Here is a 112,399-nt window from a genome sequence, read left to right as displayed (position 1 = left end):
GGCTCTGAACGACAGTGCGTTCGGATCGCTGGACGCCAGCGTCAGCTACAAGATCACGCCCAGCATCACGGCGGCGGTCGAGGCGCAGAACCTGACGAACGCCTCGCAATGGCAGTTCGTGAAGGGCGGCTGGTTCGGCGGCTATACCCACTATGGCCGTACGTTGAGCTTCGGGCTGCGGGCGAAGTTCTAGCGCCTGGTCCTGGACACCAAGGGCCGGCTCGCGCGGACAGGCGCGAGCCGGCCGCTTTCGTTCGCGCGCATGGGAAACGTCACACGCTTGGGGTAGGGAAGGCGCATGCTCAAGCTCTCGACTCACCGTCGCCCCGGCCTGTCGCCCGTCGCCCTGGCGGTCGCGCTTTGTCTTGCGCCGGCGGTGTCGCCGCCCGCTTTCGCCCATCCTGGTCACGCTGTTCAGCCCGTCGGCCCTTCGCGTCCCGCCGGGCGCGCCGTGAAGGCCTCGGAGCGCAAGTGGCAGGCGGGCGACCATCACGTCCATAGCTGGTTCAGCGTGTCGTTGAAGCCGGGGGCGGACCCCTCGCAGCCGCCGGCCCTGATCAAGGCCGGTGACGCGGTCAATCCGATCACCACCAACGCCCGGATGGCGGCCAAGCACGGCCTGGCCTGGATGGTCGCCACCGACCACGGCGGTCCCAACCATTCCAAGCTGAACCGTGACGAGGCCTATCCGGAACTGCTGCGCTCGCGCGTCGAGACGCCCGCCGTGCTGCAGTTCTGGGGCATGGAGCTGGATACGCCGGCGGCCGAGCATTCCAGCCTGATCCTGCCGCGTTCGTCCGAGGAGCGCGACGCCCTGTTCGGCATCGAGAGCCGCTACAATCGGCGCGAGCCCTGGCCCGCCGACCCGGCGCGCGACCAGGAGGCCTTCATGCTGGAGGCCTTGCGTCACATGAAGGCGCTGAGAAAGCCGCCTGTGGTCATCGCCAACCACCCTTCGCGATCCGCGACCGCCGTGGGGCGCTATGGGCTGGTTTCGCCCTCAGAGCTGCGCAACTGGAATGACACCGCGCCCGACGTCGCGATCGGCATGGAGGGTGCGCCCGGCCACCAGGCTTCAAGCCTGAAGCCTGACGGCGCCCTGAAGCCGCAGGGCGATCGTGGCGGCTATTCGCGCGCGCCGACCATGGGCGGCTTTGACCAGATGACCGCCAAGCTGGGCGGGTTCTGGGACTCCATGCTGGGCGAGGGGCGCCGGTGGTGGATCACCGCAACCTCGGACTCGCACCGGCACTATACCGACGGCGGCGAGGATTTCTGGCCGGGCGAGTACTCCAAAACCTATGTGAAGGCCGCCCACACCTATGACGATGTGCTGGACGGGCTGCGCAACGGCCGGGTCTTCGTGACGCTGGGTGATCTGGTTTCCGAGGTCGAAGTCACCGCCAGCGTCGCGGGGGCCAAGGCCGATATCGGCGGTCGCCTCGAAGTCGCGCCGGGCTCAGACGTCACGGTGGTCATCCGCGTCCGCGATCCCGCCGGCAAGAACTTCGGTGGCTTCTCTCCCAGCGTGGCGCGCGTGGACCTGATCCAGGGCGAGATCCTCGGGCCGGCGACGGACCGATCCACCGACGCCAACCCGACCACCCGCGTGATCCGTGCCTTCACCCCGACCTCCTGGGCCCGCGAGGGGGAGATGCTGTCGATGACGCACGTCCTGAAGGACGTCCGCCGTCCCCTCTATATTCGGGTTCGGGGCACGAACGGCGCCGAAGCCGAGCCGCTACCGGACCCCCTGGGCGAAGATCCCTGGTCGGACCTGTGGTTCTACGCCAACCCGATCTTCATCACCGTCGCATCGGCGCGCTGAACGCAGCGGCGGGGGCGCGCTTTACGGGACGACGTAGTCCGCGTCTTGCCTGGCTTCGAGGCGGGCTCGGCTCGGGTCGAACACCAGGTTCAACACCGCCAGCACCGCCAGCAGCGCGGCCAGGCCCGTGGCCAGGGCGAAGCCGTAGACGGCGTCGCCGAAGCGGTCGCTGATCAGACCCATCATCCAGGGCGCGATCACCGCGCTGACACAGGTGAAGAACAGGATCACCCCCGAGACCGAGCCGTGCTCGGCCTTCGGGAAGCAGCTGATGCCCTTGGAGTTGATGGTCGGATAGAGCACCGACATGAACAGGCCCGAGATCGGCAGGCTATAGACGGCCACGGCGCGTCCGCCGGCCAGGGCGGCGGCGAAGCAGATCAGGATCGCCACGCTGCAGATCGCCACCACCTGCGTCCACGACAGCCTGTTCAAGAGCCAGGCGCCCAGGAAGCGGCCGGCGGCGCGCAGGATAAAGAACACCGACAGGGCGTAGGCCGCTAGGAGCACGGCGGGACCCTTGTAGTCGGCCAGCAGGGTCGGCATCCACACATAGATCGCCGTCTCGACCCCGACATAGAGCATGATCGCGAAGCTGAAGGCCAGGGCGTAAGGGTTGCCGAACATGGCCAGGGTCACCCGGGGATCCAGCTTCTGCTGGGCCGCCGGCGGGGTTTGCGGATAGCGCACGTTCAGGGCGGCGATGATCAGCAGCACGCACAGCGCGCCGGCGATCACATAGAGCCACTTCCACGACGCACCTTGCGCCAGAAGGGCGGTCACGATCGCCGGTCCGAGGATGGCGCCCAGGCCAAAGAAGCCTTCGACCATGTTCATGGTGGCGGTGTGAGCGCGGGTCGAGGACGAGATGTCGCCGATCAGGGCCAGGGCGCCGGTCTTGAAGACGCCGATCGCCAGGCCCGACAGGAAGAGCAGGGCGACGAAGAAGCCGAAGTCCTTGCCGACCGCGAACAGGAAGGCCGTCACCGCGAAGGCGACAAGGCCCAGCACGATGGTGGCCTTGCGACCCAGCCGGTCCGCCAGGAAGCCCAGGCAGACCCCGCCCAGCGCGATGCCGGTCATGCTGGCGTAGTGGAACGATCCCGCCGCAGCCATGCCAAGATCGAAGGTCTTGATGACGTGGGGAATGATGACGCCGACCGAGTCGGTGGTCATCGCGAACATCATGAACATCAGATAGGTCAGGATGCGGATCAGGCGCGGATCGCGCGACGCATCAGAAACAGTCTGGGTCATTGCGTCAGGTCCTGCCGTAGGATGGCGTCGTGTCGAAGGCCCAGCGCGACCGCGCCGAGCAGGCCGGAGTTCGCGCCGAGGCCCGGCGCCGCGACGAAGGCGTCGATGTCGGACCTCTGCTCGAGCGGCGCGAGGTAGCCGGCCAGGTGCGTCTGCAGCCGCGTCCGCGTCTGCTCCAACAACTGCGGATTGCTCCCGACGCCGCCACCGATGATCACGCGCCGGGGCGAGGCGATCAAGGCGAGGTTGGCCACAAGCTGGGCCAGATAGTCGGCGACCAGCGCCCAGACGGGGTCGTCCTTGGACAGCGACTCGCCGGGCGCGTCGGTCCGCGCGGCCAGGGCCGGCCCGCTGATCAGGCCTTCAAGGCAATCGCCATGGAACGGGCAGGACCCGGTGAAGGGGTCTTGGGCCGCATCGCGCCGGACCAGGATATGGCCGGCCTCGGGATGCAGCAGGCCGTGCGTTGGCGCGCCATTGACGACGAGGCCTACGCCGACGCCGGTGCCGACCGTGACATAGGCATAGTCGCCAAGCCCCTTGGCCGCGCCCCAGAGTCCTTCGGCCACGGCGGCGCCGTTCACGTCGGTGTCCAGGGCGAGCGGCCGATCGAACCGTCGGACGAGCCGGGCGGCCACATCGGCGTGCGACCAGCCGGGCTTGGGGGTCTTGAGGATATGGCCCCAGTCCGGCGCGGCCGGATCCAGCCGGATGGGGCCGAAGCTGGCCACGCCGATCGCATCGAAGCGGCCTTGCTCGGCGGCGAGCGCGTCTTCGATCCGGGCCAGGGTCTCGGCCGGCGTCGTGGTGGGGATGCGGAGGGGGGGCGACAGGTCGTCCGGCCCCGATCCGAAGGCCACCATCACCTTGGTGCCGCCCAGCTCGATCGCAGCGATCCGGCTCATCGGGCGACCAGCCACGTGATGCCATAGGGCGGCAGGCTGACGGCTCCGGCGGGGGAGGGGGCGCCATCAAGCACGTCCTCGGCGCCTTGGGCGAACGTCGGGGGCAGTTCGACGTCTTGCGGCGCGTCGGAGAAGTTGGCGAGACACAGGAACGGCCGTGCGCCCTCATCGCGCAGGAAGGCCAGGACCGCCGGCGCGGCGACCGCGATCGGACGGGCCGGGCCGGCCACGCCAAACGCCGCCAGGCGTTGCGCGCGCTGGCTCAGCTTGGTGAAGACGGCGAACAACTCGGCCTGCAGTGCGCCGGCCTCGCGTCGATGCTCGGCCAGTGACCAGTCCATCTGCGGGCGGTGCAGCCAGCGTCCGTCGCCGGCGCGCAGCGGGTCGTCCTGATAGGCCTCGTCGTTATCGAGACCGATCTCGTCGCCCATATAGATCAACGGCCAGCCGTCCAGCGCGTGGATGATCCCGTACAGCAGGCGAAGCCGCCGCGCGCCCAGGCTGTCGCCATCGGCGTCAGCAGTGAGGCCGGCCAGTGCGGCCGCCATGCCGTTGGTCGACGGAACGCCCCCTTCGGCGGTCTGGAAGGCGCGACCGCGCGAGAAGCCCTCGCCATGCCCATAGGCGTTTGACCAACGTCGCAGGTCACCGGCCGGGGCATAGGCCGCCAGGGCGTTCCAGATCAGATCGTCATGGCAGCGCACATAGTTGAGCCACGCGCCTTGGGGCGGCTTGCGCGCCGCGACCGCCAGGCAGCGCCGGGCGATGGCCGCATCGCCGTCGGCCAACGCCGCCCAGAGGGCCGTCATGACCACGTTGTTGTAAGCGAGGTTGCAGCCGGGCGCCTCACCGCCGAAGAAGGGCAGAACGTCCTCGACGCTCTCGATCGCCTCGGCCAGCAGCACGACGCCCGGCGCAACGATCGACAGCGCCGCGCGCCAGGCTTCGACGATGTCATAGGTCTGCGGAAGGTTGCGACAGGTGGTGCCCGCCTGCTTCCAGAGGAACGGCGCGCTATCGAGTCGGAAGCCTTGGGCGCCCTTGGCCGCCAGGAAGATCAACACCTCCAGCATCTCGGCGAAGACGGCGGGGTTGGCGTAGTTCAGGTCCCACTGGAACGGATAGAAGGTGGTCCAGACATAGCCGCCCATGTCGGCGTTGTAGGTGAAGCTGCCCGGCGCGGTGTCGGGGAAGACGTCGATCAGCTCGCGATCGCGCGCTGCGGCGCTCTGGGCGTCCGGCAGCACGATGTAGTAGTCGCGATAGGCGGGATCGCCCGCCCGGGCCTTGACCGCCCAGGCATGCTCGCGGGCGGTGTGATTGCACACCACATCGAGGATCAGCCCCATGCCGCGCTCGCGCAGGTCGCCGGCCAGGGCTTCCAGGTCGTCGATCGTGCCCAGGCGCGGATCAACCTTGCGATAGTCGGCGACCGCAAAGCCGCCGTCGCTGTCGCCGGGGCGCGGTTCCAGCAGCGGCAGCGGGTGGAGCCAGCGCACGCCCAGCTCGGTCAGATAGTCCAGCTTGCCGCGGACGCCGTTGAGATCGCCGGCGAAGCGATCGACATAGAAGGTGTAGGCGGTCTGCCCCGGCGCGTGCAGCCACGCGGGATCGGCCGCCCGCGCCGCATCGAGCGCGCGCAGGGGCTCTGGCCGCGCATGGGCGGCTTTGAGAAGATTGGTCTTCAGGCGTTCGAGGACGGCGGGGCCGCGCGCATCCGCGCCATAGAGCTTGGCGAACCGCGATTCCACGATCGGCCACAGCGCGGCGAACCGAGCCTGGACGGCGTCGTCGTACGGCGTCGGGATCGAAGCGGTGGAAATCATGCCGGAACGCTCGCGAAGGAGTGGCCTCGCCAGGGCGTTGGGGTCGCACTGGCGAGGCCGAGGCGCCGACGGGGCAGGAAACCCGTCGGCGATGGGGGTTAGAGCCTTGCGCGTCGAAACGGAATCGTTTCGACGCGATAACAAGGCTCTAAATCAAACACTTAGAGCGTGACTGGCGCCGAAACCGGTTCCCACTTTCGGCGTCACGCTCTAGAAGCTGTACCGAAGCGTCGCCGTGACAGTGCGGCCGTTGATCGAGCGGGCGCGGATCGCATTGACTGACCCCGCCGTGATCGAACCCTCTTCGGCTTCGGTCAGGCCAACCTTGTCGAACAGGTTGTTGGCGTTGACCGACAGCGACAGCGTCTCGGCCAGCTTGTACTCGGCGAAGGCGTTGACCTGGGCGTAGGCCGGGAAGATCAGCTGGTTGTCGTCCTGGGCGTAGGCCTTGGTGGTGCCGATGACGCTGGCGCCGATCGTGGCCTTGTCATTGATCGTCCAGGTCGGGGCGAACTGGTAGATCCACTTGGCCTGGCGGCGCGGCGCGTTGCCGACGACGGCGGGCGTCAGAGCGTCCTTGTCGATGACCGCGTCGGTATAGGTGGCGCCGCCGGTGACGGAGAAGTCGCCGATCCGGTAGCTGGCCTCCAGTTCGATACCCTTGGCCTTGTAGGTGCGGTCGAAGAACCTCTGGCTGGTGGCCTCGAAGTTCTGCTCCTGGGTGCGGGCCCAGAAGGCCGTGGCGAACAGGCCAAAGCCGGCGCGGCGGTACTTCACGCCGCCCTCGACCTGATCGACCATGTCGACGGCGTCTTCCTTGGACACCGTGCCGTCGGCCCGGACCTTGCCGAACAGCAGACGGTCGGCGTTGGCGCGGCCGCCGCGGCTGACGCGGGCGAAGGCGGCGACATCGGGATTGAACTGGTAGTTCGCGCCCAGCGACCAGGAGGTGTAGCCCCAGTCGTAGTTGACCGGCGAGGCGTTGGCGTTGTCGATGACCGACACGCTCTGCTCGACGTTCTGGATCACCCCGTCGCCGTTGACGTCGACGGCGGCCTGCTTGGCCCCGGCGTAGAGGCCGCGCGCCTTGCCTTCGTCGCGGCGGAGGCTGGCGTCCAGGCTCAGATCGCCGATGCGGCTCGACAGGCTCAGATACGGCGCGTCGATGTCGTAGGTGACGTCATAGCGGCGGGTGCAGCAGTTACCCCACAGCGGCACGCCATAGGCGGCCAGACCCGTCTGGGTCAGCTTGGTCCCAGCGCTGTTGTAGACATCCAGCAGGGCGGCGTTATCGCCCTTCACTTCCGAGACGAAGGTGTTCCACAGCCAGTCCATGGCGATGGTCTGGCGCGACTTGTAGTAGCCCACCGTCACGTCGACCACGGCCGCGCCCGTGTCGAAGCTGCGCGACAGCTTCAGGTCGTTCATGGCGTTGCCGAAGTCGTTGATCTCGACATCGAACATGTGGATCCGCATCGCCAGACCGTTGCCGTTCAGGCCGCCCGGCGCGGTGATCGCCTGGCCGGCGCTGGGGCCGTTGGCATAGCGCAGGGTCGCACCGGCGCCGCCGATCGACGTGGCCAGGGCCTGGGCCGAGAGGACCTCGGCCGGGAAGGGGGCGACGAAGCGTCCCGAGGTCTTGGCGACCTTGAAGCGGTCCTCGATCTTCCAGCCGCCGATATCGAACTTGGCCTCGGCGCCGAACTGCAGGGTGTCGGGGTGCATGCCGTCGGCGACCTTGCTGATCCGGCGATTGCCGTCGCCGTCCAGGCCCGGATTGCGGGCCAGGTAGATCGACTGTAGGTCGTCGCGGCCGATGTCGTAACCGGCGAAGGAGCCGATATCGGGATCGCCGTTCGAGCCGGTCACCCGCGTCGGCATCGGCAAGTAGCCCACGGCGCGATCGTTCAGATACTTGACGTTCAGGCGGATAAAGCCGTTCTCGAAGTCCTTGGTCAGGTTGGCCTTGATCTGGCCGCCCTTTTCCGAGGTGTAGCCCGACTTCCGGGCGCCTTCGCCCTCGCGATAGAAGCCGCCGACATGGAAGCGCAGGGTGTCGCTCAGCGGCGCGCCATAGTCGAAGTCCAGGCGGGTGTGGTCGTAGCCCAGGCCCTTGGTCAGAGCGATCTCGCCGCCCTCGACCTCGCCGGTCTTGCTGATGAAATTGATCACGCCGCCGGGCGAGTTCGACGCGAAGGTCGAGGATGAACCGCCGCGCACCGACTCGATACGGGCCACGTTCTGGTCGGCGCGCAGGAAGATGTCGGCGTTACCGAAGGCGATGTCGCCGAACTCCATGACCGGCAGGCCGTCTTCCTGCAGCTGCAGGAACTTGGCGCCGCCCGAGGCCACGGGCAGGCCGCGCACGGCGATGTTGGCGTTACCGTCGCCGCCCGTCGCTTCCGAACGCACGCCTGGCAGGCCGCGGAAGATTTCGGCCGTCGAGCGCGGGGCCTGGGCCAGGATCTGGTCGGCCGACAGCGCGCTGACGGAAATGGACGAGTTCATCTTGGTCGCGCCGTCGCGCGAGGCGGTGATGACGACCGCGTCTAGTTCCAGGACGTCCTGGTCGTTTTTCGTGACGCTCTGTTGGGCGTGCGCCGCCAGCGGCAGCATGGCGAGCACTGCGGCGCCCACGAGCAGGCGCGACTTTTGCCGGTTCATATCTTCCTCCTCATGCGCCCCCGCTTCTTGTGGCGAGGACTTCGGGGGCGAGAGTGATCATCTCGCAATCGATTGCGAAGTCAAAAAAGCACGACTCAGAACTTTTAGCAATCGATTGCGTTAGTTCTGCAACACCTTACCAGTCCGGTCTCATGTGCCGCGTACGACGAGCTCGGGCGTCATGAAGACCGACTCTGTGGAGGCCCCCTCGATACGGCGGAACAGGAGGTCCACCATGGTGCGCGCGCCCGTCGCCAGGTCCTGCCGCACTGTCGTGAGCGGCGGAGCGCTGTAGCGCGCCAAGCTGATGTCGTCGAAGCCGACCACCGAGATCTCGTCGGGAACCGTGCGCCCGGCGGCGGTCAGGGTGTTGATCGCTGTCACGGCGATCAGGTCAGAGGCGGCCAGGACGCCATCGAACGTCGCGCCGCTGTCGATCAGCGCCCGCACCGAGGGTTCTGCTGACTCGATCGTGAAGTGGGCGGGCGCGCTGAGCTCTGGATAGGGACTCAGGCCCGCCTCCCTCAGCGCCTGGAGATAGCCTTCGCGGCGCAGTTCCACCTCGGGCGCTCCCGGCAACCCCAGAAAGGCGATCCGCCGGCGGCCCTGGGCGATCATGTGCTGGGTGGCGAGCCGGGCGCCGGCGACATTGTCCGAGCCGACCGTGCAATAGCGCCGCTCGGCGATGTCGCCGCCCCAGACGACGAGAGGGCGATAGGTGTCGGCGAGTGCGTTCAACGCCTCGTGCTGGTCGCTCTGGCCGATGATCAACAGGCCGTCGGAGCGGTGGGACTGGACGATCCGGCGTAGCCAGTCGGCCCGGGGCGCGACGACCTTGTTGAGCAACACCTCATAGCCCCGCCCTGTGATCTCGTCGGCGAGACGGCCGATCATCTCCAGGAAGAACGGATCGGTGATCAACTGATCGCGCTCGTGCCCCAGGGGCACGATGAGGCCAATCGTATGGGTGCGTTGGAGACGCAGGCTCCGAGCCGACTGGTTGATCACATAGCCATGGGTCCTGGCCAATTCGGAGATCTGGTCCCGCAGCGCCTGGGGGATGGACGGATTTCCCGCCAGGGCGCGCGACACTGTCGACGTCGAAACCCCCGCCAGCTTGGCGATGTCCGCCATCTTCAGGCGGGCCGACTTGGGCTCGGTGGGCTGGCGACTCATGGGACCGAGCTTAGTTTATCGCTGGGCCGCGACAACGGTTGGCGGACGGACGCCGATGCGATGTCGAGTCTGGGCCCCCGACGTCTTGACCAAGGCGTCACCGCCCGTCAGTCCTAGCCGAACGCTTAGAGAGTAACCCGTGCCGTTCGACGTCCCCCCAGCCTCCGTCGCCACTGTCGTCGTCGAGGCGCCGCGGTTGCCGCCTCTGGTGGGCCAGGAGGCGTTCTCGACGGCCCGCTACGATGCTGAGGCGCTGAGCGCGGCCAACCGGCTGGATGTGGTTCTGAAGGCGACACCCGGGGTCTCCCTGTTCCGCAGAACCGGCAGCGACGCGGCCAACCCGACGATCCAGGGCCTGTCCCTTCGAGGCGTCGCGCCGTCGGGGGCGGGGCGCGCCCTGGTCACGCTGGACGGCGCGCCGCAGAATGATCCGTTCGGTGGTTGGGTGATCTGGACCGCCTTGCCGGGCGAGGGGCTTTCCGGCGCCACCATCGTGCGCGGCGCGGGCGCAGGTCCCTATGGCGCCGGCGCCTTGACCGGCGTCGTCGCGCTTCGAGAGCGGGCGGCCGGAGGGGGGCTGTCCAGCTTGAACGCCCAGGTCGGGGCGCGTGACAGCTGGCGCGCGGCCGGAACGTTTGGGACAGATCACCTGCTGCTCACCGCCAGCGGGTCGCGGACCGATGGATACGACCCGGTCCGCGACGCGCGGCGCGGCGCGGCGGACACGCCGACAACGCTTGAGGATGGTGCGGTCGCGGTTCGACTGCAGGGGAGCCTGACCTCGGTGCGCTGGGCGCTTCGCGCCGGCGCCTACCAGGAGCGGCGGGACGCGGGCCTCGTCGGCGCGCGGTCGAACGCGACCGGCGGATCGCTGGCCCTGACCCTCGCCGGCGACGCCTGGCGGCTGCAGGCCTGGGCGCGGCGCAGCGATCTTGAGAACACCTCCGTGGCGGTAGCGGCGGGACGTGCCTCGACCACGCCGGCCAACGACCAGTTCTCGACACCGGCCACCGGCTACGGCCTCAATGCCGCCTGGCAGGGCCGCCAAGGGGGCTGGGCCTGGGAGTTGGGCGGTGACGTTCGCGCCGCCGAAGGTCGGGTCAACGAGCGCTTCCGCTATCAGTCCGGCGCCTTCACCCGCGTGCGCGAAGCCGGGGGGCGGACGCTGGTCGGCGGCCTGTACGCCGAGACCGCCTTGGCGCGGGAAGACGTTTCACTGACCTTTGGCGCGCGCCTGGACGGCTGGCGCTCTTATGCGGGGGTGCGGCGCGAACGCGACGCGCTGACGGGCGCCGCCACGCTCGACGCGCCGATCGGCGATGCTTCGGGGACCACCCCGACCGCCCGCGCGGGGCTTCGCCAGCGCCTGAAAGGCGACACCTGGTGGCGCGCCGCCGCCTATGCCGGCTTTCGTCCCCCGACCCTCAACGAACTGCACCGCCCTTTTCGGGTCGGCAATGACGTGACCGAAGCCAACGCGGCCCTGAAGCCCGAGACCCTGTACGGGCTCGAGACCGGCCTGGTCGGCGAAGGGACTGTGCGGTGGAGCCTCGCGGCCTTCTACAATCAGGTCCAGGACCCGATCACCAACGTGACCATCGGCGCCGGACCGGGAAGCTTTCCGGTCGCGGGCTTCATCCCGGCGGGCGGCGTGCTGCGTCAGCGGCGGAATGTGGGTGAGATCAACGCTTATGGCGTTGAAGGGGACGTCGAGCTTGACCTGACCCCCGCTTGGGCCCTGCGCGGCGCCGTCTCATGGACCCACGCGCGTGTCGATGGCGCGGGGGGCGCGCCGCAGCTGACCGGCAAGCGACCGGCCCAGGCTCCCGCCCTGACGGTCACCGCGGGGACGCGCTGGCGCCCGGTCGAGCGTCTGAGCCTCGACGCCGCCTTGCGCTATGAGGGGCTTCGCTACGAAGACGATCTGAACCTGCGTCGTCTCAAGGCGGGCGCGGGGCTGGACGTCCGCGCTGCTTGGAGGCTCACCCCCGCGAGCGAAATCTATGTCGCGGCCGACAACGTGCTGAACCACGATCTGGCCGTGGGGCAGACCGCCGACGGCGTGACCAGCTACGCCGCGCCACGCACGGTGTTTGTGGGCTTTGCGCTGAGGCGATAGGCGAGGGAAGCGGTCATCTTCCCGGGAGCGCGGGGGATGAGTCGCGCGCGCTATGTCGCCGACGCCGTGCGGCCGGCCCTGAGCGCGCCTTTGCAGCGGTCGGAGCAGGTCTTCACGCTGTCCCAGTCGCGGGCCCATTTGCGCCGCCACGAAAAGGGACGGCCGCAAGCCTCGCAGATCTTGTCGGGCGTCGTGGCCTTGGGACGCTTGGCGGCTTTCATCACGAACCCTGGATCGAGACTTTGCTGGCGGAGACCTCGTGGGTACGCGGCGCCGACGAGATCGGATGCGCGCGCCCAGCGCTGACGACCCCGCCGGCGTGGGCAGGGGGTCTGAGCGCTGCGGGCGCGCCGCGCGAGAGGACGATTGTCACCGTTGGCCTTGCTGGTCTGGTCGCGGACCGCGTAGGTAGGGGCGAATGACCGACAAGACGCATATTCTCGTCACCGGCGGCGCCGGACAGGTGGGGTTGGAGCTTTTGGGCGCCGCATGGCCGGACGGGATCGTGCTGCATGCGCCGTCCCGCGCCGCGCTGGACCTGACGAACGAGGCGTCGATCCGCGCCGCCTTCGAGGCGAGGCCCTTCGCCGCGGTGATCAATTCAGCCGCCTGGACGGCCGTGGACAAGGCCGAGAGCGAGGTCGCGGCCGCCTTCGCCGCCAACGCCATCGGACCAGCCCTGCTGGCTGAGGTGACGCGGACGAGGGGCGTTCCGCTGATTCAGGTCTCCACCGACTATGTGTTCGACGGCGACAAGCCGGGACCCTACGCAGAGGACGACCCGGTCGGTCCGATCGGGATCTACGGCGCCTCGAAGCTGGCCGGCGAGATGGCCGTGCGCCTGGGCAATCCGCGCTCGGTCGTGCTGCGGACCGCCTGGGTGCTCAGCGCCCATCGCGCCAACTTTCTGAAGACCATGCTCCGCCTCGCCGCCGACCGCCCGGTCGTGCGCGTCGTCGAAGACCAGCTGGGCTGTCCGACCTCGGCGCGCGACATCGCCGAGGCGCTGAAAACCATCACGCTGAGGATGATCTCTGACCCGCAGGCGCCGACCGGCGTCTATCATTTCGTCAATGCGGGCGAGGCCAGCTGGGCGGATCTGGCGCGGGAAATCTTTCGTCTCAGCCACGTCCACGGAGGCGTTCATGCCGAGGTCGAGGGCATTCCGAGCAGCGAATATCCAACCCCGGCCCGACGTCCGCGCAATTCACGCCTGTTGACCAACCGGATCGCAGCGGATTACGCCATCCACCCCCGGCCCTGGACAGAGGCCGTGGCGGACATCATCGCGGACTTGCGCGTACAGGGAGCCCCTGCATGAAGGGCATCATTCTCGCCGGCGGCTCGGGCACCCGGCTGCATCCGATGACCCTGGTCACGTCCAAGCAGCTGATGCCGATCTACGACAAGCCGATGATCTACTATCCGCTGTCGACGCTGATGCTGGCGGGGATCCGCGAGATCCTGATCATCTCGACCCCGCGCGATACGCCCAACTTCCAGGCGCTGCTGGGCGATGGCTCGCAATGGGGCCTCGATATCCAGTACGCCGTGCAGCCCAGCCCCGACGGCCTGGCGCAGGCCTATGTGATCGGCGCGGATTTCGTCGGCCGTGATCCGTCGGCGCTGATCCTGGGCGACAACATCTATTTCGGTCACGGCATCACCAATCTGTTCACGCGGGCGATGGCGCGGCCCAAGGGGGCGACGGTGTTCGCCTACCACGTCAACGATCCCGAACGGTACGGCGTGGTCGAGTTCGACAAGGACATGACGGCCCTGTCGATCGAGGAGAAGCCGAAGGTTCCCAAGTCGAACTGGGCGGTGACGGGTCTGTACTTCTACGACGGCGACGTGGTCGACATCGCGCGGGACCTCAAGCCGTCGGCGCGCGGTGAGCTGGAGATCACCGACGTCAACCGCGCCTATCTGGAGCGGGGCGACCTGTCGGTGGAGCTGATGGGGCGGGGCTATGCTTGGCTCGACACCGGCACGCCCGACAGCCTGCTGGAGGCCGCCGAGTTCGTGCGCGTGCTGGAAAAGCGCCAGGGCTTCAAGATCGCCTGCCCCGAAGAGGTCGCCTACCAGAAGGGCTTCATCGACGCCGCCCAGGTGGAGCGCCTGGCCGACGCCTTGGGCAAGAGCGCCTATGGCGGCTATCTGCGCACCGTGATCGGCGTCCGCTAGATGTAGTGACCGGCGCCCGAAGAGGACGCCGGCCTCAAAGCCTCACATGGGTCCAACGCCGCCCGGCGTAGTCTGGAAGTCGAAGGCCGGCTCGCGGGCCCGGCGCGGGTTCGGAACGCCCTGGCCGCCAAAGCCGTAGGTGATCCCGACGAACACCGCGCGCAGATCGAGTTCCATGTCGCGGCGGTTCTTCAGGGCCGGGGTGTTGATCACCGTCTTGTCGCGGAAGGTCTTCAGGCCGTCCTGCACCGTCACCACGCCCGAGAGGCGGTCGTTGAACTTGTGGCGGTAGCCCAAGAGCAGCATGCCGGTCGGCGCCTTGTAGCCCTGCGGAGTCAGGCGCTTGCCCGTGGCGAAGCCGCTGATCTGCAGGAAGTCCTTGGGCGTGGCCTGGATGTTGAGGGCCGCATAGCCCGAGACCGTCCACGCCGAACGCTTGTCCGGAAAGCCAAGGTCGGTCGCGCCGATCTCAGTCCAGGCCGTATTGCCGCTGATCGTGTAGGACAGCTTGGGCGACAGACGGGCGTTGGCCACCAGCTCCAGACCGCCGCTGCGGCTTTTGGCGAGGTTGGCCTTGGTGGTCAGCAGCACGCCGTCGCCGATGTCGCGAACCACGTCGGTGACGCCGTCGCGCGCTTCGCGCCAGTACAGCGTGCCCAGATAGTAGTTGAAGCCCTTTCGGACTTGGTAGGCCACCTCGAAGGCGTCGGTCACCTGCGGCTTCAGGCGCGGGTCGCCCTGGCGGTAGCTGTAGGGGTCCTGGAAGATGCGATAGGGATTGAGGTCCTGGGCGGACGGCCGCTGAATCCGGCGGCTGTAGCTGGCGTTGACCTGGCGCAGATCGTCGACCTTGTACTGCAGGTGCATCGAGGGATAGGCGCGGAGATAGTCGTAGCTATCGGTCAGGCGCGAGGTGACCTGGTTGGTGTCGATCGTCACCTGCTCGACGCGTAGGCCGGGCATCACTGTCCAGTCGCCGATCGGGCGGCTGTAGGTGGCGTACACCGCGTTCACCGCCTGGTCGAATTGGAAGCGATTGGTCAGGGATGGATCGATGATCAACACGCCGCCCTTCGGGCCGCGGGCGCCGTAGTTGTCGTAGTCATTGTCGTTGAGCTGAAGCTCATAGCCCGCCATCAGCTTGGCGCCGCCTTGGAGGGGGCGCTTGTACTCGGCCTTAAGGCGGGTCTGGACCAGTTCGTCGCTGGTCCGGACGTTCTCCAGGGCGGTCGGGATGATCGGAAGTTGGCTGAAGGTCTCGGCCAGACCCCCCTGGCTGTTGCGTGTGCGCTCGAGGCTGGCGTTGAGCGTGAACTCGTGCTCGTCGCCGGACAGCTTGCGACGCAGGTCGCCGCTGAGACCCGCGACCGAGCGCTTCATGGCGCCGTCGCTCAGGCGCTGGAAGCGCACGTTGGGAACGCCGGCGGGCGTCTTGCCCTCGAACGATGAGCCGGACACGGAGTCGTAGCGCATGTCGTTATAGCGGGCCTCGGCGCTCAGCCGCGTGCGCTTGTCGAGGTCGTAGTCGATGCTGGCGCGGGCATTGTGCGATTGACCCCGGCTGGTGAAGTCCACTTTCTGACGGCTGGTGGCGTAGGCGCCGCTGGTCGGGTCGAGACGTTCACGCTCATCGATCATCTCGCCCTTGGCCTTGTCGCGCCGCCAGCCGGCGTCGGCCGACAGGGTCAGGCCCTTGGTGTTCTGCGCGATGCTGGCGCTGGCGTTCTTGCGACCCTCGGTTCCGACGTTGGCGCGCACTGAGCCGGTCATGCCGACGCCGCGCTGCTGCTTGGTGATCAGGTTGATGATGCCCGCTGTGCCTTCCGGGCTGAAGGCGGCCGAGGGGTTGGTCATCACCTCGACCCGCTCGAACTGGTTGGCGGGGATCTGTTGCAGCACCTGGCCGCGGTTGTCGCCCTTGAACATGCCCGAGGGCTTGCCGTCGATCATGATGGTGACATTGGGATCGCCGCGCAGGCTGACATTGCCCTGCACGTCGACCTGCACCGAGGGCACGTTGCGCAGCACGTCGGCGACCGAGCCGGTGGTGGCCTGCAGGTCCTTGCCCAGGCTGTAGCTGCGGCGATCGATCGAGGTCCGCATGTCCTGGGACGCCGGTGCAGTGATCGTCACGCCTTGGACCTGGTTGGACGGGTCCTTCTTGGCCGGCGGCGTGGCCGGCGTGGTCTGGGCGAAGGCGGCCGTGCTCAGGGCGGCCAGGCCGGTGGCGGCCAACAAGGCGGCTCGGCGGGGCGGGATGATCATGGAAAGTCTCCTCTGTCGGCGAGGAAACTGCATCAGAGACTGAGAGCGCTGCAGTGCCGGGCGTCAGGCCGGCGGGGTGACGATTGTCACCTAAGCCGCGCTAGGGCGCCGGTTCGATCGCGTCCAACGCCTGGGGCGTCGCCGCTTCCGCGCCGGCGAAGACCAGGGTGCGGGTCACCCCGGCGCGGCGGATGTTCACCTGATTGACCTGATCGCCATAGACGTCGGCGAACATGGCGGCGATCACCGCCACATTAGCGCGGGTCAGGGCCGTAGAGACCTTGCCCGCATACTCGAAGCGCACTTCGTCGGCGCCGAGAGTCATAGCCTTGAGGGTCAGCGCCACCGGTTGGTCGGCGACCGCCACCACAAAGCGCCTGTCCATATAGAGCTTCAACGCCTCGACCGCCTCGGGATCGTCGAGGCTGGTCTGGGCGTCGGGCGCGATCAGGGCGAGCGCGGGTTCAGCGTCATGGGTGGCGACCCGGTGGCTGACCCGAACCTCGCCGGACCGCACGTCGATGTCCACGACGCTCATGGCGCCGTGGCCGCGGTGCGCGGCCGCCGGGAGCGGGGCGAGCGCGAAGCTCACCGCCGCGAACAGGGCGACCGCGCGCTTGATCACTTGGCCGCGTCGTCCTTCTTGGGCTCTTCAGCCGGGAAGGTGCCCAGACCGCCCGGCTCGACCTTCACGTTGGCGTCCTTCATCCGGTTGGGCGCTTCGGGGAACTTCGGCAGCTTCAGCGTCATCGGCGTGATCGCGCCTTCATAGACGTTGTTGCCACGGTCGGCGTCGGCCGTTTCCCAAAGCGGATCCAGCTCCGCGCCCTTCAGCTCCTTGCCGGTCACGTACTGCCAGGTGACCTGCTTGGAGTTCTTGCGCCAGATCTCGGCGGGGATGCGGACCGTCTCGGTGGTGCCGTCGACGAAGTCCATCTTCAGGATCACCGGCATCACCAGGCCGCCGATGTTGCGGAAGGTGAAGCGGTAGAAGTTGTCCTTGAAGTCCTGGGCCGCCAGCTCTTCGGGCGTCATCTCGGCGCGCGCCGTCTTGGCCCGCTTGCGGGCGCTGTCGAACACCGTGAACTGGTCGGTTTCGTTGTAGAAGTCGCGAACCTTGGGGTCGCGTTCGACGACCGTCGGCCCCTTGTTGTTGGCCGCCGTGCGCGATTCCGGCTCCTTGGCGTCGGCCGCCCGGCGCACGCCGGCTTCGACGTCGGGATCGCCGCTGTCGAGGCGGGCCTTGACGACCTTGTCCAGCGAGATGTCGACGTGGTCGGTCGAGTAGAACCAGCCGCGCCAGAACCAGTCGAGGTCGATGCCCGAGGACTCTTCCATGGTGCGGAAGAAGTCGTACGGCGTCGGGCGCTTGAAGCGCCAGAGGTTAGCGTACTCCTTGAACGCGCGGTCGAAGAGCTCGCGGCCCATGACCGTTTCGCGCAGGATCACCAGGGCGGTCGCCGGCTTGGTGTAGCCGTTCGGGCCGAACTGGATCACCGAGTCCGACTGGGTCATCAGCGGCACCTGGTCCTGACTGACCATGTAGTCGACGATGTCCTTGGGCTCACCGCGACGCGCCGGGAAGTTCTTATCCCACTGCATTTCGGCCTGGAACTCGAGGAAGCTGTTGAGGCCCTCGTCCATCCACGTCCACTGACGCTCGTCGGAGTTGACGATCATCGGGAAGTAGTTGTGGCCCACCTCGTGGATCACCACCCCGATCAGGCCGTACTTGGCGCGTTCGGTATAGGTCAGGGCGCCGGTCTTCTTGTCCTTCACCGGCCGCGGGCCGTTGAAGGTGATCATCGGATACTCCATGCCCCCGACCGGGCCGTTGACCGACTGCGACACCGGGTAGGGATAGGCGAAGGTGAAGTCCGAATAGACCTTCAGGGTGTGGGCGATCGACTTGGTCGAGTAGGCGTCCCACAGCGGCCGGGCTTCCTTGGGGAAGAACGACATGGCCATGACGACAGGGTGCTCGGCCTTGGGATCGTCCTGCTTCACGCCCAGGGCGTCCCAGATGAACTTGCGCGAGCTGGCCCAGCCGAAATCGCGGACGTTGTTGGCCTGGAAGACCCAGGTCTTTTCCGTCTTGGCCTTGCCCTTTTCGGCGGCGGCGGCCTCTTCGGGCGTGACGACATAGACGGGTTCACTGGCCGTGCGGGCCTTGGCCAGGCGGTCACGCTGCGCGGGGCTCAGCACGGCGGCCGGGTTCTGCAGCACGCCCGTGGACGACACGACGTGATCGGACGGCACGGTCAGGGCCACGCGGTAGTCGCCGAACTCCAGCGTGAACTCGCCCGAGCCCAGGAAGGCCTTGTTGTGCCAGCCCTCATAGTCCGAATAGACGGCCAGGCGCGGGAACCACTGGGCGGCTTCGTAGATGCAGTTGCCGTCGTCGCCCTTGGCGGTGAAGCACTCATAGCCGCTGCGGCCGCCGATGACCTTGTTCTCGACCAGCGGCAGCGACCATTCGATCGTGAACTTGGTCTCGCCGCCATTGGCGCGAACGGCGGTGGGCAGGTCGATGCGCAGCAGGGTGTCGACCACGGTGAACTTCAGCGGACGGCCCGAGGCGTCCTTCACCGACTTGATCGTGAAGCCGCCTTCCCACTCCTTGAAGCGCTGGATGCGGCGCACCTGGCCCAGGCTGATCGAGTCGCCCGAGACCGTTTCGGTCATCTTGCTGATCGAGTCGCGCTTGGCGTCCTGGTCCAGCAGCAGCCACAGATAGGGCAGGCTGTCGGGCGAGTTGTTGCGATAGGTGATCGTCTCGCGACCGGTGAGGGTCTTGGTGTCCTCGTCCAGGCGGACGGCGACGTCATAGTCGACCTTTTGCTGCCAGTAGCGATAGCCCGGCGCGCCCGACGCGTTGCGATAGTCGGTCGGCGTCGGCCAGTCCTCGCCTTCGAGCTGGCGGAACTTGTCGTCGAACGGCGCCTTGGTCTGCTTGATGGCGTCGGCGTGCGCGACAGTGACGGAAAGCGCGGCGGCGATAACGCCGGCCACGGCGTAGCGAATGGAACGCTTGGACAAGTTCAATAGCCCCTCAACTCAGAACCCTGACGAAACCCCGCCCAGACCTTGGCGGCCCCGGAGGGGAAAATCATCCCATTTTCGCGACGAAGCTCAGAAATTGATCTTGATGCCCGCCCGGATGGCGCGAGGCTCGACCGGGTGGAAATGCACGTCCTCGACACCGTCCGCCGGCTCTCCGGGCAGGCGCGAGGCGTAGACATAGGCGATGTCGTCGCGGCGGCTGTCGGTGAGGTTCAGCACCTCGACCATCAGGCTGGCCGGACCGAAGTCCTGCACGAAGAGCGCGTTGACCAGGCCGGTGGGGCGCGAGCGCACCGAATTGTCCTCGATCAGCGGGGCTGCGCCCAGGCGGCGATAGGTCAGGGTCACGCTGGAGGTTGGACCCAGTTTCCAACTCGCGCCGCCGGTGAACACCGAGGCCACGGCGTTGGGGATACGGTCGCCGTTGGTGAAACGGGCATGGGTTCCGGCGTAGGACGCGGTCAGGTTCAGCCGCGCCGTGGGCCGCCAATCGGCCAGGAGCTCGATCCCCCGGCGACGGGTCGCCCCGGAGGCCTCGGTGAAGCCGGCGTCGCCGACATAGACCAGCTCGGAGTCGACGTGCAGCGCCCAGGCGGCGGCCGTCAGGGTCAGGTCGTCGCGACGCCAGCGCAGACCCAGCTCCGCCCCGTCGGTCGGCGAGATCAGCGGCGCGCGCTCGGCCGGGTCGCCGGAGACAGGGTCGACCGTGATCACCGCGCCGCGGGCGTCGTTCGAGTGGAAGCCGCGCCCCGCATCCGCATAGAGCTCGAAGGTCTTGGAGATCCGCCAGGCCAGCGCCAGCTTGGGCGAAAGCAGGACGTCGCTGACTGTCCCGGCGTTGCGCGGATCGCCGGCCTTGACGTCGGCGCCCATGGCGTCGGCCCGTAGTCCGGCGGTGACGTCGAGTTGACCAAAGCGCCTGGAGGCCTCGCCCCAGACGGCGGTCGACCACTGGGTCAGGGCGTCCTGGCGCACGGTTGCGCGCCGCTGCCGCGCGGTGGTCCGATAGAGGCCGACCTTGCCGATGTCGTCGACCCGCGCGGTGACGCCGGTGCGGGCGCTCCAGCCCTGGCCCAGCGTCCAGCGCTTGGTGATCGCGCCGCCGTAGATCCAGCGCTGGTCGACCTGTTCGAACTGGTCGCCATTCACCGGATCGTCGAGGAAGTAGGTGAAGTTCGAGAAGACATCGAGCTTGTAGCGCTGGATGTAGGCCACGGTGTCGAGGCCGCGCAGCAGGTCGCGTTTCCGCGCTGACAGCATGTAGCGCGAGGTGGTCCCGCCGTCGGTGGCGTCCACGGTGTCGAGGCGATCCAGAAGGCCAGAGTCGACCGCCCGGCGCGGGATCTGGTCGGTGGCGTTCCAGCGCGCGTCATAGGCCAGGGCGGTGATCGACCAGCCGCTGACGATGGCGCGACCCAGCAGGTTGATTTTTCTGAGGTCCTCGGACGCGGTCCAGGCCCCGTCGTTGGTGGTGATGTCGGCCGCGACGAGGACATTGCTGGTCAGGGCCTTGGAGCCGACGGCGCGATAGTAGTCGTTCTCGCCGGCCCAGACCTGCAAGCCGTCGCCATGCAGGTGGTCGGCGGTTTCGAAGGCCACCGCGCCGGCCGTGGCGAAGTCGCCGTTCTCGGCCGAGTACGGGCCCTTCTTGAAGCTGATGTCGTGGACGAACTCGGGCGTCAGGACGTTCAGGTCCAGATAGCCCTGGCCATGTCCGTGCGAGGGCAGGTTCAGCGGCACGCCGTCGAGCGACGCGGCCAGGTCGGTCCCGTGATCGAGGTTGAAGCCGCGCAGGAAATACTGATTGGCCTTGCCCGCGCCCGAGTGCTGGGTGGCGGCCAGGCCGGGCACCGCCTCAATGAGTTCGCCGGGGCGCAGCAGCGGCCGCGACGCGAAGTCGGCATAGGCGATGCGGCCTTCGCTGGCCGAGGTGGCGCGGCCCAGATCATTGGCCCGCTGTCCCCACACCGAGATCGCTTCGACCTCCTGGGCGAGCGCCGGGGCTGAAGCGGTCGCGAGAAGCAGAGTGAGCAGTGCAATACGACGGGTCATCCGCCGCTGTTAGGCGAACCCCAAATCGGGGGCAAGTTGACCGCGAAAAAATGGATCAGCCCAGTGGGGGCGCCCTCACGCGACTTTCAACAGGCCGTCGAAATACTCGATCGTCTTCATCAGCCCCACCTTCAGCGGCGCGGTGGGCGTCCAGTCCAGGGCCTGCTTGGCCAGGGTGATGTCGGGTTGGCGCTGGCGCGGGTCGTCGGAGGGCAGGGGGCGATGGACGATCGTCGACGGGCTGCCGGTCAGTTCCAGCACCAGCTCCGCCAACTGCTTCATGGTGAACTCGACGGGATTGCCCAGGTTGATCGGGCCGGTCACCTCGTCGCCCGTGTTCATCAGGCGGATCAGGCCGTCGACCAGGTCGTCGACATAGCAGAATGAGCGGGTCTGGTTGCCGTCGCCATAGAGGGTGATGTCCTCGCCCTTCAGCGCCTGGACGATGAAGTTCGAGACCACCCGCCCATCATTGGGATGCATGCGCGGGCCATAGGTGTTGAAGATCCGCGCCACCTTGATGCGCAGCTTGTGCTGTCGCCAGTAGTCGAAGAACAGGGTCTCGGCGCAGCGCTTGCCCTCGTCGTAGCACGAGCGCAGGCCGATCGGATTGACATTGCCCCAGTAGCTCTCGACCTGCGGGTGGATGGTCGGATCGCCGTACACCTCGGAGGTCGAGGCCTGCAGGATCTTGGCCTTCACCCGCTTGGCCAGGCCCAGCATGTTGATGGCGCCGTGGACGCTGGTCTTGGTCGTCTGCACGGGGTCGAACTGGTAGTGCACCGGGCTGGCGGGGCAGGCCAGATTGTAGATCTGATCGACCTCGACATAGAGCGGCATGGTCACGTCGTGACGCAGCAGTTCAAAGCGCGGGTTGGAGAGGTTCTGCGCCACGTTCAGGCGCGAGCCGGTGTAGTAGTTGTCGACGCAGAGCACCTCGGCGCCGGTTTCCAGCAAGCGGTCGCACAGATGCGAGCCGACGAAGCCCGCGCCGCCCGTGACCAGGATTCTCTGCGTATGCATCGGCGACCAGACTCCCCGGGACTCAGCTTTGGCGACCTTTATAGCCGGGCCTCGTCCAGGACCAACACCGCGCCATGTGACGCGCCCGGCGCGGGTGACGTTTGTCATATCGAGCGCGTGACGCCCGGCACTAATGGCGGACGCCGCCCCGGGCGATGTTGGCTCCATAGAGACGGAGCCGACCATGTCATCCCAATCCACCGAGCCGCCCATCGCGATCCTCAGCAAGGTCCACAAGCGGCGGGGCGCGACCCTGGCGCTGAACGGCCTGGACCTGGCCATCCGTCCCGGACAGTGCGTGGCCCTGCTGGGGCCGAACGGCGCGGGCAAGAGCACCAGCGTGGCCCTGCTGACCGGCCGCCTGCGCCCTGACGCCGGCGAGGCGTTCCTGTTCGGCGGCGATCCCCGGACCCTGGCCAGCCGCAGCCGCATGGGCGTGATGCTGCAGAGCGCCGGACTGCCCGGCGCCTTGAGCGTCCGCGAGCAGATCGACCTCTTCCGGGGTTACTATCGCAAGCCGCGTCCGCTGGACGAGATCGTTCGCCTGGCGGGTCTGGAGGGGCTGGAAAAGCGCCGCTGCGGCGCGCTGTCGGGCGGTCAGCAACGCCGCGTCCAGTTCGCTCTGGCCATCGCGGGACGGCCCGATTTCCTGGTCATGGACGAGCCGACCACCGGCATGGACATCGACGCCCGCCGGGCGCTCTGGAGCGCGGTGCGGTCCGAGATCGCGCGCGGCTGCGCCGTGTTGCTGACCACGCACCATCTGGACGAGGCCGAGGCCCTGGCGGACCGCATCGTGGTCATCGACCACGGGCAGGTGATCGCTGACGGCACGCCCGAAGCCATCAAGTCCCGCGTGTCGGGTGTCGCGATCCGCTGCCGGACGCGCCTTTCCGACCCTGAGCTGGCGTCGCTGGCGCGGGTCACCGGCGTCAGCCGCGACGGCGGCAAGGTCACGCTGCTGACCACCTCGGCCCCCGCCACCCTGCGCGAGCTGCTCGCGCGCGATGAAACCGTGGATGACCTGACGGTCTCCGGCGCGTCGCTGGAAGACGCCGTCGATCGCCTCGTCCAAGCCGGCCAAGCGGCCGCCCTGCAACGTCAAACCAAGGTCGCCTGAGATGCACACCCTAGCCGTCTATCTCCGTGAAGCCCGCGCCCAGGTCCTGGCCACCTGGCGTACGCCCCAGTTCATGGTTCCCAGCGTCATCCTGCCGCTGCTGTTCTATGGCGTGATGGGTCTGGGCCTCAGCAAGGGGCGCGAAGAGATCGCCCACATGATGCTGGCCAACTATGTGATCTTCGCCGCCATCGCGCCGGCGATGTTCGGCTTCGGCGCCGGCGTGGCCGCCGAGCGCGAAGCCAAGCTCGTGGAGCTGAAGCAGATCGCGCCCCTGCCGGCGGGCGGGTATCTGACCGGACGTCTGGCGGCGGCGCTGGCGCTGATCGCCGCAGCGATCGCGCTGCTGGGCGGTCTGGCCTATATCGGCGGTGTCAGGATGGAGCCGGGCCAGTGGGCTGCGACCCTGGGTCTGGGTCTGGGCTCGACGATCCCCTTCGCCCTGATCGGCCTGAACCTTGGTCTGCGCATGGGCTCACAGGGGGCGACCGCCCTGGCCAACCTCGTGTTTCTCGGCTTCAGCCTGTTCGGTGGCCTTTGGATCCCGCTGCAGGCCATGCCCGCCTGGTTCGGCAAGATCGCCGTCTTCATGCCCTCGTACCATCTTGGCCAGTTGTCGCAGATGTTCTCGGGCATGCAGCCCTTCGCTCATGTCGAGCGTCATGTGTCGATCCTCGCCGCCATGACGCTTGCGGCCCTGATCGGCGCTGTGATGGCCTGGCGCAGGCAGGACGCTTGACCGTGGAGAGGCCTGCGCGCGAGATCGCTGCGATGAACACGGCCAGCGAATCCAGCGGCAAGACCAAGACCGGCGCATCGGACCGCGATGCGCCGGAGACGGTGGAACCGCCCCTGCGGCGCCATTGGAGCATCGTGTTCCTGGTCTATCTGCCGTTCTACTTCATCCCTTGGCTCTACCGCCGGCCGGGCGAGCTGGAAGTGGTCGCCTCGCTGGCGGGCCTGGTCGTCTTCCTGGGGCTCTTCGCAAGCGTCCATTTGCGCAAGGGGCCGCCGGTGCTTTGGCAGGTTCTGGCGGTCTTCGCCGTCGGCATGGCGCTTTCACCCTTCAAGTCGAGCTGGAGCGTCTACACGATCTACGCCATGGCCTATGGCGCGCGTCTGGCGCCCCGCCGTCTGGCTTTGCGCGCCATGATCGGCATGGAGCTGGTCGTTCTGGCGGTCGGCGTTGTGTTCCTGCGGGACGCCTGGCCGATCTGGGGGGCAGGACTGCTGTTCGGCGCGATCACGGGCTTCGCCACCCTGATGCAGGCCGATATCGAGCGGAAGAACGAGGCCCTGGCCATCGCGCACGAAGAGGTCCGCGCCCTGGCCAGCACCGCCGAGCGCGAACGGATCTCGCGGGACCTCCACGATCTGCTGGGCCACACCCTGACCCTGGTGGCGGTGAAGGCCGAACTGGCGGCGCGTCTCGTCAGCCGCGACCCGGCGGCGGCGGAGCGCGAGATGCAGGCGGTCGCCGCCACCGCCCGTGAGGCGCTTTCCGAGGTGCGCACCGCGGTGGTCGGCATGAAGGGCGCGTCCCTGGCCCTCGAGCTCGACAAGGCCCGCCAGGCCCTGGCCGCCGCCGGTGTCGAGGCCAGCGTGTCGGCACTGACCACCGATGGAAATCCCGGGCAGGAGGCGGTCCTGGCGATGGCTCTGCGCGAAGGCGTCACCAATGTGATCCGTCACGCCGGCGCCGCGCGCTGCGACATTTCTCTGTCGCCCAGCGCCTCTGAACTCGTGCTGACCATCGCTGATAACGGCCAGGGCGGGCGTCTCGTCGAAGGCTCGGGTCTGAAGGGGATGCGCGTACGCCTGGCCGCGATCGGCGGAACCCTGGACGTCAAATCCGACAAGGCCGGCACGCGCCTCGTCGCCACGGCGCCGCTGCGCGCCCAAGGGGAGGGCGTGTCTTGATCCGCGTCGTCATCGCTGAAGACCAGAAGATGGTGCTGGGGGCTCTCAGCGCCCTTCTGGAAATGGAGGGCGACATCCAGGTGGTCGGCCGCGCGCCCGACGGCGCTGTCGCCCTGGACCTTGTCCGCGCCGAGAAGCCCGACGTGCTGATCTCCGACATCGAGATGCCCAACCTGACCGGCATCGACGTCGCCGCGCGCCTGAAGACCGACGGCGCGAGCACCCGGGTGCTGATCGTCACCACCTTCGGCCGGCCCGGCTATCTGCGTCGGGCGATGGAGGCGGGCGTAAAGGGCTATCTGCTGAAAGACGGGCCCAGCAGCGTGCTGGCGGCGGCGGTGCGGACGATCGCGGCCGGCGGTCGGGCCATTGCGCCCGAGCTGTCGGAAGCGGTCTGGGACGCCGAGCCTGATCCGCTGACCGACCGCGAGCGCGAGATCCTGCGGCTGGCCGAGGAGGGCCGCTCCAACAAGGACATCGCCGATGTGTTGGACCTCTCGCCGGGGACGGTCCGCAACTACCTCTCCGAGGCGGCGCAGAAGCTGGGTGCGGCGAACCGCGTGGAGGCGGGCCGTATCGCGCGGTCGAACGGCTGGCTGTAGCGTGGCGGCATGATCGTCTCCTCGACCACGGACTTTCGCGAAGCGGCGCGGCGCAGGCTGCCCCGGTTTCTGTTCGACTATATCGACGGCGGCGCCTATGCCGAGCGGACGATGGCGCGCAACATCGATGATCTCGCCGACATCGCCTTACGCCAACGCGTACTGAAGGACGTCTCCGTCGTCGACCCGTCGACCACCCTGTTCGGCGTCCGGCAGGCCTTGCCGGTGGCTCTGGCGCCGGTCGGGCTGACAGGCATGTACGCCCGCCGCGGTGAATGCCAGGCGGCGCGGGCGGCGGCGGCCAAGGGTGTGCCGTTTTGCCTGTCCACGGTCTCGGTCTGCGATGTCGACGAGGTGCGGGCGGCCTCGCCGGCGCCGTTCTGGTTTCAGCTCTACGTGCTGCGAGACCGGGGCTTCATGCGGGACCTCTTAGCGCGGGCCAGCGCGGCGGGCGCCACCACGCTGGTGTTCACCGTCGACATGCCCGTGCCCGGCGCGCGCTATCGCGACGCGCATTCGGGGATGTCCGGGCCCAACGCCGCCGCGCGGCGTCTTGTGCAGGCGGCGCTGAAGCCGGCCTGGGCCTGGGATGTCGGCGTGATGGGCCATCCCCACCGGCTGGGGAATGTGGCGCCGGCCTTGGGCAAGGCGTCGGGGCTGCAGGACTTCATGGGCTGGCTGGCCGCCAACTTCGACCCGTCGATCCAGTGGTCGGACCTGGAATGGATCCGCGACGCCTGGAAAGGGCCGCTGGTCATCAAGGGCGTTCTGGATCCCGAGGACGCCAAGGCCGCCGCCGACATCGGCGCCGACGGTGTCGTCGTCTCCAATCACGGCGGTCGTCAGCTGGATGGGGTGCTGTCCAGCGCCCGCGCCTTGCCCGCCATCGCCGACGCGGTCGGAGATCGCCTGACCGTTCTGGCCGACGGCGGCGTGCGCTCGGGCCTGGATGTCGTGCGGATGCTGGCGCTGGGCGCGCGGGGCGTGCTGATCGGACGGGCCTACGCCTACGCCCTGGCCGCGCGCGGCGAGGCGGGCGTCACGCAACTGCTGGACCTGATCGACAAAGAGATGCGCGTGGCCATGGCCCTGACCGGCGTTCGCGACGTGGCCTCGATCAACGAGACCATCCTGGCCGAGCGCTTTCCGCGCGCAGGGTAGGCCGAGGGAAAAGCAGCGGCGCGGCCGCTGCTGGGCGTCTTTTTTCATCAAAAGCGGCGCGAGGGGGCTTGCGTCGCGACGTCGCGATCGGTTCTTGGCGGTCCGCGAAGACTTGCCGAGAGGCCGGTTCGTGCTCAGTTATGCGGTCGCGACCGCCGGGGCCGCGGTCCAACGATTCCAAACGGGGCGAAGAAGGCCCCGATTCCAGCGAGATTCCAGAACGTCATGCAGCCGGTTAAGACCCTTATTCTCAGCGCTGGTCAGGGCAAGCGACTGTCGCCTCTGACCGACGACCGGCCCAAGTGCCTAGTCGAGCTGGCCGGTCGCTCCGTGCTGGAATGGCAGCTGCACCACCTGCATCAGGCGGGCGTCACCGAGGCGGTGGTGGTCACCGGCTTCCGCAGCGATCTGGTCGAGGCCGAGGTCGCGCGCCTGTCGCTGCCGGGCCTTGCCGTGCGCACGCTGTACAACCCGTTCTACAGCGTGACCGACAATCTCGCGACCTGCTGGCTGGCGCGCGAGGAGATGCGCGGCGGGCCGTTCATGATCCTCAACGGCGACACCCTGTTCGAACCGGCGATCGCCGAGCGCCTGATCAGCGCGCCGGACGCGCCGATCACCGTCACGGTCGACCGCAAGGCCGGCGGCTACGACGCCGACGACATGAAGGTCCTGACCGACGGCGACGCCCTGCGCGCCATCGGCAAGACGATCACGGAGTATGACGCCGAGTCGATCGGCTTCCTGCGCTTCAACACCGAGGGCTCGGCGCTGTTCGTCAAAACGCTCGAGGCGATCATGCGCACGCCCGAGGGTCTCAAGCGCTGGTATCTGAGCGTGATCAACGAGATCGCCCAGAACCATGACGTGGTGCGCGTGCGGTCGATCGAAGGCCTGGACTGGGCCGAGATGGACTTCCCGGAAGACCTCGTCCGCAACCGCGCCCTGACGGCGCAATGGGCCGCCCAGGAGGCCGAGGCCGTTTAGGGGCCGCGCGCTCCCACACTTGAAGTCATCTTTCCTCGTCATCCCGGCCGAAGGACCGCGTAGCGGGCTGTAGCGCCGGGACCCAGGGGCGGCGCGCACAATGCTCTTGCAACCCCTGGGTCCCGGATAGCCTCTGCGAGGCTTCCGGGATGACGAGAGATTTAGCTTTTGAAATGTAAGGGGCTTTTCGCCTCGCCCACCAGTTCACGCACCAGATCAAGGTCCGACGGCTTGTCGACATCGACGGCCGCGAGGCCGTCGTGCGCGCGCACGGCGGCGGCCTTGACGTCGGCCAGGGCGCCCAGCCGCGCTACGGCCTGATCCAGGGTCAGCAGGCCTAGCGCGTAGCGCAGCAGGAAGCTCGGACCCAGCATGGCGGCGATCTTCCACGGCTGCTTGCGCAGGGCCTCGACCTTGCGCCACAGGCTCACCACGCCCATCGCCCGCGCGTCGCGCAGCAGGAACAGGTTGCAGCCCGAATAGCGCCCGTCGCGGAACTTCAGGTAGGTGCGCTTGGTCTGCGGCGCGGCGGCCTGGACCCGCGCCTCTGGGGCCAAGAGCACCGCGACCTCGGCCCAGTCTGGGGTGTCGGCCAGGAACTGGGTGATCCATTCGGGCTTGAGCAGCGCGTGGTCGACCGTGGTGATCAGCAGCGGAAAGCCCAGCCGTTCGGCGGCCTCGGCGACGCTCTGGCTGGGACCTTCGGCGGTGGGGAGGGCTTGAGCGCGAGATCCCGCCAGCGCGGCCTTGATCGCCGCGTCATTGGCGCTGACGCCGATTTCGGACGCGCCGGCCACCTCCACCGCGCCCAGCACCCGCGCCAGCAGGGTCTGGCCCTGCAGCACGATCAGGCCCTTGTGGGCGACGCCGGCGTAGGCCGCGGCGGGATCGACTTCCCCGGGTCGGGAACCCGCCAGGATCAGGGCCTTGAAAGGCTGGATCACAGGGCCTTCTCGTAGACGCGATAGGTCTTGTAGTGCGTGCCGCCGACATTCTCGGCGATGTGGGTCATGGCCTTGTTGGCCTCCAGAACCCACGAGATTTCATAGCGATTATAGCCCAGGCTCATCGCCATATCGCGGCTGGCCTTCATCATCCAGAACGGCAGCATGCGGCCGCGCTGGCTGGTCTGGAACTTCTTCTTGACGCCCATCAGCGGGATGCGCGCGGACTTCACGCCCTTGACCTTCAGCCGCCACAAGAGCTTGGCCCAGCCGAACGGCAGCAGCTTGCCTTTCAGGTCGGCGATGGCCTCGTTGACGTTGGGCAGGAAGACCACCACGCCGGCCGCCTCGCCGTCGATCTCGGCGAACCAAACCAGGCGCTTGTCGATCACCTGCTTCAGGGACTTGGCCAGCTGGCGGGTCTCGGCCTCGGTGGTGGGGGTGAAGCCCCAGTTATCCGACCAAGCGTCGTTGAGGATCTCGGTGAGAGTCTGAACCTCCTGGTCGTAGCGGCTCATGTCCAGCTGGCGCAGCACCACGCCCGAGGGCAGGCCGCGCTTGACCCGGCGCTGGGCGATTTCGGGGATGTCGCCGGTTTCGTCGGCCTTGTAGGCTAAGAGGTCCTGGGCCTTGGCGTAGCCCTGCTCCTCGACGCGCTGGCCGGCATAGGCCGGGTCGTGGCCCATCAAGACCATCGGCGGGGTGTCGAAGCCCCAGACCAGGAGGCCGACCTCTTCGTTGATCGACAGGTTGAACGGGCCGACCGCGTGGGTGCGCCCCCGGGCGCGCAGCCAGTCCTCGGCGGCGCGGAACAGCACGTTGAACACCGCCGGGTCGTCCTCGGCGGCGATCATGCCGAAGTGGCCGTCGAGCCGTCCCTCGGTAGGTTGCGGGGTAAGCTGGTCGATCTGGGCGCTGATCCGGCCGACGTCTCGGCCGCCGCGCGTGGCCAGGAACAGCTGCACCTCGGCGTGGTCGAAGAACGGATTGGTCTTCGGGGTCAGGGCGTCGGTGCGCTCCATGAACAGCGGCGTGATCCAGTTCGGATCCTTGGCGTTCAGCCGCGCGGGCAGGGCGATGAAGCGCTTGAGCTCAGCGGGCGTCTTGACCGGGATGACCGAGAGGTCGGCGTTGGTGGAGTCGAAAGGCATCAGCCCTCCAGGGCCAAGAAGGTTCGGACGGCGAGCGCGCCGAAGATCGCAGGGGCGGCCCACACGGCCAGGAAGGGCGACAACGCGCCGGACTCGCCCAGGGCGGTCAGCATGCCATTGGCGACCAGGAACATCAGGCCAGCGGCGAGGCCCCCGGTCAGCAGCACCGCGCCTTGCCCGCTGCGGAAATTGGCCAGGGCTACGGGCGCGCTCAGCAACAGCATCACCAGCGAGACGAACGGACTGGCGAAGGCTGCCTGCAGGTGAGTGGCGTAGAAGCTTTCGGGCCGATCCGATCCGCCGTTCTCCAGCGCCCGCCGCGCGGAGGCGGCCGTCGGCATGGAGTCGTCGCCGAACAGTCCCTGGACATCCTGCGGACGCAGGGCCGTTGGCCAGGAGGTCGCCGCAGCGGTCGAGGCCTGCGACAGGTCTCCGGCAAAGCGGGTAGTCTTGGGCTGCTCCAGGGTCCAGGCCTTGCCGTCGTAGCGGGCCACGGGCGCCTCGACCTTCTCGACGAGGATGCCCTTGCTGTCGCGGCGGAAGATGGTGACGCCGGTGATCGTGCGGCCGTCCGCCGAGGCGTTGGCGCCGATGACCAGGTCCGCGCCCGCCCGGAAGGTGCGGGGCGCGGGCTCCTTGCGCTCCGCCACGGGCGTGGTGTTGCGCCACCAGTCGGCGAGCGTCGGGTCGGCGCGCGGCGCCAGGACCTGGCCGCACAGGGCGTCCAGCAGCATCACCGCCACGGCGGCCGGTACAGCCATGCCCACGATCCGGTAGCCGGATATGCCGCTGGCCCGCATGGCGACGATCGCGCTCTCACGGGCCAGCTGCGAGAAGGCGAACAGCCCGCCGGCCAGCACCGCGATCGGCGCCACCTGTTCGAAGAGGCGCGGCAGACGCAGGGCGGCGTAATAGCCGACCCCGGCCATGCCGAGGCCTCGGTCCAGGATGTCGCTGGTGACATCCAGCAGATCCAGGATCTGCAGGACCGACATCAGGATCAGGGCCGCACCGAGAATGCGGGTGGCGACCGTCTGCAGGACATAGAGCTGCAGCTTCATGCGGCTTGTCGCTTCTTCGGTTGAGGCAGCAGGCGCAGCGCGTGCGTGACCAGGGTGTTGATCCGCCGCACAAGCCGCGAGACGGGGGTGTCGCCGGGACGCGTGCGGCTGCCGACGAACAGCCAGACGCTCAGCGCGGCGAACAGCGTAAAGGGGATCCAGATCGCGGCGAAGGCGTCAGCCTTGCCGGCCTTGGCCATGCCCTGGCCCAGCAGCAGCGAGTGCTGGAACGCCAGCAGCAGCAGGCCCGCCATGATCAGGCCGGGCGCGCGGTTGCCCCGCTTGGAGGCCAGGCCCAGCGGGAAGGCCAGAAGCGGCAGGAAGGGCAGGAAGGCGGCGCGGGCCAGGCGGCCGTAAAACTCGCTGAGCAGGGTGCCTTTGGAGACGACCGGATCGGGTGACTTCGCCTCCCGGCGTAGCTCGCCCATGGTCAGTTCGCGCTCGTCTCCGCCGCGGTCGCGCAGCAGAACAGCCGCCGCCGACAGCGGCGTCTGGGTTGTCAGGCTGGTGAAGGCCAGATTGCGATAGGTCCCGTAGGCGTCATGGGCGATGCGGCGGCCGTCGCGCAGGTCCATGGTGATGGTCTTGCCGTCCGGGTCCATCTTCAGGTCGGCGGACGCGGCGGTGATGATCTCTTCCTGGCCCTTGGCGTCCAGGCGGCGGATGAAGACGCGCGTCAGGCGCTGACCGGCGATGTCGGCGCTGTCGGCGGTCAGCAGCGAGCCCTTGTCGTCGATGAAGGCCCCGCCCGCCAGACGTCCGTTCCAGCCGGCGTTGACCGCCGCATGCATCACGGCGCGATAGGCGTAGCGGCTGTAGGGCTGCATGTAGCCGAACACGATGATGCTGAAGACGCTGAGGAGCACGCCGACGGCCACGAACGGCGCGGCGATGCGTTCCAGCGATTGGCCGCTGGCCAGCAGGGCGTCGATCTCCGAGCCGTCCGACAGCTTCACGATGACGATGAACAGGGCAACGAAGAAGGCCACGGGCAGGGCCAGGCCCAGATAGTGCGGCACAAGGTTGGCGGCCAGTTGCGCGACATAGCCAAACCGCGCGCTGCTTTGCGACAGAACGTCGAGCAGCCGCAGGATGCGCTCGAGCAGCAGCGCGATCACCGTCACGCCCAGGCAGGCGGCCAGCGGCCATAGCAGCAGGCGTAAGAGATAGCGGTCGATCAGGCGGGGGCCGCCGTTGGGCAGGTCCTTGGCGCTCACGCTGCGTTCCAGGCCTTGGAGAAGCGGGCGGCCAAGCGCTCCACCGCGTCGGGGGTCAGTTCGATGGCCGCGCCCAGCGCCGGGGCGGCCGGCCAGCCCGCGTCGGGGAATGAGGCGCCCTCATGCTCGCGCGTCCCAGCGTAGCGCGGCAGCACGTGGAAGTGGACGTCCTTGTCGACCATCATCAGCATCAGATAGTTGATCTTCTCATAGTCGACCTGGGTCTTGAGCAGGCGTTCGATCCCGGACACCGCCACCTGCAGGTCAGCGAAGGCCGCCGGACTCAAGTCCGAGAACGCCTGGACCGCTTCCTTGCACACCAGGACCAAAGACCCAAACGTCGGTTGTTTGGGGCGCACCAGAACAAGCCAGTGATCTGTTTCGGCCACCTTAGAGGCGGGATAGCCGAACGCCAGGGCGGTGGGGTTGGTCATGAGAACGCCGAAACTTCAGGCCTGTGTCGCCAGCGCGTGACAATAGGGACGCGCGGGGAGACAGGGAAGGGCGATCCGTTCGCGCGTGGCGTCCGCAGCGGTCATTCAGGCGGCCTCGGGGCGGTGAGCAAGGTCGCCCAGGGTGAAGCGACCCAGCTCGGTGATCTCGGTTCCGGTTTCTGAGAGACCACGCGCGACGACGCGAACGGCGTGGCCGCCCTCGGGACGCGGTTCGATCTCGATCTGGTGCCAGCGCGCGGGTGCATGGCGACTGGGCTTGGCCGAAGCCGACGGCACCCCCAGAACAGGAATGGTCGCGCCGCCAGGACCAGGAAGCGAGCCCACCAGGGCCTCATGGGCGTGGCCGTGCAGAACGAGATCCGCGCCATGCCGGGCCAGCACCGCCCGTAGGGCGTCCTGGTCTTCCAGTCGCTTGCGCTTGGACACAGCGCCCGGATGCGGCGGATGGTGCAGGACCACCAGCCGGAAAAGGCTGGCGTAGGCAGGGTCCGACAGTGCGGCGTCGAGGCGCTTGATCTGATCTTCCCCCAAGCGTCCAGTCGCCAGATGCGGGGCGGTGGGAACCGCCGAGCAGAGGTTGAAGATCGCCACGGGACCGCGCACCCGCACCTGCGGAAAGCTGGCTTCGCCAGTGTCGCCCAGCCAGGGGGACCAAATCGCGAAACGTTCGGGCCCGCCGACGCCGGCCAGAGCGTCGTGATTGCCGGGACTGACCGTATGATCCGATGCGGCCCCCAGGCCTTCCAGCCAGGAGCGCGCCGTCGCGATCTCGACTGGGGAGGCGAAGTTTGTCAGGTCGCCGCTGATGACCACGTGGTCAGGCGCGGTCGCCTGCAGATCGGCGACCAGCGCCGCCAGGACCTCAGGCCGATGAACCTTGCGCTTCTTGCGCCAGGCGATGCGGCTGAGCAGGCGCTTGGTGAACACGTCGCGCAGTCCGAACGCGCCCGGCGGGGGCGGCAGATGCGGGTCCGACAGGTGGGCGATGCGATAAATGGACAAGAGGCGCCGGCGGTTCTGGTCGAAAAGGACGAAGCTGCTTATCTATCAGCCCTGGATTCAAGGGGTATAGCCGTCTTTGAGTAGTGAAGTTCAAAAAGGGCCGCGCGCGCTGACCGTGGGTCGCGGCGACGGCCGTATCTGGGGCATGAGCTCGGCAGAGCGCCTCTCGCGCATCTACCGTCGGCTGGACCTGGTCGAGACGCCTGCGGTCGACCTGTCGCACCCGGTCGTGGCGGTCGATGCGGGCTGGGTGTTCGACGAGTCGCTGATCAAGGCCCTGGCGGGCCGTGAGGGCGCCGTGCTGGTCGATGACGCCGGGCGCGCTGTCGCCGTCCATGCGCCCGCCGATCTAGCCTATGCCGCCAGCGAAGCGCTGGCCGCCGGAAACGATCCGGCCGGCCTGGACCCCCGTTTCACGCGGCTGACGGCGCTGGAGCTGGGCTCGGCCTATAACAGCGCGCTGCGCAAGCGCGAGCCGCCGGTGCTGGAACGCCTGACCCCCGAAACGGTGCGCGCGGTCGAAAAGCGCCTGTTTCAGGGCTCGTACAAGGGCGTCACGGACTTCGTCACCAAGTATGTCTGGCCAGCGCCGGCGCGGGTCGTGACCCGTTGGTGCGCCCTGGCGAAGATGACGCCGAACCAGGTCACCTTCATCGGCTTTGTGATGGTGCTGGCGGCGACCTGGCTGTTCTGGCACGGCCATTTCGGCTGGGGCCTGGTCTGCGCCTGGATCATGACCTTCCTCGACACGGTCGACGGCAAGCTGGCCCGCGTGACCCTGACCTCGTCCAAGTGGGGCAACGTCTTTGACCACGGCATCGATCTGGTGCACCCGCCGTTCTGGTGGTGGGCGTGGTTCGTCGGCGTCTATGCGGTCGGCCAAGAGATCCCCTATGCGGCGCTCAGCCTCGCTATCGTCGTCGGCGGCTATGTCGCTCAGCGGGTGGAGGAGGGGATCTTCCTGGCCCTGTTCAAGCTGGAGATGCACGCCTGGCGGCCGTTCGACAGCTTCTTCCGGCTGATCACCGCGCGCCGCAACCCGAACCTGATCCTGCTGACCGGCTGTGCGATGGTCGGCCGGCCCGACCTCGGCTTCACGCTCGTGGCGATCTGGACCGCCGTATGCTTCGTCGTGCACGCCATCCAGATCCTGCAAGGCCTGATGGCGCCGAAGGGGTCGATCCAGTCCTGGCTGGCGAAATGACGCGCATCGGGGTCGTCCGCAATCCCAAGAGCCACGGCAATCGGATCCGGCCGCCCGGCCCGGCGCCTGAGGACGTGCGTCTGGTCGAGCCGATCGGGCGGGAGGCCTTGAAGGCGGCGCTGGACGACTTCGCGCGCACGGGTCTCGACTTGCTGGTGATCGACGGCGGCGACGGCACCGTGCGCGATGTGATCAGCCTTTTGCCTCACACTTTTGGCGAGGCGACGCCGCTGCTGGCTGTCCTGCCGTCGGGCAAGACCAACGTGCTGGCCATCGATCTTGGCACGTCGGAAGGCTGGCGTCTGGAGGACGCACTGCGCGCGGCGCGTCGAGAGAACCCGACGATCAAGTCGCGTCCGCCCCTGCGTGTCAGTTGGGCGGATGACAAGCCCTGCCTGCAGGGCTTCTTCTTTGGCATTGGCGCGCCGGTGAAGGCCACCAACCTGGCGCAGCGCGTCCACAAGGTCGGCTTCTTCCACAACTTTGCGGTCGCCCTGACCATCGGCACGGCGGCGCTGGGCGCGCTGTTTGGCGGTTCGCGGGACGAGTGGCGCGAGGGCGTGCCTGCGCGCCTCGTTCTGGACGGCGAGGCCCAGGGCGAAGGTCACCGGTTCGCCGTCATCGCCACGGCGCTGAAACGCCTGCCGTTTGGGCTCAAGCCGTTCGGCGCGCCGCGCGAGGGGCTGAAGCTGCTCGATGTCGACGCCCCGCCGCGTCGCCTGCACAAGGCCCTGCCGTTGATGCTGAGCGGCAAGGTCGTCCCCGCGCTCGAAGGCCTGGGTTACCGGCGGCGCGACCCTCGTTCGGTCAAGCTCTCGGGCGGCGCGCCGTTCGTGCTCGATGGCGAGGTCTATGAAGGCGGCGACCTGACGATCCAGCTGGGTCCGGCCTTGCGGTTCCTGGTCGGATGAGCCGCCTGCGCGGCCTCGTCGCGGCCGAGCTCTCCCAGACGACGCCCGAACCGATCCGCGCCTTTGCGGCGCATCTGGCGACGCTGTTCCCCGGCGCGCGCGCGGTTCTGTTCTATGGCTCGATCCTGCGCACTGGCGATCTGTCCGGGGTCCTCGACTACTACGTCCTCACCGAGCGCGTTCCGGCGGGATGGCGGGGCGTGTTCACGCGCCTGCTGTGGCCGGATGTCAGCTATCACGAGTTTGAGCACGGCGGCACGACGCTGCGCGCCAAGGTCGCGTCGATGACGCTGGCGCAGTTCCAGCGAGCGACCAGCGGCGCGGGCGTCGACACCACGATCTGGGCGCGCTTTGTCCAGCCGTGCGCGCTGATCTGGGCCGATGAAGCCGCACGCGAGACCGTGATCGACTCCGTGACCGCGGCTTGTCGAACGGCGGCCGGTTTCGCCCAGGCGATCGGTCCTGCCGACGCCGCGCCGCTGACGCTTTGGGCGGCGCTGTTCCAGGAGACCTATAAGGCCGAGCTGCGCGTCGAGAAGGCGGGCCGCGAGGTGTCGATCCTCACCTACGACCCCGAGCGCTATGAGCGGGTCATGGAGGCCGTTTGGGCTGACGAAGGCCGTGAGCTCTCGCATGAGGCCAGGACGGGTCTGCTCAAGGCCTGGCGCGTGCGCCGAGCGCTCGGCAAGCCCCTGAACGTGGCGCGGCTGGTCAAGGCGGCCTTCACCTTCCAGGGCGCGGCGCGCTATGCGGCTTGGAAGATCCAGCGCCATACAGGCGTGACGGTCGAGGTGACGCCGTGGCGAGAGCGGCATCCGATCCTCGCTGCGCCCGGTGTGCTGCTCAAGGTCTGGAGAGAGCGGCGGCGAGCCGCATAGGCCGACGACAAAAAAACGCCCGGGTCGCAGGACCCGGGCGTTCTTGTTTCAGCGATGCGACCGGTCTCAGGCGCGAGCGCGCTTGAGCGGTTCGATCACGCCCAGGGCCGCGCCGATTTCGCCGTAGGTCTTGAGCACGGCGTCGATCTGCTCGTCGGTGTGGGCGGCGCTGACGCTGGCGCGCAGCAGCGGACGGCTGTCCGGCGTGGCGGGCGGCAGGGCCAGGTTCAGATAGACGCCGGCCTGCAGCAGGCCGTTCCACATGGCGATGGCGCGTTCCTGGTCGGGCATGGTCGCCGCCACGATCGGGCTGGCGCTGGGACCGGTGAGGAAGCCCATGGCGGTCAGACCGTCATAGAGGCGCTTGGCGTTGCGGTTCAGGCGATCGCGCAGCTCGGGCTGCTCGATCATCCGGCGCAGGGCCGTCACCGTCGATGCCGCCACGGCCGGCGGCAGCGAGGCGGTGAACATGTAGGGGCGACAGATGACGCGCATGACGTCGAAGTCGTCATGGTCGGAGACGCAGAAACCGCCGATGGCGCCCAGGCTCTTGGAGAAGGTGCCGACGATGAAGTCGACGTCCTCTTCGACGCCCGCCGCTTCGGCGAGGCCACGACCGGTCGCGCCCAGCACGCCCATCGAGTGCGCTTCGTCGACGAGCAGATAGCCGCCCATCTCGCGCTTCACGGCGGCGATTTCCTTCAGCGGCGCGACATCGCCGATCATCGAATAGATGCCTTCGACGACGATCAGGCGCTCGCCCGGCGCATCGCCCAGGCGACGCAGGCGCTTGGCCAAGTCTTCGGGATCGTTGTGACGGAAGCGGATGACCTCGGCGTGGCCCAGACGCGAGCCGTCATAGATCGAGGCGTGGCTGTCGGCGTCGAGGATCAGGTGGTCGCCGCGGCCGACCAGGGTCGACAGCACGCCGAGATTGGCCTGATAGCCGGTCGTGAAGACCATGGCGTGCTTGCGGCCATAGAACTTGGCCAACTCTTGCTCGAGCTCGACGTGCGACTCGAAGCTGCCGTTGGCGATGCGGGAACCGGTCGTGCCGGTGCCGCGTTCCTGTACCGCCTTGACCGAGGCGGCGATCGCCTGCTCGTCAAAGGTCAGGCCCAGATAGTTGTTCGTTCCCAGCAGGATGGTGGGACGGCCATCGACCACGCCTTCAGTCGGCGAGTGGACAGCGTCAAAGCGCACCTTGAAGGGGTTCGCACCCACATCCTGGATGGCCTTGTACGCGTCGCGATAGGCCAGGTGCTTATCAAATAGCCCCATTAGTTAAGCCCTAGTCCGGAGATCGTTGATCAGTTTGGAAAGGTCGCCAGCGGTCTCGACGGACGCCAGGCGATCGAGCGGAATGGAGATGTCGAAGGTGTCTTCGAGCTCCATGATGATGTTCATGAGGGCCAGGGAATCGACGGCGAGGTCACGGCCAATATGCGACTCCGCACGAACCTCCACAGCCCGCCCTAGAACCTTGGTCGCCGCTACCCCGATCTCGCGCAGGCTGAGATCCGTCACCGTATCCATTCTAATCAAACCTCCGGGAGCCCCACCCGTGTCACTACTGTAACGGCGAGTCTGTCAGATTTCCGCCATATTTGAACTAGGCGACGATATTTTTGGGTAGCCACCCCGCCGCTCGGTACCAGTCGACGGTGTGAGTGAACCCGTCAATCAGGCCGAACTTGCTGGGTACTCCCTCCGCCATCGGAGCGCTAGATGGGGTCCAATCGGTGTGAAGCAACTCCCTAGCCTTGCCTAAACCGAAGACCGAAGGCGTGTTTGTCAGAGAAGACCAAGCATCCACAAGGGCTCCGGCGGTCAAAATGCCTGGGTCGGGAAGCCTTATCAGACGGGGTTTCGCGCCCATGACGTGCGCCGCGCCGCGCATGATTTCCGTCCAGGTGTATCCGTCGCGCCGCACATCGGAGAGCTCGACCAGACCCAAAACGGGTGTCCGACAGAACGCAACGAGCTTCGCCGCCGCGTCCTCGACATGGATCATGGCCACGCGCGAGGTCTGCGACAGCACCGGCAAGACCGGGCTGCGAGCGGCCAGTTGGAACAGCCCGAGCGTCTCGGTGTCCCCCGGACCATAGATCGCCGGTGGGCGAACGATGAGGGCGCTGGGATCGGCGGCGCGCACCGCGTCCTCGCCCGCGCGCTTGCTGGCGGCGTAGTTCGAGAGGGACGGTTCGCGGGCCGCGAGGCTGGAGACCAGGATGAACCGGGCCCCGGCGGCCCTGGCGGCCTCGGCCGCGGCGCGGGCGCCGTCCTGGTTGACCCGGTTGAAGCCTTCCAGGGTTCTGGCCTTGATCAGGCCGGCGACATGGATGAAGACCTCGGCGCCCTTCGCCAGCCTGTCCAGCGCCCTGGGCGTTCCAAGATCGCCCGTGACGACCTCGACCTCCAGGTCACGCCAGAATGGATGGACCGGGTCCCGGCGCACCAGGACGCGAGGCCGCCAGCCGTCCTGGGCCAGCGCGCGCACCAGGTGACGGCCCAGAAAGCCGGTCGCGCCCGTGATGGCGACGACGCCGCGCGCGTCAGTCGCCATAGGTTCCGGCCAGATAAGCCGTCTTGGCCTTCGAGCGGCTGAGCTTGCCCGACGAGGTCTGGGGCAGGGCGTGGGCGCCGACCAGCTTCACCTTGGCTTCGACGCCGTGGCGGGTGCGCAGCAGGGTCGCGACGGACTCGCGCAGCGCCGCGCGGCTGTCGGCGTCGCCCCCGCGGGCCTGGACCAGGACCACGACCTCGTCCTCGGGCTCAGCCGGGATCGCGAACGCGCAGACGTCGCCGCTGCGCAGACCGTCGATCTCGTTATCGGCTGTCCATTCAAGGTCTTGCGGCCAGATGTTGCGGCCATTGAGGATGATAAGGTCCTTGGCGCGGCCGGTGATGACGATCTCGCCGTCGATCTTGAAGCCGATGTCACCGGTGTCCAGCCAGCCGTCGGCCGCGAGCACCCGGGCGGTTTCCTCGGGATTGGCGAAATAGGCGCTCATCACCGACGGGCCCTTGGCGAAGATGCGGCCGACGCCGCGCTCTGGCAGCACCTGGCCGTCGTCACCGCGCACCTCCAGGAAGTGATCGGGCAGGGCGGGGCCGCAGCGGGCGAAGTCGCGGGCGCGCTCGGAGCCTTCAGGCGCGTCGACCGCCAAGGCGTCGCGTTCCAGGCGTTCGACGTCGAGGGTCTCGGCGCGCAGGCCCTTGCCCAGCGGGGCCATCGACAGGGCCAGGGTGGCCTCGGCCATGCCGTAGCTGGCGACAAACGCCTTGTCCGAGAAGCCGGCGGGCGCAAAGGCCTCCACGAACGCCTTCAGCGGCGGCATCCGGATCATGTCGCCGCCCAGGCCCGCGCTGCGCCAGTGCGAGAGGTTGTAGTTTTCCAGCGATTGGCCCTGCACGCGGCGGGCGCACAGCTCGTAGCCGAAGGTCGGGCTGTAGGCGATCGTCGCCTTGTTGCGCCCGATCAGGTCGATCCACAGCAGCGGTCGGCGGACAAAGGCGCCGGTGGGCAGCAGGTCGACCGTCATCTGGCAGCTGAGCGGGCTCAGCAAAAAGCCGATCAGGCCCATGTCGTGATAGAGCGGCAGCCACGAGATGGCGCGGTCGGACGCCTTCACCTGCAGCCCGTCCCGCGTGATGGCCACGCAGTTGGCCATCAAGGCCTTGTGGCGGACCAGCACGCCGGTCGGTGTGCGGGTGCTGCCCGACGAGAACTGCAGGTAGCAGGGGTCTTCCGGCGTGATGGTCGGCAGGGCCGCGCCGGCGTCCTCGGGAAGGTCGGCCAGCACGCCGGCGAACGCTAGGCCCGCCCGCGCGCCGATCTCGGCGACCCAGTCCTTCAAGCCCACCGGACCGATCAGGATGTTGGCCTTGGCCGAGCGGGCCAGGTTGGAGATCTGCTCGATATAGGCCTCGCGACCGCCCAGCGGGGTCGGCAGCGCCATCGGCGCGGGCAGCAGGCCCGCATATTGGCAGGCGAAGAAGGCGCGGACGAAGTCACCGTCGGTCTCGGCCAGCAAGGCCACGCTGTCACCGACCTTGGCCCCGATCGCCAGCAGACGCCGCGCCAACACGACCGCCTCGTCGCGCAGCTTGGCGTAGGGCAGGGCTTCGACCAGCTCGCCGCGCAGCGAATAGAGGTTGATCCCCGTCTCGCCGGTCGCGGCGAAATCGAGGGCCTGGGTCAGGGTCGGGAAGTCGGCGAACCGGACAGTGCGGTCAGACGCCGTGGGCGTGATCATAAGTTGGGCCTTCATCGTCTTAAGTCGGTCGCGGCGCGGAGCTTTCCTCCGCCGCGAGTCGGGCGAGCCTGCGGCGCGCCATGAAATACATGCCAATGGCCATTGCCAAAGCGGACGCAACCAGAGCGGCGCCTGCACCGGTCAGGCCGAAGGTCCGGATCAGCGGAACCAGGCACGCCAGATAGGTCAGAACGACGACCAGGCGAACCATCATCGCCGCGCCCGCCGCGCGCATCGAGACCAGCATCGGCTCCAGCGGCAGGGTCATCACGCCGATCGCGGCGGCGGCCACCTGCCAGTTCATCACGCCCGCTGCGGCGCCGAAGCCGGGACCCATGACCGTCTCCAGGATCCAGCGACCCGACACCAGGCTGACCAGCAGCAGCACGCCGGCCGCCGCGCCGCCGATCAGGGCGATCTGCACCGCCAGCTTGGTCATGGCCTGCTGGCCGCCCGAGGCGCGCATCTTGGCCAGTTCCGGATAGAGCGCCGGCACCATCAGACGCGCGGGCTTGGCCATGCCGTCGGCGACCTGCTTGCCGATCCGCCAGAGCGCGGCCTGCGCGGGACCCAGCAGCGCGCCGACCGCCATGGTCAGCACGTGGGTGAAGCCGACGTCCAGCGTGCCGGAGAAGTTGGTCGCCATGGCGAAGCGCCAGACGCCTGGCAGGTCCTTGCTGGTCGGGCCCATCACCGTGAAGCCGCTGAGGAGGCCTTTGCGCTTCAGGTCCCAGATGGCGATGGCGGCGATGTAGAAGAACGCCGCGAAGGTTCCCGCCGCCCAGGCCAGCAGGAAGTACTGGATCGGGGCTTGCGTCACCGCGCAGATCGCGCAGCCGACCAGCCGGACGAACGAGCTGATCGCCTGCTCGGCGGCCAGAAAGCGAAACCGGTCGAACAGGCGCAGCAACCCGACACCCGTCGCCGAGGTCATCACGCCGATCGACAGGGCGTAAAGCGCGCCATAGCCGTTCATGCCTTCGGGCCAGCTGAGCTGGCGCCAGAAGAACCAGGCGCCCAGCATGCCGAGCAGGATGCCCAGCACCGCGCTGATCAGGTCCAGAAGCAACGTAAAGCGCAGCACCTGCTGAAAGCGGCGCTTGTCGTTTTCCAGCAAGGGGCCGGCGCCATAGGTGATCAGGGTCTGCCAGGACTGGAAGTGGGCGACCTCGCCCAGGAACTGGGCGAAGGCGTTGATGATCACCAGCACGCCCATCATTTCCGCGCCGAGGCTTCGCGCGGTCAGGGCGATGTAGGCCAGGCCGATGATCGCGTTCACCACGCGGCCGCTCAGCAGCTGACCGGCGTTGGCGAGCACCTTCTTGAGCGGGCTCGGAGCGACGTCCGTCACGCGACCCGCTCCAGCTTGTCGACGATCGCTTGCGCGGCGCGTTCCGAAGCGGGGGTGTTCTGGACGTCGAACGTCTCAGCGATTCCCTCGATCTGGGCCTGACGATAGTCGCTGTGGGTCGCGAAGGCTTCGTCGACCGCGTCGCCCAGGTGATCCACCGAGTCCAGAACCTGGCCATACAGCCAGTGCTGATAGCTGGGATCCCCTCGCCAGTCGGCGCCGCTCGCGTTCAAGAACAGGCACGGCTTGGGCGTCCGGAGGAATTCGTAGACCTGGCTGGAGACATCGCCCAGATAGAGGTCGGCCCTCTGGGTATAGGTCATGTCGGCCGCAGCGGGTCCGCCAAGGTCGATATGGATCCGCGGATGCTCGGCATAGGCCGCAAAGGCGGCCCGCTCATCGCTGGAGGCCGTCTCGAACAGGCGGATGTGTGGCGCGAAGATCAGGTTGTAGCGACTGTCTTTGGTGAAGGCGTCCAGAACGGTCCGGCCCCAGCGCGACCAGGAGCCGAGCTCCGGGTGGAAGTGGGGGTTGTAGAGAACAATCGGACCCGGCTTGTCGAAGCGGGGGCCATCACGCGCGGGCAGTGCGTCGACGAGGTCAAACTTCGGGTAGCCGACCATGGCGCAAGACTCTGAGGTCACCCAGCCTTCGCGCAGCATGCGATCGCGCTGCTTGGGACCGGCCGCCATGACCAGATCGAACAGCTTGAGACGCGGTTCGAAGGGCCCCTCCCGGTCGCCGGCGCCGTGCTGGGTGTAGACCAGCAGCGGGTGACGCACGCCCAGGCGGCGCAGAAGCGCTGTGGTCCGCTCGGGCGTGATGACCGCGTCGTAGCGCGCCAGGCGTCGCGCATTGGCGATCAGCATCGGCGCCTTGGGCGGCGCACCGTCTCCGCCCAGGCGTCGCAACCAGGCGGGCGGCAGCAGCACCAGCGTGATGTCGGCGCCGCCGAGTTCCGACAGCAGGCTGGAGACATAGTCGAGCAGTTCGGGCGTTGTGGCCGCGATCTCGACCTTGATGTGGGGCCACAGCCGGGCCATGGCGACAGCCACCGACAGGCTGTGCCAAACCTGATGATGCTGCGCGATGTAGAGAAAGCAGACGCGTTTGGCTTTGGCCACGTCAGGGTCGCGGCTCCAGCCGCGTGCGCACGCCGCCCTTCAGCACGACCCGGTCGCCCTTGTCGGTCACCTCATAGGCGCTGGCGCGCGTACTGCCCTTGGGCCCGGACCCCGCGATCCCCGCGTCGCCGCTGACCGCGCCGGTGCGCAGGTCGATCAGCGCCCGGGGCGCGTCGAAGTCAAAGCCCTCAGCGCTGGTGATCTTCACCTCATCGGTCAGCAGGAGGGTGTTCTCGGCCTCGCGGTATACGCCCGACTTGGCTGTGGCCTGGCTGGGGTTGGGCTCGCCATAGCCCCGAACCAGCAGGGGTGCGGTCAGGCGGACGATGTTCTGATCCTTTGCGTCGCGCTCGGCGCGTTCCGCCGTGATCAGGAACGGGCGGCCGTCCTTTAGAACACCGGTGAAGCGGGGCTTGTCCAGCACGAGCGGCGCGGTGGCGGCCTGGGTCTGGAGCTTGCTCGAGGCGAGGCTGCGCCAGGCGGCCTGAACGATCACGGTCGCCGCGACGCCGGCCGCGAAGACGGCCAGCCCCAGGCGCAGCCGCCGGACAGGCTTCCGGCGACGGTTGCGGGCCCGTTCCGCGGCGGTTTGGGAAGGGAGGATGGCGGCGGCGCCATCGGACTGGGTGAGCATTTGCGGCCATGGATAATCCTCCGCCGCCGTTCGCCCAAGACCTTTGTTTTCCAGCGAACCCTCCCGTGGCCACGATGGGCGGACGGTCGGGCCGGTTTCGAGCGTGGTTGTCCATGACAGCGAAGCGCGTGATCCTTACCGGCGGGCCGTGTAAGGATCCGCGTGATGTTCTCCAGACCCTCGCCGCACAAGGACTTTGGTGTCTTCCTGCCCGTGGCCAACGGCGGCTGGATCGTGTCCGCCACCACGCCCACGCTCGACGGCCTCTACGCCCAGAACCGGGCGGCGGCCGTGCTGGCGGACGAGATCGGCCTGGATTTCGTCATGTCGATGGGCAAGTTCCGCGGCTTTGGTGGTGAGACCGATCATTGGGGCACGTCGCTGGAGTCGGTGACCTTGATGGCGGCCATCGCCGAGGCGACCAAGCGCGTGCGCATCTGGGCGACGGTGCATCCGCTGCTGCAGAACCCCGCCGTGGCGGCCAAGATGATCGCGACTCTGGATCAGATCAGCGGCGGCCGGGCGGGCCTCAACATCGTGGCCGGCGCCTACAAGGCCGAGTTCGACCAGATGAGCGCCTGGGACGATTCGTTGTCGCACGACGACCGCTACGCCCTTGCCGAGGAATGGACGACGATCGTCAAGCGGCTCTGGACCGAAGACAGCGTCGACTTCTCCGGCCGCTATTTCACGATGAAGGACTGCCAGTCCAAGCCCAAGCCTCTGGCCAGGCCTCGCCCGGAACTGATCTGCGCGGGGATGTCGGATCGCGGCTTCCAGTTCTCGGTGCGTGAGGCCGACGCCTGCTTCATCGGCGGACGCTCGCGCGAGGAGCACCGCGAGGCCTCCCGCCGGGCCAAGCGCATGGCCGCAGACCTGGGACGGTCGGTCCGCACCTATGCGATGTGCACGGTGATCCATGGATCCACCGACGCCGCCGCTCAGGCCCTGGTGGCGCGCTACGCCGAGGGCGCCGATATCGGAGCCATTCTCGCCATGCTGGCCAGTTGGGGCGTCCCCGCAGACCGGCTGCAGGCGACGGCCCGGCAGCAGGGCGCGTTCATGACCCAGACCGTGGTCGGCTCGCCCGCCTCTTGCCGCGAGCAGATCGAGGCGTTTGTCACGGCGTGCGAACTGGACGGCCTGATGCTGATCTTTCCGGACTATGTCGAAGGGCTTTCCATGTTCGGAGCGGAGATCCTGCCGGGCCTGCGGGCGGTGTTCTCGTGAGCTTGCCGGCCTGGATCGCGCCGCAGCGCACGGCGTTGATGATTGTGGACATGCAGGTCGATTTCGCCGCGCCCGAGGGGCTGTCGGCCCAGTGGGGCATGGATCTGTCGGCCGTGCCGGGCGCCCTTGCGGCGGCCCAGCGTCTGGCGGAGGCCGCGCGCGCCGCCGGGACGCCGGTGGTGTTCGTGGGTCTGTTCACGACGCCCGAAACCGACTCTGACGTGTGGGGCGAGCGCCTGCGGCGGCAAGGCCATACGGCTGAAGACAGCCCCGGGCTGTGTCGCGCCGGCGCGCCGGGCAGCGCCTTCGTCGGGCCTCAGCCTCAAGCCGACGACCTCGTCTTCCGCAAGACGCGCTACAGCCCGTTCTGGGACACCGATATCGCCGCCCGGCTGCGGTCCATGGGCGTCGACACGCTTGTGCTGGCGGGGCTGACCACGGAATGCTGCATCGACAGCACCGCGCGCGACGCCTTCAATCACGACTTCCACGTGTTCGTGCCGATCGACGCCTGCGCCGCCTATGAGCCCGAACTGCATGCGGCGGCCTTGCGGATGCTGGAGCTCAACACGGCGATCCTGACCGACAGTGACAGCGTCGTCGTGGCTTGGCGCTCGGCCGTCTAGCCGTCCTGTCGCGGCGCTGCGGCGCCTTGCATCGCCGCCCGCAGGTCTTCTTCCATCATATAGAGCCGGTCCTGGCCCCAGTGCGCTTGGTGACCCGTGATGCGGAAGGTCGGCGCGCCCCACAGCCCGGCCTCGAGCAGGGCGGCGCGATTGGTCTCGGCGCGCTGTCGCCAGCTGTCGTCGGCCAGGGCGGCGGCGGTCTGGGCGTCGGTCAGCCCCGCACGCCGCGCCACCCCGTAAAGCCCCTCGTCTTCCGCCAGGGCGATTCCGTCCGCGAAGGCGGCCTTGAGGCCCAGTTCCGCGAACTGTTCACCCAAGCCAAGCGCCATGGCGTGGTGGAGGACGGCCAGAGCACGTTCGGCCCCCGCGCCGACGGGGTCGACGATCCGTCCGAACGGCAGGTCCACGCGTTCGGCTTCGCGCTTGCAGTCCAGGGTGATGTAGATCGTCTTGATCCGGGGCACCGCTAGGCCTCGCATGACCATCGGCAGGATCGGGCGCAATTCCAGTGTCGCGCCATAGGCCTGCGCCAGATGGCGGATGCGCGGCATGAAGAGCCAGGAGTAGGGGCTTCTGAACGAGAACCAGGCTTCGATCGTCGGTGGCGCGCCTTCCGGCGGCGGGCCCAGCGAAGGTTCGAAGGCCGGCGCCAGCAGCGGTGAACCGGCCTCCCGGTCGAGGCCGCGTGCGGCGAGGCGCGCCTCCAGGTGGCCCAGGCGGTCGACGCCCCAGAACCATTCGCCCTCGAAGTGGAACATGCCGCCCAGATAGTGGCCCAGCTTGGCGCGTTGTTCTTCGCCGGTCTTCAGAAGCCTTTCAGCCAGCTTTGGGTCCTGACCGCCCGCCCGGGTGGCCATGTCCGCGAGCGTTTTATGATCCCCTGCCCACAGCGCCGCCCCCGCCGCGTAGGCGACATCGTCGAATCGACCCTGGTCGAGGGCGTCGGCCAGAACGCTCTGAAGACGTTGAACAGCCTCAGTCGTGGGCAGTGTCGCATCGGCCGGGAAGCCCAGTCCGCGACTCCGCGCCAGCCGGATCGCGTCCCGCAGGCCATAGGCGCGCAGGCGCTCGCGGTCCGGGGCGGCGGAGTCCGCCGGTGGCGGAACGAGACGGATCTCGATATCCGCCGCATAGCGCGCGCGCAGGCGCGGCAGCATCTGAACCGCCAGGTGGGAATAGGGATCGTCGGCCTGATGGAAATAGCGAATGGTCGCTCGCTCGCCGCGCAGACGCGCCGAAAGCGCCGCTGCGTCTCGCGCCAGCTTGCGCCGGGTCGGGCTGGTCAGGGCGGTGGTCACGCTTCGCATGATCGAGGTGCGCAGGGACACGGGCGAGATCTCCGATGGCATCGTTGGATGACATCTAGCGGCACGATGAATGTCAATATATGCTGCGCCAACGATAAGAGAGGGAGGCGCGCATGAAGGCCTGGAAGCCGCTTGTCGCGGGTGTGGCGGTTCTGGCTGTCGCGGGCGCGACGGCCTGGCATTTCCGTTTCGACCTGATCGTGATGCTGGCCAAGGCCCGGCAGCCGAAGATCGAAGCCAATATGCCGGTGACCTGGGCCAAGGGGCCGCAAGCGCCGCCGGCGGACGGTCAGCGGCCGCCCAATATCGTGTTCATTCTCGCCGACGACCTCGGCTACAACGACATTACGCTGAATGGCGGCGGCGTCGCGGGCGGCACAGTACCCACGCCCGCCATCGACTCGATCGCCAAGGAGGGGGTCACCTTCGCCAACGGCTACAGCGGCAACGCCACCTGCGCGCCCTCGCGCGCGGCGATCATGACCGGCCGCTATGCCACGCGCTTTGGCTTTGAGTTCACCCCGACGCCCGTGGCCTTCTCACGCGTGGTCGGCGGCCATGCCGGCGATCCTCTGCATCCCTCGCGCTTCAATCAGGCCGAGGTGAAGAACATGCCCAAGGACGAGAACGTCCTGGCCGTGCCCGCCGCCGAGGTGACGATCGCCGAGGCGCTCAAGACCAAGGGCTATCACACCATTCACCTGGGCAAGTGGCATCTGGGCGGCGTCAAAGGTTCGCGCCCGGAGGATCAGGGTTTTGACGAAAGCCTCGGCTTCATGGCGGGCGCCGCGCTGTTCGCGCCGGTCGGGGACCCCGGCGTGGTGGAGTCGCGCCAAGACTGGGATCCGATCGACAAGTTCCTCTGGGGCGCAGCGCCGTTCGCCGTGCAGTTCAACGGCGGCAAGCTGTTCAATCCCAGCCACTACATGACCGACTACCTGACAGACGAAGCGGTGAAGGCGATCGACGCCAACAAGAACCGGCCGTTCTTCATGTATCTGGCCTACAACGCCGTCCACACGCCGTTGCAGGCGCCCAAGGCCGACTATGATGCGCTGTCGCACATCAAGGATCACCGGATGCGCGTCTATGCAGCCATGGTCCGCAACCTCGACCGCAACGTCGGCAAGGTGCTGCAGGCGCTGAAGGACCGGGGGCTGGACGACAACACCCTGGTGATCTTCACCTCGGACAACGGCGGCGCGAACTACATTGGCCTGCCGGACATCAACAAGCCCTATCGCGGCTGGAAGGCGACCTTCTTCGAGGGCGGGATCAAGGTGCCGTTCCTGCTGCGTTGGCCCGAGCAGCTGCCGGCCGGCGCAGTCTATCGCAGCCCGGTGGGCCATGTGGACATCTTCGCCACGGCCGCCGGCGCCGCCGGTGCGCCCACACCCAAGGATCGGGTTCTGGACGGCGTCGACCTCGTGCCGTTCGTGAAGGGACAGTCCTCGGGCGATCCGCACAAGGCGATCTTCTGGCGTTCGGGCGGCTACAAGACGGTGCTCGCAGGCGGCTGGAAGCTGCAGGTGGCCAAGGAGCCGAACAAGACCTGGCTCTTTGACCTGTCCACCGATCCGACCGAGCGCCAGGAGCTGTCCAAGGCGCGGCCCGAGAAGCTGCGTGAGATGCAGGCGATCATGGCGCAGCTGGACGGACAGATGATGAAGCCGACCTGGCCGTCGCTGATTTCGGGCGCCTTCTATATCGACCATCCGGGCGGCCAGAAGGCCAAGCCCAGCGACGAGTACATCTATTGGGAAAACTGACGGCGCTTCCCGTCCTGATGCTTCTGGCGCTGGCCGGCTGCGGCCAGCCGGCGCCCAAGGCTTGCCTGGCGGACCTGCCGGTTCCAGATCCCCAGAACCGCACGGCGGGTATGGTTCGGCTGGCGGGCGGCGACTTCCAGATGGGCGCTGCGCCGCTGCGTCCGGAGGAGGGACCGCCCCAGACGGTCACGGTCCCGCCGTTCTGGATCGATCAGACAGAGGTCACCAACGCCGCCTTCGCGCGGTTCGTCGAGGCCACGGGTTATCGCACCGTGGCCGAGCGACCGCTCGACCCCGCGCGCTACGCCCACGTACCGGCGGCGCAGCGGCGTCCGGCCTCGCTCGTCTTCGTGGGGGCGAAGGGGGCGAGGTCGGACGATCCTTCCCAATGGTGGCAGGTGATCCCCGGCGCCGACTGGCGACATCCCGAAGGTCCCGGCTCGAACATCCGGGGCAGGGACGCCTGGCCGGTGGTGCATATCGCGTGGGAGGACGCCATGGCCTACGCCCGCTGGCTGGGCCGTGACCTGCCCACAGAGGCCGAATGGGAGTACGCCGCGCGCGGCGGGCTGGTTGGCAAGCGCTACACCTGGGGCGACCAGGCTCAGGATCCTGCAAGGCCACGCGCCAATACCTGGCAAGGCGTGTTCCCGGCCCAGGACCTTGGCAATGACGGCTTCAAGGCCAAGCCCGCGCCGGTCGGCTGCTTCCCGGCCAACGGCTATGGCCTGCGCGACATGGCCGGCAATGTCTGGGAGTGGACCCGCGACTGGTTCAAGCCGGGCCTGGATCCGGTCAGCGTCCTCGAGACGGGCGGACCGCCCGAGGCCCGCGCCCTGGATCCTGAGGACCCGAACACGCCCAAGCACGTCGTGAAGGGCGGTTCGTTCCTGTGCGCCGACGACTACTGCTTCCGCTATCGACCTGCGGCGCGAACGCCGGGGCCGCCGGATAGCGGCGCATCGCATGTCGGTTTCCGCACAGTGCTCCGCGCCGAGCGCTGAGCGCTCAGTTCACTGCGTTGGCCTGTTCGGGCTTCCACAGGCGCTCGTCGTTGTGCACGCCGTGCGACTCGAAGCCCAGCGCAGGCCGGGTCCTGATGTTCAGCTGCCCCGCGAGGCCCGCCTTGCGGTGATGCTCGATGGCGTGCATCTCGGGCGACAGGGCCATGGCCTGAAAGGCGGCGAGGGAAGGGTACTCGGCCAGAGCGACCGCGTCCCACATCTCCTCAACCTCGCCCAGAAGCAGGCCGGTGACCGCGCCACTGTAGCGAATGCGCCCCCCCAGGGCCTCGACCAAACCCGAAACGACGGCGCCGTAGCGGGCGTAGGCCTCGCGGCCGGAAAGCTCGGGTTCCGAGCCGTCCGGATACTCGGCCTTATCTTTGAACTTCAAGAGATTGACCATGACGAACGGACCATCGTCCGGCGCGCCGAAAAACTCTTGGAACTGCTCGGGGCTGGGAAAGACTGTGTTGACGACCTTCATCGAAACGCTCCCGGTTAAGCTTGCGGCAGGCCGGCGACGAGGCCGTCCAGCAGGGCGGCGATCTCGACGGGGCTGTCTTCCTGCACGAAGTGGCCGCCTTTCAGCGTGGTGTGGGCCACGTTCTTGGTTCCCGGAACGCGGGCCAGGAACATCGCTTCGCCGCCGCGCGTGATCGGATCGGCGTCGCTGAACGCGGTGACGAAGGGCTTGTCGAACGTCTCAAGCACGGCCCAAGCGGCCTTGTTCTCCTCGACCGAGGCGTGCTCCGGCGTGATCGGCACCAGGGCGGGGAAGATCCGCGCGCCTTCCTTGTAGCTTTCGTCCGGGAAGGGCGCGTCATAGGCGGCGCGCTCGGCGTCGGAGAGATCGCGCGCCGTACCGCCGTTCAGGATGAAGCCGACCGGCAGCTCCGGCGTGTTCTGGCTGAAGTTCAGCCAGGCCTCGAAGCCCTCGCTCTTGCCGACGCCGATCGGCAGGCCGGTATTGGAAACCACGACGGCGGAGAAGCGCTCCGGGAACGCTGCTACCAGGCGCAGGCCGATCAGGCCGCCCCAGTCCTGGCAGAACAGCACGATGTCCTTCAGGTCGTTCTGTTCCAGCCACGCGCTCATCCAGGCCACGTGGCGCTCGTAGGTGTAGTCGGTCCGCTTGGCGGGTTTGTCGGACCGGCCGAAACCCACCAGGTCCGGCGCGACGACGCGATGGCCCTTGGCGACCAGTTCGGCGATCACCTTGCGGTAGAGATAGGCCCAGGACGGTTCGCCGTGCATCAGCAGGATCGGCCGCTGATCCTTCGGGCCCTCGTCGACATGGTGGATGCGCAGGGCCGTACCGTCCGCGTCGGTCACCTCGGTGTAGTGCGGCGCGAAGCTCCAGTCCGCCAGGCCTTCAAACCGCTCATCCGGCGTTCGCAACACGTCCATGGATTTCCTCCGCCCGTCGAAATTTATATTGACACTATAAGTGCCATTATGTCGCCTATGGGTCAAGGACGAGATGGAGAGGGCGGATGCGCAAGGTCTGGATCGGGTTGGGAGTCGCCGCCGGCGTGATCGCTGTGGGTCTTGGGACCGCCTGGCTGATGCGCGAGCGTCTGGCGCAGGCGGCCATGCGCAAGGTCTATGAGCAGGTCCTGGCTGTCGACACGATGCAGGATCTGCCCGACGGCCTGCATGTGGGCCTCTGCGGCGCCGGTTCACCCATGGCTGACCCGCTGCGGTCGGGACCCTGTGTGGCGGTGGTCGCGGGCAAGGACCTGTTCGTCGTCGACTCCGGGTCAGGCTCGACCCGCAATCTGCTCCTGATGAACATGCCGCCGCCGCGGGTCAGCGCGGTGTTCATCACCCACTACCACTCCGACCACATCGCCGATCTTGGCGAGCTGATGTTGCAGCGCTGGGCGGGCGGCGCCTCGAAGACCCCGACGCCGGTCTATGGTCCGCAGGGGCTGGAGCAGGTCGTTCAGGGCTTCGAGCAGGCCTATACGCTGGATCGCGGCTATCGCATCGCCCACCACGGCGAGGCCGTCGCGCCGCCGTCGGGCTTTGGCGGCGATCCGCGCCCGTTCGTGGCGGACCCGGCGGCGCCGGATGTCCTGGTGCTGGAGAAGCCTGGCCTGAAGGTCTGGGCCTTCCCCGTGGCGCACCATCCGGTCGAGGGCGCGGTCGGCTATCGGTTCGAATACAAGGGCCGCAGCGTCGTGATCAGCGGCGACACCGGGCCGTCGGAGCGCCTGGTGAAGGCGTCCAAGGGCGCGGATCTGTTGTTGCATGAGGGCCTGGCCCCGAACCTCGTCGCCGTCCAGAAAGAGGTCGCCGACAAGATGGGCCGCGACAACTACGCCAAGATCTTCCACGACATTCTCGACTACCACACCGCTCCGGAGGTTGCGGCCGAGGAGGCCAAGGCGGCGGGCGTCGGGGCGCTGATGTTCTATCACATCATCCCGCCGCTGCCGGTGCGCGCGCTGGATGGTCCGTTTCTGGGCCGCTCGCGAGAGATCTTCGACGGGCCGATCAAGGTGGGCCGCGATGGCGACTTCGCCTCGTTGCCGGTCGGCTCGAAAGAGATCAAGTGGTCCAACCGCTTGCTCGCCCTCTAGATTGGACTTGGCCCCGCGCCGGTCGCGGAGCTAAGCAGGGCGGAACACAGGGAGGTCCCGTTCGTGAGTTCCGCGCCGCGCTATCTTCAAGCGGGGGCCGATGTCGAGCCCGAAGCCCCCGCTGCGGATGGTCGCCGCCGGCGGTCTCAGGACAGCCGCGCCCGGATCGTGCAGGCCATGCTCGATCTGGTGCGCGAAGGGGACATCTCGCCCTCGGCGGAACTGGTCGCCACCCGCGCGGACGTCGGACTGCGGACCGTCTTCCGCCATTTCAAGGACCTTGAAAGCCTCTATCTCGAGATGTCGGCGGTGATCGAGGGCGAGCTGATGTCGCTGGTCCACACACCGTTCAAGGGCGCGACCTGGCGCGACCGGGTGCTGGAGCTGGTCGAGCGCCGTGGGTGGGCGTACGAACGGATTGCGCCCTTCAAGCGCGCCTCCGAGGTTCTGCGCCATAGCTCCGCGACGCTCGTGGCCGACAACACCAAGATGGTGGAGATTTCGCGAGAGATCCTGCGTCGCCAGCTGCCGCCCGAGATCGCCGAGGACCGCATCCGCTTTGAAGGCATCGACCTTCTGCTGAGCTTCGACGCCTGGCACCGTCTTCGCCGCGATCAGGAGCTGTCGCCCAAGCGCGCGACGGAGGTTCTGCAGGCGATGATCAGCGGTCTCCTGGAGACGGCGTCGGGGTCCTGAGCGCCAATGCGAAAACGCGCCGACCCCGCCTTGGGAGCCGGCGCGTCCAAGCGCTTGCGCCGCCTATAGCGAGCGCTCTCCGGGCCGTGCGCCGCGCGAGGTGGACCCGCCCTTACGACCGGCGTTGGCGGCGAGATCTCGATCCTTGGCGAAGCTGCGTTTCTCGCTGGGAACGCTGGCGCCGCCCTTCCTGGCGATCTCGCGGCGGCGTTCTGGATCCATGGCGGCAAAACCGCGACGGCCGCGGGGACGTTCGCTATCGGTGTCCATCTGGGGCTCCTCGTGGGGACTGGTCACAGGCGGAACGCATCGGAGGCCGCGCCATAGGGACGGTCGTCCGCGGGATCGACCGGTGAAGAGGGCGGGGGCTCCTCGACGGGGGCGACGCCGGGCTCGTACTCGGGCGGCTTGGGCTCGATCGGAGGCGGGGCGTCGGGGTCGGTCACGGGCGTCGTTTCCTCTGCGTTCCAATGAACTAACCGGTGAAGCCGCTTTCGGTTCACCGATCCGCCCGACTAATTGCGCCGTAGGGTAAACACCGCCGTCCTGGGAGGCGGGCGACCCTCACCTAGTCGAGGCCGGCTGGGAGGGGCGGCGGCATCAGCCGCGCGGCCCGCCACCGGGGCCGCCCATCCGACCTGGCCCCTTGCCGTCGCGCGACTGGCGCAGGCCTCTTTGTGCAGGCGTCCTGGGCAGTTCAGCCAGACGGAGCTGTCCGTCTTTGTCGGTGTCCAGCAGTGCGAAGCGGGTCTTGGCGGCCTTGGTCGCCTCATCGCGCGTGATCCGCCGGTCGAAGTCACCATCCGAGGCCATAACCGGCTGCGGTTCGGCGATCAGCCCGTAGAACGCGGCGCCTTGCAGCACGTTCGCGCCCTGAGGCCGTCGGCGAGGCGCCTCGCCGCCGCCGTCCTGTCCAAGTCCCATGGGGCCGCGGCGGAGCGAACTGGGCGCGGGTCCGCCCAGGATCTCCGGCGCGACGCGGTTCTCATAGGCAGAGACCTCGAAAGCATCGATGACGCCGCTACGGTCGGTATCCAGCGTTGCGAAGAAGCGCAGGGCGTCGGCGACGAACTCGTCGCGGGTCAACGCGCCGTCGTGGTTGGCGTCGGCGCCGCCGAACCAGATCTCGACGGGATAGGGCGCGTTGGGCGGGGCGCGGAAAGGCTCTCCCGCAGGGCTGATGAAGAGCTGTTGACCGCCCGCCTCGCGGCGCGGGCCATCATCGTCGGGCGGTCCGGGGCGTCCGCCAGGACCCCCGGGCGGTGCGCTGGCGCAGGCGGCCAGAACCGTGGCGAGGGCGGCCGTCAGGCCTAGCAGGCGAAGCGTCATGCGGGTGTCTCCAAGCAGTGACGCCATGGAGACCACAAGCTTGGCTTTGAGATGACCAAACAGGCCGAGCGCCTCTCGGCGTCGAAACAATCCAGGCCCGTTCCCGCCGCAATCAGGCCGGCAGCTTGACCGTGGCGCGCAGGCCGCCGCCCAGACGGTTGGCCAGAACCACATCGCCACCGTGCGCCCGGGCCAGCGAGCGGACCACGGCCAGCCCCAGGCCAATGCCGCCCGTCTCGCGATTGCGTGACGGCTCACCGCGATAGAACGGCTCGAAGACGCGCTCCAGCTCTGCCGGCGGCACGCCGGGGCCGTCGTCGTCGATCTCGATGATCGCCATGCCGTCCTCGGAGAACACCCTGCCGCGCGCGCGGCCGCCGTACTTCAAGGCGTTCTCGACGAGGTTGGAGACCAGACGCTTGAGGGCGACGGGATCGCCTTCGATCACGGTCTTTTCGGACCGCTCGACGGTCGCGTCGCCGCCCGTCTCGGCGGCTTCGTCCATCACGCTTTCCAGCAGCGAGGACAGCTCCAGCTTCGTGCGTTCGGCGGGGCGATTGGTGTCGCGTACGAAGCCCAGGGTGGCGGAGATCATCGCCTCCATCTGGTCGATATCGGCCGCGAGCTTGGGCCGGATATCTTCGGGCGCCGCCTCAATCCGGAACTTCAGGCGCGTCAGCGGCGTGCGCAGGTCGTGAGCGATCGCGCCGACCATGGCCGTACGGTCCTCGACATAGCGGCGCAGACGCTCCTGCATCATGTTGAAGGCGCTGGCGGCGGCCACCACCTCGCCCGATCCGGTCATGTTGAGCGGCGGGGTGCGAGGATCCTTGCCCAGGCGTTCGGCGGCATCGGCGAAAGCGGTGATGGGCTGCGCCAGGCGGCGAGCGAACAGCCAGGCCAGCGGCGTCACGGCGATCACCGACAACAGCAGGATCAGCAGGATGCGTTGCTGCCAGCTGTCGAAGCGCAGGGTGGGCTTGGGTTCGACGACCAGCCAGCGGCCGTCGCTCTGCCGAACGCCGACCTTGAAGTCGCCAAAGATCAGGGGCTCGTCGCGAGCCTGAGCGCTACGCGCGTTGTCACCGCCGCCCGGCGCGCCGCCTTCACGAGCGAAGGGCTCGCGCGCGCCTGGCCGACCATTCGCTCCCGCCGGCGGCGCGTCGGGCCTGGGCGGGGTGACCGGCGTGCGACGGACGAAGAAGCGCGGGCCGTTGTCGATCTGCAGTTCGACGCGATTGGCCGGCACGCCCAGCGCCTTGCCGATACCGGCCTTGAAGTCGGCGCGACGCGGCGTCTCGGGGTTGCCCGCGCGGATCGAGCCGTCTTGCTTGACGACCAGAAGCCGCCCGTCGCGCGGCTGAACCGGCTGGCCGGTCTTGAGCGCCCGGACGATCTCGCTGGAGCGATAGAATTCCGGGGGCGGCGGGGGCAGGGTGAAGATAACCGCGATCGAAATCAGCTGGGCCGCCACCAGGGTGACGATCACCAGTTCCAGCGCCTGAACGAACAGCGGCGCGCCGCGCCGGGACAGGATCATGGGGTGCGCACGACCTTGGCGGTGAACATGTAGCCTTCGCTGCGGATGGTGCGGATCAGCTCGCTGCCGCCGCCGTCATCGAGCTTGCGGCGCAGGCGGCTGATCTGAACGTCGATGGCGCGATCATAGGCGTCGCTGTCGCGGCCCCGCGCCAGATCCAGCAACTGGTCGCGCGTGAGGACGCGCTGGGGACGCTCGACGAAGGCGCGCAGCAGCGAGAACTCGCCGCTGGACAGGTTCACCACGATCGACTGGGGCGAGCGCAGTTCGCGACGCACGAGGTCCAGGCGCCAACCGGCGAACTCGCAGGCCGCGCCCATCGCGTCATCCACCGTGCGCGGCTCCTGGCGGCGACGCAGCACGGCGCGGACACGAGCCAAGAGCTCGCGCGGATTGCAGGGCTTGGGCAGATAGTCGTCGGCGCCCAGCTCCAGGCCGACGATGCGGTCGGTTTCCTCGCCCATCGCCGACAGCATGATGATGGCGGGCGCTTCGGGTGTCGCTGACAGCCGGCGGCAGATGGCCAGGCCGTCTTCGCCGGGCAGCATGACGTCGAGCACGATCAGGTCGATCGGCCCCCGCGCCAGAACCTGCTCCATCGTGCGGCCATCCTGGGCGGTCTCGACCACATAGCCGTGCTTGGCGAGAAAGTCGGACACCACGTCGCGTATGCCCGGATCGTCATCGACGATCAGGATCCGCGAAGGCGCCCCGCGGACGGCCTCGAGCTCGCTTTGGGCGGCGTTTTGGACGTTTTCCATGCGAATTTCCTGTCACGCCCCCGTCACGTTCAGATTTCACGGCTGAAACAGCCGCGCAACCCAGCCCGCGACCGGACGTCTCAGGCCTGCCTAGCCGGGGGAATTGTTCTTCGGGATCGTGAAGCCGGCGCCTTGGGCCTTCATCGCCGCGACCACGCGATCGCCGACAAAGGGATTGCCCCGGCGCTCGGCCCCGAAGGTCGACATCGGACCATGACCCGGCACGAAGCGAACATCCTCGCCCAGCGGCCAGAGCTTCTGGGTGATGGAATCGATCAGATCCTGGTGGTTGCCCATCGGAAAGTCTGTGCGGCCGATCGAGCCCTGGAACAGCACGTCGCCGACCTGGGCGAACTTGGTCTCGCGGTGGAAGAACACCACGTGCCCGGGCGTGTGACCGGGGCAGTGGAAGACCTCGAACTCGGTCTCCCCCAGAGTGACCGTGTCGCCGTCGTCCAGCCAGCGATCGGTGACGAAGATCCGGGCCTCGGGCATGCCGTACATCTCGCCGCTGTCCTGGATGCGGTCGATCCAGAACTGGTCGTCCTTGTGGGGCCCTTCGATCGGGACGCCGGCTCGCGCCTTCAGTTCGGCCGCGCCGCCGGCGTGGTCCATGTGGCCATGGGTGATCCAGATCTTCTCCAGGGTCAGACCCTTGTCGGCGATGGCCTTGAGCAGACGGTCGACCTCGCCGCCGGGATCGATCACGGCCGCTTTCAGGGTCTTGGCGCACCAGACGATCGTGCAGTTCTGCTGCAGCGGGGTGACCGGGGCGATCACGGCGCCGATCGGCATGGTCTGGGTCATGGAAACTCCTTGGCTGCCCGCAACATAGACGCAGGGCCCGCTCAAATGAAGAAGGCCCGGGATCGCTCCCGGGCCTTCGTTTTCCGTAGAAACGGCGTTGCTCAACTCACGTCGTCAACACCGCACCCATCGCCCTAGGCGGGCGAGTTCGGGTCGGTCTCTTCGGTGATGTCGATACCCTTGGCCAGCTTCGAGTGCCAGTAGCCGTAGGCGATATAGATGATTGCGCCGACGGCGGCATAACCGCCCAGGATCATCAGCGGCAGCGGATTGTCGTTCATCGCGTGAACGATCATCGGCTGGAAGTTCTGATAGGCCAGGAACAAGCAGGCCGCGATGCCGGCCGCCGCCGTGAAGATGCCGCCCGGCACCTTGAACGGACGCGGCAGGTCGGGGTGCTTGATGCGCAGATAGATCACCGACAGGCAGACGATCGAGAAGGCCACGGCGGTGCCCAGCGACACCAGATCGCCCAGCAGGCTGATCGGCAGGAACGAGGCGGCGATGGCGATCACCACGCCCAGCAGGATGGTGCCCAGCCAGGGGGTGCGGAACTTGGGGTGGATCTCGGCGAACACCTTCGGCAGCAGGCCGTCGCGGGCCATGGTGTAGAAGATGCGGGTCTGGCCGTAGCACAGCACCAGCATAACCGACGACAGACCCGTGATGGCGCCGATCTTGATGGCGAAGCTGAGCAGGTTCAGCTTGCCGCCCTCAGCCGCGGCGTACGGGATGTCGGCCCATTCCAGACCCATGCGGTCGATAGCGACGGCGATCGGGGCCGGGCTGGCCAGTTCACGGAAGGGGACGACGCCAGTCATGACGGCGGCCACGGCCATGTAGATCAGCGTACAGATGATCAGGGCACCCAGGATGCCGATCGGCACGTCGCGCGAGGGGTTCTTGGCCTCGGCGGCGGCGGTCGAAACGGCTTCGAAGCCGACATAGGCGAAGAAGATGATGGCGGCGCCGCGGAAGATGCCGCCGATGCCGAACTCGCCGGGCTGACCGGTCGGCTCGGGGATGAAGGGGTGCCAGTTGGCCGGATTGATGTACTGCGCGCCGACCGCGATGAACGTGACCAGCACGATCACCTTGATGACCACGATGGCGTTGTTGACGTTGGCGGACTCGCTGACGCCGACCACCAGCAGGGCCGAGACCATGGCGATGCCGATGGCGGCCACCAGGTTCAGCGTGCCGGTCATGGCGAACATCGTGCCGCCGCCGGGCGCGGCCACGGCTTGGATCAGCGGCGTCGCCCACATCGGGGCGTCAGCGCCGGCGACCTGGATCATCGGGAAGTTGATCCCCAGTGCGTGCAGGGTACTGACCACATAGCCCGACCAGCCGACCGCCACGGTCGAGGCGGCCACGCCGTACTCGAGCACGAGCAGCCAGCCCATGATCCAGGCGAAAACCTCGCCCAGGGTGCCGTAGGCGTAGGTGTAGGCGGAGCCCGAAACCGGCATGGTCGAGGCCAGTTCAGCGTAGCACAGGCCGGCCAGGGCGCAGGCGATGCCCGCGACGATGAACGACAGCATGATGGCGGGGCCGGCGTTGGCCGAGGCCACCTGACCCGTCAGCACGAAGATGCCGGCGCCGATGATGGCGCCGACGCCCAGGCTCATCAGATTGATGGGACCCAGCGTACGCTTAAGCTGGCTATGCGCGGCCTCCTTCTGGATGCTCGCGATCGACTTTTTCAAAAATAGCCTGTTTCCGGCCATGTGTGCGTTTCCCCAACGACCAGCGAACCTCCGCCGGTCAGGCATTGGGGGCGGACGTTAGTCAGAGAGGCGCCTTTGCGCAACGCCTTGCGGTGACGGATGCGATTTCAGGGGCTATGCCTCCACCCAATGCTGCCGATCGAGAATGTCCTGCCCGCGCTGAAGGCGGCGCTGCTCGCAAACAACGCGACCGTCTTGGTCGCGCCGCCCGGCGCGGGCAAGACGACGGCTGTTCCCTTGGCGCTCCTGGATGCGCCGTGGGTCGAGGGCCGCAAGATCATTCTCCTGGAGCCAAGGCGTCTGGCCGCCCGCGCGGCGGCCGCGCGCCTGGCGTCCAATCTGGGCGAAACCGTCGGCGATACGGTCGGTTTCCGCGTCCGCCTGCAGTCGAAAGTCTCGGCGCGGACGCGGATCGAGGTCGTCACCGAGGGTGTGTTCACCCGCATGATTCTTGACGATCCCGGTCTGGACGGGGTCGCGGCCGTGTTGTTCGACGAGTTCCACGAGCGCAGCCTCGACGCGGATCTGGGCCTGGCCTTCGCCCGCGATGTCCAGAGCGTGCTGCGCGAGGACCTGCGGCTGCTGATCATGTCGGCGACGCTGGACGGCGCCCGCATCTCCTCGCTTTTGAATGATGCGCCGGTCGTTGAGAGCCAGGGGCGGATGTTCCCGGTCGACACCCGCTACCTGGGCCGCGACGAGCGTCAGCGGCTGGAGGAGCGGGTCGGACGGGCGGTCGAGCGGGCCCTGGCCGAGGAGAGCGGCTCTATCCTCGTATTTCTCCCCGGCCAGGGCGAGATCCGGCGCGCGGAAAGCTGGCTGAACGAGCGCCTGCGCCGTTCCGACGTCGATATCGCGCCGCTGTATGGGGCCCTGGAGCCGGCGGCGCAGGATCGCGCCATTTCTCCGGCCCCGGCCGGGCGACGCAAGGTCGTGCTGGCCACCTCGATCGCCGAGACCAGCCTGACCATCGAGGGCGTGCGGGTGGTGATCGACGCAGGCCAGGCGCGCGTGCCGCGCTTTGATCCGGCCTCGGGCATCACGCGGCTGGAGACCGTGCGCGTCAGCCGCGCCGCCGCCGACCAGCGAAGAGGCCGCGCCGGCCGCACCGAACCCGGCGTCTGCTACCGCCTGTGGGACGAGCCCGAGACGCGGTCGCTGCCCGCCTTCGCCCGGCCCGAGATCCTGGAAGCCGACCTGTCGCGCCTGGCGCTGGATCTGGCGCGCTGGGGGACCAAGGACCCCGGCGACCTGACCTTCCTCGACCCGCCGCCCGCCGCCGCCTTCGCCGAGGCGCGGACGCTGCTGACCCGCGTCCAGGCCCTCGACGCCCAGGGTGACCTGACCGCCCACGGCAAGGCCCTGGCCGATCTGCCGCTGCCGCCGCGTCTGGCGCACATGGTCGCGCGTGGCGCCGCCTCGGGCCAGGCGCGCGAGGCGGCCGAGATCGCCGCCGTGCTGACCGAGCAGGGGCTGGGCGGCCGCGATGTCGACCTGCGGCGGCGGCTGGAGGGCCTGCACCGCGATCGCTCGCCGCGCGGCCGCGACGCCATGGCCTTGGTCGAGCGCTGGTCGCGCGCGGCGGGGCGAGCTTCGGGCGCCAAGACCCTGGAGATCGGCCTGCTGCTGGCCGAGGCCTATCCCGAGCGGGTGGCCAAGGCGCGCGGCAAGGCAGGCGAGTTCCAGCTGGCCGGCGGTCGCGGCGTCTATCTGGAGCCGACCGATCCCTTGGCCCGCGAGGCCTGGCTGGCCGTCGGGGAACTGGGCGGCGGCGACAGCCGCGACCGCATCCTGCTGGCCGCCGCCGTTGATGAGGCGCAGCTGCGCGAGACCTTCGCCGATCGTCTGGTCGCCGAGGACCGGCTGGAGACCACCGGCGGCAAGGTGCGCGCCAAGCGCCTGCTGCGCCTGGGCAAGCTCGTCCTGGAAGAGCGACTGATCGAAAACCCCGACCCGGCGATGATCGCCGGCGCGCTGATGGACAAGGTCCGGGCGGAAGGGCTGTCGGCCCTGCGCCTGGGCGAGCGGGGCAGGGCGCTGCTGGACCGCGTGGCCTTCCTGCGCGACGTTGATGGCGAGGCCTGGCCGGACCTGTCCGAGCCCGCCCTGATCGAACGCCTCGATGAATGGCTCGAGCCGCTGCTGGCCGGGCGCTCGTCGCTGGAGAGCCTGGATGAGGGCGCGCTGCACGACGCGCTGAAGACCCTGGTGCCATGGGACCTGCAGCGGAAGATGGACACCCTGCTGCCCGCCCGCTTCGAGGCCCCGACCGGCAACAGCTTCGCCATCGACTACGCCGCCGAGGGCGGACCCCGCGTCGAGGTGCGGGTCGGCGAGCTCTACGGCCTGGCCGAGCACCCCAGCGTCGCCGGCGGCAAGGTGCCGCTGACGCTCTCTCTGCTCTCGCCCGCCCACCGCCCGATCCAGATCACCAAGGACCTGCCGGGCTTCTGGAAAGGCTCCTGGCGTGAGGTGAAGGTCGAGATGAAGGGGCGCTATCCGAGGCATGTCTGGCCGGATGATCCGGCCAGCGCCGCGCCGGTGACGCGGGCGAAGCCGCGGGGGACGTGAGGGCAGGTGACTCTGGAGCTTGGCCGGACACTTCAAACATACCGACCTCCCCGGCGAATGCCGGGGTCCAGATTCATCGGGGGAGTTTTGGGCTGACGCGCCATCGCTCCGGGATGAACGGATGAGCATCGCTGGGTTCGATCTGGATCCCGGCGTTCGCCGGGAAGGTCGGCTTTAGGGAGAGCGCTCTGAGACGGCTCACGACCCTAGTCGGACATCCGAACCGCTTCATGCTATCCGTCTTCAATGAACGATGCGGTCGAAAGCAAATGCGAATGTGCCGCTCTTCCAGATTTGGCCGTCGTGCCGATGGGGGGAGACGACCTAGACTTGAGAGTGTTCGCGACGCTTAGTCGCGTCCGTGAGCACAGTGGCCCGCAATGGTGGCTGTATTTTTCGAAATGCAAAGCCTGCGGTCAGAATTGGCTTGTTGCGCAGGAGGAGCGCGTCTTCGACGACTATTTTCTGAAGCGCCTGAATGTCGCTGAAGCTGATGAGATCGTAACGAGCGAGCGTTGGCCGGGGGAATTCAGCACCTACGAACGAGTGCTGACCGTGGGGCACGCCCTCAGCCGTCCATGCAGGTTCTTCGATCCGCTAGCCTCAAGCTTGGTCTGGACGGCACGCGACCTTCGCAAGGAACGTCCGGCAATGACGTGTGAGGAAATTGCTCAACTGATCGGCTCCACCTCTGCGGAAGTCGAATTGATGCTCGCCGCCAACGTCCCCTAACACCCAAATCAGGCCCATCTTCTGTCTTCATTCCGCGCACGAGGCGCGGGATGACGGCAGGTCTAAGCGCGGAAAACCACACCCCGCCGACGTTCGACCCGCTCTACCCCGTCACCGTATAGATCATGATCCCCGTGGCCACCGACAGGTTCAGGCTGTCGGCCCGGCCGCGCATCGGGATCTTCACATTCACGTCGCACGCCGCCGCCAGTTCCGGCGGCAGACCCTGTTGCTCATTGCCCATCAGGATCAGCGACGGCTTCACATAGTCGGCGGACTTGTGGTCGACCGTGGCGGTGAGCAGGGTCCCGACCACGCTGCCCGGCCACGTCTCGCGCCAGGCCAGGAATTCAGGGGTCGTGGCCTTGGCGATCTTGACCGCGAAGATCGAGCCCATGGTCGCGCGGACGCCCTCGACCGAATAGGGATCGACGCAGTCGCCGACCAGGATCACCCCGCCGCAGCCGGCCGCGTCGGCGGTGCGGATGACGGTGCCGAGATTGCCGGGATCGCGGACGGCCTGCATGGCCACCCAGCAGGGCGCGCTTTCGGGGACGATGGCCGACAGTGGCGTGAACACCTGGCGGAAGACGGCGACCACGGCCTGCGGGTTGTCGCGGCGCGAGACCTTCTCAAGGATTTCGCGATTGACCTCAATGACTTCGCCGCCGGCCTTGAGGCACGCCGCTACGGCCTTTTTCAGCATCGGGTGATCGGCGGCGTCGGGGCCGTACATGACGATCTTCGGCGCATGGCCGCAGTCGATCGCCTCAATGACGATCTTCAGGCCCTCGGCCAGGAACAGGCCGCTGTCCTCGCGCTCCTTGCGCATGTGCAGGGCGCGGACGGCCTTGACGGTATTGTTGGTTAGGGAGGTGACGGTCTTGGTGTTCATGGCCGCTACCCCTCCGAAGACCAGCGGGCGAAGAACGACAGCCCGATCTGGCGGTCGCCCTTTTCCTCGACGAGGGACAGCTCGCCCCAGTCGATCACGCCGCCGCGTCCTTGCAGCTCCTGCGCCAAGAGGCCCGACATCGCCGCGCCCGAGACGCGGGCGGCATAGGCGTTCATCAGCAGGAACGAGGCGTCTTGGCTCAGCAGGGCCGCGCAGTCCTTGGTCAGGGCGGCCAGGTCTTCGAACAGGCGCCAGACCTCGCCGTCGGCGCCGCGGCCGAACTTGGGCGGGTCCAGGATGATGCCGTCATAGACATTGCCGCGACGCACTTCGCGGGCCACGAACTTGCGGGCGTCCTCGACGATCCAGCGGATCGGCTTGTCGGCGAGCCCGGCAAAGGCGGCGTTCTCGCGCGCGAAGCCGACCGACTTCTTGGAGGCGTCGACGTGGGTGACGGCCGCGCCGGCGGCGGCGCAGACCAGTGAAGCCACGCCCGTATAGCCGAACAGATTCAGCACCTTGGGCTGCGGGCCTGAGCCTGCGCACAGCGCCCGCACGCGCTCGTCCTGCCAGGCCCAGTTGGCGGCCTGCTCAGGGAAGAAGGCCAGGTGGCGGAAGGGCGTGAACTGGCCGTGGAACTTCGCCGGGCCCCACCCCAGGTCGAACTTCTCGATCGGCTTGCCCTTGAAGCGCCAGCGGCCGGCCTCGTCCTCGTCGGTGGGGTCGAAGACGGCGTCGGCGTTGTCCCATACCTTCTGGTCCAGGCGCGGCGCCCAGAAGCACTGCGGCTCGGGACGCACGACGGTGTAGCGGCCGTAGCGCTCCAGCTTCTTGCCGTGGCCGCTGTCCAGCAGGGCGTAGTCGGCCCAGCCGGTGGTGCGCATGACGATGGGGGCGGGGGCGATCTTCGGAGCCATCGTCCGCCCATACCGCCTTAGGCCCGGGGGCGTCCAGAGCGCGGCGTATGCAGGGTCTTGTCCCAGTGGTGCGGCGCGGTCACGAACTGATGCAGCGCCTTGACCGCCGCCACGCTCTGGCAGAGCCAATAGGCGGGCATGCCCAGCAGGTGCAACGCCTTGGGCCGGCCGCCGGCCCGCATCACGCCGCGCGCCCCGGCGATGGCGGCCGCTCCCCATCCCGCGAAGTAGAGAACAAGGTCGTGCGGCGGGATCTGAAAGGCCGCGTCAGGCAGGAAATCGACGAGGGCCAGCGCGATCGCCACGCCCATGACGGGTCCATGCAGATGCGATGAGGCGACCGACTGGGCCAGGGTCAGGATCAGGGCGATGGCGTTGCGCGGCTGGCGCGGGACCGGGCCGCGCGCATGAACCGCGAGCGTTTGCATATGACCCTTGATCCAGCGCGCGCGCTGCGGGAACCACTGGGCGCGTGTGGTCGGGGCGGTCTCCCAGGTGGGACGATGGATGACGTCCAGCCGGTAGCCCGCCGCCGCGAGCCGGAACCCGACATCCGCATCCTCGGTCACATTGTACGGATCCCACGCGCCAATCTCGCGCAAGGGGGCGATCTTGAAGTGATTGCTGGTGCCGCCCAGCGGGAACGGCAGGCCCCAGCGGGCCAAGGCCGGAAGCAGCACCTCGAAATGCGCGGCGTATTCCAGTCGAAACTGCGACGGCAGGAAAAGCGAGAAGCCGGGGTCCTCGATGCGAAGCGGCGCTTGCAGGCAGGCCAGACGCGCGTCGGACGCGGCGAACCGCGCGGCCGCCTCGCGCAGTTGCCCAGGATCCGGCATGTCCTCGGCGTCGTAGATCACCACCAGATCGCCGCGCGCACGCTCCAGCGCATAGTTGCAGGCCCGAGGCTTGGTGCGCGGGGTTCCGGGCGGAACCACCAGCACCTGGATGAAGCTTGGCAGATCCAGCGCGCGGGCGGCCGCGCGGGTGACCTCGTCGTCGGCCTCCAGCACGATCAGCGCCTGCAGACGGTCGCGCGGGTAGTCGATGGCGGCGAGGCTTGCGACCAGCTCCGGCAGAACCTCCGCCTCGCGGTAGAGGGGCGTGATGAGCGTGTAGCTCGGCAGGTCGGCCTCGGCCAAGGCCGGGCTGTGATGCCTCGGCAAGGGCGTCATCGCCGCCGCGAGCCGGGTCAGGCCAACAAGCAGAAAGATGAAGAAGAACAGGTGATGCGTGGCGACCATGCTCTCCATCGGCGCCAGTGCGACGCCGAGCGCGGCGAGCAGCCCGGCGATCGCCACCCCGACAGCCTGGGGTTGTGAGAGCGAGCGATGGGCCCCGTCGCGATCCGGGACGCCTGCCCCGGGACCGCCCCGCAGGATTTCGCCCTGTTCGACGGACACAGGTCCGCGCGCCGGCGCAAGCGCCGGTTCCAGCCGTCTGTCTTCGCGCGCCATGGATGCCCCTGGATACGCCAATCGCCCCAACGGAGCCGATAACGGAATCTCAACCAAAAAGTGTCAAATGAAAAAATACTCGTTTCAGGACGCAGTTCATCGCCGCCGCGAGGCGCGGGGCGACCTCACGGACTGGCTTGCGACGGCTGGGTGATTCCCGTTTAGTGTTCTTCGGGGGATACTGAGGGGAAGCTAGGTCCGTGACCGTCGTTTTGAAGAAGCCGCACAAGTCCGCGCGAAAACCCAAGGGTGACGGGCACTTGCGCCGGGGCGAGATCTTGGCGGCGGCCGAGAAGATCTTTATCGCCGAGGGCTATGCCGGCGCCACGATCCGCAAGATCGCCTACGCCGTGGGGGTGTCCTCGACCGCGCTCTACATGCACTTTCGCGACAAGGACCAGATCCTGCTGGAGATCAGCAACGACGCGATCGAGCGTCTGCTGGACCTGAACATCCAGATCGCCGGTCAGCCGATCGACCCGCTGTCGCGCGTTCGCTTGATGCTCGAAGCGTACATGCGCTTCGCGCTCGACAACCCCAACACCTACCAACTGGTGTTCTGCAGCACTGGGGATCACGTCAAGTCCGACAAGATCGGCGAGACCATGGCGCTGGGCGATCGTTGCTTCGAGAAGTTCAGCGAGCCGGTCCACGAGATCGCGGCCCAGGGGCGCCTTCGGTCAGGATCGGCGGTCCAGGCGGCCGAGGTGCTGTGGAGCGGTTGCCACGGCCTGGTGTCGCTGCTGATCACCAAGCCGTCACGTGGCTGGTCCGAGCCGGAGCAGTTGATGAGGGTGATGCTGGACGGGCTGCTGCACGGTCTGGTCACGGACTGAGGCCATGAACGCCGCCAAGGCCTTCTGCGCCCTCGCGGCGGCGATGGCGCTCGTCCCGGCCGGGGCGTGGGCCGCGCCGCGCGTGATGTCGCTCGACTCTTGCGCCGACCAGTATGTGCTGGCCCTGGCGCCGCGCGAGGCGATCGTGGGCCTCTCGCACCGCGCGGTCGCTCCCGACAGCTACCTGCGCGACAAGGCCGCCGGTCTGCCTTTGCGCCGCGCCACGTTCGAGAGCCTGGTGTCCGCACGGCCGGCGCTTGTCGTCCGGCAATGGGGCGGCGATGCGCGGCTGACCAAGGCGCTGCAGGCCAAGGGCGTGGCGACTGTGACGCTGGACGACGCGACGGACTTTGACGGGGTTCGCGCCAACGTCCGCAAGGTCGCCGTCGCGCTGCACCGTCGCCCGCAGGGCGAGGCGCTGATCGCTGGGATGGACGCTCGCCTCAAGGCCGCCGCTGGGGCGGGCAGGGGGCGCGAGGCGCTCTACCTGACGCCGAGCGGCTATACCGCCGGCGCGAATACGCTGATCGATGCGATGTTGGGGGCGGCGGGCTATGCGAACGCGACCAAGGCGGCGTATTTCGCACCGGTGTCGTTGGAGCAGATGGTCATGACGCCGCCGGCCGCCGTGGTGCTGGGCATGTTCGACAGGGCGCGGGCCGGCGCGGACCGCTGGGGACCGGGACGGCACGCGGCCCTGCGTCGGGCGGTGGAGACGCGCGCCGTCGCTGAGCTGCCCGCCGCCATGGTCGGTTGCTCGGCCTGGTTCGCCGCCGACGGGGCGCTCGTTCTGGCCAAGGCCGCGCGATGAGCCTTCCGCGTCTGTGCTTGCTGATGGCCCTGGCGTTGGCGCTCGCGGCCGTTTTGGCCATCACCCTGGGCGAGACGGCCTTTTCTCTGAGCCAGTATGGCCAGGCCTTGCTGCAGCCCGCCTCGCCGCCGGGTGAAGTGCTTTGGACCATCCGTGCGCCGCGCGTGACGGTTGCGGCCCTGGTCGGCGCGGCGCTCGGCATGGCCGGGGCGACCCTGCAGGGGCTACTGCGCAATCCGCTGGCGGATCCAGGCGTCTTGGGCGTTTCGGCCGTTTCGGGGCTGGGCGCGGCCTTGGCGATCTCGGCGGGCCTTGCGGTGCTGCCGGGCGCGATCGAGCTGTCGGCCCTGGCCGGGGCGCTGGTGGCGGGCGGCGCCGTGGTCGTCGTGGCGGCGCGCTTTCGCGAGCCCGAAGCGCTGATCCTGTTCGGGGTGGCGCTGTCGGCCTTTGGCGGGGCCCTGACCGCCCTGGTGTTCAACCTGTCGCCGTCGCCGGTCGCCACGGCCGAGATCCTGGCCTGGCTGATGGGCTCGGTGGAGAACCGTGACCTGATGGATGCGCTAGGGGCGCTCGTCCCGATGGCCATCGGCGCTTTGCTGTGTCTGCGCGCCGGCGCAGGGCTGCGCATGCTGACCCTGGGCGAGGACGCAGCGCGGATGTCGGCGCTGCCGATGGCGCGTCTGCGGATCTATGCGGTGGCCGGCTCGGCCTTACTGACCGGGGCGGCGGTGGCGGCTTCAGGCGTGATTGGCTTTGTGGGCTTGGCCGCGCCGCATCTGGTGCGGGCGCTGGTCAGGGACGATCCCAAGCGGATCCTCTGGCCCGCCGCCCTGGCCGGGGCCCTGCTGGTGGTGCTGGCGGACCTGGCCGCGCGGATGATCCCGACCGAGCAGGAACTGAAGCTGGGCGTCGTCACCGCGCTGTTCGGCGCGCCCGTCTTCGCGCTGCTGGCCTGGCGCGCCGCGCGGAGCTGGCGGTCATGAGCGCGCTGTGGACCCTGAAGGACCTGTCGGCGCGGCAAGGGCGCAAGACCGTCCTGCAAGCCGCTTCGCTGTCGGTCTCGGCCGGGGAAGTGGTCGGCGTGGTCGGCCCCAATGGCGCGGGCAAGACCAGCCTGTTGCGCGCCGGGCTGGGACTGCTGCCCGCTGGGTCGGGAGAGGCGCATCTTTCGGGACTGGCGGTGGCTGACCTGGCGCCCGCCCCGCGCGCCAGGCTTGTGGGCTACATGCCGCAGGAGCGCCGTGTGGCCTGGAACGTGCCGGCCCGCATGGTGGCCGCGCTGGGCGCCAGCGACCTGCCGGACGCCGAGGCCGACGCTGTGGCGCTGGACTGCCTGCAGCGGGTCGGGGCCGCCGATCTCGCCGATCGCGGGGTGCTGGACATGTCGGGCGGCGAGCGGGCCAGGGTGCTGCTGGCGCGGCTGCTGGCGACCAGGGCGCCGCTGCTGGTGGCCGATGAGCCCGTGGCTGGCCTTGATCCTGACGCCCAACTGCTCACGCTCGACCTGCTGCGTAGCGAGGCTCAGCGCGGCGGCGCGGTGGTGGTGACGCTGCACGATCTTAGTCTGGCCGCGCGCAGCTGCGACCGGGTCGTGGTCGTCTCAGGCGGACGCATCGTGGCCGACGCGCCGCCGAGAGACGCGTTGTCGCGCGCCGTCCTTGCCGAGGTGTTCGGGCTGGACGGCGTCCTGATCGACACCGAGGCGGGACCCGTCCTGGCGGCCCGCCGCCGCGCTTGACGCTTAAGGCTGAGCGCTGGCCGTCTCGGCCGAGGCAACCGCCGGCGTGTAGACATAGCCGCCGCGCTTCAGCTCCGAGGACAGGGTGAGCGGCGTGACGCCGCCGTTGAGGCGCGCACGATAGACCATCGTCGTCTCCAGTGTCCGCATCACGTAGTTGCGGGTCTCCGAGAACGGGATGCACTCGATGAAGTCCAGCGGATCGGTGGAGGCGCCGCGCGGGTCGCCGCAATGACCCGCCCATTGAGCAGGACGTCCGGGACCGGCGTTGTAGGCCGCGGCGGCCATGATGTACGAGCCGCTGAAGGTGTTGATCATGTCGCCCAGGTACACCGAGCCCAGGCGCATGTTGTACGAGGCGTCGCCCAGGCGATCGATCGAGTGCGGCTCGCCCAGCTTACGCGCCACCAGCGAGGCCGTAGCCGGCATCAGCTGCATCATGCCGCGCGCGCCCACGCTTGAGCGCGCAGCGGGGTCGAAATTGCTCTCCTGGCGCGAGATCGAATAGACGAAGGCCGTCTCCGCCGCGCCGGGGCGGGGCGTGAAGTGGTGGTCTAGCAGCGGGTAGCCGCGTTCGGCCAGGATGTACCCGCGCTGGGCGGCGGTGCGGATCGCGCGCATCGCCAGGTCCTGGTCGCCATAGCCGCGCGCCATGTCGACCAGCAGTGCGGTCTCCTCGGCGTTAGGCAGGGTGTCGTCGATATAGAGCACGAGGCTGCGGAAGAGGTCCCGCGCTCCGATGTCGGCCAGCATCCGTGCGGCCCGGACCTGCTCACGCCCATAGAAGCGGGCGCGGTCGGCCTGGGTGATGACCGGATCGCGCTCGAGCCGTATCTCGCGCACACCGGCCTTTTCCGCAGCGAGCTGGCCGTAGAAGGTGGTGATGTGCCGCGCGCCCTCGGCATAGAAGGCCTGGGCGGCGATCGGGTCGCCCTGCGCTTCGGCCGCGCGACCTTGCCAGTAGAGCGCCCGGCCCCGGGTGATCGGCGAGGCGCCGACCGCAGCGATCTGCGCGAAGTGGCCGGCGGCGGCGTCGGCGTCGCGCAGGCGGGTCAGGGCGATCCAGCCGGCATAGAACTCCGACTCAGCAACGTCGGCCGGGGCGAGCGCCCGGGTATTGTAGGCCGCCGCATAGGCGCCGCGGCTGTCGCCGGCCTTCAGCGCGCCGACGATCAGTAGCTTGCGCTCTCTCCAGATCGCGGTCGAGGCTTCCTCGGTCGGCGGTGCGGGGAAGTTGGCCACCATTGGCAGGGCCAGGGTGTCCATGCCCTTGCGGCGCAGATAGGCGGCGCGCTCGAACACGACGCCGGGCGAGTCCTGCAGATCGGGCGTCAGATTGTTGTAGAGGTCGTTGGCGCTGGCGGAATTGGCGCGATAGGCCATGCGCACGCGGGCGGCGGCCTGATGGGTGTCCGACAGCATGGCGACCATCTCGCGCGCGGCGGGGCCTTGCTGGCCATACAGCAGGATGTCGGCGCGGCGGACATAGTCGTCCGGCGTCAGCATCGCGCCGAAGCGGGCGATCATGCTGCGCTGGGTGTCGGCCTCGAACACCATGTCGCGGAAGGTGCGGCGGATCAGGTCGGTGGCCTGCGGGTTCTGGCCGATGGCCTGATAGGCCCCGGCCAGGGCCATGGCGCCTTCGGCCGTGGCCGGCTCGGCGCCGCCGAACCAGGCGATCATCCGCGCAGGATCAAGACCCGAGGTCGACAGCGCCCTTTCGGCGGCGGCGTCGCGGCGGGCGCTGCGCGGCCAGCCGGACAGATCGCGTCGCGCGGCGTCCAGCTCGAAGAAGCTCAGCGCCTCGGCGTTGCTGTCGACCAGCTGCCACTGCGCGATCTTCTTGGCGACGGGGTCCTGCAGGCTGTCCATGGCCATGCGCGCGCCGGAGACGTCGCCGCGCTTGGCGGCGGCCAGGGCGGTCTGCAGGTTGGCCGAGTCGGTGTCGCTGAGCGCGGTGGTGACGGCGGTCGGGGGCGTGGTGATCAGGCTGGGCGCGGTCTGTGCGGAGGCGTAGGCCGTCGTTGTCTGGGCGTCAGCGGCCCCGACCACGGTCACGATGCAAGCTCCCCCGAGCAGCCAGCGACGCATTCCTGAAACCAAAACGCTCTCCTTACGGCCCTTTCGGACCTCTTACTCGAATTCGTCCGTTAGCCCTATGCGACGATTCAGGCCCCAATAGGTTTCTAAAGTCCGCTCGCGGGCTTGACCCGGAAGGCTTGGCCCATCAAATCGCACCTGCCCCTTTGATCCGTACCGAGAGCCGGTTGCGGGACGACGGGGCAGGGACATATTGTCCGCCCCCATCGTCCCGCCGCAACACATGCGGCTTCATCTTCACGGCAATTTGCAAGTCATGGTCCAGTCTCACTTCAAGGGCGTCATTCCGGCCCTCGTCACGCCGTTCCGGGACGGTGAGGTGGACGAAAAAGCGTTCGTGGCGCTGGTCGAGCGCCAGATCGCCGGCGGTGTGCATGGTCTGGTGCCGGTGGGCACGACGGGCGAGACCTCGACCCTGTCGCATGAGGAGCACCGCCGCGTCGTCGAGCTGTGCGTGAAGACCACGGCCGGCCGCGTCCCCGTGATCGCGGGGGCGGGCAGCAATTCGACGGACGAAGCCATCGAACTGGCCCGTCACGCCAAGACCGTCGGCGCCGACGCCTGTCTGGTGGTGACGCCCTACTACAACCGCCCCAGCCAGGAGGGCATGTATCAGCACTACAAGGCGATCAACGACGCCGTGGAGCTGCCGATCTTTGTTTACAACGTGCCGGGCCGGACCGGCGTCGACATCAGCAACGACACCCTTGAGCGTCTCGCCAAGCTGCCGAACATCGTCGGGATCAAGGACGCCACGGGCGACCTGACCCGCATCAGCTTCCAGCGCCTGATGTGCGGCCCCGAATGGGTGATGCTGTCGGGCGATGATCCGACCGCGCTCGGCTACATGGCTCATGGCGGCCACGGTGTGATCTCGGTGACGTCCAACGTCGCGCCGGACGCCTGCTCGGCCTTCATGAACGCTTGCATGCAGGGCGAATGGGAGAAGGGTCTCTACTGGCAGGATCGCCTGGTGCGCCTGCACAAGGCCCTGTTCCTGGATTCCTCGCCCGCCCCGACCAAGTTCGCCATGGCGCAACTGGGCCTGTGCACGGAAGATGTGCGCCTGCCGATCACGGCCTGCGCCGAAGGGGTGCGCCCCGCGATCCTTGAGGCCATGCGCGAGGCTGGTCTGCTCTGATGTCCAAGCCGATCGCGGAAAATCGGCGCGCGCGCTTCGACTACTTCATCGAGGAGACGTTCGAGGCCGGCATCATGCTGACCGGCACCGAGGTGAAGAGCCTGCGGACCGGCCGGGCGAACATCGCTGAATCGTACGCCTCGGTCGAAGGGCGTGAGATCGTGCTGATCAACGCCGACATTCCGCCCTACGGCCACGCCAACCGGTTCAACCACGAACCGCGTCGTCACCGGAAGCTGCTGCTGCATCGCCGCCAGATCGACAAGCTGATCGGCGCGGTTCAGCGCGAGGGGCGCACCCTGGTGCCGATCAAGCTCTATTGGAACGACAAGGGGCTGGCGAAGCTGGAAGTCGGTCTCGCCAAGGGCAAGAAACTGCACGACAAGCGCGACACCGCCGCCGAACGCGACTGGCAGCGCGACAAGGCCCGCCTGATGAAGGGCGATCGCGGCGACTGAGCGAAGTGCGCGCGGCTAAACCGCTCGGAAAGCGCTCTAAGCGTCTGGAAACAGAGCCCTTTTATTCGATCTGATTAAGTCAGTCAGATCGGAAAGGGCTTTAGTAGAGGCCCATCAGCACGAACCCGAGGGCCAAACCCAGAGCGAAGGCTCCGGCGCTGACGATCAGGAAGGTGCGAACCTCGGTCCGCAGGTGGTTACGCGTAGTCTGGGCCATACCCGGCTCCGGCTGGCCGCCCCCCGGCGGCAAATCAGTCCCCGAGTCGCAAGGTAAACCTAAAGGCCACGTCGGATTGTCAAAGATTGTAAAGTGACGGCTGTGCTTCAGAAGTTCAGAGCGTTCTCAGGCTGCGCGCGGCAGTTCGTACACCCGCGACGAGACGCCTTGCTCGAAGAGATCGCCGCAAATGGCCAGCGCCTGCTCGTAGGCGGTCTCGACGGTGGCGAAGCGACCTGCCAAACGTCCGCCCTCGGTGACGATCCAGCCCTCGGAAACAAGGGCGATTTCAATACGCTGGCATTGCGCGGCGTCTGACATAACGTCGGGCTCCCGGGACTGGAATAGCGCCCTTCGGGCGGGGCGCGAAAACGTCCTTAACGCGCGACCGTCCGATTTCATTGTCAAAGACTGTAAAGTCCGCATCGTGACGATGCGCTTGGGCCCGATCCTCAGGCCTGAAGACCGCCTTAGCCGTTCTCGAGCGCCAGCAGGGCGAAGGTGGCCAGCCAGTGCTCGCCCATATAGTCGCCGGCGAGGTGGGGCACGGCCGCCGCCAGATGGCTCATCGCCGCGTTCACCGCGTGGGCCTGGGCCGGATCGTGTTCGGACATCGATCCCGCCAGCAGACGCCAGCACCAGGCGCGCGAGAGGTTGAGGCCATCCAGATGCGCGATCTTGCCGTCGGTGCGGTCGCTGACTCGCGCGGGCGTGAACAAGGTCGCCGGCTGCTTGTCGGCCAGGCTGGGCAGGAAGCGGGGAAACCACAGATCAAACCGCTCGCGCGGGAGCAGGCGACGCATGGCCTCGGCTTCCATGAGCGCGGGGGAGAGGAAGTCGTCACCGGACGGTTCCCAGGCCTGGCAGTCGGCGTCTTGGCCGTACCAGACCAGCGCCCGGTTCTGCAGCAGGTCGAAGAACGCCTGATCGCCGGTCATTTCGGCGAACTCATAGGCCAGGGCCAGCGCGAAGGCGGTGTTGTAGTGGGTTCCGGCGCGGACCGGATAGTCGGCGATCGGCAGGAAGGCCTCGAACCTTTGCTTGAACGCCAGGGCCAGAGGCGCATGGGTCTGGGCCCAGGGCCGGTCGTGCCGCAGGAGCTCGGCCTGCAGCATCAGGCTCCAGGCCCAGCCGTAGGGACGTTCGAACCCCCGGCTCTCCGGGCGCGCCAGATAGGCGACCTCGCCGGCGACCTTCTCCTGCGTGAAGGCGTCGTCGAACAGGGCGATGATGGTCGGCGCCTCGGACATTTCGGGGCGCAGGCGCAGCAGGGTGGCCAGCAGCCAGTAGCCATGCACGCAAGAGTGCCAGTCGAAGCTGCCGTAGAAGATGGGGTGCAGATCACGCGGCGAGCGGACGTCGTCGGGACCGCCCATCACGTGGTCCAGCTTGTTGGGATACTCGCGGGTCAGGTGGCCCAGCGCGATCTTGGCGAAGCGCGAGGCGGTGGAGCGGGCGAGGCTCATCGGTGGAAGGCCAGGGCGTTCATCAGGATCACATTGACGATCAGCATCAGGACGGCCGTAGGCGCCTGGGCGCGGATCACGGCGTAGCGGTCCTTCAACTGCAGCAGGGCGGCCGGCACAAGGTTGAAATTGGCCGCCAGCGGCGTCAGCAGCGTTCCGCAGAAGCCTGACAGCATGCCGATGGCGCAGACGACGGCCGGGTCGCCGCCAAACTGGCCGATGACCAGGGGCAGGGCGATGCCGCCGGTCATCACCGGAAACGCGGCGAAGGCGTTGCCCATCATGATTGTGAACACGGCCATGCCGACGCAGTAGGCGGCGACGGCGGCGAAGCGGCTGTCCGCCGGCGTGATCATCACGGCGATCTCGCCGATCGACTTGCCCACGCCCGCCAGCGCGAACACCGCCCCCAGCGCCGCCAGCATCTGCGGCAGCAGGGCGGCCCAGCCGACGAGGTCCATAAGGCGGCGACCCTCCTGGATCGGCGCGCCGGCCGGCTGCTGGAACATCACCTTGGAGAGGACCGCCGCGACCAGCGCCGCCAGGGCCAGGGCGATCAGCGTCGCCTGCTTGGGATCGACCAGATGCGCGCCTTGAAAGGTCAGGTGCTTGAAGGTCAGGGAGCCGGCGAGGACCAGCACCGGGATCATCAGCGCGGGGACGTAGAGCCTTACGCCATAGCTGGTCGCCAGCCGCTCCCGGTCTTCGGGACTGGTGGTCTTGGGCGCTCCGACGCCCAGCTGGCCGGTCCCCGCGATGACGGCCAGGCACAGGACCAGAATCCCGTTACCGAGGTCGCCCAGGTGGTCGCCGGCCAGGAAGCTCAAGGCGAACAGGCCCCAGAAGGCGGCGTTGCCGAAACGCTTTGGGTTTTCACGGTCGCCGGCGCTCAGCACCGCGAAGGCTGCGAACATCAGCCCCGACAGCAGATAGACAAGCGGCAGGCCGATCATGCCGCGTCCTCCGCCTTGGGGGTGAGGTGGCGGTCGAACATCAACAGCCGCGCGCCATGGATCAGGAAGGCGGCGATGGCGGTCGGGATCGCCCAGACCGACAGGGCCAGCGGCTCGACGGTGATGCCGCTCTGGTCCAGGAAGCCGACGATCAGCAGGATCGAGCCGATCGCCAGGAAGATGTCCTCGCCGAAGAAGAGCCCGATATTGTCCGTCGCCGCGCTCATGGCCCGGACCTTCTGGCGCTGGTCGTCGGACAGAGGCTCGGCGGCGGCTTCGGCCATCGGCGCCAAAAGCGGGCGTACAGTCTGGGCGTGACCGGCCACCTGGGTGAGGCCCAGGGCGGCGGCGACCTGGCGCAGCGCCAGATAGGCCAGCAGGATCCGTCCCGCCGTCGCCGCCCGCAACTCCTGGATCGTGCGCCGCGCCTGTTCGCGCAGACCGGCGCGCTCGAGCACGCCGATGGCGGGCAGGACCAGCCAGGCGACGCTGACATAGCGGTTGGTGTTGAAGGCCTTGCCGAACGCGGCCAGCACCTCGAGCGGCGCCAGGCCGGCGGCCAGGCCCGAGGTCATGGCGGCGGCCACCACCACCAGCAGCGGATTGAACCGCAGGGCGAAGCCCAGCACGATCACCGCCACGCCCAACAGGGTCAGCATCCCCGGCGACTCCCCTCGTTCCCCGGGGGGACCGTCCGACGGCTGGGCCCTGCTGGCAAGCCGGTGTCTGTTCGCCATGGACGAGGTTCTGCTTGACGACCCGGCGCCTCGGCGCGACTCTCAACTCAACAACGATAACCTACGGGAGGCCCCTATGGCCGACGGTGCTCTGCCCACGATGTCCCTGAAGGGCAAGGTCAGCGAAGCGGAATGGCAAGCGCGGGTCGATCTCGCCGCTCTCTATCGTCTCGTGGCCCTGCACGGGTGGGACGACATGATCTTCACCCACATCTCGGCCCGCATTCCGGGACCCGAGCATCATTTCCTGATCAATCCCTACGGGATGTTCTTCGGCGAGATCACGGCCTCGAGCCTGGTGAAGGTCGATCTCGAGGGCAACGTGATCGACAAGACGCCGTACTACATCAATCCGGCGGGTTTCACGATCCACTCGGCCGTCCACGCCGCGCGCGAGGACGCCCACTATGTGATGCACCTGCACAGCGATCAGGGCGTGGCGGTGTCGGCGCACAAGGAGGGCCTGCTGCCGCTGACACAACATTCGCTAATCGTCTTGCCTCAGCTCGCCTACCACGATTATGAAGGCATTGCGCTCAACCTTGAGGAGCGCGAACGTATCGTGGCCGACCTTGGCCAGAAGAAGCTGCTGATGCTGCGCAACCACGGCACGCTGTCGGTGGGCGCCACCGCGGCCGAATGCTGGTTGGGGATGTTCTTCCTGGAGCGAGCATGCGCGCAGCAGGTAATGGCGCTTTCGATCGGACGCGACAACGTGCTGCTGGCCCCCGAGGCCGCGCAGGACGAGGTCCGCAAGCAGATCGGCATGGGCATGGGCATGATCGGCGGCCTGGCCTGGCCGGGCTGCCTGCGCAAGCTGGACCGGGAGTCGCCGGGCTACGCGGACTAAGCGCAACTTCGGACTTCGCAAAGGCCGCCGCGATCCTGGTGATCGCGGCGGCTTTTTCGTGTCTGAGCGCGGGCGCAGCGAACGCGGGGGCCTGGCCCGTGGCGCCCGGCAAGACTCAGGCGATCACCAAGTACGAGCGGCAGAGCGCCGACCAGGGTTTTGATTCCCACGGGGTTTTGATCGACATAGACCGTCGGCGCGACGAGGTGGTCTCGGTCCTTGTCGAGCACGGTCTGACCGATCGTCTGACGTTGCAAGCCAAGGCGGGGGTCACGCGCGGCAAGGACCGATGGGTGGATTACTCCGGGCGCGGACCGGTCGAGCTGGGTCTTCGCTGGGCTGTCCGACGCGACGACCAATCGGCGCTGTCGGTCTATCTGGGGGCGGCCGAGGCGGGCGAGGGGCGCAACGCCGGCTACGCCGCGCCGGGGCAGGGCAGCCTCGATCTGGAGGCTCGGGTGCTCTACGGGCGGTCAGCCACCTGGCGTGGCAAGCCGGTCTATCTTGATGTCCAGGCCGCCCGCCTTCGGCGAGAGGGCCTGGCGGACGAGAACCGGCTGGATGTCACCCTGGGCCTTCGCCCGACCCGCAAGGTCCTGCTTCTGGCCCAGACCTATGCCGGTCACGCCGACCGCGAAGGTCCGGATTCGCGCTGGCTCAAGAGCGAGATCTCGGTCGTTCGCGCCTTCGGACCGTGGAGTGCGCAGGTCGGTTGGCGAAGCACGTTGTCCGGGCGCGAGACCGCCCGAGATCGAGGCGTCGTCCTCGCATTGTGGCGCAACCTGTAGCGTATTTCAGGCCTGTAACACTCAGTCATCCTGGTGTCACTGGACGCCGGTTTAGGGTGCGCGCATATCTCGCCGCGTTGTCACCCCGTCGAGCTTCATCGGCGCCCGGAGCTTTTCCTTGATTCGTAGGCACTTCTTCCTCGTCGTGGCCCTGGCCGCTGTGGTCCTCATGCTGGGCGTGGGAGGCTTCAAGCTGGCCTTCGCCAAGAAGGAGATCACGGGCGGCGGCGGCGGTCGCGCGACCAGTGTCACGCAGACGGTTGTCGCCGAGCGTCCTTTCACGGATCGCATCGAGGTTCTGGGTGCGGCTAAAGGTCTCCAGTCGGTCACCATCACGTCGAACACGGCCGAACTCATCACGGCGGTGCGCTTCACCGACGGCCAGGCCGTCTCGCGCGGTCAGGTGCTGGTCGAGCTGAAGGCCGAGGCCGAGGATGCGGGCATCGCCGAGGCGCGGGCGCGCCTTGCGCAGGCCGAGCGTGACTACAAGCGCTGGAAGACCCTGGCTGATCAGGGGATCGCGCCGCGCGCCACGGCCGAGCAGTCCCTGGCCGCCTACGAAACCGCCAAGGCCGTGGTCGACTCCGCCCGGGCCAACAAGCTGGACCGCGTGATCCGCGCGCCCTTCGCTGGACGGGTGGGCATTTCGGACGTCGCGCCGGGCATGCTGATCAGCCCCGGCACCGCGATCGTCACCCTGGACGACACCTCGGTGATCCGCGTCGATTTCTCGGTGCCCGACCGTTACCTGGAAACCCTGCGCATCGGCCTGCCGATCAACGCCCAGCCGGACGCGCTGCCCGGCGAGACGTTCCGGGGGCGGATCGCGCAACTCGACACCCGCATCGATACGACGACCCGCGCCATCAAGGCGCGCGCCGAGTTTCCGAACGCCAACGGACGCCTGAAGCCGGGCATGCTGGTCAAGGTCGCCATCGACAAGGGCGTGCGCACCGGCGTCGCCGTGCCCGAAGCCGCCGTGCAGTTCGAGGGCGAGCAGGCCTCGGTCTATGTCATCACCAAGGGCCCCAAGGGCATGATCGCCCGGCGCACCGACGTGACCACCGGCATCACCCAGGAGGGTTTCGTCGAAATCCGCTCGGGCCTGAAGAAGGGCGACAAGATCGTCGCCGACGGTCTCAACCGCATCCAGGACGGCGCAGCGATCGGCGGCGGCAAGCCCGGTGGGCAGAAGCCGGACGGCAAGGGCGGCGCTGACCGCAAGGCCGGCTGATGCTGTCCGACCTTTCCGTTCGTCGCCCCGTATTCGCCGCCGTCGCGGCGATCATCCTCTGTGTCATTGGTCTGGCGGCCTACACCTCGCTGCCGATCCGTGAGCTGCCGAGCGTCGATCCGCCGGTGGTCTCGGTCTCGACCAGCTATCGCGGCGCCTCGGCTGAAGTCATCGAAGAGCGCATCACCCAGGTGATCGAGCGCCAGGTCGCCGGCATCCAGGGCATCGACCGGGTCAACAGCTCTTCGCGCGACGGCCGCTCGAACATCAGCATCACGTTCAATCTGGACCGCGATCTGGACGCGGCGGCCAATGACGTGCGCGACGCCGTCAGCCGCGTGACCAGCAACCTGCCCGATCAGGCCGATCCGCCGCAGATCGCCAAGGCCAACGCCGACGCTGCGCCGATCATCATCCTGAACCTGACCTCGACGACGCTGAACCCGCTGCAGTTGGCCGACTACGCCGACCGCTATCTGGTCGAGCGGATGTCGACGGTCGACGGCGTGGCCCAGGCCAACCTGTTCGGCGCCAAGATCTACGCGATGCGGATCTGGCTGGACGCCAATGAGATGGCCGCGCGCGGCGTCACGGTGGACGATGTCGAGAGCGCGCTCAACGCCCAGAACCTGGAGTTGCCCGCCGGCTCGTTGGAAAGCGCGGCCAAGGACTTCACCATCCGCGTGGCGCGCAGCTACGCCACGCCTGAAGAGTTTGCGCGCCTGCCGCTACGGGCCGCCAACAGCTCGGGCTATGTTCTACGTCTAGGCGACGTGGCCCGGATCGAGGAGGGGCCCGATGAACGTCGTCGCCTTTTCCGGGGTAACGGCATCGATCAGGTCGGCATCGGCCTGACCCGCCAGTCGCAGGCCAATGACGTGGCCATCTCCAAGGCCGTCCGCGCCGAGGTTGAGGCGATCAACCAGACCCTGCCGCCCGGCACCAAGATGGTGATCGCCGTCGACAACTCGGTGTTTACCGCTGAGGCCATTCACGAGGTCTGGATCACCATGGGCCTGGCGATCGGTCTGGTGGTCATGGTCAACCTGCTGTTCCTGGGCAGCTGGCGATCGGCCCTGATCCCTTCGATCGTCGCGCCGATCTGCATCCTGTCGACCTTCATCATCCTGGCGCCGCTGGGCTTCTCGCTGAACCTGCTGACCCTGCTGGCGCTGGTGCTGGCGGTGGGTCTGGTGGTCGACGACGCCATTGTGGTGGTCGAGAACATCCAGCGCCGCGTCGACGATGGCGAGCCGCCGCTGGTCGCCGCCGAGCGCGGCACGCGTCAGGTGTTCTTCGCCGTCGTGGCCACCACCGTCGTGCTGGTGTCGGTTTTCGCGCCACTGATGTTCCTGCCCGGCTATATCGGACGCCTGTTCGTCGAGCTGGCCGTGGCCATCGCCGCCGCCGTCGCCTTCTCGGCCCTGCTGGCGCTGTCGCTGTCGCCGATGATGGCCTCGAAGCTGCTGCGGCCCGCCCATGGCGAAGGCTGGCTGGCGCGACGCGTCAACAAGACCATGGGCGCCTTGAGCGCGTCCTATCGCGCCTCGCTGGAGCAGATCCTCGGCGGATGGTCTGCGGCCGCTTCCGGCGTGCTGGTAGTCCTGCTGGCGGGCTTCGCCGCGCTGCTGTTCATCAGCCTGCCCAAGGAACTGGTGCCGGCCGAAGACCGGGGCCGGGTGGATGTCTCGATCTCGGCGGCGGAAGGCGCGGGCTACGACTACACCTCGGCCATCGCGCTGAAGATCGAAAAGGTGCTCGACAAGTACCGTGAGGCCGGGGTTTCCGAGCGCACCATCATGACCATCCCGCGCTTTGGCGGAAATTCGTTCAACAGCGCCAACGGCGTCGTTGCGCTGAAGCCCTGGGGCGAGCGCGACAAGACCGCCGACGAGGTCGCGGCCGAGCTGAACAAGGAGCTTTCCAGGTTCACCAGCGTTCGCGCCGTGGCCAGCGTGCGTGGTCCCTTCCAGCGGGGCGGCGGCGGAGGCGGCGGAGGCGGCACCAATGTCGACTTCATCGCGGTCGGTAACGACTATGTCCAGCTGGCCAACTGGCTGAAGCCGATCCTGGCCGAGGCGCAGGACAATCCGGGCCTGGCGCGTCCGCGTCTGGACTATGAGCCGACCGCGCCGCGCCTGTTGGTGCAGATCGATCTCGACAAGGCCGCGACGCTCGGGGTCTCGGCCCAGTCGGTCGGCCGCGCGCTGGAAACCATGTTCGGCTCGCGCCGGGCGACGACCTACATCAAGAGCGGCCAGGAGTACGATGTCATCCTGCAGACCAATCTGGATCAGCGACGGAGCATCGAGGATCTGAACCGCCTGAACGTGCGCACCAACACGGGCGCGATCGTGCCGCTGTCCACCGTGGTGACCACGGAACTGCGGGGCGACACGCCGGATCGTCCGCGTGTCGACCGGCTGCGCTCGGTGACCCTGACCGCCCAGCTGAACCCCGGCTACACGGTCGAGGACGCCGTTGCGTTCTTCAAGGATCAGGCGGCCCAGCATCCCGCGCCGGGCGTCAGCGTCAAGTGGGGCGGCCAGGCCAAGGACTATCTGGAAGGCTCCGGCGGTATCGCCATCGCCTTCGGCCTGGCGCTCTTGCTGGTGTTCCTGGTGCTGGCCGCGCAGTTCGAGAGCTGGATTCACCCGGCGGTGATCATGCTGACCGTGCCGCTCGCGGCGCTGGGCGGCCTGTTCGGTCTGCTGATGACGGGCTCGACCATCAACACCTACAGCCAGATCGGCCTGATCATCCTGATCGGCATCGCCACCAAGAACGGCATCCTGATCGTCGAGTTCGCCAACCAGCTGCGCGACGAGGGTTTGAGCGTGCGTGAGGCGGTGATCGAGGCGGCGGCCCTGCGCCTGCGTCCGATCATCATGACCTCGGTCTCGGCCGCGATGGGCGCCCTGCCGCTTATGCTGTGGGCCGGTGCGGGCGCGGGCAGTCGTCAGACGATCGGGGCGGTGATCTTCACCGGCGCGATCTTCGCAACCCTCCTGACGCTGTTCATCGTTCCGGTCTTCTACGACCTCCTGGCGCGCTTCACGAAGTCGCCGGAGTGGACGGCGCGCCAGATCGAAGCGTATGAAGCCCAGGAAAAGTCGGGTGAGGGGCAAACCTCACCCGCATAAACCGGGTGAGGAAGCATGCCTGACGGCGCTCTGACAGCCAAGCGGCAGGAAATCGCGCTGCTGCGGCGGCTCGAGGAACGGATTCTCTGGTTGGCGGCGTGGACCATCCACAACGCCAACCATCTCCGCGAAAGCCGGGACGGCTTGAAGGTCGGCGGCCACCAGGCGTCCAGCGCCTCGCTGACCACGATCATGACCGCGCTCTACATGAAGGCGTTGCGTCCGCAGGACCGGGTTGCGGTCAAGCCGCACGCCAGCCCGGTCTTCCACGCCATCCAGCACCTGTTCGGGCGCCAGAGCCTGGATAATCTCAAGCGCTTCCGGGCCTTGGGCGGCGCGCAGTCCTATCCGTCGCGCACCAAGGACGTCGACGACGTCGATTTCTCGACCGGCTCGGTGGGCCTGGGCGTGGCCATGACCGCCTTCGCCTCGCTGACCCAGGACTATCTGGCCGCGCGCGGCGCGGTGAAGCCCGAGAAGATGGGCCGGATGATCTCGCTGCTGGGCGACGCCGAGCTGGACGAGGGCAATATCTACGAAGCCCTGATCGAGGCCTGCAAGCACGACATCCGCAACACCTGGTGGATCGTCGACTACAACCGCCAAAGCCTGGATGCGACCACCCAGGACCGGATGTTCACCCGCTATGGCGAGATCTTCGAAGCCGCCGGCTGGGCGGTCGAGACGCTGAAATGGTCCAGGCGTCAGCGGGAGGCCTTCGCCCGGCCGGGCGGCGACAAGCTGCAGGCCTGGATCGAGACCGCGCCCAACGACCTGTTCTCGGCCCTGACCTATCAGGGCGGCGCGGCGTGGCGCGAGCGGCTCACCGCTGACCTGGCCGACAGCCCCGAGGCCTTGGCCCTGATCGCCGCCTACAAGGACGTCGACCTCGCCGAACTTATGACCGAGCTGGGCGGGCACTGCCTGGAGACGCTGCTGGAGGCCTTCGAGAAGGCCAGCCAGGATGATCGCCCGCGCTTCCTCATCGCCTACACCGTCAAGGGCCTGCGGCTGCCCTTCCAGGGCCACAAGGACAATCACGCGGGCCTGATGACCCCGGCCCAGATCGCCGAACTGCGGGCGCGTCTTGGCGTGGTCGAGGGCGAGGAATGGGACCCTCTGTCGGGCCTGTCGGCCGCCGAGCGCACCGCGATCAAGGGCCTGGTCGCGCGCGCGCCGTTCGCCGCCGAGGTCGAGCGCAATCACCTGGCGCCGCAGATTCCGACGCCCAGCGCCAGCGAGCTGCTGGCCGCTGTCGCTGGCGGCGGTGATCAATCCACCCAGGCCGCGTTCGGCAAGGTGATGTTCGAGATCGCGGCGCGAAAGGACGAGTTCGCCGGCCGGGTGGTCACGACCTCGCCGGACGTGACGGTGTCGACCAACCTGGGCGGTTTCGTGAACCGTCGTGGCGTGTTCCAGCGGCGCGCTCATGACGATGTCTTCAAGCGTCGCCGCATCCCCTCGGCCCAGGTTTGGTCCAAGGCCGAGACGGGCCAGCACGTGGAGCTGGGCATCGCCGAGAACAACCTGTTCATCGCCCTAGCCGCGCTGGGCCTGACCGCGCCGCTGTTTGGCGAGCGGTTGTTTCCGGTCGGCACGCTCTACGATCCGTTCATCGCCCGGGGCCTCGATGCGCTGAACTACGCCTGCTACCAGGACGCCCGGTTCCTGCTGGTGGCGACCCCGTCCGGTCTGACGCTGGCGCCCGAAGGCGGGGCGCACCAGTCGATCAATGCGCCGGTGATCGGCATGGCGCAGCCGGGCCTTGATACCTACGAGCCGGCGTTTGCGGACGAGACGGCGGTGCTGATGGCGCACGCGTTCGACCGCATCCAGGCCAAGGACGGCGCCTCGACCTATCTGCGCCTGTCGACCCGGGCCATCCCCCAGCCGGACCGGACGGGCGAGGCCTGGCGGCAGGGCGTCATCGATGGCGGCTATTGGCTGCGAGCCCCGGCGCCGGGCGCGCGACTGGCGATCGTCTACAGCGGGGCCCTGGCGCCCGAGGCCCTGGCGGCGTTCGAGGCGCTGGCCGAGGACATGCCCGAGGCGGGCCTCCTGGCCGTGACCTCCGCCGACCTGCTGCACCGCGACTGGACCGCGTCAGGTCGGGCGCGCTGGACGGGGGAGGGGGCGCGGACCTCGACGATCGAGACCCTGCTGGCGCCGCTGGCGCAAGGCGCCGGTCTGGTGACCCTGACGGATGGCGCGCCGCTGGCCCTGTCGTGGCTGGGGTCGGTGCGGGGGCAGAGGGTCCGGGCGCTTGGGCTGGAGACCTTCGGGCAATCGGGCGACCTGCCTGACCTCTACGCCAAGTACCGGCTGGACGCCGACGCCGTTCTGGACGCCTGCGCGGATCTGCTGGCCTAGAGCGTTCTCCGATCAGTGTGAAGCGGTGATCGGATCGAAGAACGCTCTAAACTTTTGAAATAGAGCCCTTTTTATCCGATCTGATTGGTTCAATCAGATCGGAAAGGGCTCTAGAACCCGCTCAGGATCGTCATGCCGCTCAGAAGGCCGTCGCGAAAGTGATAGGTCAGGCGCGCGCGGGTGTCCGACCAGACCTGACCATCTTCGGTCTCGACGGCGTACTGTGCCTCGACGGTCAGGGACTGGCCCGTCTCCTCGATCACCTCGATCAGATGGATATTGGGGCGGAGGGTGGCGAAGACGCGGGCGAAGTGCGCGATCACCGCATCCTGGCCGACATTGGCGTGATCGGCCTCAAGCGTGTCGGGCCAGGTCGCTTCGGGGTGGATGAAGCGACGCAGGCCTGGGGCGTCGTGGGTGTTGAACACCGCATAGGCGGCTTCCAGCATGGCGCTCAACGGGCTCATGGCGCTTCCTCGCCGCTATCATCGACATCCTGTCCGACGATCAGTCCCCCCTCAAGACGGTACCAGGCGGTGACGCCGCCGTCGTGCCAGAGGCGGCCGGTCGCGCCGCGCGCCTCGACTTGCAGACGGACCCGGACCCGGTCGTCGGGCTCCAGCGCATAGTCGCACATCGTGGCCGTCACCTGCAGCGTTGCGAACAGATGCTCGAAATGCGCCCGGATGGCCGCCGGACCGCTGATCGGGCCGTCCTCAAGCTTGTCCTCAAAGCAGGCATGGTCGCCGAAGCACGCCGCAGCGCCCTCAACGTCTCCGGCGTTGATCGCGTCGTACAGCCGCCGAAGCAGGCGGTCGACGCCCTCGAACGTCGGCGCGGTGTAGTTCTGCTCGCTCTCCAGGTGCGTGAAGAGCCCGTCCTTGATCGTGTAGCGATGTCGCACGCGCAGGCTGGACCAGAGGGAGCCGTCGGTCGCGCTGAGCACCGTCTGTCGCGCCAACACCTCGATCTGACCCGGTGATGGGGTGAACAGGGCGATCGGCTGGTAGCACACCCGCAGCGGGGCGATGGCGTGGTCGAGGTAGGCCCGCACGGCGTCGAGGCCCTCAAGGCGTCGATCCTCCAGCTCGTCAGGCCATGAGACGTCGGGCGCCAGCATGGCGATGCAACGGTCGAAGGCGCGACGGTTGAAAGCCTCGTAGAGTTGCGTGATCCGATCTTCGTCGGGAGTCATGAGCACCCAGCCACGGTCTCCATACGGCTTCTGTGCATGCGCCAGAAGCCGCCGCCGGGGAGCGTGTAATATTGCCGCACGGTCTATTTCGCCGGCGTTTGGTAGCCCGTCTCGACCTTCAGATAGGCGATCAGGTCGATGCGATCCTTCTCGTTCTTGATACCGGCGAAGGTCATCTTGGTGCCGGGCATGAACCCGCGCGGATCGGCCAGCCACTTGTCGAGTTGCTGGGCGTCCCAGATGAAGCCGGCCGCCTTCACAGCGTCGGAGAAGCTGTAGCCTTCCTTGACGCCGGCCTTGCGACCGAAGACGCCGTACAGGTTCGGACCCGTCAGGTCCGGTCCGCCTTCGGTGATGGTGTGGCACGAGCGGCAGAGCGCGAACTTGCTCTGGCCGTTCGACAGGTCGCCGGTGTTGTAGGGCGCGGGCAGGGCGGCGAGGGCGGCGGCCTTCTCGGCGTCGGTGGGCGCGGGCGCTGCAGCCGGCGTCGGTGCGTCGGCGGGGGCCTGGCTGGAGCTGCCGCCATCCTTCGAGCAGGCCGAAACGATCACACAGAGGGCCGCGACGGCGGCCAGGTTCAACGAGCGCATAGAGGTCCTCGACTGACGTTTCGTCGCAGGTTCTGCGACGCCGCGACGCATTCCAAACCCTTATAAAATCTGGGCCTGAGGCTTGTCACGTAACAATGGTCCTTAAGCGTGGGGGTTACGCCAAGGCTGCGACAATTGCTGGTATCTACGTGATTCTCATGGCGAAAAGTGAACTTGCAAAACGTGGGTCTGCACATAACCGTTTGACGGTCGTTAACCATAAATCTTACCCCTTTTCTCACGGAGCGGGCTGGCTCCGGGCAGGGCTGGATGCAAGATCATGGACTGGAGCGAAGAACGGACCGCGACGCTGAAGAAGCTGTGGCTGGAGGGCCTGAGCGCCAGCCAGGTGGCGCGGCAATTGGGCGGCGTCAGCCGAAGCGCGGTGATCGGCAAGGTGCACCGTCTGGGCATCACGGTCCGTGAAACCCCCGTGCGCCAGCGCGCCACGACGGCCCGCGCGCCGTCCCGGATCTCGGTCCGCCAGCGTCCGTCGCGCGACGTGGCCACCCCCCGTGTCGCCCCGCGCTATGAGCGCATCGAGGAAGACCTGCTGCCGACCTCGGGCATCCTGGGCCTGGGCGCTCACTCGTGCCGTTGGCCGATCGGCCATCCGGAGAATGACGACTTCGGCTTCTGCGGCCGTCCCAAGGCCAGCGCGCGCGGTTCCTACTGCGAGCAGCATAGCCAGGGCGCCTTCCGCCGGCTGAGCGGTGGTCAGGCCCTCGAAGCCTGGGCCCTCAAGGGCGTGAAGGAAAAGCGGATCCAGCCCCGGCTGGTCTGACGCCTTCCAAGCCTATCCGTCCTCTTCCCCTTTTCCTCGATGTAACGAGCCGTCCCATGAACATGGTCCTGATCGAGAACGCCGCCGGCAGCAGCCAAGTGATCACCATCATCGAAGAGTTCGCCGGCCATTCGGTGTCGCGCGACCTCAATCCCGGCGATCACGCCGAAATCCCGGTCACCCAGTTCAAGTCGATCACCGTGCGGGAAACCTATCCGGACGACTGGTTGACCCGCGGTCTTCACCGCAACCGGGCCGCCGCCTGAGCCCCTGCTGCGTTTCGCCCTCGAGCCCCAGGTCAAGCCGTCTGACCCCGCGAAGCTTTTCGCGGGGTTTTTCGTTTCGCCATCGGCGCCGACGATTGCACGGCCGTTAACCTTGTGACACACAGAGCGCCGTTTTGCGGGGGCGGACATGACGATAGGCGACGGGGACGAGCGCGCCGAGACGGCGCATGATCACGCGCTGCCTTTGTCCAGCTATCTGAGCTATCTGCTTTACCAGACTGAGCAGCATCGCCGCGCCATGGCCGCCGATCTGCTGGCCAAGCACGGCCTTTCGTTCGCCAAGTGGGTGGCGATGATCTCGCTGCGGCGCTTTGGCGACCTGTCGATGACGCGTCTGGCCAAGCTGGCGGCCACCGACCGCACCACCCTGACCCGCTCGATCGACGGCCTGATCGCTGATGGCCTGGTGGCGCGTGAAGCTTCGGCGCGGGATCGTCGCATCGTCGTGATCCGCCTGACCGACGCCGGCCGGACCCTGCTGGATCGTATCCGCGGCGAAATCCGCCCGCTGAACCAGGAGGTCTGCGCCCAGCTGACCACCGAGGAGCAGGCGACCATGACCCTCTATCTGCAGAAGATGCTGGGCGGGCTGATCGTCGAGCCCGAGTGGAAGCAGGACGTCATCGCCTTCAGCGCGCCCGCGCCGCCGGAGACGGCTTGAGCCGTCGTTAGTCGTCGAATTTCACCCGCCCGCGACCGGACTTGACCGTCCCGCGCTTGGACTTGATCTCCAGCCGCTTGAGCTTGCTGGAATAGGTCGGCTTGGTCGCCTTGCGGGGCTTGGGCTTTTCGGTGGCGCGGCGGATCAGGTCGATCAGCCGGTCCAGGGCGTCCTGCCGGTTCATTTCCTGCGAGCGCGAGCCCTGGGCGAACAGCACCAGCACCCCGTCCTGGGTCATCCGGCTCCCGGCCAACGCGGTCAGGCGGTCCTTCACGTCGTCGGGCAGGTAGGGCGAATTGCGCACGTCGAAGCGCAGCTCGATGGCGGTCGAGGTCTTGTTGACGTGCTGCCCGCCGGGACCCGAGGCGCGGGTGGCCTTCCAGATGAGGTCGTCCTCGTCGATCCGCAGCCAGGACGTGATCTCGATCATCGCGGGCATGCGATCACCGGGGCGCCGCGCGCTTGGCCTTGACCACCAGCTGGTCCAGCGCCTGCAGGAACCGCGAGCGATCGGCATTGGCGAAGGCGGCCGGGCCCTTGGTGACCTCGCCCATCGAGCGCAGGTGCTCGCCGATCGAACGCGAGGCCAGGGCTGAGCCGATCATGTCGTGCGAGAACACCCGGCCGTTCGGGGCCACGGCCGCGCCGCCGGCCTTCAGCACGCGGTCGGCCAGGGGAATGTCGTTGGTCACCACCACATCGCCCGGACCACAGCGCTCGGCGATCCAGTCGTCGGCCACGTCGGGACCCGCGTCGACCACGATCTGCTCGATCACCGGGGTTTGGGGCACGCGGATCCAGCTGTTGGAGACGACAAAGGTCTTGTAGCCGTGACGGGCGGCGACCTTGTAGGCCTCGTCCTTCACGGGGCAGGCGTCGGCGTCGATGAAGAGCGTGGCGACCATCGCGCGAGACCCTGGACAAGGGAAATGGTGCCGGCTGAGGGGATCGAACCCCCGACCTTCGGTTTACAAAACCGCTGCACTACCGCTGTGCTAAGCCGGCTTGGGCCAGTGACCCGAGGTCAGGGCTTATGCCGCCTGTCGTCGCGGACGGCAAGAGCGGCGCGAGGGTCGAAGACCTACAGATCAAACCGCACCCCCTGCGCCAGGGGCAGGGCGCCGGAGTAGTTCACCGTCGCGGTCTGGCGGCGCATATATTGCTTCCAGCTGTCGGAGCCGCTCTCGCGGCCGCCGCCGGTTTCCTTTTCACCGCCGAACGCGCCGCCGATCTCGGCGCCCGAGGGGCCGATATTGACGTTGGCGATGCCGCAGTCGCTGCCGGCGGCGGCCAGGAAGCGCTCGGCCTCGCGGACGTCGTTGGTCATCACGCAGGAGGACAGCCCCTGGGGCGCGTCGTTCTGAATCGCGATCGCCGCCTCGAAATCCGTGTACGGAACGACGTGCAGCAGCGGCGCGAAGGTCTCGCGCTGCATGCAGGGCGCGGGGGCTGACAGGCGGGCGAGGGCGGGGCGCACATAGTAGGCGTCGGGGTGTTCGTCGATCAGCACGCGTTCGCCGCCGGCGACGGTTCCGCCCTCGGCGCGGACCTGGTTCATCGCCGCGATGAAGGCGTCATAGGCGGTCTTGTCGATGAGCGGGCCCAGCAGGGTCTTGGGATCGCGCGGATCGCCGACCGACAGGCGCTGGAAGGCGGTGTCGACCGCGTCGGCGAGCTTGTCGACCAAGCTCTCGTGGACGATCAGGCGGCGCAGGGACGTACAGCGCTGGCCCGCCGTGCCCGCCGCCGAGAAGACGATGGCGCGCAGGGCGAGCGACAGGTCGGCCGAGGGCGTGACGATCATGGCGTTGTTGCCGCCCAGCTCCAGGATTGAGCGGCCGAAACGCTCGGCGACCATGGGGGCGACGGCCCGGCCCATGCGGGTGGAGCCGGTGGCGCTGACCAGCGGAATGCGCGGATCGCGCGCCAGTCGCTCGCCGGCGTCGCGGGCGCCCAGCACGACCGAGGAGAGACCCTGCGGCGCGTCGCCGAAGCGGGCGAGCGCGCGCTCCAGGATCGCCTGGGTGGCCAACGCCGTCAGCGGGGTTTTCTCGGACGGCTTCCAGATTACCGGATCGCCGCAGACCAAGGCCAGGCAGGCGTTCCAGGCCCAGACGGCGACGGGGAAGTTGAAGGCGCTGATCACCGCCACCGGCCCCAGCGGATGCCAGGTCTCGCGCATGGCGTGGCCGGGGCGCTCCGAGGCGATGGTCAGGCCGTGCAGTTGCCGCGACAGGCCCACGGCGAAGTCGCAGATGTCGATCATCTCCTGGACTTCGCCGGCGGCTTCCGACGCGATCTTGCCCGCCTCCAGGGTGACGAGGGCCGCCAGCTCCGCCTTGGCCGCGCGCAGTTCCTCGCCGAACAGCCGCACCAGCTCGCCGCGACGCGGGGCGGGGACCACGCGCCAGTCGGCGAAGGCGCGGCAGGCGGCGGCGACCTTGGCCTCGATCTGCCGGGCGTCGTCGTAGACGACATGGCCCAGGATCGCGCCGTCGATCGGGCCACGCACGGGCTCTCCGGCGTCGGCGGGCAGCGGCGGCGCGCCCAGCTTGGCCAGGATCTCGCGGGCATGGGCGGCGGGAGTCGGGAAGACTTGTGTCATGGCGCGAGGACACGCCGGGGCGGGGAGGCGGTCAAGTCCCCAGGCGGCCGAGCGCCGTTGCGAGTCTCGCGCCCAGAGGCTAGGGACGGGCAACGCAGGAGAACCCCTATGGCGCAGGCGAAACTCATCGACGGCAAGGCCTTCGCGGCCGATCTGAGGGCCAAGATCGCCGAGGAGGTCGCCGCCCTGAAGGCCGAGCATGGCGTGACGCCGGGCCTGGCGGTCGTGCTGGTCGGCGAGGATCCGGCCAGCCAGGTCTATGTCCGCAACAAGGGCGAGCAGACCACGGCGGCGGGCATGTATTCCGAGACCCATCGCCTGCCGGAAACCACCACCCAGGACGAGCTTCTGGCGGTCGTCGCCAAGCTGAACGCCGATTCCAAGATCCACGGCGTGCTGGTGCAGTTTCCGGTGCCGCCGCACATCAGCCAGATGGACGTCGTGGCCGCCCTGTCGCCCGACAAGGACGTCGACGGCCTTACCGTGACCAACGCCGGGCGCCTGGCCAGCGGCTTGCCGGCCCTGGCGCCCTGCACGCCGACCGGCTGCATGATGCTGATCAAGGACGCGATCGGCGACCTGAAGGGCAAGACCGCCGTCGTCATCGGCCGCTCGAACCTGATGGGCAAGCCGATGGCCCAGATGCTGCTGGCCGCCGACTGCACCGTCACCATCGCCCACTCGCGCAGCCAGGATCTGCCCTCGATCGTGCGTCAGGCCGACATCGTCGTGGCCGCCGTGGGCCGGGCCGAGATGGTCAAGGCTGACTGGGTGAAGCCCGGCGCCGTGGTCATTGACGTCGGCATCACCCGCTTCCCGGCCCGCGATTCCGAAGCCGCCGCCGCCGGCAAGACCCGGCTTGTCGGCGACGTCGCCTTCGACGAGGTTAGAGAGGTCGCCGGCGCGATTACGCCGGTTCCGGGGGGCGTTGGACCGATGACGATTGCTTGCTTGCTGGCCAATACGCTGACGGCGGCCAAGCGCCTGTCGGGGATCGCCTGATGCGCCGGGGGCTGGTTTTCGTCGCCGCCGCCCTCGTCGTTTCGGCCTGCGGGGCCAAGGTCCCGCCGCCGCCCACGCCCGAACAGGCCCTGGCGCTGCGCCCGGCCAATGCGCGACTGGCGAGCCTGTACGAGACCTCGTGCCACGCCTGCCACGCCATCCCGGAAACCGGCGCGCCGCTGGTGCATGATCGCGCCGCCTGGGACCCGCGTTGGAAGCAGGGCGAGGCGGTTTTGCTGGATCACACCATCCAGGGTTTCAACGCCATGCCGGCCACCGGCCAATGCGCGACTTGCACGCCGGACGATTTCAAGGCCCTGATACGCTTCATGGCGGGGCGAGACGACTCCGCGTCATAAGATACGGGGAGGCGGCATGATCTCGCGGCGTGGGGCTCTGATCGCAGGCGGAACGGGAGCGGCGGTGGTCGCCGGCGGCGCGGGCGCCGCCTACATGGTCGCCACCGGAGACAAGCCCGAGCCGCCGGCGCCCGCTTCGGTCAACGCGCAGGGCAAGGTGCTTTGGCGCAACTGGTCGGGCTTGCAGCACGCCTATCCCGCCGCCCGCCTGGCCCCCAAGGACGAGGGCGAGCTGGCCACCGCGCTGAAGGTCGCCCAGGCCCCGATCCGGCCCGTCGGCTCGGGCCACTCCTTCACGGCCCTGGCCCCGACCGACGGCACGCTGGTTTCGCTGGACTCGATGTCGGGGATCGTCGGCTGGGAGGGTGACGAGGCCATTGTGCGCGCGGGCACCCGCCTGGGCGCCTTGGGGCCGCTCCTGGCCGAGAAGGGGCGGGCTCTGGCCAACCTGCCCGACATCAACAAGCAGTCGCTGGGCGGCGCCCTGGGCACTGCGACCCATGGCACGGGGATCAAGATCCCGGCCATGCACGGCGACGTGACGGGCCTGCGGCTGGTCACGCCCTCGGGCAAGGTCATCGACGCCGACGCCAGCAACAACCCCGAGATCTTCCAGGCCGCCCGCGTTTCGATGGGCGCGCTGGGGGTGATCAGCCAGGTTCGGATGCGCACCAGCGCCAACCGCCGCCTGCGTCGCCGCGTCTGGCTGGAGCCCTTCGAGGAGGCCATGGCCAAGGCCGACGGCCGCTGGGCGCAGCATCGCAACTTCGAGTTCTATGCCGTCCCGTTCACCGGGCTGGCGGTGAACATCACCCACGACGAGACCGACGATCCGGCCGAGGCGCGCGGGCCTGACCAGGACGTGGAGTTCCTGCAGGCGTTGCGGGGCTTGCGGAACCTGCTGGGCTTCGCCACGCCGCTGCGCAAGGCGGCGGCCAAGGCGCTGCTGTCCTCGGCCAAGCCCGAAAGCTCCGTCGACGAGGGCTGGAAGCTGCTCTCGACCGAACGTCCTGTGCGCTTCAACGAGATGGAGTTCCATCTTCCGGTCGAGAACCAGCTGAAGGCCCTGGAAGAGGTGATGCGGACCATCGAGACCGAACGGCCCGACGTGTTCTTCCCGATCGAGGTCCGCCGTATCGCGGCCGATGACGCCTGGCTCTCGCCCTTCTACGGCGCGCCGCGCGGGTCCGTGGCGGTCCACGCCTACTACCGCGACGACTTCACCTTCCTGTATGAGCTCATCGAGCCCATCTTCCGCCGCTACGAGGGGCGTCCGCACTGGGGCAAGCTCCACACGCTGCGCGGCCGGCAGCTGGAAGCGATCTATCCGCGCTGGAAGGATTTCCTGGAGGTTCGCCAGGACCTGGACCCTGAGGCGCGGATGCTCAACCCGTACCTCAAGGGCCTGTTTGGTCTGATGTGATCAGCCGGCGGCGCCGAGATACTCGGCGACCCGCGCTTCGAGTTCGGTGCTCAGGGCCTTGCCGACCGGGTGGGTGTCGACCTTGATGTCGTCCCGCACGCAGGCCTTGATCGCGTCGATATGAGCGTCGACCAGGAACATCGGCGCCTTCAGGCGCGTGTCCGGATCGTCGATCAGCTTGCACAGCGAAGCGGCCAGCCGGGTGATCAACGGGAAATCGTAGGTGGCGCCGAGACCTTTCAGGTCGTGGGCCCGGAGATAGAGCGTCTCGACCGTCTGGGCGTTGAGACCCTCGGTCTTCACGGCCTGGCGGGCGGCTTCCAGCTTGACGATCTCATCGTTCAGCCATTGGCCGAAATTGCCCGAAAGGCTCTTGAGCGCGGCCTCGGCCTTGGCGATGGCCGCCATGTCGATGCCGCCACGCCCGCCCACCTTGAGCTTGAGCATGTTCGGCACCTGGATCACCTCAGCGGTGGTCTTCTCGGTCACACTTCGCCTCCCCAGCGGCGGTACAAGTTGGGTACGGCTAACATAGCAGGCGTTAACATTGCATGAGACCTGCGTTTTCGTGCGACCCAACGTCTCAGTTCTGCTCTGGACGTCGGGTTAAGCTGAGAACTGTTCGGCCAGAACCCGTTCTTCCAGGCTGCGGCCCGCGTCGAACAACATGGCCAGGGACGTGCCGCGATCCTCGGAGATGTGGACCTCCATCACGTCGCGGACCTCGAAGTTGTCCGCCACCGCGCTGACCGGGCGCTTGTCCGCCTCGAGAATCTCGAAGGTCACCCGGGCGGACTGCGGCAACAGGGCCCCGCGCCAGCGGCGGGGGCGGAAGGCGCTGATCGGGGTCAGGGCCAGCACGCGCCCGTCGATCGGGATGATCGGACCGTGGGCTGACAGGTTGTAGGCGGTCGATCCCGCCGGCGTCGCCAGCAGAGCGCCGTCGCAGACCAGTTCGCCCATCCGAACCTTGCCGTCGATGGAGATCCGCAGTTTGGCGGTCTGCCGGGTCTGGCGCAGCAGGGAGACCTCGTTGATCGCCAGCGCCCGGTGCTGGGTCCGCCGCGCGTCGATGGCGACCATGGCGAGCGGATGGATGACGGCGCGCTCGGCGGCGTTGATCCGCTCCAGCAGGCCGTCCTCGCTGTACTCGTTCATCAGAAAGCCGACCGAGCCGCGGTTCATCCCATAGATCGGGGTCTGGCTGGCGATCGCCTCGTGCAGGCTTTCCAGCATAAAGCCGTCGCCGCCGAGGGCGACGATCACCTGCGCGTTCTCCGGGCCGACATCGCCGTAGCGCGCTGCGAGACGTTCCCGCGCCTCTTGGGCCTCGGGCCTGTCGCTGCACTTGAACGCCAAGCGAGTCACGAACGGTTGCGGCTGGTACATGCGGCCAAGAGGCGGGAAGGCCGTGGTCTTGTCAAACCTGTCCGACGGCTTGCCGGAACGCCATGCCCGCAATGTCTGGCGTGAAGGGGCCAAAGGCGCTGGCCGCGCGGCGCACGCCCTCGTCGCCGCCACCGGGACGACCGCCGTTCAGCTGGCGCACATGCTCCAGGATCGTCGGAAAGACGCTGCGATCGATTCCGACAGCCGAACAGGCCAGGGCCAGGAGTTCAGGCCGGCTGGTGTCGATGGCGCGCCGGATCTGGGCCGGCTCGAACTTGCCCAGCCGCGCCAGGGCCATGACAAAGAGCTGGAGACGACCTTCTCGCAGCACGCGCAGAAGATAGCCTGGACGGAGTTGGCCGGCGGAATCGAGCTTCTCGATCAAAGCCCGCTCCATTTCCTCGCGGTCCTCATCGCCTTCGACAGGTCCGACAGCGACATCACTTTCGCCCTTGTGGGCGGCGCGCAGCGCTTCGTTGACGGCGGCCTGCATGCGCGCTGTGTCGAGCTGGAAGCGCGCGGTCAGCGCATCGCGAAGAGCCCGTCCGACCAGAAGATAGAGCTGCTCGGCCAGATCGCTGGAGAGTTTCGGGTGCCGGGCCAACGGCGACCGCAGCGCGACCACGTCGCGCGAGCGATTGACCAGCCGGCTCATGGCGTCGGGCGAGATTTCCGCGGTGTCGTTGGACGCCAGGGCGGTCATCACCGCCGGTTCGTCACGGCTGATGATCGCCTCAACGACCGGCGCCTTCAGATTCGGCCGACGGGCGATCTCGATCTGATGCTCCAGCGTGGCCTGAACCAGAAGGCGGATCAGATCGTGGTCCTGCAGGACGGGGCTGCGGGCGATGATCGGGCGCGCGATCTCGATTTCATCCAGCGCCATGATGTTGATCAGGGCCGACGGGGCCCAGTCCGCGTCGGCCAGACGCTCGGACAGACGTCGGCGGATATCGCGCTCGGTCTCGACCACCAGGGTCATGAAGATCGAGTTCAGCAGGGCCTGGATATCGGGATGGGTGGGCTCGCCACGCGCCTGGCCCGCCTCGCACAGGTCGATGATGCCGCTGAGCAGCCGCTCCCGATCGCCGGGTTCGCGACTGCGCGCCAGCATCATCAGCGAAGCGATCTCGACGGTCTGAATGGCTCCGCCTCCTCGAATCCGGAAGGTCCGTTAAGGATGACCTTGCGGCCCTCAAATGAAAACATGCTTAAACAGGGCAAAGACGCCGATGCGCCGTTACGCGTCGAGATGTCGCAAGCTTGAGTGGAGGAACTGTCGATGGCGCAAGACCTGATCCTGGCCCTGGACCAGGGCACCACCAGCACGCGCGCCATCCTGTTCGATCGGGCGGGGACGGCCCTGGGCGACGCCTCGCGTCCTCTGCGTCAAAGCTATCCGGCCGACGGCTGGGTCGAGCATGACGCCGAGGAGATCTACGCCGCCGCCGTCGCTGTGCTGCGCGAGGTCACCGAGGCCTCCGGGCGGATGGCGGACATCGCTGCGATCGGCGTCACCAACCAGCGCGAGACCGTGGTCGTCTGGGATCGGGCTACGGGCCGTCCGATCCATCCAGCCATCGTCTGGCAGGATCGCCGCACCGCTGACGTCTGTGCGCGCCTCAAGGCCGAGGGGCATGAGCCGAGGGTGACCGAGGTCACGGGCCTGCTGCTCGACCCCTATTTCTCGGCGACCAAGATCGCCTGGATCCTCGACAAGACACCCGGCGCCAGGGCCCGGGCGGAGGCCGGCGAGCTTTTGTGCGGCACCATGGACTGCTGGGTGATCTGGCGACTGACGGGTGGCGCCGTGCACGCGACCGACGCCACCAACGCTTCTCGAACCTTGCTGTTCGATATCGGCGCTCAGGCCTGGTCGAGCGAGATGCTGGCGTTGTTCAATGTGCCCTCGACGATCCTGCCGAAGGTGCTGGACTGCGTCGACGACTATGGCGCGACGCAGGCCGACATCCTGGGTCGCGAGGTCCCCATTCGGGGCGTGGCGGGCGATCAGCAGGCGGCGCTGATGGGGCAGGGCTGTGTCGCCCCGGGCCAGATGAAGGCCACCTACGGCACCGGCTGCTTCATGCTGATCAATACGGGGACTGACCGCGCCGTCTCGCGGGCGCGCCTGTTGACCACCGTCGCGGCGCGGGTCGGCGGCAAGACGACCTACGCGCTGGAAGGGTCGATCTTCGTTGCAGGCGCGGCGATCCAGTGGCTGGGCGAGGGGCTCGGAATCACGGGCGGTCCCCGCGCCGCCGAGGCGCTGGCCCGGGCGGCCAAGCCGGATCACGCGGTGGTGGTGGTTCCCGCGTTCACGGGTCTTGGCGCCCCCTGGTGGGACGCCGAGGCGCGGGGCGGGATCTTCGGTCTGACGCGCGATGCGGGACTACCCGAGATCGCCGCCGCCACCTTCGACGCCTGCGCGCTGCAGAGCCGCGACCTGATCGAGGCGATGCGCGCCGATGCGCCCACGGCCTTTGGCGAGGCGGCGCAACTGCGGATCGACGGCGGTATGGCCAAGAGCGCCTGGTTCTCGCAGCGCCTTGCCGACCTCACGGGGCTCTCGGTGCGTCGCGCCAGCTATCAGGAGACCACGGCCCTGGGGGCGGCGTTGTTCGCCGCCGTCGGCGCGGGTCTCTACGGGTCGATCGAAGAGGCCGCCGAAGCCAGTCCAGCCGCCGAGACCTTAGCGCCGGCCATGGACGACCATGTGCGGGAAGCCGCCTACGCCCGTTGGCTCGACGCGGTGCCGCGCGTTCGACTTTAGTTGATCACCCGTTGCGGTGACATCGCTGTCATGGTCTCTAGCCCGCAAACATCATAAGCGGAGGCCGCCATGACCACTCGACGCGCGATCCTTGGCGCGAGTGTCGCTCTGATCACCGGAGCGCCAGCGGCGGCGGCCTCGTCGAGCGCCTATCCCAGGATCGGCCGGATCCGTCGCCTGTCGCCTGAGCTGGATGCGATCCTTGATGTGACCGCGCCGATCGAACAGTTGGCCGATGGGATCACCTGGGCGGAGGGACCGGCCTGGGTCGCGAACGGAAGCTATCTGCTGTTCTCCGACGTGCCCGGCAACGTGATGCACCGGTGGGACGCAAAGGGCGGCAAGACCGATTTTCTGCGGCCCTCCGGCTATGATGGTCCGCCCACCAAGATCTTCCGCGAGGCCGGCACCAACGGTGCGATCATCAGCACGGCCGGTGAACTGCTGGTCTGCGACTGCGGCAACCGCGCTGTAGCGCGGATCGATCTTGCGACCCGCAAGAAGACGCTGCTGGCCACGACCTTCAACGGCAAGAAGTTCAACAGCCCCAACGATCTGGTCGAGGTTCTTCACGGACCGCTGAAGGGCTCGCTCTACTTCACCGACCCGCCCTACGGCCTCGAAGGGGGGGATGCGTCGCCGGCCAAGGAGCAGGCCTTCAACGGCGTCTACCTGCTGCGCCCGAACGGAGAGGTCGCCCTGGTCGATGGGTCGCTGAGTTTCCCCAACGGGGTGGGCCTGTCGCCGGACGGCCGGCGTCTGTATGTCGCCATCTCCGATCCCAAGCGTCCCGTGATCATGGCCTATGACCTGGCCGCCGACGGGCTGCCGACCGCTTCACGGGTCTTCTTCGACGCCTCTGACCTGCTGAAGGCCGGCGGCCCCGGCCTGCCGGACGGCATGAAGGTCGACGCCCAGGGACGGCTCTTCGCCAGTGGCCCTGGCGGCATCATGATCCTGACGCCGGACGCCAAGCTGCTGGGCGTGATCGAGACCGGCTTCCCGGCGGCCAATTGCGTATTCGGCGAGGACGGCGGGACGCTGTTCATCACCTCCAACCATCTCGTGGCGCGGGTGCGCACCAAGACCAAGGGGCTGGGGCGCTAGCGATGGAAACGATCAGCAAGAGAAGCCTTCTCGCCGCGGGTCTGGCGGCCGGCGTCGCCGGACTGCCGCGCGGCGCCTTCGCCGCTCAGCCGGGCCGCAAGTTGGGCTATGCGATCTTGGGCCTGGGCTACTACGCCACGCGCCTCATCATGCCGCGCTTCGCAGAGTGCGAGCACTCGCGCCTGGCCGCCCTGGTCAGCGGGACGCCCGAAAAGCTGAAAACCTACGGCGAGCAGTACGGGATCCCCGAGACGCACCGCTACAGCTACGAGACCTTCGACCGGATCATCGATAATCCCGATGTCGACATCGTCTATGTGATCACGCCCAACAGTCTGCACCGCTCCTTCACCGAGCGGGCCGCCAGGGCCGGCAAGCACGTGATGTGCGAAAAGCCGATGGCGAACACGGTCGCTGACTGCGAGGCGATGATCGCCGCCTGCAAGAAGGCCGGCCGCAAGCTGATGATCGGCTATCGCAGCCGCTTCCAGGCCCACAATATCGAAGCGATCAAGCTGGTGCGCGACGGCGCGCTGGGACCGGTGCGCACGGTGGTCACCGATCACGGCTTCACTATCGGCGATCCCAAGCAGTGGCGTTTGAACAGGGCGCTGGCCGGCGGCGGCAGCCTGATGGACATCGGCATCTACAGCCTGAACGCCGCGCGCTATCTCACGGGCGAGGAGCCTGTGGCCGTCAACGCCGTGGAGTCCACGGACCGATCCGATCCGCGCTTCGGTGAGGTGGAGGACATCATCAACTTCCAGCTCCTCTTCCCATCCGGCGCCACGGCCAACTGCGTGTCGGCCTACAGCGTCAACTGCAACCGCTATCGGGTGAGCGGGCCCAAGGGCTGGGTCGAGATCGACCCGGCGACCAGCTATCAGGGCCAGGCCATGCGGGCGCAACTGGGCGGTCCGCCCGCGCCGCGTGAACCGGCGCCACAGCCCAAGAACCAGTTCTCGGCCCAGCTGGATCACCTGTCCGAGTGCATCCTCACCGGCCGCGAGCCGATTGTCGGGGGCGACGATGGGCTGAAGGACCTTCGGGTGATCGAAGCGATCTACCGCGCCGCGCGCGAAGGGCGGACGGTCAAGCTGTGAGGGCGCTCCTCCTGATCGCCGCTCTGCTGGTCTCGACGGCGGCGTTGGCGCAGCAGCAGCTCCCGCTGTGGCCCAACGGCGCGCCGGGCTTCGAGAGCCGCAAGGCGATCCCGGAGCAGGCGGCCGACTACTGGGTCAAGAGCGTCAACAACCCGTCCATCACCGCCTATCTGCCGTCTAAGGAGACCGCCACCGGCGCGGCCCTGGTCGTGCTGCCCGGAGGTGGCCATCGGATCCTGGTCATCCACTCCGAGGGCGCGGACGTGGCCAAGGTGATGAACCCCAAGGGCGTGGCGGTCTTCGTGGTGAAGTACCGGCTCTTCCGGGAAGAAGGCTCGCCCTATACGATCGATCACGCCCGCCAGGATGCGGTCCGCGCCGTCCGCTATGTCCGCGCGCACGCCGCCGTGTTCGGCGTCGATCCGAAGCGGATCGGTCTCATGGGCTTCTCAGCCGGCGGCGAAGCGGTGAACCTCGCTGTCTATCAGGGCGCGGCGAACGATCCGAAGACGGACGCCGTCGATGCGGTCAGCGCGCGTCCCGATTTCCAGGTGCTGGTCTATCCCGGACCACTGGGCGTGCCTGAAAAGGTCCCCACCGACACGCCGCCGGCCTTCATCGTGGCGGCCAACGACGACGAATGCTGCTCGGCGCCGCCGGTCGACCTGCTGACCAGGTTCCGGGCCGCCAAGGTTCCGATTGAGTTCCACCTGTTCCAGTCCGGCGGGCATGCCTTCAACATGGGCTTGCGCAGCCACAAGGCTGCGCTCAAGGCGTGGCCGGATCGGCTTTTCGACTGGCTGGCGGATAACGGCTGGCTGAAGGCGGGCTAGCTGACCAGCGCCGCCTCGGTGGCGCGGACCAGGCCGTCAATGACGCCGGGCTCCGTGGAGGCGTGGCCCGCGTCCCAGATGATCTCGAAGCGCGCCTCGGGCCAGGCCTTGTGCAGGCGCCAGGCGCTGTCGAGCGGGGTGACGACGTCGAACCGGCCCTGGACGATCCAGCCCGGGATGCCGCGGATGCGGTCGATGTTCTTGAGGATCCAGTCGTCCTCGTCGAAGAAGCCCTTGTTGGTGAAGAAGTGGCTCTCGATCCGCGCGAAGGCGATCGCGAAGTCTTCCTCGTTGAACTTGGGCGGGCGCGCCTCGGGGCCGCGCAGCGAGATGGTGTCGCCCTCCCACTGGCTCCAGGCGGCGGCGGCCTCGAGCTGGACGCGGCGGTCCGGTGCGACCAGGCGGCGGTGATAGGCGGCCATCAGGTCGCCGCGCTCGTCCTCGGGGATCGGGGCCAGAAAGCGTTCCCAGGCGTCGGGAAACAGCATCGAGGCGCCGTCCTGATAGAACCAACGCAACTCCTTCTCCGTCAGCAGGAAGATGCCGCGCAGCACCAGGCCCTCGACCCGGTCCGGATGCTTGATGGCGTAGGCCAGGGCCAGGGTCGAACCCCAGGAGCCGCCGAACACGGTCCATTTCTCGACGCCCAGATGCTCGCGCAGGCGCTCGATATCCTCGATCAGGCTCCAGGTCGTGTTGTCGTCCAGGCTGGCGTTGGGGCGCGAGCGGCCACAGCCCCGCTGGTCGAACAGGGCCATCCGCCATTTGGCCGGATCGAAGAAGCGCCGCATGGTCGGGTTGACCGCGCCGCCCGGCCCCCCGTGCAGGATCACGCAGGGCTTGCCGCGCGGGTTGCCGCATTCTTCGTAGTAGATCTCGTGCGGACCGCTGGTGGGCATCCAGCCGAACGAAAACGGCTCGACCTCGCGGAAGAGGCTGCGGCGACCGACGGAACTCATGGCGGTTGCGGAGGCATAACGATCCATGGCCTCAGCCTAGCGCGTTCGGCGCGGCGTTGTGAACGGCGGATCGCGCCGGGTTCATGCGTTTCGTCGGGTTCTGTATGCTGCGCGCATGACTCAGATTCCGCCCGAAGACTATTCCGACGACGAGCTGCTGGCGATGCTCAAGCCGGTCCAGCTGGCGGAGCTGGATCGCCAGATCGGCGAGATGTTCGGGGCCGAGGGCGTGGACCGCGTCGAGGCTCTGTTCGCCATGGCCAACGTCTATTCGATGCGCGCGGCCGAGCGGGACGAGACCTCGGCCCTGGCCATGCTGCAGCTGGCCGCCGCCATGCGCCGCCGCGCCCAGGCGATGGTCGACGCCCGCAGCTGAGCTAAAGCGGGAAGCGGCGGTCCAGCCAGTCCAGGAGCGCGGCGTTCACCTCGGCGGGTTTTTCCTGCTGGGTCCAGTGGCCGCTGCCCTCGATCAGCACCTTCTCAAGGTCGCTGATCTGGTCGCCCATGCGATCGGCCATGGCGGGGGGCAGCACGACGTCCAACTCCGCCATGATCATCAGGCAGGGAATGCCGTCGACCCGGCGCGGCAGGGGCTCTGAACGCTCCCAGTTGCGGGTGAAGTTGCGATACCAGTTGATGCCGCCGGTGAAGCCGGTGCGCTGAAACGCCTCGACGAAGAAGGCCAACTCATCCGGCGTCAGGAACTGGTTGTCGTCGGTGGACGGCTCGTAGTGGGCGAGGGCGGTCTGCAAGGCCAGGCTGCGACGCTCGGCCGGCTGGGCCAGGAAGTCCTCCTGCGTGCCCTTGGGCTTGCGCATGAAGTAGCGAATGGTCTTTTCCACATCCGCGCCCAGCTGCGCATCGGCGACGCCCGGCTGCTGGAAGTGGACGATGTACATGTCGTCGCCATAGGCGTTGCGGTACATCTGGATCGGATCCAGCGGCAGGCGCGGGAAGAAGGGCGTGTTCAGCCCGATGATCCCGGCGACCCGGCTTGGGTGCATCAGCGGCAGTTGCCACACGACGATGCCGCCCCAGTCGTGACCGACGAAGATCGCTTTCTGCACGCCCAGATGGTCGAGCAGGCCGACAAGGTCGCCGGTCAGGTGCTCCATGTCATAGGCCTCCACCGCTTCGGGGCCTGGGGTCAGGCCATAGCCGCGCTGGTCTGGCGCGATCACCCAGCGCCCGGCGGCGGCGAGGGCGGCGATCTGGTGGCGCCACGAGAACGCCAGTTCGGGGAAACCATGGCAGAAGACGATCGGAACGCCCTGGCGCGGCCCGGCCTCGTAATAGGCCATGCGGATGCCGTTGACCTCGGCGTACTGCGGGGCGGGGAGAGCAGGGGCCTTTGAAGGGGTGTCCGTCATGAGCGCTCGTTCTCCCGCCGTTGTTATGTGATTGACGGTAAGCTGCTGCGTGCGCGCCAGCCCGGCAAGCGTCATTTCAGGTTTCCGTAGGGGCGAACGGGCGTAAAAGGGCGCGCATGACGAACGCCAGCCTGCCGCCCGCCCACGTTCCGTGGCGCCTTGTCCTGCTTCTGGGCGCGCTGACGGCCTTCGCGCCGATGTCGATCGACATGTATCTGTCGAGCCTTCCCTCGATCGGCCGGACACTGAACGCCGCCCCCGACCAGACCCAGGCGACCCTGGCGGCCTTCTTCGCGGGTATGGCCATCGGCCAGGTGTTCTACGGGCCGGCCTCTGACCGGTTCGGCCGTCGGCCGCCTCTGCTCGTCGGCGTTGGCCTGTTCATCGCCGCCTCGATCGTCTGCGCCGTCGCGCCGAACATCGAGACCCTGATCGCCGCGCGGTTCGTTCAGGCGCTGGGCGGCTGCGTGGGACCCGTGATCGCCCGCGCGGTGGTGCGTGACCGCTTCAGCCATACTGACACCGCGCGCGTCCTGTCGCTGATGACCCTGATCATGGGCCTGGCGCCGGTGCTGGCGCCGCAGCTGGGCGGGGTCGTCCAGTTCGTGGCGGGCTGGCGCGGGGTGTTCTGGGCTCTGGTGATGTTCGGCGTGCTGATCGCCGCCTGGGTGGTGCTGAGCCTGACCGAATCCCGCTCGGCGGCGACCGAGGCGCAGGCCCGCAGCGAAAATCCGCTGAAGGCCTATGTCGCGTTGTTCGGGATGCGCCGCCTGATGGGCTACGCCCTGGCGGGCGCGCTGAACGGGGCGGTGCTGTTCACCTACATCTCGGGCGCGCCGGATCTGGTGATGGGGACCTATGGCCACAGCCCGCTGGTGTTCAATCTGGTCTTCGCCTTCAACGCCGTCGGCATCATCGGCGCCAGCCAGATCAATCGTTTCCTGTTGCGCCGCTCAACGCCCGACCAGGTGCTGGCGCGCGCCAGTGTCGCCTCCATTGTCGCCGCGCTCCTGCTGACCCTGGCGGCCTGGACGGGCTTCGGCGGGCAATGGACCGTTCTGCCGCTGCTGTTCGCGGCGCTCTCGCTCTATGGACTGATGGGCGGCAACACCATGGCCGGAGCGCTCAGCGTCGATCCTCAGCGCGCCGGATCAACCTCCGCGCTGATGGGCTCGGCCTCGTTCGGGGCCGGGGCCGTGGCGTCCTGGGCGGGGGCTGCGCTGCACGACGGCACGCCACGTCCGGTGGCCGGCGTGATGTTCGCCTGTCTGGTCGGATCGGCCCTGGCGATCTTCCTGCTGGCCCTGCCGGGTGCGAAGAAGATTCAGGCCTGAGGCTGGTTGAAACCGCGCCAGGCCATCAGCGCCCAGCCGGCCATGAACGACAGCCCGCCCAACGGCGTGATCATGCCTAGAGCTCGCGGCGCGCCCAGCGCCATGGCGTAGAGCGATCCTGAGAACAGCAGAATTCCGACAAAGAACAGCGCCGTCACCAGTCCCATGCTCCGGGCGCCGGCCTTGTGCAGCGTGAAGGCGGCGAAGACGGCCAGGGCGTGGATCATCTGATACTGGGCGCCGGTCTTCAGCCACTCGACGGCCTTCCAGCCATCGATCCCATGCGCGGCGAAGGCGCCGAACGCCACGGCCAAGAGACCGTTGGCGGCCGCCAGGCCCGTCCAGGTCCGGGGTGTCCACCCTTCCATCGCCTTTACGCTCCGTCACTGTTGCAATCGTTCGCCGCGACCTTAACGTCGTTCACCTGCTCGTAAAGCCGGCCCGTCAGAGCGTCGGCGCGAACAGGGGAGGGACGGCATGGCGCTCACCTGGGGCGACGATTATCCGATCCATCAGACGCCCGAGCCCGTGGCCTACGCCGGCACGGATCGGAACTTCTATGATCGCTACTTCTTCAACGGTTACGCGCCCGAGGGCGACGGGGGCGACCTGTTCTTCGCCGCCGCGTTCGGCGTCTATCCGCACCTGAACATCGCCGACGCCTCGTTCTGCGTGATGAAGGACGGCAAGCAGGTCAATCTCCACGCCAGCCGCTGGTTGGGCATGGAGCGGATGGACCTGAGGGTCGGTCCGATTGCGATCGAGGTGCTGCAGCCGCTGCAACGCCTGAAACTGGTCGTGCAGGCCCCCGAACAGGGCGTCGCGGCCGAGATCGTGTTCGAGGGCCGCGCCTTCCCGATCGAGGAGCCGCGCTTCATCCGCCGCAACGGCCCGCGCGCCTTCATGGACTACACGCGTCTCACCCAGAACGGCCGCTATAGTGGCTGGGTGGAGGTCGACGGCGTCCGCACCACCGTCGAGGGCTTTGTCGGCACCCGCGACCGCTCTTGGGGCGTGCGGCCGGTCGGCGCGCGGGACCCGCAGGAGCCGGTTCCGCCCGTGCCGCCGCAGTTTTTCTGGCTGTGGAGCCCGTGCAATTTCGCCGACGGCAGCTTCTTCTTCCACACCAATGACGACGAGCTGGGCCGCCCCTGGAACCGCCGCGCGGTCTGGCTGGAGGATGGCGGGCGCGAGGAAGCGTTCGGCGGCTTTGCGGAATCGTCGTGCGCCATCCGCTGGAAGAGCGGCACGCGCCACGCCAGCGCGGCCAACCTCAACCTCGGCGAGGGCGGTTCGGTGACGATCACGCCCCAGACCGAGTTCTTCATGCTGGGCCTGGGCTATACCCATCCGGTCTGGGGGCACGGCCATAACCAGGGCGCGCTGAAGGTCGAGCGGGAAGACTTCGTGCTGGCGGACATCGACCGTCGCATGCCGCACCATCTGCATGTGCAGGCGCTGAGCCGCGTGACCTATGTCGACGGCGAGGGCCGTTCCCACGTCGGCCGGGGCGTCTTCGAGCAGCTGGCGATCGGGCCGCACGCGCCGTCCGGTTTCGCCTCGATCCTGGATCTGGCCCCATGAGCCTGACCGAGCGCCTTGAGGCGTATCTCTCGCGCATATGGTCGACGCCCGTAACGGTGTCGGACCTCTCGCGCATTCCCGGCGGCGCCAGCCGCGAGACCTACCGCTTCGCCGCCGTGGCGGAGGGGCAGGCGCATCCGCTGATCCTGCGCCGCGACCCGCCGGGCAGCCTGATCGAAACCGATCGAAATCTCGAATACCTGGCCTTCGAGTCGTTCCACGACTGCCTGCCCGTTCCGCGTCCTGTGGCGATGGAGCCCGAGGGCGCCGAACTGGAGCGGCCGTTCTTCATCATGGAACGGGTCGAGGGCGGGGCCGCCGCCTCGCCCTTCACGGTCGTTCCTTATGGCGAGCACGCCCGGACGATCGGCGAGCAGTTCTTTCGCATTCTTGGGACCATCGCGCGAGCCGATCCCACCGATCTGCCGCTGGCCAGGGTCGCCGAGCGTCCCGCGCCCGAGGATTGCTGGCGGATCGCGCTCGACCACTGGACCAAGGTCATCGAGGACGACCAGCAGCATCCGCAACCCATTGTCTGGGCGGCGATCCGCGCCTTGCGCCGCCGTCCGCCGCCGCCGGCCCAGGCGGTGCGCGTGGTGCACGGCGACTACCGGACGGGCAACTTCCTGCACGACGGGGCAGGCAAGATCCTGGCGATCCTCGACTGGGAGATGGTCCACCTGGGCGATCCGTTGGAGGACCTGGGCTGGGCGATGGATCCGCTGTGGGGGCATTTCGAGGTCGACAAGGTGGGCGGCATGCTGCCGCGCGACGAGGCCCTGGCCCTCTGGCGGGAGGTCAGCGGCCTCGAGGTCGATGAGCCGGCCCTGGCCTGGTGGTCGTTGTTCAACGCCGTGAAGGGTCAGGCGATCTGGACTTCGGCGGCCAAGGAATACCGCGACGGCGGATTCAAGGATCCGGTGCTGGCGATTTCGGGCTGGTACACCGCTCGCCGCCACGACCAGATCCTGGCCGAGGCGCTGCTGCGCATGGAGGGGCTGTCATGACGCCGAGCGTGTCCGATATCCTGGTCGGCAACTTCCTGTGCATGGCCGAGCCGGGACCGCCCGAACAGCAGGGCGAGTTCATGGCCGGGAAAGTCGCGGTGGTGGCGCTGCTGTCGCTGCTGGCCGCGCAGGAGGCCGAGCGGGGCGCGGCGGCGCGGGTGACCGAGAACGCGGCGATCCGCGAGGTGCTTTCGGAGGCGACCGCCGACTACGCCCTGTCCGCCGACTGGCCGGCCGATCCCGCCGAGCTCACGATCGGCGGTCTTGACCGCGTGAACGCCGCCCTGCGCCTGGCGCTGATCGGCCTGCATGAGGCGGTCGAGGCGCGGGGCGACGCGGCTCGTCACGACCGGATCCTGCGACTCTACGCGCGCATGGCCGACCTCAGACGTCTCGACCTGCCGCCGCTTCCGGGACGCTAGAGCCTGTCTGGTTTAGATGGAACCATCTAAACCAGATAAACAGGCTCTAAAATCAAACATTTAGAGCCCTTTAGCTTTAGATGATTCCATCTAAAGCTAAAGGGCTCTAGAGCGCCGTCAGCGGTGCTTGTTGTGCTGGGCGACTTCGTCCGGCGTGATGTCGATCAGGTCCGGGACGGCCGCGTTGTAGGCGGGCGTATGGTTCAGATCCATCACCACGCTGCGATGGCCCGTCCAGATCATGTGCGCGGCCACATAGAGCACGATGGCCAGGCCGACGAAGCCGATCCAGCGGTGCTTGTGCAGCAGGTTGGCGATGGCCGTAGCGGCCACGCCCATCAGCACGATCGACAGCAAGAGGCCGAAGATCAGGATGCCCGGATGCTCGCGGGCGGCGCCGGCGACGGCCAGGACGTTGTCCAGCGACATCGAGACGTCGGCGATCAGCACCTGCAGGAACGCGGCCTTGAAGGTCTTGTTCGGACGCGCCCGGGGTTCGGTGCTGGGATCATCGTCGATCATGGCCATGGCGTCGGCCTCGTCGTGCGTGGTCTGCTCACGCAGTTCGCGCCACATCTTCCAGCAGACCCAGAGCAGCAGGAAGCCGCCGGCCAGCAAGAGGCCCACCACGCCCAGCAGCCAGGTGGTGATCAGGGCGAAGGTGATCCGCAGCAAGACCGCCGCGCCTAGGCCGTAGAGAATGACCTTCTTGCGCTCCTTGGCGGGCAGGCCGCCGGCCGCCAAGCCCACGGCCACGGCGTTGTCGCCGGCCAGGACGAGGTCGATCATCAGGACTTGCAGAAGGGCGGTCAGCGGGCCTTGGAAGGCGCCGAGCTGGGCGATCAGGGCGTCAAACATGGCCTCTCAATGCTGTGGCGCGCCGGACGATGCAAGGCGCAAACGCCTTTTCACGACGGATCAGAAAAGAAAGAGCCCCGGATCGTGGGATCCGGGGCTCTGGGTTCTGAACCTGCGCTCGACCTAGTGGTGAGCGTGCTCAAGTTCCTTTTTGGGCGCGTCGTGGTGACCGTGGCCATGGTCTTCGTGATGGCCGTGGTCATCATGTCCGTGGCCGCCGTGACCATGGGCGTCATGGCCGTGATCGTCGTGGCCGTGTCCATGGTCGTCATGGCCGTGGCCGTGATCATCGGCATGGCTGGCCGGGGTCACATGGGCGGTGTGCTCGGCATGGGCGTGATGGGCGCCATGGTCGTGGCCGTGGGCATGATCGTCGTGGCCATGCGCATGATCATCGTGACCATGCCCGTGATCGTCGTGGCCGTGACCATGATCGTCGTGGCCATGGCCGTGATCATCATGCCCGTGAGCAGCATCGTGCCCATGGTGGTCGGCGTGGCTCGCGGTGGTCGCGGCCACCATCGGGTTCACGTACGAAACGTGCTCAGCCGGGGCGTGGGGTTCAGGGTGGGCGTGGGCGTGAAGATCCGCCCCGTGCCCGTGATCGTCATGACCGTGGGCGTCGTGGCCATGATCATCGTGGCCGTGGCCGTGGTCGTCATGGCCGTGGTGATCATCATGGCCATGCCCGTGGTCGTGGTGATCGTCATGGTGCGCCACAGCCGAGGCCGCGACCGCACCGGCCGCTGCGCCGCCGGCGGCGGCGAGGAACGGGTTCACGTGCGACACGTGGGTGCTGGCCGGAGGCGCCTCGAACTCCATCTCGTTGCGCCCGTAGTCGGTCAGCGTGCGGTACTTGCGCTGGCTTTCGGCCTTGCGGCGCGAAGCGGCGACGCTGCGCGACACGCCCACCAGAATGATCAGCGCCAGAAGCACCAGAGCCGCACCCAGCAGGGTCTTGATCGGCGTCGGGCCAAGGCCGGGCAGCGAGATCGTGCCGTTCAAGGCGCCCAGGTCGAGCTTGTCGAGGCCCTTCTTGGCCTCTTGCGGCAGGGCTGCGACGCGCTTGCTGATCTCACCCAGGGAGAAGCCTTGCGGTTCCTTCGCGCCGGTCAGTTCGACACCGAACTCCGACTTCAGTTCGCCCTTGGCCTCGGCGCCGGGCTTGACCTGCCAGGCGAAGGTGGTCGGCTCGCCCGCCTTCACGACCGCCGTCTGACGCCCGTTCGGGGTGATCTCATAGCCTTCGCCCTGCAGTTCGGCATAGGCGCTGGTCTTGCTGGCCGCCTTGGTCAAACCGAGCTTGGCGGCTTCCTTCTGGATCATCTCGCCCAGGGTCGCCGGAAGCGACAGGGTCACTTGGCCAGGCTGGCCCTTGCCGAGGGTTTCGCCGGTCGCCAGGACCGCGCCGTTGGTCGCGGCGGGCGCGACGGCGGCCTGCAGTTGTTCAAGCTTGGTGGCGGGCTTGGCCGGGGCCGGAGCCGCAGCGGGCGCCGCAGCAGCGACCACGGGCGGCTTGGCCAGCGGCGCGGCGGGTTGCGCGGGCTGGACGGCCTTCACCGGCGCGGGCGCCGGGGCGACCGTCTTCGGCGTCACGGGCTTGACCGCCGCGACGACAGCCGGCTTGGCCGGCGCCGAGGAGCCCTGCGTCTGGACCTTGGCGTGGACGCGCTTGGGCGCCGACGAGGCGGCGTGCGGCGCGCTCTTGGGATTGGGGATCGGCCGCATCGCCGTGACCAGGGTGCCGTCCGGACGGCGCCAAGTCTTCAGGTGGCTGTTATGCGACGGGGGCGGCGGGCGCGCCGCGTCGGCTTTCGCCTGAGCCTGGGCCTGCGCCGAGGCGTCAGCGACCGGCCCGCCCAAAAGTCCGTCCTGCGCTGGGGCGGTGCTGGGCGGCGGCGCGCCCATCAGCTCCGGCGGTGACGACGATTTCTGGTGATCGCTTGGTGGCGGCGCCGAGGCGACCGGATCGCCCGCACTACAGCCCGCCAGCGCAAGAACGCCTGCCGCGGCGGTCGCCAAGGCGGCCAAGCGTATATTACGTCCAAACATCGGGTCCCCCGATCCCATGTCAGATTTCTCCGCGGAGCAGCGCTCGCGGACCGCTGTTCGCGAGAAAAGCACGAGCTTGCGACGAAATCAAAACGGTTAAGAGAGATTCACGAAACGATTTCGTCCACCGCGCGAACTTTCGAGGCTTCGTAGAGGGCGATCGCCGCGGCGGCCGAGACATTCAGGCTCTCGAAACCGCCAGGCATCGGGATCTTGCCGAGGGCGTCGCAATGCTCGGCCACCAGCCGCCGGACGCCTTCGCCCTCCGAACCCAGAACGAGCACCGTCGGCTGGCTGTCGAGCACGGCGTCCAGGCTTTGTTCGGCTTCGCCGGCCAGGGCCACCGCCCGCCAGCCCAGATCGGCCAGCTCCTCCAGCGCTCGGGAAAGATTGACCACGCGCGCGTAGGGGGCCTTGTCCACGGCGCCGACGGCGGTTTTGGCCAGCACGCCGGAGAGGGCGGGGGCGTGGCGGTCCTGCAGGATCACGCCCTTGGCCCCGAACGCAGCGGCCGAGCGGAAGATCGCGCCGATGTTCTGCGGGTCGGTGATCTGGTCGAGCATGACCAGGAAGCCCTTCGCCGGGGTCCCCAGTTCAGCGATCGTCAGCGGCTCAGGCTCGTCGATCTTCAGGGCCAGTCCTTGGTGCACGGCGCCCTGGGGAAGCTGCTTGGCGATCTCCTGGCCTTCCATCACCTGCAGGCACGTCAGCTTTTGCAGATGCGGCGCGAGTCGCTTGGCCCGATCAGGCGTCGCCAGAAGCCGCTTGGGAGCGGGTCGGCGAGGGTTGGCGAGCGCCGCCTCGACCGCGTGAGTCCCCCAAATCCAGTCCTTGGCGTCGCCTTGGCCTCTGGAAAAGTCGTTCTGTTTCCGGGGCTTGGAACGAAAATCGCGTCCTTGTGCAGAAGGACGTTTCCGGTCGTTGCGTTCGGAATGAGAGGACACTATAAGACGCGCTCCGATTTGGGGCCCCGAGGGCTTCTCGGCCAGCCGGCGCTGCTCTTAGCATCGTCCGTCACCGGTCCAAGAAGCTTTTGTTTCGCATCGGCGTTTGACGGCTTGCCGTCGCGCGTCGAAGCGGATAAAGGCCGCCGGCTTCGGAACTCCATCGCGTGCTTGGGGGAATGTCCCGAGTGGCAAAGGGGGGGGACTGTAAATCCCCTGGCGTAAGCCTTCGTAGGTTCGAGTCCTACTTCCCCCACCATGCGCGCGATGAGTTCCGGAAGGCAGCGCCCTTTAAAAAGCATGGGGGCGTCCCAGAGCCGAAAGACCGGGAGCCGATCGCGACCCCGCTAGCACCAGATGGGTGATTGGGCGGGTATAGCACAATGGTAGTGCAGCAGCCTTCCAAGCTGAGGATGCGGGTTCGATTCCCGCTACCCGCTCCAGCTCCCTGAAGAGTTATTCCCAACAACCCAGCCGCCGGCGCGAAGGTAGAGACGATGGCCAAGGAAAAGTTCGAACGTACTAAGCCGCACTGCAACATCGGCACCATTGGTCACGTTGACCATGGCAAGACGACGCTGACCGCCGCGATCACGATGACGCTGGCGAAGTCGGGC

At 67.9% G+C, this 112,399-nt stretch carries 107 protein-coding genes and 3 tRNA genes (1 of these 110 cut by a window edge); 51 read left to right on the top strand and 59 right to left on the bottom strand.

Annotated features, from left to right (window positions below; all coding sequences use genetic code 11):
• On the top strand, positions 1-193 hold the 3' end of the coding sequence (locus CVUC_RS17920; protein ID WP_096034744.1) for a TonB-dependent receptor. Its footprint begins 2,708 nt before the window's first position; 193 of the gene's 2,901 nt are visible here — the last part of the coding sequence; its start codon lies off the left edge, out of view; the stop codon is at positions 191-193.
• A gap of 105 nt (positions 194-298) precedes the next feature.
• On the top strand, positions 299-1,828 hold the full coding sequence (locus tag CVUC_RS17915; protein ID WP_096032851.1) for a phosphoesterase: 1,530 nt from the start codon (positions 299-301) through the stop codon (positions 1,826-1,828).
• Positions 1,829-1,849: 21 nt separating this feature from the next.
• On the opposite strand, the gene CVUC_RS17910 is transcribed toward CVUC_RS17915, so the two are convergent.
• The 5 genes from CVUC_RS17910 to CVUC_RS17890 all read right to left on the bottom strand — a co-directional run bounded on the left by CVUC_RS17910 (position 1,850) and on the right by CVUC_RS17890 (position 9,656).
• Entirely contained in the window at positions 1,850-3,085 is a 1,236-nt protein-coding gene (locus tag CVUC_RS17910) for an MFS transporter (RefSeq protein WP_010919017.1), read from the bottom strand.
• Complete coding sequence (locus tag CVUC_RS17905) at positions 3,082-4,005, bottom strand: ROK family protein (protein WP_164468088.1); 924 nt, start codon at positions 4,003-4,005, stop codon at positions 3,082-3,084. The genes CVUC_RS17910 and CVUC_RS17905 overlap by 4 nt, the downstream gene beginning before the upstream one ends.
• Positions 3,987-5,816, bottom strand: a complete 1,830-nt coding sequence (locus CVUC_RS17900) for an alpha-amylase family glycosyl hydrolase (protein ID WP_096032852.1) — start codon at positions 5,814-5,816, stop codon at positions 3,987-3,989. The genes CVUC_RS17905 and CVUC_RS17900 overlap by 19 nt, the downstream gene beginning before the upstream one ends.
• Before the next feature lie 210 nt (positions 5,817-6,026).
• Complete coding sequence (locus CVUC_RS17895; RefSeq protein ID WP_096032853.1) at positions 6,027-8,480, bottom strand: TonB-dependent siderophore receptor; 2,454 nt, start codon at positions 8,478-8,480, stop codon at positions 6,027-6,029.
• Between the two features lie 150 nt (positions 8,481-8,630).
• Complete coding sequence (locus tag CVUC_RS17890) at positions 8,631-9,656, bottom strand: LacI family DNA-binding transcriptional regulator (RefSeq protein WP_010919021.1); 1,026 nt, start codon at positions 9,654-9,656, stop codon at positions 8,631-8,633.
• A 139-nt stretch (positions 9,657-9,795) separates the two neighbouring features.
• Here CVUC_RS17890 and CVUC_RS17885 point away from each other — a divergent pair, with 139 nt between their 5' ends.
• Positions 9,796-11,775, top strand: coding sequence for a TonB-dependent receptor (locus tag CVUC_RS17885; RefSeq protein ID WP_096032854.1), 1,980 nt, complete (start codon positions 9,796-9,798; stop codon positions 11,773-11,775).
• Positions 11,776-11,825: 50 nt separating this feature from the next.
• On the opposite strand, the gene CVUC_RS17880 is transcribed toward CVUC_RS17885, so the two are convergent.
• Positions 11,826-11,996 carry a DUF2256 domain-containing protein gene (locus CVUC_RS17880; RefSeq protein ID WP_096032855.1) on the bottom strand — a complete coding sequence of 57 codons (171 nt, stop codon included), beginning with the start codon at positions 11,994-11,996 and terminating at the stop codon, positions 11,826-11,828.
• 197 nt (positions 11,997-12,193) lie between these two features.
• Between CVUC_RS17880 and rfbD the strand changes: the two genes are divergently transcribed.
• Entirely contained in the window at positions 12,194-13,096 is a 903-nt protein-coding gene (gene rfbD / locus CVUC_RS17875; protein WP_096032856.1) for a dTDP-4-dehydrorhamnose reductase, read from the top strand.
• Positions 13,093-13,962, top strand: a complete 870-nt coding sequence (gene rfbA, locus CVUC_RS17870) for a glucose-1-phosphate thymidylyltransferase RfbA (protein WP_096032857.1) — start codon at positions 13,093-13,095, stop codon at positions 13,960-13,962. The genes rfbD and rfbA overlap by 4 nt, the downstream gene beginning before the upstream one ends.
• Positions 13,963-14,004: 42 nt before the next feature.
• Here rfbA and CVUC_RS17865 read toward each other — a convergent pair whose 3' ends face one another.
• The 5 genes from CVUC_RS17865 to CVUC_RS17845 form a co-directional block, all read right to left on the bottom strand.
• Positions 14,005-16,260: a TonB-dependent receptor domain-containing protein gene (locus CVUC_RS17865; protein WP_096032858.1), complete on the bottom strand. Its 2,256-nt coding sequence runs from the start codon at positions 16,258-16,260 to the stop codon at positions 14,005-14,007.
• Between the two features lie 67 nt (positions 16,261-16,327).
• Positions 16,328-16,852: a DUF6702 family protein gene (locus CVUC_RS17860; RefSeq protein WP_096032859.1), complete on the bottom strand. Its 525-nt coding sequence runs from the start codon at positions 16,850-16,852 to the stop codon at positions 16,328-16,330.
• Positions 16,849-19,272, bottom strand: a complete 2,424-nt coding sequence (locus CVUC_RS17855; RefSeq protein ID WP_096032860.1) for a M1 family metallopeptidase — start codon at positions 19,270-19,272, stop codon at positions 16,849-16,851. Before CVUC_RS17855 ends, CVUC_RS17860 begins: the two co-directional genes overlap by 4 nt.
• Before the next feature lie 87 nt (positions 19,273-19,359).
• On the bottom strand, positions 19,360-21,342 hold the full coding sequence (locus CVUC_RS17850; RefSeq protein ID WP_096032861.1) for a TonB-dependent receptor: 1,983 nt from the start codon (positions 21,340-21,342) through the stop codon (positions 19,360-19,362).
• 75 nt (positions 21,343-21,417) lie between these two features.
• On the bottom strand, positions 21,418-22,365 hold the full coding sequence (locus CVUC_RS17845) for a UDP-glucuronic acid decarboxylase family protein (RefSeq protein WP_096032862.1): 948 nt from the start codon (positions 22,363-22,365) through the stop codon (positions 21,418-21,420).
• Between the two features lie 133 nt (positions 22,366-22,498).
• Between CVUC_RS17845 and CVUC_RS17840 the strand changes: the two genes are divergently transcribed.
• From CVUC_RS17840 to CVUC_RS17815, 6 genes are all read left to right on the top strand, one after another.
• The gene (locus CVUC_RS17840; protein WP_096032863.1) at positions 22,499-23,485 is read left to right on the top strand and encodes an ABC transporter ATP-binding protein; all 987 of its coding nucleotides are present in this window, start codon (positions 22,499-22,501) and stop codon (positions 23,483-23,485) included.
• Between the two features lies 1 nt (position 23,486).
• Positions 23,487-24,224: an ABC transporter permease gene (locus CVUC_RS17835; protein WP_096032864.1), complete on the top strand. Its 738-nt coding sequence runs from the start codon at positions 23,487-23,489 to the stop codon at positions 24,222-24,224.
• A gap of 32 nt (positions 24,225-24,256) precedes the next feature.
• Entirely contained in the window at positions 24,257-25,405 is a 1,149-nt protein-coding gene (locus tag CVUC_RS17830; RefSeq protein ID WP_096032865.1) for a sensor histidine kinase, read from the top strand.
• Positions 25,402-26,007 (top strand): response regulator transcription factor, encoded by a 606-nt coding sequence (locus tag CVUC_RS17825; RefSeq protein WP_096032866.1) that lies wholly within the window; start codon positions 25,402-25,404, stop codon positions 26,005-26,007. The genes CVUC_RS17830 and CVUC_RS17825 overlap by 4 nt, the downstream gene beginning before the upstream one ends.
• Positions 26,008-26,016: 9 nt before the next feature.
• On the top strand, positions 26,017-27,168 hold the full coding sequence (gene lldD, locus CVUC_RS17820; protein ID WP_096032867.1) for an FMN-dependent L-lactate dehydrogenase LldD: 1,152 nt from the start codon (positions 26,017-26,019) through the stop codon (positions 27,166-27,168).
• Positions 27,169-27,393: 225 nt separating this feature from the next.
• On the top strand, positions 27,394-28,155 hold the full coding sequence (locus tag CVUC_RS17815; RefSeq protein ID WP_096032868.1) for an NTP transferase domain-containing protein: 762 nt from the start codon (positions 27,394-27,396) through the stop codon (positions 28,153-28,155).
• Positions 28,156-28,316: 161 nt separating this feature from the next.
• Here CVUC_RS17815 and CVUC_RS17810 read toward each other — a convergent pair whose 3' ends face one another.
• The 6 genes from CVUC_RS17810 to CVUC_RS17785 all read right to left on the bottom strand — a co-directional run bounded on the left by CVUC_RS17810 (position 28,317) and on the right by CVUC_RS17785 (position 33,985).
• On the bottom strand, positions 28,317-29,192 hold the full coding sequence (locus CVUC_RS17810; protein WP_164468090.1) for a nucleotidyltransferase family protein: 876 nt from the start codon (positions 29,190-29,192) through the stop codon (positions 28,317-28,319).
• A complete protein-coding gene (bcerS, locus tag CVUC_RS17805) occupies positions 29,096-30,250 on the bottom strand; it encodes a ceramide synthase (RefSeq protein WP_096032870.1) in 1,155 nt (384 codons plus the stop codon). The genes CVUC_RS17810 and bcerS overlap by 97 nt, the downstream gene beginning before the upstream one ends.
• Complete coding sequence (locus CVUC_RS17800; RefSeq protein WP_096032871.1) at positions 30,250-31,311, bottom strand: LptF/LptG family permease; 1,062 nt, start codon at positions 31,309-31,311, stop codon at positions 30,250-30,252. Before CVUC_RS17800 ends, bcerS begins: the two co-directional genes overlap by 1 nt.
• Complete coding sequence (locus CVUC_RS17795) at positions 31,308-32,528, bottom strand: LptF/LptG family permease (protein ID WP_010919040.1); 1,221 nt, start codon at positions 32,526-32,528, stop codon at positions 31,308-31,310. Before CVUC_RS17795 ends, CVUC_RS17800 begins: the two co-directional genes overlap by 4 nt.
• Entirely contained in the window at positions 32,525-32,962 is a 438-nt protein-coding gene (locus tag CVUC_RS17790; protein ID WP_096032872.1) for an HIT family protein, read from the bottom strand. Before CVUC_RS17790 ends, CVUC_RS17795 begins: the two co-directional genes overlap by 4 nt.
• Positions 32,963-33,067: 105 nt before the next feature.
• The gene (locus tag CVUC_RS17785) at positions 33,068-33,985 is read right to left on the bottom strand and encodes a metallophosphoesterase family protein (protein WP_096032873.1); all 918 of its coding nucleotides are present in this window, start codon (positions 33,983-33,985) and stop codon (positions 33,068-33,070) included.
• A gap of 76 nt (positions 33,986-34,061) precedes the next feature.
• Between CVUC_RS17785 and CVUC_RS17780 the strand changes: the two genes are divergently transcribed.
• The 3 genes from CVUC_RS17780 to CVUC_RS17770 are packed head-to-tail and all read left to right on the top strand — an operon-like array spanning position 34,062 to position 36,978.
• Positions 34,062-35,189: a CDP-alcohol phosphatidyltransferase family protein gene (locus CVUC_RS17780; RefSeq protein WP_096032874.1), complete on the top strand. Its 1,128-nt coding sequence runs from the start codon at positions 34,062-34,064 to the stop codon at positions 35,187-35,189.
• Positions 35,108-36,100, top strand: coding sequence for a diacylglycerol/lipid kinase family protein (locus CVUC_RS17775; RefSeq protein ID WP_010919044.1), 993 nt, complete (start codon positions 35,108-35,110; stop codon positions 36,098-36,100). Before CVUC_RS17780 ends, CVUC_RS17775 begins: the two co-directional genes overlap by 82 nt.
• Positions 36,097-36,978, top strand: coding sequence for a hypothetical protein (locus tag CVUC_RS17770; RefSeq protein WP_096032875.1), 882 nt, complete (start codon positions 36,097-36,099; stop codon positions 36,976-36,978). The genes CVUC_RS17775 and CVUC_RS17770 overlap by 4 nt, the downstream gene beginning before the upstream one ends.
• Before the next feature lie 66 nt (positions 36,979-37,044).
• On the opposite strand, the gene spt is transcribed toward CVUC_RS17770, so the two are convergent.
• From spt to lptC, 7 genes are all read right to left on the bottom strand, one after another.
• A complete protein-coding gene (spt, locus tag CVUC_RS17765) occupies positions 37,045-38,259 on the bottom strand; it encodes a serine palmitoyltransferase (RefSeq protein WP_010919046.1) in 1,215 nt (404 codons plus the stop codon).
• Positions 38,260-38,262: 3 nt separating this feature from the next.
• Positions 38,263-38,523, bottom strand: a complete 261-nt coding sequence (locus CVUC_RS17760; protein WP_012640163.1) for an acyl carrier protein — start codon at positions 38,521-38,523, stop codon at positions 38,263-38,265.
• 67 nt (positions 38,524-38,590) lie between these two features.
• Complete coding sequence (gene cerR, locus CVUC_RS17755) at positions 38,591-39,544, bottom strand: ceramide reductase (protein ID WP_010919048.1); 954 nt, start codon at positions 39,542-39,544, stop codon at positions 38,591-38,593.
• Positions 39,534-41,252, bottom strand: coding sequence for a fatty acyl-AMP ligase (locus tag CVUC_RS17750; protein ID WP_096032876.1), 1,719 nt, complete (start codon positions 41,250-41,252; stop codon positions 39,534-39,536). Before CVUC_RS17750 ends, cerR begins: the two co-directional genes overlap by 11 nt.
• 4 nt (positions 41,253-41,256) lie before the next feature.
• Positions 41,257-42,588: a lipopolysaccharide biosynthesis protein gene (locus tag CVUC_RS17745; RefSeq protein ID WP_096032877.1), complete on the bottom strand. Its 1,332-nt coding sequence runs from the start codon at positions 42,586-42,588 to the stop codon at positions 41,257-41,259.
• Entirely contained in the window at positions 42,585-43,712 is a 1,128-nt protein-coding gene (locus CVUC_RS17740; RefSeq protein ID WP_096032878.1) for a glycerophosphotransferase, read from the bottom strand. Before CVUC_RS17740 ends, CVUC_RS17745 begins: the two co-directional genes overlap by 4 nt.
• A 1-nt stretch (position 43,713) precedes the next feature.
• Entirely contained in the window at positions 43,714-44,346 is a 633-nt protein-coding gene (gene lptC / locus CVUC_RS17735; protein WP_010919052.1) for an LPS export ABC transporter periplasmic protein LptC, read from the bottom strand.
• Between the two features lie 162 nt (positions 44,347-44,508).
• On the opposite strand from lptC, the gene CVUC_RS17730 reads away from it, so the two are divergent.
• Together CVUC_RS17730 and CVUC_RS17725 are read left to right on the top strand one after the other, a co-directional pair.
• Positions 44,509-45,576: an LLM class flavin-dependent oxidoreductase gene (locus CVUC_RS17730; protein ID WP_010919053.1), complete on the top strand. Its 1,068-nt coding sequence runs from the start codon at positions 44,509-44,511 to the stop codon at positions 45,574-45,576.
• Positions 45,573-46,202 carry a cysteine hydrolase family protein gene (locus CVUC_RS17725; RefSeq protein ID WP_096032879.1) on the top strand — a complete coding sequence of 210 codons (630 nt, stop codon included), beginning with the start codon at positions 45,573-45,575 and terminating at the stop codon, positions 46,200-46,202. Before CVUC_RS17730 ends, CVUC_RS17725 begins: the two co-directional genes overlap by 4 nt.
• On the opposite strand, the gene CVUC_RS17720 is transcribed toward CVUC_RS17725, so the two are convergent.
• Complete coding sequence (locus CVUC_RS17720; protein ID WP_096032880.1) at positions 46,199-47,551, bottom strand: DsbA family protein; 1,353 nt, start codon at positions 47,549-47,551, stop codon at positions 46,199-46,201. The two genes, CVUC_RS17725 and CVUC_RS17720, sit on opposite strands and share 4 nt — an antisense overlap.
• Before the next feature lie 71 nt (positions 47,552-47,622).
• Between CVUC_RS17720 and CVUC_RS17715 the strand changes: the two genes are divergently transcribed.
• Both CVUC_RS17715 and CVUC_RS17710 read left to right on the top strand, forming a co-directional pair.
• Positions 47,623-49,278 carry a sulfatase-like hydrolase/transferase gene (locus CVUC_RS17715; protein ID WP_012640166.1) on the top strand — a complete coding sequence of 552 codons (1,656 nt, stop codon included), beginning with the start codon at positions 47,623-47,625 and terminating at the stop codon, positions 49,276-49,278.
• The gene (locus CVUC_RS17710) at positions 49,266-50,282 is read left to right on the top strand and encodes a formylglycine-generating enzyme family protein (RefSeq protein ID WP_096032881.1); all 1,017 of its coding nucleotides are present in this window, start codon (positions 49,266-49,268) and stop codon (positions 50,280-50,282) included. The genes CVUC_RS17715 and CVUC_RS17710 overlap by 13 nt, the downstream gene beginning before the upstream one ends.
• 4 nt (positions 50,283-50,286) lie before the next feature.
• On the opposite strand, the gene CVUC_RS17705 is transcribed toward CVUC_RS17710, so the two are convergent.
• Positions 50,287-50,766 carry a DUF1330 domain-containing protein gene (locus tag CVUC_RS17705; protein ID WP_096032882.1) on the bottom strand — a complete coding sequence of 160 codons (480 nt, stop codon included), beginning with the start codon at positions 50,764-50,766 and terminating at the stop codon, positions 50,287-50,289.
• A 14-nt stretch (positions 50,767-50,780) separates the two neighbouring features.
• Positions 50,781-51,689: a haloalkane dehalogenase gene (locus CVUC_RS17700; protein WP_096032883.1), complete on the bottom strand. Its 909-nt coding sequence runs from the start codon at positions 51,687-51,689 to the stop codon at positions 50,781-50,783.
• A gap of 86 nt (positions 51,690-51,775) precedes the next feature.
• On the opposite strand from CVUC_RS17700, the gene CVUC_RS17695 reads away from it, so the two are divergent.
• Together CVUC_RS17695 and CVUC_RS17690 are read left to right on the top strand one after the other, a co-directional pair.
• On the top strand, positions 51,776-52,867 hold the full coding sequence (locus tag CVUC_RS17695; RefSeq protein ID WP_096032884.1) for an MBL fold metallo-hydrolase: 1,092 nt from the start codon (positions 51,776-51,778) through the stop codon (positions 52,865-52,867).
• 63 nt (positions 52,868-52,930) lie between these two features.
• Positions 52,931-53,563, top strand: coding sequence for a TetR/AcrR family transcriptional regulator (locus tag CVUC_RS17690; protein ID WP_010919061.1), 633 nt, complete (start codon positions 52,931-52,933; stop codon positions 53,561-53,563).
• A gap of 63 nt (positions 53,564-53,626) precedes the next feature.
• Here CVUC_RS17690 and CVUC_RS17685 read toward each other — a convergent pair whose 3' ends face one another.
• The 7 genes from CVUC_RS17685 to CVUC_RS17655 form a co-directional block, all read right to left on the bottom strand.
• Positions 53,627-53,860 (bottom strand): general stress protein, encoded by a 234-nt coding sequence (locus tag CVUC_RS17685; protein WP_010919062.1) that lies wholly within the window; start codon positions 53,858-53,860, stop codon positions 53,627-53,629.
• Complete coding sequence (locus tag CVUC_RS17680) at positions 53,857-54,009, bottom strand: hypothetical protein (protein WP_024265676.1); 153 nt, start codon at positions 54,007-54,009, stop codon at positions 53,857-53,859. The genes CVUC_RS17685 and CVUC_RS17680 overlap by 4 nt, the downstream gene beginning before the upstream one ends.
• A 154-nt stretch (positions 54,010-54,163) precedes the next feature.
• Positions 54,164-54,892, bottom strand: a complete 729-nt coding sequence (locus CVUC_RS17675) for a hypothetical protein (protein WP_164468091.1) — start codon at positions 54,890-54,892, stop codon at positions 54,164-54,166.
• Between the two features lie 112 nt (positions 54,893-55,004).
• A complete protein-coding gene (locus tag CVUC_RS17670) occupies positions 55,005-56,432 on the bottom strand; it encodes an ATP-binding protein (RefSeq protein WP_010919065.1) in 1,428 nt (475 codons plus the stop codon).
• Positions 56,429-57,193 carry a response regulator gene (locus tag CVUC_RS17665; protein ID WP_096032886.1) on the bottom strand — a complete coding sequence of 255 codons (765 nt, stop codon included), beginning with the start codon at positions 57,191-57,193 and terminating at the stop codon, positions 56,429-56,431. The genes CVUC_RS17670 and CVUC_RS17665 overlap by 4 nt, the downstream gene beginning before the upstream one ends.
• A 90-nt stretch (positions 57,194-57,283) precedes the next feature.
• A complete protein-coding gene (locus tag CVUC_RS17660; protein ID WP_164468092.1) occupies positions 57,284-58,000 on the bottom strand; it encodes an MBL fold metallo-hydrolase in 717 nt (238 codons plus the stop codon).
• A gap of 134 nt (positions 58,001-58,134) precedes the next feature.
• Positions 58,135-59,730, bottom strand: coding sequence for an amino acid permease (locus tag CVUC_RS17655; protein ID WP_164468093.1), 1,596 nt, complete (start codon positions 59,728-59,730; stop codon positions 58,135-58,137).
• Between the two features lie 99 nt (positions 59,731-59,829).
• On the opposite strand from CVUC_RS17655, the gene hrpB reads away from it, so the two are divergent.
• Entirely contained in the window at positions 59,830-62,301 is a 2,472-nt protein-coding gene (gene hrpB / locus CVUC_RS17650; protein ID WP_164468094.1) for an ATP-dependent helicase HrpB, read from the top strand.
• A 246-nt stretch (positions 62,302-62,547) separates the two neighbouring features.
• Complete coding sequence (locus CVUC_RS17645; protein WP_125469918.1) at positions 62,548-63,033, top strand: hypothetical protein; 486 nt, start codon at positions 62,548-62,550, stop codon at positions 63,031-63,033.
• Between the two features lie 103 nt (positions 63,034-63,136).
• On the opposite strand, the gene CVUC_RS17640 is transcribed toward CVUC_RS17645, so the two are convergent.
• The 3 genes from CVUC_RS17640 to CVUC_RS17630 are packed head-to-tail and all read right to left on the bottom strand — an operon-like array spanning position 63,137 to position 66,299.
• On the bottom strand, positions 63,137-63,928 hold the full coding sequence (locus CVUC_RS17640) for a TrmH family RNA methyltransferase (protein ID WP_096032891.1): 792 nt from the start codon (positions 63,926-63,928) through the stop codon (positions 63,137-63,139).
• A 5-nt stretch (positions 63,929-63,933) separates the two neighbouring features.
• Positions 63,934-64,845, bottom strand: coding sequence for a class I SAM-dependent methyltransferase (locus tag CVUC_RS17635; protein ID WP_096032892.1), 912 nt, complete (start codon positions 64,843-64,845; stop codon positions 63,934-63,936).
• Between the two features lie 17 nt (positions 64,846-64,862).
• On the bottom strand, positions 64,863-66,299 hold the full coding sequence (locus tag CVUC_RS17630; RefSeq protein ID WP_096032893.1) for a glycosyltransferase: 1,437 nt from the start codon (positions 66,297-66,299) through the stop codon (positions 64,863-64,865).
• A 200-nt stretch (positions 66,300-66,499) separates the two neighbouring features.
• On the opposite strand from CVUC_RS17630, the gene CVUC_RS17625 reads away from it, so the two are divergent.
• Genes CVUC_RS17625 through CVUC_RS17610 form a run of 4 tightly spaced genes read left to right on the top strand, consistent with a single transcriptional unit; the run spans position 66,500 to position 69,684 of the window.
• The gene (locus tag CVUC_RS17625; RefSeq protein ID WP_096032894.1) at positions 66,500-67,135 is read left to right on the top strand and encodes a TetR/AcrR family transcriptional regulator; all 636 of its coding nucleotides are present in this window, start codon (positions 66,500-66,502) and stop codon (positions 67,133-67,135) included.
• A 4-nt stretch (positions 67,136-67,139) separates the two neighbouring features.
• Positions 67,140-67,946, top strand: coding sequence for an ABC transporter substrate-binding protein (locus CVUC_RS17620; RefSeq protein WP_096032895.1), 807 nt, complete (start codon positions 67,140-67,142; stop codon positions 67,944-67,946).
• Positions 67,889-68,929, top strand: a complete 1,041-nt coding sequence (locus CVUC_RS17615; protein WP_096032896.1) for a FecCD family ABC transporter permease — start codon at positions 67,889-67,891, stop codon at positions 68,927-68,929. The genes CVUC_RS17620 and CVUC_RS17615 overlap by 58 nt, the downstream gene beginning before the upstream one ends.
• Positions 68,926-69,684 carry an ABC transporter ATP-binding protein gene (locus CVUC_RS17610; RefSeq protein WP_096032897.1) on the top strand — a complete coding sequence of 253 codons (759 nt, stop codon included), beginning with the start codon at positions 68,926-68,928 and terminating at the stop codon, positions 69,682-69,684. The genes CVUC_RS17615 and CVUC_RS17610 overlap by 4 nt, the downstream gene beginning before the upstream one ends.
• A 3-nt stretch (positions 69,685-69,687) precedes the next feature.
• Here the strand turns inward: CVUC_RS17610 and CVUC_RS17605 are convergent, their stop codons facing one another.
• Positions 69,688-71,787: a lytic transglycosylase domain-containing protein gene (locus CVUC_RS17605; RefSeq protein ID WP_164468095.1), complete on the bottom strand. Its 2,100-nt coding sequence runs from the start codon at positions 71,785-71,787 to the stop codon at positions 69,688-69,690.
• 253 nt (positions 71,788-72,040) lie between these two features.
• Here CVUC_RS17605 and dapA point away from each other — a divergent pair, with 253 nt between their 5' ends.
• On the top strand, positions 72,041-72,925 hold the full coding sequence (gene dapA / locus CVUC_RS17600; RefSeq protein WP_096032899.1) for a 4-hydroxy-tetrahydrodipicolinate synthase: 885 nt from the start codon (positions 72,041-72,043) through the stop codon (positions 72,923-72,925).
• Complete coding sequence (gene smpB / locus CVUC_RS17595; RefSeq protein ID WP_010919079.1) at positions 72,925-73,383, top strand: SsrA-binding protein SmpB; 459 nt, start codon at positions 72,925-72,927, stop codon at positions 73,381-73,383. The genes dapA and smpB overlap by 1 nt, the downstream gene beginning before the upstream one ends.
• Positions 73,384-73,483: 100 nt before the next feature.
• Here smpB and CVUC_RS17590 read toward each other — a convergent pair whose 3' ends face one another.
• The 5 genes from CVUC_RS17590 to CVUC_RS17570 all read right to left on the bottom strand — a co-directional run bounded on the left by CVUC_RS17590 (position 73,484) and on the right by CVUC_RS17570 (position 76,678).
• Positions 73,484-73,633 (bottom strand): hypothetical protein, encoded by a 150-nt coding sequence (locus CVUC_RS17590; protein ID WP_010919080.1) that lies wholly within the window; start codon positions 73,631-73,633, stop codon positions 73,484-73,486.
• A 93-nt stretch (positions 73,634-73,726) separates the two neighbouring features.
• Positions 73,727-73,921: a hypothetical protein gene (locus CVUC_RS17585; RefSeq protein WP_096032900.1), complete on the bottom strand. Its 195-nt coding sequence runs from the start codon at positions 73,919-73,921 to the stop codon at positions 73,727-73,729.
• A 149-nt stretch (positions 73,922-74,070) separates the two neighbouring features.
• Positions 74,071-75,066 (bottom strand): DUF2891 domain-containing protein, encoded by a 996-nt coding sequence (locus CVUC_RS17580; RefSeq protein ID WP_096032901.1) that lies wholly within the window; start codon positions 75,064-75,066, stop codon positions 74,071-74,073.
• Positions 75,063-76,019 (bottom strand): DUF979 domain-containing protein, encoded by a 957-nt coding sequence (locus CVUC_RS17575; RefSeq protein ID WP_096032902.1) that lies wholly within the window; start codon positions 76,017-76,019, stop codon positions 75,063-75,065. The genes CVUC_RS17580 and CVUC_RS17575 overlap by 4 nt, the downstream gene beginning before the upstream one ends.
• Positions 76,016-76,678: a DUF969 domain-containing protein gene (locus CVUC_RS17570; RefSeq protein ID WP_096032903.1), complete on the bottom strand. Its 663-nt coding sequence runs from the start codon at positions 76,676-76,678 to the stop codon at positions 76,016-76,018. The genes CVUC_RS17575 and CVUC_RS17570 overlap by 4 nt, the downstream gene beginning before the upstream one ends.
• Before the next feature lie 154 nt (positions 76,679-76,832).
• Here CVUC_RS17570 and CVUC_RS17565 point away from each other — a divergent pair, with 154 nt between their 5' ends.
• The 5 genes from CVUC_RS17565 (at position 76,833) to CVUC_RS17545 (ending at position 85,141) form a co-directional block, all read left to right on the top strand.
• Positions 76,833-77,606, top strand: coding sequence for a class II aldolase/adducin family protein (locus CVUC_RS17565; RefSeq protein ID WP_012640174.1), 774 nt, complete (start codon positions 76,833-76,835; stop codon positions 77,604-77,606).
• Positions 77,607-77,644: 38 nt separating this feature from the next.
• The gene (locus tag CVUC_RS17560) at positions 77,645-78,394 is read left to right on the top strand and encodes a hypothetical protein (protein WP_096032904.1); all 750 of its coding nucleotides are present in this window, start codon (positions 77,645-77,647) and stop codon (positions 78,392-78,394) included.
• Positions 78,395-78,512: 118 nt separating this feature from the next.
• Positions 78,513-79,628: an efflux RND transporter periplasmic adaptor subunit gene (locus tag CVUC_RS17555; RefSeq protein ID WP_145991841.1), complete on the top strand. Its 1,116-nt coding sequence runs from the start codon at positions 78,513-78,515 to the stop codon at positions 79,626-79,628.
• A complete protein-coding gene (locus tag CVUC_RS17550; protein WP_096032905.1) occupies positions 79,628-82,771 on the top strand; it encodes an efflux RND transporter permease subunit in 3,144 nt (1,047 codons plus the stop codon). The genes CVUC_RS17555 and CVUC_RS17550 overlap by 1 nt, the downstream gene beginning before the upstream one ends.
• Positions 82,772-82,786: 15 nt before the next feature.
• A complete protein-coding gene (locus CVUC_RS17545; RefSeq protein WP_096032906.1) occupies positions 82,787-85,141 on the top strand; it encodes a transketolase in 2,355 nt (784 codons plus the stop codon).
• Between the two features lie 110 nt (positions 85,142-85,251).
• On the opposite strand, the gene CVUC_RS17540 is transcribed toward CVUC_RS17545, so the two are convergent.
• The 3 genes from CVUC_RS17540 to CVUC_RS17530 all read right to left on the bottom strand — a co-directional run bounded on the left by CVUC_RS17540 (position 85,252) and on the right by CVUC_RS17530 (position 86,926).
• On the bottom strand, positions 85,252-85,608 hold the full coding sequence (locus tag CVUC_RS17540; protein ID WP_096032907.1) for a nuclear transport factor 2 family protein: 357 nt from the start codon (positions 85,606-85,608) through the stop codon (positions 85,252-85,254).
• Positions 85,605-86,342 (bottom strand): nuclear transport factor 2 family protein, encoded by a 738-nt coding sequence (locus CVUC_RS17535; RefSeq protein WP_096032908.1) that lies wholly within the window; start codon positions 86,340-86,342, stop codon positions 85,605-85,607. Before CVUC_RS17535 ends, CVUC_RS17540 begins: the two co-directional genes overlap by 4 nt.
• Before the next feature lie 77 nt (positions 86,343-86,419).
• Positions 86,420-86,926: a c-type cytochrome gene (locus tag CVUC_RS17530; protein WP_024265682.1), complete on the bottom strand. Its 507-nt coding sequence runs from the start codon at positions 86,924-86,926 to the stop codon at positions 86,420-86,422.
• Positions 86,927-87,206: 280 nt separating this feature from the next.
• Between CVUC_RS17530 and CVUC_RS17525 the strand changes: the two genes are divergently transcribed.
• The 3 genes from CVUC_RS17525 (at position 87,207) to CVUC_RS17515 (ending at position 88,658) form a co-directional block, all read left to right on the top strand.
• Positions 87,207-87,710 carry a GcrA family cell cycle regulator gene (locus CVUC_RS17525; RefSeq protein ID WP_010919093.1) on the top strand — a complete coding sequence of 168 codons (504 nt, stop codon included), beginning with the start codon at positions 87,207-87,209 and terminating at the stop codon, positions 87,708-87,710.
• Positions 87,711-87,766: 56 nt separating this feature from the next.
• Entirely contained in the window at positions 87,767-87,976 is a 210-nt protein-coding gene (locus CVUC_RS17520; protein WP_012640178.1) for a hypothetical protein, read from the top strand.
• Positions 87,977-88,124: 148 nt separating this feature from the next.
• On the top strand, positions 88,125-88,658 hold the full coding sequence (locus tag CVUC_RS17515; RefSeq protein ID WP_096032909.1) for a MarR family winged helix-turn-helix transcriptional regulator: 534 nt from the start codon (positions 88,125-88,127) through the stop codon (positions 88,656-88,658).
• Between the two features lie 7 nt (positions 88,659-88,665).
• Here CVUC_RS17515 and arfB read toward each other — a convergent pair whose 3' ends face one another.
• From arfB to CVUC_RS17495, 4 genes are all read right to left on the bottom strand, one after another.
• The gene (arfB, locus tag CVUC_RS17510) at positions 88,666-89,097 is read right to left on the bottom strand and encodes an alternative ribosome rescue aminoacyl-tRNA hydrolase ArfB (protein ID WP_096032910.1); all 432 of its coding nucleotides are present in this window, start codon (positions 89,095-89,097) and stop codon (positions 88,666-88,668) included.
• A 4-nt stretch (positions 89,098-89,101) separates the two neighbouring features.
• Entirely contained in the window at positions 89,102-89,563 is a 462-nt protein-coding gene (locus tag CVUC_RS17505; RefSeq protein WP_096032911.1) for a YaiI/YqxD family protein, read from the bottom strand.
• A gap of 25 nt (positions 89,564-89,588) precedes the next feature.
• Positions 89,589-89,663: transfer RNA gene (locus CVUC_RS17500), tRNA-Thr, on the bottom strand.
• A gap of 76 nt (positions 89,664-89,739) precedes the next feature.
• Positions 89,740-91,263, bottom strand: coding sequence for an aldehyde dehydrogenase family protein (locus tag CVUC_RS17495; RefSeq protein ID WP_096032912.1), 1,524 nt, complete (start codon positions 91,261-91,263; stop codon positions 89,740-89,742).
• A gap of 108 nt (positions 91,264-91,371) precedes the next feature.
• Between CVUC_RS17495 and folD the strand changes: the two genes are divergently transcribed.
• From folD to CVUC_RS17480, 3 genes are read left to right on the top strand one after another with little or no spacing between them, the layout of a single operon-like run.
• Entirely contained in the window at positions 91,372-92,265 is an 894-nt protein-coding gene (gene folD / locus CVUC_RS17490) for a bifunctional methylenetetrahydrofolate dehydrogenase/methenyltetrahydrofolate cyclohydrolase FolD (protein ID WP_096032913.1), read from the top strand.
• Entirely contained in the window at positions 92,265-92,624 is a 360-nt protein-coding gene (locus CVUC_RS17485; protein ID WP_010919100.1) for a c-type cytochrome, read from the top strand. Before folD ends, CVUC_RS17485 begins: the two co-directional genes overlap by 1 nt.
• 16 nt (positions 92,625-92,640) lie before the next feature.
• Positions 92,641-94,047, top strand: coding sequence for a D-arabinono-1,4-lactone oxidase (locus CVUC_RS17480; RefSeq protein ID WP_096032914.1), 1,407 nt, complete (start codon positions 92,641-92,643; stop codon positions 94,045-94,047).
• On the opposite strand, the gene CVUC_RS17475 is transcribed toward CVUC_RS17480, so the two are convergent.
• The 3 genes from CVUC_RS17475 to CVUC_RS17465 form a co-directional block, all read right to left on the bottom strand.
• On the bottom strand, positions 94,048-94,536 hold the full coding sequence (locus CVUC_RS17475; RefSeq protein ID WP_024265683.1) for a hypothetical protein: 489 nt from the start codon (positions 94,534-94,536) through the stop codon (positions 94,048-94,050).
• Positions 94,537-94,653: 117 nt separating this feature from the next.
• Positions 94,654-95,436, bottom strand: a complete 783-nt coding sequence (locus CVUC_RS17470) for an NAD kinase (protein WP_096032915.1) — start codon at positions 95,434-95,436, stop codon at positions 94,654-94,656.
• A 31-nt stretch (positions 95,437-95,467) separates the two neighbouring features.
• Entirely contained in the window at positions 95,468-96,553 is a 1,086-nt protein-coding gene (locus tag CVUC_RS17465) for a DUF2336 domain-containing protein (RefSeq protein ID WP_012640181.1), read from the bottom strand.
• A gap of 165 nt (positions 96,554-96,718) precedes the next feature.
• On the opposite strand from CVUC_RS17465, the gene glpK reads away from it, so the two are divergent.
• The 4 genes from glpK to CVUC_RS17445 all read left to right on the top strand — a co-directional run bounded on the left by glpK (position 96,719) and on the right by CVUC_RS17445 (position 101,252).
• Positions 96,719-98,209, top strand: a complete 1,491-nt coding sequence (gene glpK, locus CVUC_RS17460; protein WP_010919105.1) for a glycerol kinase GlpK — start codon at positions 96,719-96,721, stop codon at positions 98,207-98,209.
• A 69-nt stretch (positions 98,210-98,278) separates the two neighbouring features.
• Complete coding sequence (locus CVUC_RS17455; RefSeq protein WP_101685855.1) at positions 98,279-99,316, top strand: SMP-30/gluconolactonase/LRE family protein; 1,038 nt, start codon at positions 98,279-98,281, stop codon at positions 99,314-99,316.
• Positions 99,223-100,419 carry a Gfo/Idh/MocA family protein gene (locus tag CVUC_RS17450; RefSeq protein ID WP_164468096.1) on the top strand — a complete coding sequence of 399 codons (1,197 nt, stop codon included), beginning with the start codon at positions 99,223-99,225 and terminating at the stop codon, positions 100,417-100,419. Before CVUC_RS17455 ends, CVUC_RS17450 begins: the two co-directional genes overlap by 94 nt.
• Positions 100,305-101,252 (top strand): alpha/beta hydrolase, encoded by a 948-nt coding sequence (locus CVUC_RS17445; protein ID WP_164468097.1) that lies wholly within the window; start codon positions 100,305-100,307, stop codon positions 101,250-101,252. Before CVUC_RS17450 ends, CVUC_RS17445 begins: the two co-directional genes overlap by 115 nt.
• Here the strand turns inward: CVUC_RS17445 and pip are convergent.
• Positions 101,249-102,238: a prolyl aminopeptidase gene (pip, locus tag CVUC_RS17440; RefSeq protein ID WP_096032918.1), complete on the bottom strand. Its 990-nt coding sequence runs from the start codon at positions 102,236-102,238 to the stop codon at positions 101,249-101,251. The genes CVUC_RS17445 and pip overlap by 4 nt on opposite strands.
• 88 nt (positions 102,239-102,326) lie before the next feature.
• Between pip and CVUC_RS17435 the strand changes: the two genes are divergently transcribed.
• Positions 102,327-102,587 (top strand): low temperature requirement protein A, encoded by a 261-nt coding sequence (locus CVUC_RS17435; RefSeq protein WP_096032919.1) that lies wholly within the window; start codon positions 102,327-102,329, stop codon positions 102,585-102,587.
• 1 nt (position 102,588) lies between these two features.
• Here the strand turns inward: CVUC_RS17435 and CVUC_RS17430 are convergent, their stop codons facing one another.
• Complete coding sequence (locus CVUC_RS17430; RefSeq protein WP_096032920.1) at positions 102,589-103,581, bottom strand: alpha/beta fold hydrolase; 993 nt, start codon at positions 103,579-103,581, stop codon at positions 102,589-102,591.
• A gap of 116 nt (positions 103,582-103,697) precedes the next feature.
• On the opposite strand from CVUC_RS17430, the gene CVUC_RS17425 reads away from it, so the two are divergent.
• Positions 103,698-104,915 (top strand): multidrug effflux MFS transporter, encoded by a 1,218-nt coding sequence (locus CVUC_RS17425; protein ID WP_096032921.1) that lies wholly within the window; start codon positions 103,698-103,700, stop codon positions 104,913-104,915.
• Here CVUC_RS17425 and CVUC_RS17420 read toward each other — a convergent pair.
• Complete coding sequence (locus CVUC_RS17420) at positions 104,906-105,283, bottom strand: DUF423 domain-containing protein (RefSeq protein ID WP_096032922.1); 378 nt, start codon at positions 105,281-105,283, stop codon at positions 104,906-104,908. The genes CVUC_RS17425 and CVUC_RS17420 overlap by 10 nt on opposite strands.
• A 109-nt stretch (positions 105,284-105,392) precedes the next feature.
• On the opposite strand from CVUC_RS17420, the gene CVUC_RS17415 reads away from it, so the two are divergent.
• Genes CVUC_RS17415 through CVUC_RS17405 form a run of 3 tightly spaced genes read left to right on the top strand, consistent with a single transcriptional unit; the run spans position 105,393 to position 107,928 of the window.
• A complete protein-coding gene (locus tag CVUC_RS17415) occupies positions 105,393-106,499 on the top strand; it encodes a hypothetical protein (RefSeq protein ID WP_096032923.1) in 1,107 nt (368 codons plus the stop codon).
• On the top strand, positions 106,496-107,506 hold the full coding sequence (locus tag CVUC_RS17410) for a phosphotransferase family protein (RefSeq protein ID WP_096032924.1): 1,011 nt from the start codon (positions 106,496-106,498) through the stop codon (positions 107,504-107,506). Before CVUC_RS17415 ends, CVUC_RS17410 begins: the two co-directional genes overlap by 4 nt.
• On the top strand, positions 107,503-107,928 hold the full coding sequence (locus CVUC_RS17405) for a hypothetical protein (RefSeq protein WP_096032925.1): 426 nt from the start codon (positions 107,503-107,505) through the stop codon (positions 107,926-107,928). The genes CVUC_RS17410 and CVUC_RS17405 overlap by 4 nt, the downstream gene beginning before the upstream one ends.
• A gap of 117 nt (positions 107,929-108,045) precedes the next feature.
• On the opposite strand, the gene CVUC_RS17400 is transcribed toward CVUC_RS17405, so the two are convergent.
• From CVUC_RS17400 to rlmB, 3 genes are all read right to left on the bottom strand, one after another.
• Entirely contained in the window at positions 108,046-108,786 is a 741-nt protein-coding gene (locus CVUC_RS17400) for a TerC family protein (RefSeq protein ID WP_010919117.1), read from the bottom strand.
• Positions 108,787-108,909: 123 nt separating this feature from the next.
• Positions 108,910-110,838: a stalk-specific protein StpX gene (gene stpX / locus CVUC_RS17395; protein ID WP_096032926.1), complete on the bottom strand. Its 1,929-nt coding sequence runs from the start codon at positions 110,836-110,838 to the stop codon at positions 108,910-108,912.
• Between the two features lie 107 nt (positions 110,839-110,945).
• Positions 110,946-111,782 carry a 23S rRNA (guanosine(2251)-2'-O)-methyltransferase RlmB gene (gene rlmB / locus CVUC_RS17390; protein WP_010919119.1) on the bottom strand — a complete coding sequence of 279 codons (837 nt, stop codon included), beginning with the start codon at positions 111,780-111,782 and terminating at the stop codon, positions 110,946-110,948.
• 173 nt (positions 111,783-111,955) lie between these two features.
• Between rlmB and CVUC_RS17385 the strand changes: the two genes are divergently transcribed.
• The 3 genes from CVUC_RS17385 to CVUC_RS17375 all read left to right on the top strand — a co-directional run.
• A tRNA-Tyr gene (locus tag CVUC_RS17385) sits at positions 111,956-112,041 on the top strand.
• Positions 112,042-112,151: 110 nt separating this feature from the next.
• Positions 112,152-112,225, top strand: a tRNA-Gly gene (locus CVUC_RS17380).
• A gap of 54 nt (positions 112,226-112,279) precedes the next feature.
• A partial coding sequence (locus CVUC_RS17375; RefSeq protein WP_236849606.1) for a GTP-binding protein occupies positions 112,280-112,399 on the top strand: 120 nt, incomplete at its 3' end.

Source organism: Caulobacter vibrioides, assembly GCF_002858865.1.
GTDB classification, from domain to species: Bacteria; Pseudomonadota; Alphaproteobacteria; order Caulobacterales; family Caulobacteraceae; genus Caulobacter; species Caulobacter vibrioides.
This window is presented reverse-complemented; position numbering and strand designations above follow the sequence as displayed.

What these genes read in the sequence shown, in the direction of transcription:
- CVUC_RS17915 (WP_096032851.1), top strand. Translation starts at nt 299, where the DNA reads ATGCTCAAGCTCTCGACTCACCGTCGCCCCGGCCTGTCGCCCGTCGCC.
- CVUC_RS17910 (WP_010919017.1), bottom strand. Translation starts at nt 3,085, where the DNA reads ATGACCCAGACTGTTTCTGATGCGTCGCGCGATCCGCGCCTGATCCGC.
- CVUC_RS17900 (WP_096032852.1), bottom strand. Translation starts at nt 5,816, where the DNA reads ATGATTTCCACCGCTTCGATCCCGACGCCGTACGACGACGCCGTCCAG.
- CVUC_RS17895 (WP_096032853.1), bottom strand. Translation starts at nt 8,480, where the DNA reads ATGAACCGGCAAAAGTCGCGCCTGCTCGTGGGCGCCGCAGTGCTCGCC.
- CVUC_RS17890 (WP_010919021.1), bottom strand. Translation starts at nt 9,656, where the DNA reads ATGAGTCGCCAGCCCACCGAGCCCAAGTCGGCCCGCCTGAAGATGGCG.
- CVUC_RS17880 (WP_096032855.1), bottom strand. Translation starts at nt 11,996, where the DNA reads ATGAAAGCCGCCAAGCGTCCCAAGGCCACGACGCCCGACAAGATCTGC.
- rfbD (WP_096032856.1), top strand. Translation starts at nt 12,194, where the DNA reads ATGACCGACAAGACGCATATTCTCGTCACCGGCGGCGCCGGACAGGTG.
- rfbA (WP_096032857.1), top strand. Translation starts at nt 13,093, where the DNA reads ATGAAGGGCATCATTCTCGCCGGCGGCTCGGGCACCCGGCTGCATCCG.
- CVUC_RS17865 (WP_096032858.1), bottom strand. Translation starts at nt 16,260, where the DNA reads ATGCAGTTTCCTCGCCGACAGAGGAGACTTTCCATGATCATCCCGCCC.
- CVUC_RS17850 (WP_096032861.1), bottom strand. Translation starts at nt 21,342, where the DNA reads ATGACCCGTCGTATTGCACTGCTCACTCTGCTTCTCGCGACCGCTTCA.
- CVUC_RS17845 (WP_096032862.1), bottom strand. Translation starts at nt 22,365, where the DNA reads ATGCATACGCAGAGAATCCTGGTCACGGGCGGCGCGGGCTTCGTCGGC.
- CVUC_RS17840 (WP_096032863.1), top strand. Translation starts at nt 22,499, where the DNA reads ATGGCGGACGCCGCCCCGGGCGATGTTGGCTCCATAGAGACGGAGCCG.
- CVUC_RS17835 (WP_096032864.1), top strand. Translation starts at nt 23,487, where the DNA reads ATGCACACCCTAGCCGTCTATCTCCGTGAAGCCCGCGCCCAGGTCCTG.
- CVUC_RS17830 (WP_096032865.1), top strand. Translation starts at nt 24,257, where the DNA reads ATGAACACGGCCAGCGAATCCAGCGGCAAGACCAAGACCGGCGCATCG.
- lldD (WP_096032867.1), top strand. Translation starts at nt 26,017, where the DNA reads ATGATCGTCTCCTCGACCACGGACTTTCGCGAAGCGGCGCGGCGCAGG.
- CVUC_RS17815 (WP_096032868.1), top strand. Translation starts at nt 27,394, where the DNA reads ATGCAGCCGGTTAAGACCCTTATTCTCAGCGCTGGTCAGGGCAAGCGA.
- bcerS (WP_096032870.1), bottom strand. Translation starts at nt 30,250, where the DNA reads ATGCCTTTCGACTCCACCAACGCCGACCTCTCGGTCATCCCGGTCAAG.
- CVUC_RS17800 (WP_096032871.1), bottom strand. Translation starts at nt 31,311, where the DNA reads ATGAAGCTGCAGCTCTATGTCCTGCAGACGGTCGCCACCCGCATTCTC.
- CVUC_RS17790 (WP_096032872.1), bottom strand. Translation starts at nt 32,962, where the DNA reads ATGACCAACCCCACCGCCCTGGCGTTCGGCTATCCCGCCTCTAAGGTG.
- CVUC_RS17775 (WP_010919044.1), top strand. Translation starts at nt 35,108, where the DNA reads ATGCTTCGTCGTGCACGCCATCCAGATCCTGCAAGGCCTGATGGCGCC.
- CVUC_RS17770 (WP_096032875.1), top strand. Translation starts at nt 36,097, where the DNA reads ATGAGCCGCCTGCGCGGCCTCGTCGCGGCCGAGCTCTCCCAGACGACG.
- spt (WP_010919046.1), bottom strand. Translation starts at nt 38,259, where the DNA reads ATGGGGCTATTTGATAAGCACCTGGCCTATCGCGACGCGTACAAGGCC.
- cerR (WP_010919048.1), bottom strand. Translation starts at nt 39,544, where the DNA reads ATGGCGACTGACGCGCGCGGCGTCGTCGCCATCACGGGCGCGACCGGC.
- CVUC_RS17750 (WP_096032876.1), bottom strand. Translation starts at nt 41,252, where the DNA reads ATGAAGGCCCAACTTATGATCACGCCCACGGCGTCTGACCGCACTGTC.
- lptC (WP_010919052.1), bottom strand. Translation starts at nt 44,346, where the DNA reads ATGCTCACCCAGTCCGATGGCGCCGCCGCCATCCTCCCTTCCCAAACC.
- CVUC_RS17720 (WP_096032880.1), bottom strand. Translation starts at nt 47,551, where the DNA reads ATGCCATCGGAGATCTCGCCCGTGTCCCTGCGCACCTCGATCATGCGA.
- CVUC_RS17715 (WP_012640166.1), top strand. Translation starts at nt 47,623, where the DNA reads ATGAAGGCCTGGAAGCCGCTTGTCGCGGGTGTGGCGGTTCTGGCTGTC.
- CVUC_RS17705 (WP_096032882.1), bottom strand. Translation starts at nt 50,766, where the DNA reads ATGAAGGTCGTCAACACAGTCTTTCCCAGCCCCGAGCAGTTCCAAGAG.
- CVUC_RS17700 (WP_096032883.1), bottom strand. Translation starts at nt 51,689, where the DNA reads ATGGACGTGTTGCGAACGCCGGATGAGCGGTTTGAAGGCCTGGCGGAC.
- CVUC_RS17695 (WP_096032884.1), top strand. Translation starts at nt 51,776, where the DNA reads ATGCGCAAGGTCTGGATCGGGTTGGGAGTCGCCGCCGGCGTGATCGCT.
- CVUC_RS17675 (WP_164468091.1), bottom strand. Translation starts at nt 54,892, where the DNA reads ATGACGCTTCGCCTGCTAGGCCTGACGGCCGCCCTCGCCACGGTTCTG.
- CVUC_RS17670 (WP_010919065.1), bottom strand. Translation starts at nt 56,432, where the DNA reads ATGATCCTGTCCCGGCGCGGCGCGCCGCTGTTCGTTCAGGCGCTGGAA.
- CVUC_RS17665 (WP_096032886.1), bottom strand. Translation starts at nt 57,193, where the DNA reads ATGGAAAACGTCCAAAACGCCGCCCAAAGCGAGCTCGAGGCCGTCCGC.
- CVUC_RS17660 (WP_164468092.1), bottom strand. Translation starts at nt 58,000, where the DNA reads ATGACCCAGACCATGCCGATCGGCGCCGTGATCGCCCCGGTCACCCCG.
- CVUC_RS17655 (WP_164468093.1), bottom strand. Translation starts at nt 59,730, where the DNA reads ATGGCCGGAAACAGGCTATTTTTGAAAAAGTCGATCGCGAGCATCCAG.
- hrpB (WP_164468094.1), top strand. Translation starts at nt 59,830, where the DNA reads ATGCGATTTCAGGGGCTATGCCTCCACCCAATGCTGCCGATCGAGAAT.
- CVUC_RS17645 (WP_125469918.1), top strand. Translation starts at nt 62,548, where the DNA reads ATGAACGATGCGGTCGAAAGCAAATGCGAATGTGCCGCTCTTCCAGAT.
- CVUC_RS17640 (WP_096032891.1), bottom strand. Translation starts at nt 63,928, where the DNA reads ATGAACACCAAGACCGTCACCTCCCTAACCAACAATACCGTCAAGGCC.
- CVUC_RS17635 (WP_096032892.1), bottom strand. Translation starts at nt 64,845, where the DNA reads ATGGCTCCGAAGATCGCCCCCGCCCCCATCGTCATGCGCACCACCGGC.
- CVUC_RS17630 (WP_096032893.1), bottom strand. Translation starts at nt 66,299, where the DNA reads ATGGCGCGCGAAGACAGACGGCTGGAACCGGCGCTTGCGCCGGCGCGC.
- CVUC_RS17620 (WP_096032895.1), top strand. Translation starts at nt 67,140, where the DNA reads ATGAACGCCGCCAAGGCCTTCTGCGCCCTCGCGGCGGCGATGGCGCTC.
- CVUC_RS17610 (WP_096032897.1), top strand. Translation starts at nt 68,926, where the DNA reads ATGAGCGCGCTGTGGACCCTGAAGGACCTGTCGGCGCGGCAAGGGCGC.
- dapA (WP_096032899.1), top strand. Translation starts at nt 72,041, where the DNA reads ATGGTCCAGTCTCACTTCAAGGGCGTCATTCCGGCCCTCGTCACGCCG.
- smpB (WP_010919079.1), top strand. Translation starts at nt 72,925, where the DNA reads ATGTCCAAGCCGATCGCGGAAAATCGGCGCGCGCGCTTCGACTACTTC.
- CVUC_RS17585 (WP_096032900.1), bottom strand. Translation starts at nt 73,921, where the DNA reads ATGTCAGACGCCGCGCAATGCCAGCGTATTGAAATCGCCCTTGTTTCC.
- CVUC_RS17580 (WP_096032901.1), bottom strand. Translation starts at nt 75,066, where the DNA reads ATGAGCCTCGCCCGCTCCACCGCCTCGCGCTTCGCCAAGATCGCGCTG.
- CVUC_RS17575 (WP_096032902.1), bottom strand. Translation starts at nt 76,019, where the DNA reads ATGATCGGCCTGCCGCTTGTCTATCTGCTGTCGGGGCTGATGTTCGCA.
- CVUC_RS17570 (WP_096032903.1), bottom strand. Translation starts at nt 76,678, where the DNA reads ATGCTGACCCTGTTGGGCGTGGCGGTGATCGTGCTGGGCTTCGCCCTG.
- CVUC_RS17565 (WP_012640174.1), top strand. Translation starts at nt 76,833, where the DNA reads ATGGCCGACGGTGCTCTGCCCACGATGTCCCTGAAGGGCAAGGTCAGC.
- CVUC_RS17550 (WP_096032905.1), top strand. Translation starts at nt 79,628, where the DNA reads ATGCTGTCCGACCTTTCCGTTCGTCGCCCCGTATTCGCCGCCGTCGCG.
- CVUC_RS17545 (WP_096032906.1), top strand. Translation starts at nt 82,787, where the DNA reads ATGCCTGACGGCGCTCTGACAGCCAAGCGGCAGGAAATCGCGCTGCTG.
- CVUC_RS17540 (WP_096032907.1), bottom strand. Translation starts at nt 85,608, where the DNA reads ATGAGCCCGTTGAGCGCCATGCTGGAAGCCGCCTATGCGGTGTTCAAC.
- CVUC_RS17530 (WP_024265682.1), bottom strand. Translation starts at nt 86,926, where the DNA reads ATGCGCTCGTTGAACCTGGCCGCCGTCGCGGCCCTCTGTGTGATCGTT.
- CVUC_RS17525 (WP_010919093.1), top strand. Translation starts at nt 87,207, where the DNA reads ATGGACTGGAGCGAAGAACGGACCGCGACGCTGAAGAAGCTGTGGCTG.
- CVUC_RS17520 (WP_012640178.1), top strand. Translation starts at nt 87,767, where the DNA reads ATGAACATGGTCCTGATCGAGAACGCCGCCGGCAGCAGCCAAGTGATC.
- CVUC_RS17515 (WP_096032909.1), top strand. Translation starts at nt 88,125, where the DNA reads ATGACGATAGGCGACGGGGACGAGCGCGCCGAGACGGCGCATGATCAC.
- arfB (WP_096032910.1), bottom strand. Translation starts at nt 89,097, where the DNA reads ATGCCCGCGATGATCGAGATCACGTCCTGGCTGCGGATCGACGAGGAC.
- CVUC_RS17505 (WP_096032911.1), bottom strand. Translation starts at nt 89,563, where the DNA reads ATGGTCGCCACGCTCTTCATCGACGCCGACGCCTGCCCCGTGAAGGAC.
- CVUC_RS17495 (WP_096032912.1), bottom strand. Translation starts at nt 91,263, where the DNA reads ATGACACAAGTCTTCCCGACTCCCGCCGCCCATGCCCGCGAGATCCTG.
- folD (WP_096032913.1), top strand. Translation starts at nt 91,372, where the DNA reads ATGGCGCAGGCGAAACTCATCGACGGCAAGGCCTTCGCGGCCGATCTG.
- CVUC_RS17485 (WP_010919100.1), top strand. Translation starts at nt 92,265, where the DNA reads ATGCGCCGGGGGCTGGTTTTCGTCGCCGCCGCCCTCGTCGTTTCGGCC.
- CVUC_RS17480 (WP_096032914.1), top strand. Translation starts at nt 92,641, where the DNA reads ATGATCTCGCGGCGTGGGGCTCTGATCGCAGGCGGAACGGGAGCGGCG.
- CVUC_RS17470 (WP_096032915.1), bottom strand. Translation starts at nt 95,436, where the DNA reads ATGTACCAGCCGCAACCGTTCGTGACTCGCTTGGCGTTCAAGTGCAGC.
- CVUC_RS17465 (WP_012640181.1), bottom strand. Translation starts at nt 96,553, where the DNA reads ATGATGCTGGCGCGCAGTCGCGAACCCGGCGATCGGGAGCGGCTGCTC.
- glpK (WP_010919105.1), top strand. Translation starts at nt 96,719, where the DNA reads ATGGCGCAAGACCTGATCCTGGCCCTGGACCAGGGCACCACCAGCACG.
- CVUC_RS17455 (WP_101685855.1), top strand. Translation starts at nt 98,279, where the DNA reads ATGACCACTCGACGCGCGATCCTTGGCGCGAGTGTCGCTCTGATCACC.
- pip (WP_096032918.1), bottom strand. Translation starts at nt 102,238, where the DNA reads ATGGATCGTTATGCCTCCGCAACCGCCATGAGTTCCGTCGGTCGCCGC.
- CVUC_RS17435 (WP_096032919.1), top strand. Translation starts at nt 102,327, where the DNA reads ATGACTCAGATTCCGCCCGAAGACTATTCCGACGACGAGCTGCTGGCG.
- CVUC_RS17430 (WP_096032920.1), bottom strand. Translation starts at nt 103,581, where the DNA reads ATGACGGACACCCCTTCAAAGGCCCCTGCTCTCCCCGCCCCGCAGTAC.
- CVUC_RS17425 (WP_096032921.1), top strand. Translation starts at nt 103,698, where the DNA reads ATGACGAACGCCAGCCTGCCGCCCGCCCACGTTCCGTGGCGCCTTGTC.
- CVUC_RS17420 (WP_096032922.1), bottom strand. Translation starts at nt 105,283, where the DNA reads ATGGAAGGGTGGACACCCCGGACCTGGACGGGCCTGGCGGCCGCCAAC.
- CVUC_RS17415 (WP_096032923.1), top strand. Translation starts at nt 105,393, where the DNA reads ATGGCGCTCACCTGGGGCGACGATTATCCGATCCATCAGACGCCCGAG.
- CVUC_RS17410 (WP_096032924.1), top strand. Translation starts at nt 106,496, where the DNA reads ATGAGCCTGACCGAGCGCCTTGAGGCGTATCTCTCGCGCATATGGTCG.
- CVUC_RS17405 (WP_096032925.1), top strand. Translation starts at nt 107,503, where the DNA reads ATGACGCCGAGCGTGTCCGATATCCTGGTCGGCAACTTCCTGTGCATG.
- CVUC_RS17400 (WP_010919117.1), bottom strand. Translation starts at nt 108,786, where the DNA reads ATGTTTGACGCCCTGATCGCCCAGCTCGGCGCCTTCCAAGGCCCGCTG.
- stpX (WP_096032926.1), bottom strand. Translation starts at nt 110,838, where the DNA reads ATGTTTGGACGTAATATACGCTTGGCCGCCTTGGCGACCGCCGCGGCA.